This window comes from Corynebacterium sp. J010B-136, assembly GCF_002967075.1.
In the GTDB taxonomy this organism is placed as follows: Bacteria; Actinomycetota; Actinomycetes; order Mycobacteriales; family Mycobacteriaceae; genus Corynebacterium.
On the sequence record NZ_PUGE01000002.1, the window covers coordinates 402,116 to 516,268 of the forward strand.

Sequence of the window (114,153 nt, forward strand, 5' to 3'; positions counted from 1 at the left end):
ACCAGCTGGAGGCTCAGTCCTTGCAGGTCAACTTCGACGCTTAAATAGTGCATAAAAAGACGCCATCATCGCTTGTCGATGCATGGCGTCTTTTCCTTTGTACCGTTGCCCTAACTGGGCTTAACCTTGGTTCGATTTTCTGCGCTCGCGCCAACGCAATTTCCCGCGTGCGCATAGGCGGTAGTAAACCCTGCGGTGGTTATTACCGTGGCGCAGCTTAAGACATTGCGGTGCCGCGAGTACTTAAAAAGAATTAGGGCGCTGAGAATAACCACCGTCGCGCCACAGCCGATAATTTGCCACGCTGGAAATTGCGTCGGCGCACCGCGCTGAAAGTAGTCGGTGATGGGCGAGTCGCTATTCCACGACAGCCACAACCCGGCCGATAGGATACCGCTGAGAAAAGCCAGGGCCATGCCGATAAGCGGGAAGGGTTTCTTTGCCCGCTGACTTTTAATATTCCACGCGCCAATCATCAGCGGAATCAAAATAATGACGCTGGGCACAATCGCGAAGATGAACGCGCCCCATAAAAACTGCCCCGTGTGAAATTCCATGTCCATGCTTCGTCCCATCGTGGTGGTCGGTGTTGCATAGCGCCGGAGGCGCGGAGCAACAACGACTGTACGCGCGTTGAAAGATTTAGGGCGGGGTAGTGCTAGCAACAATCGCGTTCTTGAACTAAGGTAGAAATATCCACCCTATGAGAAAGGCGTACCACACAATGAAACTCGCGGTTATTGGCGGAGACGGCATCGGCCCAGAGGTCACAGCAGAAGCAGTCAAGGTTCTGCGCGCTGTGCGTGATGATATTGAGACTACTGATTTCGATCTGGGCGCAACGCGCTACCTCAACAACGGTGAGCTGCTAACCGACGAAGACCTGAAGTCTTTGCGTGAACATGACGCTATTTTGTTGGGTGCTGTTGGTGCGCCAGGGCAGGTGCCTCCAGGAATCTTGGAGCGTGGCCTGTTGCTGAAGCTGCGCTTTGCTCTCGACCACCACGTTAACTTGCGTCCGTCGAAGCTGTACCCAACCGCGGTATCGCCTTTGGCTAATCCAGGTGAGATTGATTTCGTCGTGGTCCGCGAAGGCACTGAGGGTCTGTACGCCGGCAACGGCGGCACCCTGCGCCAGGGCACCGAGCACGAGGTGGCCTCTGAAGTTTCGCAAAACACCCGCTACGGTGTTGAGCGCGTTGTGCGTGATGCTTTCAACCGCGCGCAGAACCGCCGTAAGAAGCTGACCTTGGTGCACAAGACCAACGTGTTGGTCAACGCTGGTGACTTGTGGCAGCGCACCGTTGATGAGGTTGCGCCGGAATTCCCAGAGGTTGAAGTCGATTACAACCACATCGACGCGGCAACCATTTACATGGTTACCGATCCTTCACGTTATGACGTCATTGTCACCGATAACCTCTTCGGCGACATCCTGACTGACCTGGCGGGTGCAGTCGCAGGCGGCATCGGGTTGGCATCTTCCGGCAATATCGACTCCTCCGGAACCAACCCTTCGATGTTTGAGCCAGTACACGGCTCTGCACCAGATATCGCTGGCCAGGGTATTGCGGATCCAACCGCAGCTATCTTGTCCGCTGCGATGTTGCTGCGCCACTTAGGTGATGAAGACAATGCCCAGCGCATTGAAAAGGCTGTTGCTGATGATGTTTCCTCCCGCGGTGAGGAGCAGGTCAAGACCGTTGAGGTCGGCGACCGCATCGCACAGGCTTTGTCCTAATCTCCACTAATTCCTCCTAATCTTGATTTAGTTCGAATCGGAGGACTGTAAGCCCGCACGATTCCCCGTGAGAGCGTCTAAGGTGATGCTCACGCGGGGAATTTTTGCATGTAGGAGGTATAAAAATGTCACTTGATGTCATTGAACTTTTAGGGCTGGTGGTTTCAGCGATTGCGATGTTGTACACGTTGTTGTCGCGCTTTTCGGTGGCAGAAGAACTAGAACGCGCTAAAGCATTGCGTGAGGCGGCACAGCTTTTCGATGAACTCGAGCGCGCCGAGCACGACTTTCACGACGATAAAGGCGTGGTCTACAGCACTGATGCTTTAGTCGGTTATAAGAAGAGCCTGCGCACTTTGCACTTTCACACCACGGTTGGCGTTGGTGAATTGTCGCTGATGGCACTGATCAGCTTTCTTTTGGCGCTGGGGATTTATACCTTGTCGGTGACCATGGAAACCGGTGTTGCCGAAGTTCTCTGGTACGCACTTGCCCTTTTTGCACTGGTTGGCGTGCCAGCCGCGTGGATTTTTACGCGCCGCTATTTAATCGATAGGCAATCACGGCATATCTCCGATGAAGAAAAAGCTCGTTTGCTCAAAGACCCAGGCCAATAGTTTCGGTTGAAACTCTAGGTGGGCAGCAAGGTGTCACAGGGGGGTACAGCGCGGTTAATCCTTACCCCTAGCTATGTCGTACTGCCCATGTTCGTCGCCCACGCGGCTAACATTGGCAACTGATGAACACTAATTTAGCTTCCCAATCCCTTAACGACACCGAGCAGCCACGTGGCCGCAAACTGCGCCGCTATGGCCGCATGACAGTGGCTACCGTGTCTGCTGCCTTGATGGTGGCGTCTTGTAGCGTCTTTACCTCCGGCGAGAACAACGATGGCACGAGCAATAGCGCGTCCTCGGAAGATAGCTCTAAGGCCCCTAGCTTCGCTGTAGATGCACCGACTTCCTTATCGGATGCGGACCCGTCTGGGTTTAATGCCGCGCAGTATTTCTTCCCAGCCGAGGCTGGCGATAATGACCCGACTAGCAAGCAGCTAGTGGTAGCCGGTGCTGAGGAAGCAGACCAATACGCCGCAGCACAAGCCGCAGTTGAGTCCGGTGCGCCGATGCTCATTATCGGCGAGGGCGAAACTGGCGAGAAGGCGAAGACACAAATCCTTGAGTTAGCGCCCGAAGAGATCGTGCAATACGGCATCGACTTAAACGATGACCCAGCACTGACCGAATCTGATGCAAAGATTAGCGAGCCCGAGGAGAGTGAGGACTCCAGTGCAGCGCCTAGCTCCCTGGCAGATTTAGCTGCGCAGGAAAGCCCTAATGATGGCAATGACGCTGCACCGCAGGTGCTCGTAGCATCAGGCACGAATGTCGCGCAGGTAGCATCAGCCCGCGCGGCAGGCGCGCCAGTGCAGGTTCTAGCCGCTGCTGACCCACGTGCGACCTCTGATTCCATGGCTGCTGTCGCTGCAGGTAACGCTGTGGCTTTAGGCGAGGGCTTTGGCAACCAGGAAGAATTCGACGCCCAGGTAAAACTCGCTGCCAATGGTGAGCTGCCTGGTGGCGGCGGGCTCGTATTCCCAGGCCGACGCATGGTGGCACTCTACGGTCATCCTTCCGGTCCTGCTTTAGGCGTCATGGGCGAGCAGCCGCCAGCAGAAGCTGCCGCACTCGCGCAGGAATACGCCGATAGGTACAAGGACCTAACCCAGTGGCCTGTTATCCCGGCTTTTGAAATCATCGCGACGGTAGCATCGGATTCGCCTGGCGATGACGGTGACTACAGCAATGAATCCCAACCGGATGAGTTGCGCCCTTATGTTGATGCGATTACCGAGGCCGGCGGCTATGCCTTCTTGGACCTTCAGCCAGGCCGTGCACGCCTGATTGATCAGGCCAAGATGTACGAGGACCTGCTTAAGCAACCCAACGTCGGTCTAGCACTGGATCCAGAGTGGAAGATTGGCCCAGATGAAGTGCCAATGACCAACGTGGGCCACGTAGAAGCCGAAGAGGTCAATGAAGTCTCCGAGTGGCTTGCTCAGCTCGTGCAAGATAATGACCTGCCGCAAAAGGGACTCATTCTGCACCAGTTCCAGCTGCAGATGCTGCGCGATAGGGATCAGATTCGCACTGACTACCCAGAGCTGTCGTTTATCCTGCACGCGGATGGACATGGCGATGCCGGGCAGAAGTTCGATACCTGGAATGCCATGCGTCAGGGCTTAAGCTCTGATTACTTCATGGCGTGGAAGAATTTCATCGACGAGGACACCCCAATGTTTGACCCCGCGCAAACTTATGATGTCGATCCACGCCCATGGTTCGTTTCTTATCAGTAACCTAAGGCGCATGAGCGTCGAATTAGAAGAGGTTACAGGTTTCCTCGCGTCCATCGAGCCCTTCCGGCACCTTCCGGAAGCTGAGCTCGAGGCACTAGCGCCCACCTTGACGGTGCGCTACGTCCGACGCGGGGAAATCGTTTTGGACTTTGAAGAGTCCAATAATTTCTTGCGCATCATCCGTTCCGGCGCGATAGATATCTTGGGCCCCGATAATGTGCTGCTGGACCGCCGCGACCCGGGATTAACGTTTGGCTATTCCACCTTGGTGGGCACGAATTCCTCGCGTTATCGCATGGAGGCGGTCGAAGATAGCCTGGTCTATGAAATGCCGCGCGAGGTATTCATTCAGCTATCCAAGCGCAACCCCGATATCGCGCGCTTTTACTCCTCCCAATCGCGCCGTATCCGTGCCGCGGCAGAGGAAATCGCCAATGCAGGTGCCAACACCAATGTGTTGCGCACGCATATCTATGACGTCAAGATTTCTAAGGCGCTCTCGTGCTCGCCGGACCTCAGCATCCGTGAAGCCGCCCAGCGCATGGATGAGCACAGTGTGTCTTCATTGCTGGTCATTGAAAATGAAGCACTGCTTGGCATTATCACCGACCGCGATATGCGCGGGCGCGTCGTTGCCGAAGGAGTAGATACCTCCCGCCCAGTCACGGAAGTGATGACCACCAACCTGTTAACGCTGGGCTCTGAAGCACTCGCCATGGAAGCGCTCATGCTCATGTCCGAGCGCAAGATTCACCACTTGCCGGTGGTGGATGATGGCCGGGTGACCGGCATTGTCACGCAGAACGATATCGCGCGCCTGTTGCATAATGACCCGGTCTTCCTCGCGGCGGATATCTCTCGAAAGAACTCCATCGATGAACTCGCCGATGCCTTTACGCGCACCACCAAGGTCGTTGCCCAACTTATTGAAAGTGGGGCAGCACCGGAAGAAACTGCCGGCATGATCACCATTGCTGCCGATGGCGTGGCCCGCAGGCTCTTTACCTTAGGCATTGAAAAATACGGCAAGCCGCCGGTGGACTTCGCTTTTGTTGCCGTGGGCTCCCAAGGCCGCAGGGAGATGGTCTTAGCTTCAGACCAGGACAATGCGCTAGTGCTTAGCGATGATTTCGACCACGCCCTCCACAACGACTACTTCCAAAAACTCACTGAGTTTGTATGCCTGGGCCTCGACCGTGCCGGGCAGGTACTGTGTCCTGGTGACATGATGGCCATGAACCCGCAGTGGCGCATGACCGTGACCGAGTGGGAACGCACCTTTGCCAATTGGACCGGGGCACCAGAACCGGATGCCTTGCTCAACGCGCAGATATTCTTTGACTTCCGCGTTATCGCCGGCAGTCAAGAACTAGGCAACGAAGTCCATCAATCCGCCGTCGCACACGGCAAAAACGCCCTGCGGATGCACGCGCACCTGGCATCCCTTGCCGCGCGCCGGGAACCACCATTGACCTTCTTTAAGGGCCTGGTGGTCGAGCGCAGCGGGCAATATGCCAATACCTTAAACATTAAGAAAGGCGGCACGGCGGCTATCGTGCAGATGGCGCGGCTGTATTCGCTCTCTGCAGGACACAGCATCGTAGAAACCCGCGAGCGCCTGCGCCAATCTGCGGGCAAGACTGTTAGCCGCGCCGGCAGCGAAGACCTCCTCGATGCTTTCGACTACTTACGTTCTATCACTTTGAAGTATCAAGCCTCGCAGATTCGCTCTGGCCAGCAACCGAATTATCACATCGACCCCAAACAGCTCTCCGGCATGGAGCGCGAGAACCTTCGTGATGCTTTCTCCATTATTAAGAGCATGCAAAATGCTTTGGCCACCAAGTATCCGGTCCGCAATATTTAGTAGGGGAGAGATGACACCATGGCCTTATTTGATTTTCTCTCTCCGCGGCGCGTGCTCGAGATTGAAGCGCCAGATCCGAATACGCCTATCGACGAGGTGGAGTTTCTCGCCGTCGATATGGAAACCACGGGACTTAAGCCCAAGCAGCATGAGATTGTTTCTATTGGCTGGGTTCCGATAATCAATAACCGCGTGCAGCTAAAGGATGCGCACTACGTGCTGATTAAAGGCGTGGATGTTGGTGACTCCGCTATCATTCACCACTTACGCGATAGCGATTTGGAACAAGGCTGTGAGCTTGAAGAAGCAATAGAAATGCTCACGAAGGCATTACGCGGCAAGGCGCTGCTCGCACACTTCGCTCCGATTGAAACCGCTTTTTATTCACATGCGTGTAAAAAGCTCTGGGGCAAAGAACCACAACTGCAAGTAGTAGACACCTTCGCGCTTGAGCGCCGCCACATGGAACGCATGAGTACCTTCCCGCGAGGGGAAGACCTTCGCCTATCTCGTGTGCGCTCACGTTACGGGCTGCCGAATTATCGCAATCATAATGCACTTACCGATGCCATCGCGTGCGCCGAACTCTACCTCGCCATGGCTGCGCACCGTCCGCCGCAGAAGCTGAAAGATATGCAGAAAAATCTGCAAATCTAAAAGTGTGAAAACTTAACAAGGCTGTCTGCTTTACACCCTTAACCGGCCTGTAAACTTGTTAGCCTTATCCTTTGCAAGTGTGCAAAGATACTGTTTAGTAGCATTGACTATATGCGTTTAGGACGAATTGCACACCCCGACGGAATTTGCTTTGCCATCATTGAAGGCGATAGCGACGACCCACAAAGCGACAAGCTTGTAGCGAAAGAAATCGCTGGCACCCCGTATACCACTCCAGAGCCAACCGGCCGTGAGTGGAAGCTCAACGAGGTTCGCCTGCTTGCCCCAACCCTGCCAACCAAGGTTGTGGCTCTGGGCCGTAACTATGCTGACCACGTTGCTGAGGTCTTTAAAGAATCAGCAGAGTCTTTGCCACCAACCATCTTTATCAAGCCATCCACGGCCGTTATCGGCCCTGAGGCTCCCATCAAGATCCCGGATTTTGCCACCAAGGTTGAATTCGAGGGCGAGCTGGCTGTAGTTATCTCCAAGGTCTCCAAGAACATCGACCCTGAGAACTGGCAAGACCACGTTTTAGGGTTCACCATCTGCAACGATGTCTCCTCCCGTGACCTGCAGTTCCAGGACGGCCAGTGGGCACGCGCGAAGGGTATTGATACCTTCTGCCCAATCGGCCCATGGATCCAGACTGACTTGAATGCCTTGGACTTGGATGACCACAAGATCAATGCTTACCTGACCCACGAGGGCAAGCGTGAGCAGAAGCAGGACTCCAACACCAATCAGATGATTGTGAAGATGGGCGGCATCCTCGCAGAGATCTCCCAGTCGATGACCCTGCTGCCAGGCGATGTCATTACCACCGGCTCCCCAGCAGGCACCGCACCAATGTATGACGGTGACCGCATCGAGGTGGAAATCCCGAAGGTCGGCATCCTTGCCAACCCAATCGAGAATGCATAACTTCCACCTTTAATACAAACAGCTCCCTAGAAATAGATTACTTACGAGTAATCCTTTCCTAGGGAGCTTTGCTTATTCGGTCGTACGTACGGTGCCTTTTTCTGGATCCATCGTGGGGTTCCCGAACTCGTCGTAGTAGCGAGGAGAGGATTCTAGAGTTGTCTTGTCGAACCAGATTGGGTCGCCGTTTTCATCGTAGTATCCACACACAGCAGCTGAACCGACACATCCATCCGACCGGTATGGTTCGGGATCAAAGCCATCCCAAGCACTTGATGGCGTGAGCCCACTTCGAGACTCAGCTTCTAAGTATTCTGGTCCGCCATTGGCATAAAAACAGTAGTCGCTATAAGCGGTGGTTCCATCAGACCACAGCGCAGGACCTGGAGTGCCGAAGATGCATTCCACGACATAGGGCTCTTCGTCAGCTGCGGCTGGGGCAACTTCTTGAGTTAGAGCAGGTGCTGATTGCGCAGTGGAAGTTTCTACAAATTCAGGCACACTCCAAACAAAATTATTCAGATCGTTGGCAGGAGAGTAGGTGAGGGTCTGAGGAAGATCAGAAACCCAAAATTCTAGAACACCCTGAACCGCATCACCCTCGCTGACTTTGTTTGAGAGGTCTTGGTACCCTTCTAAGTCTTCATGAGCGTTTTTGCACCCATCTGCAGCTTCGATGTTGATTTCGCCGCCATCTGACGTTTCTGCAGTTAGGTCAGCGAAGGAAAAACTATAGGTGTCTTGCAGCTTCTTAGCCTCTACTTCTCCGGTCATTTGGATGTAGTAGCCGTCCTCCTTCGGTGCATCATTGGATGTACTTTGCCCGTTGTGGCACTGGCGTGAAACATCAATGTCATCGATTGTTAAAGTGACTTCCTGTGACTCTTCTTCGCCATCCGTGAGCGTGATAGTTTCACCAAGCTCAACCTTAGTAGGTTCCTTCGGCACAGCACTCGTCGTGGACGGAGCTGCCGATGAGCTCAGGGCAGGCTGAGGAGCATCAGAGTTTGCTGGGTTGCTGCAGCTAACCAACGCTAAAGATAGCGCAGCAAGAGATAGGGCAAGACGGCTTTTCATTTTTAGGCTTTCTTAGGGGAGATAGGCATGCTAAGTCGCTACATTGGACACATTGAGCAAAGCCTCTAGTTTGAAGACTTCTTGTATTTAATCAGCAGCGACGAACAAAGGGGAGTCGAAGGTACTCAAAGTATTCGAAAATTCTCGATAAAGGCACCGAGAGAACCGAACTTAAAAGTTCTGGATGCCCATCGCGCGAACAATAGTCTGTAGCTTTGCGGTGGTCTCAGCAAGTTCGGCTTCGGGGTCGGAGTCTTCGACAATGCCGCCGCCGGCCCAAGCGCGTGCAGTGAGGCCATCGCCAGCGACTTCGGCGCAGCGGATGGCAACCATGTATTCGCCGTCGCCGGATGCGTCACACCAGCCCACGGCACCGGAGTAGAAACCGCGGTCGGTTTCAGCGGTGCAGATAAGGGACTTCGCGGCAGCCGTTGGGGTGCCGCAAATGGCTGGGGTGGGGTGGCAGCGCACGGCAAGCTCTAGTGCGGTGGTGGGCTTTTTCAAGGTGCCAGATATTGGCGTGCCTAGGTGCCACATCTCATTGGTATGGACCAGCTGCGGGGTATTAGGTGCGTAGAAGGTATCGCACATCGGCGCCAGAATCTCAGTGAGGTGTTCAACGACAAAGGCGTGCTCGCGCAGGTCTTTATCGGAAGTCAGAAGGCGCTCACCGGCGAGACGGTCTTCTTCGGGGTTGGCGCTGCGTGCAGCAGAGCCAGCTAAGGGATAGGCAGAGACCACGTTGCCGCGCTTTTTCACCAGCACCTCAGGGGAGGCGCCCACCAACATGGTGCCGTCATAGCCAGCAGGGGTCAGGTCAGCTGCAAAGCCATCGCGGTGATTGGATAAATCAATCAGGCGTGCGGCCACGAGCATCGGGTCAACTGGCCCGTTGAACTCAATATCGACAGCGCGGGCTAAAACGACCTTTTCCAAACGCGAGGCGTTAATGGTCGCAACAGCAGCTTCTACACGGCGCAGGTGCTCATGCATGTCTGGATCGAAACCAGTGATTTCTGAGGTCAGATTCTGCTGACGGAAATATGCCGGTGGTTCGAGTGCTGCAGGTTCACGAACAATAGTCTTCGGAACCGTCAAAGCAGAGGGCTTATCCAGGTCGAAAGGCAGGGCGCCGACGACCATTTCTACACGCTGTGCCTCAATATCGTCGATAGCTTTATCGACGTCAGTGTAGGTTTGCACCGAGCCCTGGGTACGCACAGAACCTGTTGTTCTAGACAACAAGAAATCAGGCGCGGTAGAAGGGCGTTGGGCACACATAACCAACCACAATACTTCGTCGGTTATTAACTAATAAAATTAAGTCCCTTTAACTCGGAGCTATCTCCACTTTGACGTCCCCTAACGGGAATCAAACTCACCAATCAAAGCCATTGCCTTTGTGGAGTCGTCCGGACTGGTTGGTCTAACATTGTCGGTATGACTCAAGAAGTACGCGTACGCTTTTGCCCGTCGCCCACTGGTACTCCGCACGTTGGTATGGTGCGAACTGCCTTGTTTAACTGGGCTTATGCCCGCCACACTGGTGGCAAGCTCGTCTTTCGCATCGAAGATACTGATGCAGCTCGTGACTCGGAGGAGTCCTACCAAGCAATCCTGGATTCTTTGAGCTGGCTCGGCTTGGGCTGGGATGAAGGTGTTGATGTCGGCGGCCCACATGAGCCGTACCGTCAGTCACAGCGTATGGATATCTACGCGGATATTCTGGCAAAGCTCAAAGAGGCAGGCTTGGTCTACCCGGCATACTCGACTGCTGAAGAAGTAGAAGAGCGCCACAAGGCAGCTGGCCGCGATCCGAAGCTCGGCTATGACAACTACGACCGCGAACTTTCCGATGAGCAGATTGCAGCTTTCGAAGCCGAAGGCCGCCAGCCAGTCTGGCGCCTGCGCATGCCAGAACAGGATTGGTCCTGGAACGACCTCGTACGTGGTGAGATGACATTCAAGTCGGAAACTCAGCCGGACTATGTCGTGGCGCGTTCCAACGGCGCACCGCTGTACACCCTTGTTAACCCAGTCGATGACGCCCTCATGCAGATTACCCACGTCCTGCGCGGTGAGGACCTACTGTCATCCACCCCTCGTCAGCTAGCCATGTACGAAGCGCTCAAGCAGATTGGCGTCACCGACTTCACCCCAGAGTTTGGCCACCTGCCATTCGTGATGGGGGAGGGTAATAAGAAGCTGTCCAAGCGTGACCCACAGTCGAACCTGTTCAACCACCGCGATAACGGCATCATCCCAGAGGGCATGCTCAACTACCTCTCGCTTTTGGGCTGGTCGCTATCTGCAGATGAAGATATCTTCTCTATTGATGACTTGGTTGCCAACTTTGATATCAAGGATGTTTTGGGCAACCCAGCACGTTTTGACCAGAAGAAGCTCGAAGCTATCAACGCTGATCAGATTCGTTTGCTCGACCCCGAAGAGTTCGCTTTCCGTCTGCGCAACTACTTGAGCGAGTACACCGACTTCCCGGCAGACTACGACGGTGAGAAGTTCGCGATCGCGGCAGACTTGGTGCAAACACGCATCAAGGTGCTTTCTGATGCCTACGACCTTCTCAAGTTCCTCGTCACCTCCGACGAAGCACTGACCCTGGATGAAAAGTCCGCGAAGAAGAACCTGAAAGAAGACGCAGTTGAGCCACTAGAGGCCGGTATTACCGCTCTAGAGGCAGTAAAGGAGTGGAACACTCCTAACATCGAGGCGGCTCTTACTAAGGCTCTTATTGAGGATTTGGAGCTGAAGCCACGCAAGGCCTACGGCGCCCTGCGCGTTGCTATCTCTGGCGCGGCAATCTCCCCACCACTGTTTGAGTCCATGGATCTTCTGGGCAAGGAATCCACCCTGGCACGTCTGAACGCTGCACGCGCGGTCACACCATTCCAGGCAGTCGAGCAGCCAGCTCAATAAAAGCCCAAAGCCGAACTTTAAGGCTTAGAAAACATCCCCGGTACGAAGCTAATTACAGCCATGAAATTGCCTTTGTGCTGGGGATTTGGCTTAGTTCCGGATAATGGATATAGTTATTAACCGTTGCACAGAGCGGTGAATACCGGTTCTGAAAAGCAATGATGGCCTATGGTGTAATTGGCAACACAGCGGTTTCTGGTACCGTCGTTCTAGGTTCGAGTCCTGGTAGGCCAGCAGTGATTACTGCTAAGAAATTAGTGATATCACGTCCTAATGCCCCGTTCGTCTAGCGGCCTAGGACGCCGCCCTCTCACGGCGGTAACACGGGTTCAAATCCCGTGCGGGGTACAAATTAGAGGCGGTCAGTATTTCTACTGGCTGCCTCTTCTCATGTCTTGTCGGTCGTGGCTTAGCTGGGGAGAGGATAAAGCGACATAAAACGTGTCTTTATCGGCGTGTTGAGTGCTGTGACATTTCGTGTGTCCCCCTAGCCGTGGCGTGGGGCCTGGGCTGGGGGTTTAGTCGTTAGCGCATGGTTCCTTTGCGTATGCCGATATCGTTGGTGTGCGTGCTTTCGATTCCGGTGTCGTACTGTGCTGGTGCGCCGTCGTGGTCAAAGGACGTGTCGTTGGTGGACGCAGCGGTTACTTTGGTCAGTGCGCTGCGTCCCCACTTCTGTTGTCGAGCTATCTCAACGGGGCTGTCGGGGAATTGGGTGTGTAGGTAGCACCACCAGTCGATGGCGGTGCGTTGATGTTCTGGGCTCATGCCGCGGTGATAGCGGGCCAGGTTTTTAACTTGGGCGTTGATCCCGCCTTCAAGACTGTTAGTCGTGCTGGCGAGATTATTGCGCCTGGCGGTATCGGTATCGCCGTGGTCATCAACTGCGGTCAGGAATGTAAATAGGTGTTGTTTCTTGTGCAGTTTGACCAGTAGTTTCCAGGCTCGCCTATGGCGGTAGTGGGTATAGAAGTAGGTCTTGTTGCTGCGAAACTGCGTGGGGATATCCGTGCGTTGTATGTCTTTGACGTAGGTCTTTTCATTGAGCCAGGTGCTGTAGGTGCGTTCGAATTCGTGGAGTTTGGCTGTCCATACAGCAGCTTTAGCGCGGGTATCGACCTTGAGCAGTTGTAGTGAAAGCCAGCGCAGTACTTTGCCGGAATTGAGGGTGGGGTTTAATCCGACGTCTTGTTGAATATTGCGTTTGACGTGGACAAGGCAGCGTTGAATCTGGGCTGTGGGCCAGGTATCACGGATGGCTTTTAACGCTCCTGCATGCCCGTCGGTGGTCACGACCTGTGGCGGGTGGGGGATTTTGTCGAGGAGCCGGTTGTAGTTGTAGGTGTTTTCATGTTTGCACCAGTGCCATGTGAGGACGTGGTCTTTGGAAGAGGCGATTAGTAGGCAGTTGTTGCCGAAGTAGGTGCCGTCGATAAAGACCTGTTCGTAGATACGGTGTGGGTCGAGGTTGGTGGGGACGGTGACGTACCAGAAGGTGGTGAACCAGCGTTGTAGCTGACGGCGGCTGCGATGATGGTCATTTGCCACGGTATGTAGTGGGGTTGATGTCAAAATCCAGCGTAGGAAGATGCGGAAGCGTTTGGCTTGGATCGCGGTATCACTGGTGTTGGTGAAGTTGTAGCCGCAGGTGGGGTTGGTGCAGCGCCATCGTTGTGTGCCGGCTGAGGTTGTGCCATTTTTCTTTATTCGCCCGTGGCATAGCGGGCAAGTGTTGTGTTGATTTACCACGCAGCATAATTTTTCCTGCGGGGATACCAGCTACCATAACTTGGGTCTAGTGCGTGTATTTCCGGACTAAAAGGGCTTGTGCTGCCACAGGCAGACAGCAGATGTGCTGTTTGTACTGACCAGCTGGGTTAAAAACCTTGATCCGGACACACATTAAGTCGCTTTACCCCCGCCCGGGATGAGAGCTCGCGAGCCTCTTCTTCCGAGGCAAGATAATCCACCAGTGTTCCCCACTTGAGATCATCAACAACCCAGTCCACATAGCTATCCATGTCCGAGGTGTCATTAGTTGCGTACATGCAGTGGAATTTATCCGTGACCCCATGTGGGCGAACAGAATTTGCGCCCATTGGAGGAGGCAGGCCATGCAGCTGCCACGGGTGATACGAACAGTTGAGCCAATATCGGATGAGGTGGCCAGCATGAGCTGGAGTGATGCAAGGTTTTATAAAACTACTGGTCAGGGTATAATTGCACCATTAGCATTTGCCCGCTCCCTGTGTTCGCGAACCATGCCGGAAGGCATGGGCGGAATGGTTAACGGGTACTGCTCGGCATTGAAGTCTGACGCGGTCAGTAATGTCGGTATCAACTAGAAGATAAGCCACGTTCTGTGGAGGAGACGAACAGCATATGACCTTAAGAGCCCAGGGTAAGAAATTAGCGGCCAAGCTGCCGAAGGTGGTGGCATGGTAGTGGCTCTCAAAAAGTCTGATCTTTATAGCTCTCTTTGGAAGAGCGCCGATGAGCTGCGTGGCGGCATGGATGCCAGCCAGTACAAGGACTACGTCCTAACGCTGCTCTTCGTAAAGTACGTCTCAGATAAGGCCAAGAGCGATCCTTACAGCCTGATCGAGGTTCCGGAGGGCGGATCCTTCGATGACCTGGTTGCGCTGAAGGGGGCGACGGACATCGGCGAGAAGATGAATATCGCCATCCGTCGATTGGCTGAAGCCAATGATCTTCAAGGCGTTATCAACAACGCTGACTTCGACGACCCCAACAAGCTCGGCGAGGGCAAGGCAATGCAAGATCGCCTGACCAACCTGGTCAGCATCTTCCAGGACATCGACTTCACCGGCTCCCGTGCTGAGGGTGACGACCTGCTCGGGGATGCGTATGAGTACCTCATGCGACACTTCGCAACCGAGTCCGGCAAGAGCAAGGGCCAGTTCTACACCCCGGCTGAGGTTTCCAGGATCATGGCTCAGGTACTGGAAATCCCGAAGGATGCTCCCCGCTCTACCACCGTTTATGACCCGACCTGTGGATCTGGTTCATTGCTGATCAAGGTGGCGGATTCTGCGCCCAACGGCTTGTCGATCTATGGCCAGGAGAAGGACAACGCCACCTGGGCTTTGTCTCGAATGAACATGATCCTGCACGGCAACGAGACGCACGACATTCGACAGGGAGATACACTCTCTGATCCGAAGTTTCTCAAGGGCGAGCAATTGCAGACCTTTGACTACTTCGTGGCCAACCCACCGTTCTCCGTAAAGACCTGGAAGAACGGTTTCGACAAGGAGTACGGGCGGTTCGAGGGTTTCGCTGAGCCGCCGGAGAAGAACGGTGACTATGCCTTCTTGCTCCACATGGTGAAGTCGCTCAAGTCTGACGGTCGGGGAGCGGTCATTTTGCCGCACGGTGTGCTCTTCCGCGGGAACACTGAGGCGCAAATGCGCGAAGAACTAATCAAGCGTGGCCTCATCAAGGCGGTTATCGGCCTGCCGGCCAACCTGTTCTATGGAACAGGGATCCCGGCCTGCATCATCGTCATTGACAAGAAGGACGCAGCGAACCGGACTGGCATCTTTATGATTGATGCATCCAAAGGTTTTGAAAAAGACGGTCCGAAAAACCGTTTGCGGCCTCGGGATATGCGCAAGATCATCGATACCTATCTCGCAGGCGAGGAAGTTGAGCGCTACGCCCGGATGGTGCCGCTGTCGGAGATCTCCGATGCGAAGAACAACTACAACCTCAACATTCCGCGCTATATCGACACCTCCGAACCAGAAGATATCCAGGATCTGGAAGCCCACCTTAAGGGCGGTATTCCGAACCGAGATCTCGATGCATTAGGCGAATACTGGGATGCTTTCCCGAACCTGCGTAATGAGCTGTTCCGCCCTCTCCGTGAGGGATATTCAGAGCTCACCGTCGAGCCTGACCAGGTAGCTAAGGTGATTGAGGAGTCGGGGGATGTTAAGGCCTTCACTTCTAGTGTTTCGCAGGCTGTTGAGGATTGGTGGAGCTCCCACCGAGCTCAGTTGGAAGCGATCGATTCAAAGACCAGACCGCAGGAATTGATTGAGGATCTCGGTAATGATCTGTTGGAGAAGTTTCGGGGTCGCCCGCTGATCAGTGAGTACAGCGTGTACGAGCAGCTGATGAGCTACTGGAATGACACCATGCACGATGACGTCACACTCATCGTCGGGTCCGGCTGGGTTGATGCTGCTCAACCGCGTGAAGCTCGGATCACTGGTTATGACAACAAGAAGAAGCCGAAGTACGAGAGTGCCGATCTAGTCTTTGGAACTGGAGTCAAGGCACAGCGCTGGGTAACTGACCTAATCCCGCCGGCGCTGATCATCGACCGGTACTTCGCCGACGAGAAGGCCGAGCTTGATCGCCTCACTGCGGAGCAAGAACGCATCAGCCAGGAGCTCCAAGAGTATATCGAGGAGCACGCCGTAGAGGAAGGGCTGCTGTGGGAGGCCGTCAACGATGCTGGTGGCGTCAAGGTAAAGGATGCCCGTGACCGATTGAAGACTGCCAAGCTAGAAGACGCCGAAGCCGACGAGATTGCCGCGCTGAACACGGTGATCAAGCTGTTTACGGCAGAGACGGCAGCAAAGAAGTCAGTCAAGGATGGGATGTTGCAGCTGGACACGAAGGTGATTGCAACGTACGCCAAGCTCTCCGAGGAGGAGATCCGTGAGCTGGTAACTAGCGACAAGTGGCAGACTGTCGTCGCAGGTCGGTTTGCTAGTGAAGTCGATACTGCAACCTTCCAATTGACACGCCGTATCCAAGAGCTCGGCAAGCGATACGACGAGACTGTTGATGATCTCGACGCTGAACTAGAAGACCTTCAGAAGAAGGTAGCGGTCCACCTAGCGGATATGGGGATTCAATGAACACCTTGACTAATCCCCAGTGGCGAAACGTTCGGCTCGGCGATATAGGGCAAAGCCTAATCGGGTTGACGTATAGTCCTGGCAATGTCAAGCGTTCAGGCACGCTTGTCCTCCGTTCATCGAATATTCAGGATGGCGAGCTTGCATTCGATGACAATGTATATGTCGATTGCGCGATTCCCGAGAAGATCCGCACACGTGAGAATGATATTCTCATCTGCGTCCGTAATGGCAGCCGTCGATTGATCGGTAAAAGCGCCATACTCGATCGTCGAGTCTCCGGACAGACCTTCGGTGCTTTCATGGCTGTATACCGCTCCGATTTAAACCCGTTCCTGCGGTACTTCTTCCAGTCTGATGACTTTAAGCGTCAGATCGACGAACATCTAGGTGCGACGATTAATCAGATCACGAACGGGAGCCTCAACGGATTCGTTGTCACCCTTCCCTCTAAGTCGGAGCAACAAGCGATCACGGAACGGCTTCAAGATGTGGATCGGCTGATTGCCACTCTCAAGCGCCTCATCTCGAAGAAGCAGGCAATCAAACAGGGCATGATGCAGGAGTTGCTGACGGGCCGTACTCGCTTGTCGGGATTTACGAAACCGTGGAAGAATATATCAATTGCGCGACACTCCCACTTGAAAGCAAGAATTGGTTGGCAAGGGCTCACGACTGGAGAATATCTTCAGTCTGGTAGCTATAAGCTAATCGGTGGCACTGATTTCAGGAATGCCCGAATAGACTGGGAGTCAGCTTCATTTGTGAGTAAGTGGCGATTCGATCAAGATCGCAATATTCAGCTTCGGGTTAACGACGTTCTCATAACCAAAGATGGGACCATTGGCAAGGTGGCTATAGTTGACTCTCTTCCATTCCCGGCCACACTAAATAGTGGAGTTTTCGTAGTGCGCCCGATCCAAGGAGCCTACGAATCGAGGTTCTTGTACTGGCTACTACGCTCTTCAGTGTTTGAGAACTTTATTGCATCGCTAAGTGCGGGCTCTACAATTAATCACCTTTACCAAAAGGACTTGATTACTCTTACTTTAGCTTTCCCCGAAGATGCCTCTGAGCAGCGCGAAATTTCGAGTGTGCTCGATGACGCCGAGTCAGAGATCAGAGTCCTAGAGGCTCGTCTTGAAACCGCCCGCAACATCAAGCAGGGCATGATGCAGGAGCTCCTTACTGGTCGAACCCGTCTGCCCGTCGAGGAGGTCTCATCATGAGTGCCGTTGGACAGCGTGAGCGGGTCACGCAGGATCGCGTCGTAAACATACTGTCGAGTCAGCTCGGGTATGAGTATGCCGGCGACTGGAAGGGCCGGACCAATTCCAACGTCGAGGAGGAGTTGCTTCGCCAGAACCTTCTTGCTCGTGGCTACGACGAGGATCTTGTTCGTCGCGCTATTCAGCAGTTCGTCACCGCCGCTTCTCTGCCGGCAGGTGGATCACTCTACGATGCCAACCGCAGAGTGTATGGCCTGCTCCGTTACGGGGTGAAGGTCAAGCGCAGCGTCTCGGAGAACTTCGAAACGATCTGGCTTATCGACTGGAAGGACCCGGAGGCTAACCATTTTGTGGTGGCCGAAGAGGTCTCAATCAAGGGCCAGAACACCAAGCGCCCTGATGTCGTGCTTTACGTCAACGGTATCGCTCTTGGGGGCATTGAGCTCAAGCGCTCTAAGGTCAGCGTGGGCGACGGTATCCGTCAGCATCTGGGCAACCAGAAGGCGGACTTCGTTCGTCCTTTCTTCACCACCGTCCAGTTACTTTTTGCCGGCAATGATGTTGAGGGGCTTCGTTACGGCGTGATCGAAACCCCGGAAAAGTACTGGTTGGAGTGGAAGGAGCCAAGCGAGGTTGAGAAACCCCTCGACCGTGGCCTACTTCAGCTGGCGAATAAGCAGCGTTTCCTCGAGCTGATCCATGACTTCATCGTCTTCGACTCTGGCGTGAAGAAGACAGCTCGACATAACCAGTATTTTGGCATCAAGGCCGCCCAGGAACGCATCGCTCGCCGGGAAGGCGGGATCATTTGGCATACCCAAGGGTCAGGCAAGAGCCTGACTATGGTGTGGCTGGCCAAATGGATCCGTGAAAACCAGCGCGAGGCGCGCGTCCTGGTGATCACTGACCGCACCGAACTTGATGAGCAGATCGAGAAGGTCTTTGCCGGTGTTGACGAGACCATAGATCGATCGACGTCTGGAGCCGGCATGATCGGCATGCTCAATCGGAACCAGCCGTGGCTAATGTGCTCACTCGTTCACAAGTTCCGAGGTGATGACGAAAAGGATCAGGGCGACACCGAAGACTTCGTGCGTCAGCTCAAGAAGCCTATGCTTGATGGTTTCAACCCTAAGGGCAATCTCTTCGTCTTCGTCGATGAGGCTCACCGTACTCAGAGCGGCAAGCTTCATAGTGCGATGAAGGAGCTGCTGCCGAATGCGATGTTCATCGGCTTTACTGGCACACCTCTTCTCAAGAAGGATAAGGCCTCCAGTATTGAGACCTTCGGCTCCTACATCCACACCTACAAATTCGATGAGGCCGTCGAAGATGGCGTGGTGCTAGACCTGCGCTACGAAGCCCGTGACATCGAGCAAAAACTTATGAGCCCAGAACGGGTTGATGAGTGGTTCAAGATCCACACTAAGGGCATGACCGATCTCAGTAAACACCGGCTCAAGCAGCGCTGGGCGACGATCAAGGCAGTTGAATCGGCAGAGCCTCGAGCCCGGCAGATCGCAGCTGATATCTTGATGGATATGGCACGCATGCCTCGCTTGATGGATGGTCGAGGCAACGCCATGCTGGTCTGCTCGAGTGTTTACCAAGCCTGCAAATTCTACGAGATCTTCAGTCGTAGCGAGCTTGCCGGCAAGATAGCGATAATCACCAGTTATGAGCCGAATGCGTCGCAGATCTCCAAGGAAGATTCTGGGGCCGGCAAGAATGAAGAGATAGTGAAGTATGAGACGTATCGTCGCATGCTGGCTGACTACTTCCAGACCAACGCCGATGATGCGGCCAAGCGGATCGAGGAGTTTGAGAAGAGCGTCAAAGAAACGTTCATCAAGCACCCGGGCCAGATGCGTCTTCTCATCGTGGTCGATAAGCTGCTGACCGGCTTCGATGCCCCGAGCGCTACCTATCTCTACATTGATAAAAACATGCAGGATCATGGTCTGTTCCAGGCCATCTGCCGTGTTAACCGGCTTGATGGTGACGATAAGGAATACGGTTACATCGTTGACTACCGAGACCTGTTCAAATCTCTCGAGACTGCGGTGTCTGACTACACCTCAGAAGCTTTCGGTGACTATGACCAGGACGATATCGACGGATTACTTAAAGACCGTATCGAGCAGGAACGCCAGGATCTCGATGATGCTCTAGAGATGGTTCGTGCCTTGTGCGAGCCGGTTGCCCCACCTAAGGGCACGCTCCAGTACCAGCACTATTTCTGTGCGATTGAAAGTGGTAACGCTGAGCAACTCAAAGCCAATGAACCAAAACGCGTGGATCTGTACAAGGGTGTGGCGAGCTTAGTGAGGGCTTACGCCAACTTAGCCAATCGTATGAGTGATGCCGGTTACTCCGAAACCGATGCTGAATTCATCAAGCGCCAGGTCAAGCACTTCGTCGATGTCCGTGACGAAGTCAAGCTTGGTGCTGGTGAGAATATGGATCTCAAGCAATTCGAGGCGGGCATGCGTTCCCTGCTGGATACTTATATCCAGGCAGACGCTTCCCGAAACCTCGCGACCTTTGACCAGGGGCTCGTGCAACTCATCGTCGAACATGGAGTTGGGGCTTTGGAGAAACTTCCGGAGAACATCCGAAAGACCCCGGAGGCTGCGGCTGAAACCATCGTCAATAACGTCCGTAAGACAATCGTTGACGAACAGGCCATGAACCCGAAGTATTACGAGTCTATGTCTACTCTGCTCGATGCTCTGATTGAGCAGCGTCGTGAGGCTGTGATCGACTACGAGGAGTATCTGCTTAAGCTGGTTGAGTTCACCCAGCGTCTCGCTAAGGGCGAATCTGATAGGAAGTTCCCTGACTGGGCCAAGACGCCAGCTCGCCGGGCTCTGATCGACTTCGCGTGGCCCCAGGGCATTGAGGTTGATGTGGAACGTGTATATAGCACCATCCAACGCAATAAAGAACATGGCTGGTCTGGAGATAAGACCAAGCAAAAGTCTCTGATGCGTACTCTTGCACTCAACTTCCCTGGTGTATTACAGCCAACTGATATGAAGGAACTTCTGAAACTATTGGCGATGCATGATGAATTCCGCTAGTTCTTACCTCACTGTTTCCGGTTTTGATGTTGAGTTGGTCTACAAGGACATCAAGAACATGCACTTGTCGGTGTACCCGCCAATGGGCCGTATTCGGGTGGCTGCACCCGCTCGGTTAGATGAGGACACTATTCGCCGGGCTGTCGTACAACGCCTGCCGTGGATCCGACGGGAACGAGATCGTCTCCAGAACGCCAGCCGGCAATCTGAGCGGCAGATGGTTTCGGGTGAGAGCCACTATGTCTGGGGGAGACGCTATCGCCTCGACGTCTCGAAGCACAGCGGAAACCCCAAGGTAGTGCTGGCCGGCGACACTCTCTGGCTCTACTCTCCGGAAGGGTCGACTCGTGATGATCGATTCGGCATCCTCGACCGCTGGTACCGACGGGAGCTTAAGGCCGCACTTTCGCCTCTGGTGGAGAAGTGGGAGGCTGCCATGGGAGTGGAAGCTAACCAGATCACGGTCAAGCGGATGAAGACCAAGTGGGGTTCATGCAACCCCGATAGTGGGAATATCTGGTTCAACCCGGAGCTGGCGAAAAAGAACCCTCGGAGTCTGGAGTACCTAGTGGTTCATGAGCTGGCGCACCTGGTAGAGCGGAGTCACAACTCGAGATTTGTGGCGGTGATGGATCGACACCTCCCGGACTGGCCTACGCGGCGAGACGAACTCAATGGGGCACCCCTAGCCGCAGAAGAATGGTCGGAATGAACCCTCGTCAATTTCGACAAATCAAGAGATGAGAAACCAAATGAGGGGCGATGCCATCTTGAATGTTATAGGTCCAACATTAAAACAGAACACTAGGTTTTCCGACCTCTTTTATGATTCGGTCGATATCGATATCAACCCTAGAACTGAATGCAAACTATCCGTTTTACGGATAGAAAGTGGCGAATTTATCCTAGGCGAAATGTTCGACTATCTGTCGAAGGCTAGCATTGGCTACGTCCTATCAAGAAGAGAATACGAAAGGTATCTTGCTGATTTGGCCACCGATCCGAATAACGCCATGGCCTGGGCGGAGGATATTAAAGCAAAGTTTCAAGAGCCGAACGCTACAAATGGCGAAGGCGGCGAAATGATCCTGTATGCACTACTTGAAGAGGTTGTCGGCGCTCCAAAGATTCTAAGTAAAATGGAAATCAAAACCAATAACAAAATGCCAGTATTTGGCGCGGATGGATTACACCTCCTCAGAGTGAGAGATGATGAATACCAACTAGTGTTTGGCGAGTCAAAAATGCATGGAGATCTTGGTGGTGCAATTTCGAAAGCCTTTGAATCAATGAGTAGTGTGAAGGATACTTCATTTAGAGACGATACGTCACTGGTATCCAGTCAACTAATGAAAGAGGCTGTTAATGATGAACAGCTCAAAGCGCTAGAAGCTATTCTTATTCCAGAACCGGGTGCGACTCAGCGTATTAAACTCGTCAATTCTTTTGGTGTTCTAGTAACCTTTGATCTTGACGTCGACGACTTCGATCTTTCTCTACATGACGACGACCAGATCGAGACCGAATTTAGAATCCGGGCGCAAAATGCGGTACAGGCAAAAACCAATAATATTCAGAAGCAGATTCGGAAGTATCAGCTTGGTGCAACAAATTTCCATATATTTGCTATTCCCTTCTTGAAAAGAACAGTTGGAGCAGAGGCGCACGGTGTCGACAAGGTGCGTAAAGATCTTCAGCAACGACTTCGGTGGGGGAAGGGATGATGTCGAAAGATACTGAAACTGTCGCTACGAGACTTGGTAGAATCATTCTTGCAAGGCCCGACTACGTTGACTTGGTTCAACGAACAGAAGCCATCGTTGCAGAGTATTTTCTTACCCATAAAATCACTGATGAGCCTTTGCATCGCCTCATTGCGCCTGGTCTACGGTTCGCGGATATCCTCTCGCATTCAGACAAGGCCGAGCATCGTGAACGTGCATACGCCTTAATCGCAATGTTTCAAGAACTTAAAGAACAGCAACAACTAGATGCTGAATCAATCCAACGGCTAGAAGCATTTTCCATTGCTGTGTTCTCGGTTCTGGGAAATTTTCCAGGACTCCGCAAGCTAGAGGAGTCTGATGAGAGCGACGGTTACCAAGTTCCAGCTGAGCGGCTATTTGCTCGAGGCTTCAAAGAATTTCACCAAAGAACTTCTGACAGGTCGAGCGTACTAACGGATGCTCAATACGAAATTGCAACCACTATGGAGAGTGTGGATTTCTACAGTTTCTCTGGGCCAACGTCTCTTGGAAAATCATTTGTAATCAAGAATTTCTTGAAAGCAGAGGTACAAAAACCACAGCTCGCAGATGCTTGTGTGATCTTCTTGGTCCCCACAAATGCGCTTGTCGCCCAAACGGCGAACGACTTGAGAAAACTACTGGAGGGCCTTCCTACGGTAAACGTAGCCATATATCCAGATCAGCCAGAGATAATGAAAAGGCTTTTTGCGACCACCGTATTTGTGTTTACTCCAGAACGGCTGATTCGCTTCCTCAATGCGCCGAATCGCTCCATCAAGCTACTTATTGTTGACGAGGCCCATAAAATCGTAGCGGAGAATGACTCGCGCAGCCCCCTCTTCTACTATGCAATCGATGAAACCGTTCGAAGCTTTGCGACTAAACTAATCTTCTCTTCGCCGAGCTTGAGCAACCCAGAGCTCTTTCTTGAGCTGTTCGGAAAATCTACTGGCGGAAGCATGGTTGTGCGAGAGCGGACAGTCACCCAGCAAAGATTCTATGTAGATTTCATTGATAGAGAGGCGTCGTATTTCTCGTCGGACTTAGAATCTGAACGGATACTCGTTGAGTCAGTAGAACAAATGTCTTGGGCTCCTGAAGAGGCAGTAAAGTTTTGGGCGAATGGGGCTAAGTCACTCGTTTACGCAAATACTCCCTCTAAAGTGGTCAGTCATGCCCTCTCATTCGCTGGGGAAGAGAATGTAGAAATCTCTCAACAGGTTCATCGACTTATTGAACGGATTGGTAGAGAGATTCATCCACAATACTATCTCATTGATGTACTTAAGCGAGGTGTTGCCTTTCATCATGGGAAAATGCCGGTTGCGATCCGAGAGGACATTGAAAGCGTATTTAAGAGTGAAGCATCTGGGATCGACTTTCTATTCTGCACGTCGACGCTCCTTGAAGGAGTGAACCTTCCTGCAAAGAACATATTTATCCTCACTGATAAATATGGGGGAGGTCGTAGTTCTTTCGGAAAGCTAGATTTCGAGAACTTGGCAGGCCGTGCAGGTAGGCTAACTGAAGACTTTCAAGGCAATGTCATTTGTATCAGGGCAGATGACGAGACATGGAAGGATCCCGACCTGCAGATTCCGATAACATCCCCGACCGAGGTAACGAGCTTTATGGTACCTCCCCCGAAGTCGAAGGGAAGAAAGAATTATACCGATATCGCTAAAGTCCTTCAGGGGAGATCGGTCAGTGGGACCAGGAGCGATCAGCAATCCGCCGAGAAATATGCAACGATTTTACTGGCTCAAACTGAAAAGAGTCATGCCTCGCTTCTTTCTCAGAACTTCAATGAAAAGGTGAAAGATGGGTCTAAACTTCTCAAAGAGGTCAACGATTCACTTGAAGTGAGTGTAGATACTGTACGACGTTCTCCTGAAATTGAACCTCTAACTCAGGACCGCGTATATCGACTTTTAAAGAATTCTGCGGATCCGTACGTTATAAGTTCTGTTGAGGAAATATCTTTTGACAGCATCTTAGGGATGCTTGACACTCTGAATAGAGTTTACGACTGGAAAGACAAAGAGTCTTCAGGTAGTCGCGACCTATTTCGGAAGAATGCAGATGACGCAGAACGTGTCAGGCGGCTTAGGTACTGGGCAACCTTAACTCATCAGTGGATAAAAGGTCTTCCGGTAAGCGCATTGATTTCTAGGTCAATTGCTTACGCAGAGAAGTCAGGCGTAATTTATGGCGCGGGAGGTGGGAATCCCTACCAAAGATCTGTTTTTGATCCGAACTCTAAAGTTCATATCAATCACATTATTGACGAAACCCTCAGCAATCTTGAGTATGGTGTAGGATTTCGAATTCCTATATATTTGAAGAGTTACTACGACATTTGTGTCAGTCTTTTGGGCGAGGAGAATGCAGGACTTGATCTTTCTGTCTTGATTGAGTTTGGCACCACTAGCCCGGTAGGAATAGAGCTTCAGCAAATCGGATACACGAGAGACTCTGCATCTGAACTTTGGAGGAAAGGACCTCAACACCTTCAGCTGTCTGTAGAGGGAAAAATTGCGCATCTAAATGTGGAGGCGATCACTCTCGATCAGAATCTAAGTGACGAACTCCGAGAGGAGACGATTCACTTACTGGGGCCAAGGGCGTCTTAGGACTGGTCTCTTCCGGATTGATAGCGATTCTGTCGAACTATAGTGACCGGGTCCGGAGCCTCTCCCTCGCCTGTTCCAGCGCGCGACTCGATCGACCAACTGCTAAAGTCCCATCTGGGGCCTGTGCGACCCGTCTCGTCGTGTAAATAGCGCCCGCTTTGCTCGCTTTACGACGGAGCTGTCTCCAAAGTGGAGCAATTTCCCCTCGGACACCGCCTGGATTTTCGACTGAGATCTTTATCTCATTAACCCTGGTACATTGGCCCCTTTGAAGGGTTCATCTGCACTTGACAGCACCTCGTATATGTTGCGGGATGATTGGCGTACAAATTGAGAACGCAGTCTGGTTATTGACCGGCTGCGTTCTTTGCAATTTTACCAGAGCGGCCCATCTAAAGTTTGTAGTATAGGGGGAGCTCTCTCTTCTTCGGTTTAGTCCGAGCTTATGAAACGCATCAGTGTGAAAGTGATAATCTCCTTTTATGAATGGCAAGCAGGTCCGGCTATTTCTAGTTGACGGGACCGTAGGAAGTCTAATGACCGCGGAGATCCTGAATTGGACGGGGCACATGCTTCGAGCTCGACGTAAGGATCTGGGACGACTTAAAACTCGTGATGAGGCCAAACGCACGGGAGTTTATGTTCTCTTCGGTTCGGATGACGATGGTGAGCCAGCAGCCTATATCGGCGAAGGAGACAATGTTGTCAAGCGGCTAGAAAACCACAACTCGACAAAGGATTTCTGGGAAGATGTTGTCATCATTACTTCCAAAGATATGAACCTGACTAAAGCCCATGTTCGCTATCTAGAGTCTGAACTTATTACACTCGCTCAGAACATCGGCCGAGTAAATCTTTATAACGGCAACGTGCCATCTGGAGGTGCGGCACTTCCAGAGGCTGATGAGTCCGATATGAAATATTTCATTGGGCAGATTCGAATTCTTATGCCAGTATTAGGATTTGATATTTTTCGAGGCCGTTCTGCACAGAATTCTTCTGTAGCGAGTTCTCCCGACTCAGGTACCAGTGACTCCCCGAAGCACGAGACGTTGGGTTCCGAAGCGGTGTCTGAGTCATCAGATAGCCCAATTTTCGTTATGAACACTCGTGAAGGTGCTAAAGCTCAAGCTCAGATCATCGACGGCGAGTTTACGATGCTAGCAGGATCTATTATTCCCGACGCGATGAAAGAAAATCCGGAAATGGCGGAGTCAACGAGAAAGTCTTTCGTTATTCGAAAAGCGCAACATGCCAAACTCCTCGAAGTAACGGAACAGAGTCCTATATCTGGCATGGTGACGCTGATAAAGGATGTTGCCTTCACTTCTCTTTCGGCTGCCGGAGCTATCGTATACGGTCGAGCTAGTGCCAACGGTCGCTTGACTTGGAAAACGGAGCAAGGGAATAGGTCGTTAGGGCAGTGGGAAAAAGATCAAGCATAACTCTTTGTCTGGTGATCGGTGCCTCAAATATGTTTTCTCTCCGGACTCAAGGATGACATTGAAAGTCAATTACCTGTATCTACTTGTAGGAAGAAAACTAACACGCATGAGCTATGAACGGGATCTGCTACAGGTAGTAGGCAGCTGATTTTGATCTCGAATCTTCCCGAAGTTTGAGCAGCACTTAGTTGAGGGGCTTCTCCAGTTTAATTGAGCCAATGAATAGTGGCGGGTTGGACCTTGCCCCGTATTAACCCTCTCGGGCCAATTTCCATGAGTCACCGACCCGGTGGTACATCGGGAAATGAAGACTGTTTACCAACCGGAATCGGTCTTCCGGGTTCTTAGGCACGCGTACGCTCTTTCGCTGGCCTTCAATAAGAAAATCTACATCTAGCCACCAGCGAAATGCCTTGGCTTGAGTTATGTAGTCTGCAGGGCGCGCATCCAAATTGATTCTCAGTGGATCGTTCCTACTTACGGTGGCGGCGAACTCTTGGATGGGAGAACTACCTAAATCCAAGGCTTGAGCTTTCGGCGCCCACGCCGAAAGCTCAATGTCGAACCGACGTGATTCCAGAGATGCGCCGCCCACTGGTTGGATGATACTGATTCCGGGTCCGGGGTCGTACTCCTCGCAGTGCACGCGTACGGAATCAAATACAACTTCAACGTTCGCTTTTGCACGGACGTCGAGTCTCACGGTAGAAAAACCTGAAGGCGAGGCATTCAGCTCGCTTATCGCCCAATGATACAAATCAAGCGCCGTACCGCTAGGCGGATTCAAATCCTCTGGATCCTCCAAGCCAGGGATAAAAGCTCCGAAAGCTATCCATGGCGGAGTGTTTGCCCAAATAATCCGAACATCGTCCTCAATGTCGATTGTGACTGGCCACGTGCGGGATTGGCTCGCCCACAAACGGTTAGAGCTCTGCGTCACGGTGCCTTGCAAAGGCGCGAACAGGGGTCGAACGATACTTGCTATTGAATCAACAATGCCCATACCGGTCAGCTTAGTCGAGAACCTCATTAGAATCTTTGGTGACGAACCATGATGAGACAGGCATTGAATTATGAATGACGAGGCAACCCAACGTGAGTTTCGCGATGCCCAATGGTTTCCCAGTGTCTATTTCAATAACTCGTGCTCACAGCCAGTCGTTATCGTGTATTGGTTCTGCGTCTTGGGTGATAGACCGATATCTGCGCGAAGACGGAGATAGTCGTCGATGTCAGGTGCGTTTTGTTCAAGTAAATAACGGGGATCCATGCTTAAAAGTGTAATTAGCCGCATTGACCTCGGCTACGCGATCTGGATCGCCGAGGCGTGGACCGAGCACAACCAAAACGGCAAATACCACTACGACTACGGCAGTCAGTGACACCCATATCCACTGAGCGCATAGGCCAGCCCATGCTGCGATGCACGCTCCAGCTGCGGCACCTAGCGTATTAAAAAGAAAGTCATCAATGTCGCTAAAGCCGAGCTGGAAAACGAACTGAGAGACCTCAATGAGCAACGAGAATCCCGCACCGAAAAGAGTGGTCAACCCAATTCGGCGGCAAAGCAAATAGACCAGCACCCCGAAAGGCACAAAGAAAGCGAAGTTTCCACCGTAGCCAAACACTTTTGTAAATAAGCTGGCTGACTCCCACAAGTCATTGAGCGGCACCAATGACAGACCACGCACGCGTTGATTTTCCGGCACCCACAGTAAACCAACGACGAAGAACGCCTTGAGCATGGTCAGGGAGATTATGATTGCGCAGTATCCGGCCAAGGCCAAGATGACCGGCGTGTGGGAATTCGACCGAGTGAAAAGGGAAGCCATAGCGTTATCTTAGATTAGCTCCTGAATGGTGGATTCCTGCGCAACTTTGATGTCGAATATATTCGCCGATGATTCCTAAGCATCTTGCACTTTGTGGACTAGTGCCTTGATGCCGAAAACTACGGTAACTACTGCTGCGGCCATGGAACCAAGCAGCGAAATACCACCGATTGCAGCGGGTAGTCCAGCATTCCCAGCCACGATGATGACTACAAAAAGAACTGCAGCGACAATTACTGATTGCTTGGTGCGCTTCAGTGCTTTTTCAAACTTCGGACGTTTAGCTACGGCACCGGTTGAAGAAGCAAAGGAAGACATCGGTGCTGCCGGCATAACGGTCTGAGAAGGAACCGGAGTCTGCGCCGGAGCCGATGAGGCTACGTACTCCTCGTAGCTCACCCAATTCGTATCCGGAACTGGTTGTTCTGGGACTGCAGCTGCTACTGGGCTTACCGCAGGTGCTGGCGTCTCGAGCGGTGCTGGCTCCACCGCCTCTACAGGTAGCTCATCTTCTTGTTCCTCGGATACCGCATCGCGTGCATCGGCAAAATCGAGCTCGGCTAGTTTTTGTTTCGCCCAAACATCGAAGTCTTCTTGGCGGATGAGCGGCTTACTGTGCATCCTGGCCATCTTCATCTTGCCGTCCGTTCCATCTGGGGCATCAGTGACTAATACATCGCAGCGGGTTTTGGTAACCGCCTGCTTGTATTCGATTCCGAGCATGGAACACAAGCCTTGTAGTGGTTCACCCTGGGGGAGAAGTACACTGTCGACATAGGTGGAGCCGCGGAAAGACACTCTTGTGCCCGGGGTTAAGTACTCATCGGGCGTGACCCAGGTGTACTCGAAAGTATCTTCTGGTGCTTCCGGTTCAGGGGCTGGGAGAGTAGAAGTTTCTGGTGCGGGCGGCAGCGTAGCGGTCGCACCTATTACAGGGGTGGGCTCAGCTGCGGTCGATGCATCCGTGGCAGGCCCATTGTTGTACCAGTCTTCGAAGTCATCTTGGCTGATAATTGGTTTGCCAAACGCGCGCGCATTTTGTGCCTTGCGGCTTTGCGATGCCGGGTCGTGCGCAACCAGGACATCACAGCGAGTCTTGGACACACCGGTCTTATATTCGAGGTCTTTCGCTGCACAGAGTTCACGCAATCGGTCGTCATCGGCAGGACCGCCTAAAAGATTGTTACGGCCGGTAAATGCAATACGAGTGCCAGGAACAAGCAAGGACGGGATATCTAGTTTGAGGGATTCTACATCCGGCAAAGTTAGGTTACTTACCCCAGCCTGCGCCGAGCGAGCACGCACGTCATCTGCTTCAGATTCAGTCCAGTAACCACGCGATACTGCCCATGCTGATAACAAATCGGCGGTTTCAATAACTTCATCGGTCACCAAGTTATTAGTTGGCCCGCCAGAATATGCCGCCCATGCGTGATCAGAATCGGTCGCGTGGGCGGGATCCAGCAACATCGGGCTTTGTGGGGCCCAGGACGGTATGAAAACAGCACCTTCAGTATGTTGCGGAGCAGGAGGCACAACCTGGCCATGGCCAATGTTTAAAGGATCTTCACGGTGGGCTGCAGCCATAGCGTGACAACGTTCAATGACATCAGAACCAGACAGCGGAATGCTAAATTCTGAAAAGTCATAGCCATTGCCTAGTGCCAACCCATGCCTTTTTCTTGGTAGCGGATGGCTCGCTCAAACATGGGCAGGTTGTCTCCAACGACGATGCTGCCTTCTGCTTGACGGAGCAACAACGGCCAGAAATCCGACATAGTAGGTGCCATGGCAAGCCCACCGGCTGGAATACTGTGGCGTTCTCCAAAAGTGCCCAGGTCTGACATGGGATTAATCCACGTGCCAAAATCTGCGACCTTCTGCGTGCCTTCCATAACCACAGCATGGATACGGGCTACGTGGTCACTAATGCCGAAGTTGAATCCGTCGATGGATAAGAACGTAATGCGATTGGTTGTCGCTACTGGGCCGACGTCACGGCGGATGCGGCGGACCAAGGGGTTATTAGCACGAATATGACGCGGTTCCACAGGTCTGCTAAATCGTAGGTTGTCCAAGCTTACGCCACGCGAGAGCGCGACATAAAACTGCCCGTCAGTTGCAGTGCCACCAGCGAGATTAAAAAAGAGCTTAGGGATGGTCTTGCCCTGGGATTTATGAATTGTAATCGCCCACGCCAAAATCACGGGGAATTGGTTAACACTTCCGATAACTTCTGAGCCAATCCCGGCATCGGTGACAGTAGGGCGTTTAATTTCCCAGACATGGTGGGAAAGCTCAACTACTTCGCCATTGTGATCAAGTTGAACTGTAATGGTGTCGGGCCTGACCCCTGGAAAGTGGACACAGGGGTCAGGCCCTCCTTGTTGGGAGTGGATAAGTAATCGGCAGCTGATCAATTAGCTTCATAGAGGGACCTCGAAGTACCAGCGTGAAAGTGAAGTAAGTAATAGCCAGGCATTGAAGAGATGCAACAATTTTGACTGACTCGTAGGCATCTACCTCGAAGAACAGGCAGATTGAACTTGCAATTCGATCGCTTCCGGCAAGGGAGGAAACACTCGTGGTTTTATCGGTTCCGTGGACCGTTGCGACACGGGATGGAACTCTGTCTTAAGGTCTTTGCTCACCTCGGATCGAGAATATTAGCTGAAACGTTGCTGGGAATTTTTTGCTGACGTAGCTTTAATCTATGAGAAAAGTTTGCCGGGGGAGTGTATTTGGCTTCATATCTTGCTTTGTTCTTGCTGGGCTAACCCCAGCGGTAGGACACGCAGCGGTGCAAGAACAAACCTGTCCGGACACCGTTGTTCTCGCTGCGCGGGGATCCGACCAAAATGAGGATTACGGCGAATACTTCGGGCCGCAGAGCTATTCTGAGCATTCTGAACCGTCAAACGGATATGAGGGACCCAATTTTACTGCTTTGTTTCACCAGGTAGAGCAGCGTCATCCAGGAACTATGGATAACGTTTACGTGCTTGCCTTGGATGATCAGGCGTATCCAGCCAATATGGATCTGCCACCGCTAGCTGAAGAAGGCGAAAATCTTGGTCCAATTGAAATGGTTCAACGCGCGGTCGGCATTGTTCAGCAGTATCCGATTCACGAGATGCTGTATTCGGTAACTTTTGGCTTCATCGACAGTCTTCGCACCGGGATGAGTAATGCTCCGAAAGTAGTGGAAGAATATGAAGCCACAACTGGCTGCAGTCCGCGCTATGTAGTCGCCGGTTATTCCCAGGGTGCTTTGGTGACTATGAGCGTTGAGAAGTACCTGGCGGATACTGGTCGCCTCCAAGGCGCAGTGACTATCGGTAACCCATTGCATAAGTATCAGTGGGCAATGGAGCGAGCTGTACTTCCAGAAGGAAAGCGGGTGGACTACTGCCTGAGCGGAGACGTCGTCTGCGACTTCTCTTTGGAAGCAGCTAGCGATGCTCTCTCTACAAAGGCAGAGCGCCACGCTTCTTATTTCCTCAATGAGCCAACGGCGCAGGATATTGAGGCAATCGACGCAGTTGCAGGTTTGCTCGATAGCGCCGATTAGCGCGATCAAAGACGTGGCTTAATCCCCTATGACGTTATAGAACTGCCGACTTAATGCCATCCCATGCTGGCTGTAGCTGCGGGCCAAACATAATCCAGCTGTGTGCACCCTCGTCCAAGTAATCCGTGGTGTGCGCGATACCGGACTTTGTCAGAGAGTCAGAAAGGTTTTCCGTGCACTGGCGTGATCCGGCTTCTAGCAAGGAACCTGCAATCTGGTCAGTGACACCCCTGTCTGCGTAGAATTCGCGCTCTTCATCAGTAATTACACCGGTTGCAGCGGACAAGTAAATCTGCGTTCCGCGCAGGCCTTCAGGGTTGAGAACCACGTCATTGCGTTCCCAGGACTCTGGAGTGGACCACATGTTGTTGGGGTCGCCGCCCTGGTTGCCGACGGTGAGTTTGACGGTGCCGGAACCGATGGAATCGGTAGTTGAGTAGCAGCCGGAGATACCAGCAACGCCGTCAAAGAAACCAGGGTTGTTGTTGGCCATCATGACGGCACCGGAGGCACCCATCGATAGGCCGATGAGCCCACGCTTGCCGTTATGAGAGATTTCTTCCTCAAGGATAGGAGCAAGCTCTTCGGTTACGAAGGTATCCCACTTGTACCGACCGAGCTTTGGATCATCGTTGTCCCAGTCCTGCCACATGGAACCAGCAGCTTGCGTAGGGATAGCGATGGTGGCATCGGTGCCTGCGAAGACATCCTGCGCATAGCCTTCTCTAAACCAGTTGGAGTTCTGCGTAGCGCCAATGCCTTCTAACATGTAGACCACTGGCCCGCCATTACCAACGAGAACCTGGACCTCTACATTGCGGCCCATAGATGGGGATGCAATAACCCAGTTCTCGATACCTGGCACCTTGGCAGCCCCGCGGGAGACAAGGCTTGCCGTGGTGATGGACTCATCGACAGGAAATGGGTAGATATCTTGTTCTGACTTCCACAGGTCAGTGAGGATGGTGGAGTTATCACCAAGCAGGCCCAGAATTCCGAAAGTCGTATCAATCGCTGCAAGGGAGGAGCCGTAGTTGCGGCTAAATTCCTGATGAGTTTCTGGCAACGAGGAACCTGTAGAAGACAGGTTGCCAGAAGAAAGACCTTGGGTCAGGCCACTGGAAAGCTCGCCATTGGAGGAACCCAGGGAAGACATCCAACCGGTGGAATTCGCACTAGATTGTGCATGAGCAGCAGGTGCCAGGGTAAGCGCGAGTGCTGCCGCGGCCAGCGCGGGAAGAAGACGCATGAAAGTACCTTTCGTAAGAGGGAATCGATAATAAATATATCCTCACCTTTGGGTTTTCTAACAATTAACTGTGGGTTATCTGTGGCACAGTTTTTGTCAGGGTTGGCGGGGAGCATCGAAAAGCAGCGAAGCTCAACGCCTAATCTTGGTAAACTGCGGGAATGATTGATCATCGCCATCACTTTGACGACCAAGCCGCTGAGTGGGATAAAGACCCGAAGAAGATTGAGCGTGCGCGCCGTACAGCCCAACTGATTGTGGATACGGTTCAACCTCAGGGAAGCGAGCGCGTCTTTGAGTTTGGTGCGGGCACGGGGCTGGTGTCGCAATTTCTAGCACCGCACGTAGGTGCGCTGACTTTGGCTGATAATTCTCACGGGATGCGGGAGGTAATCGCCAACAAGATTGAGGCGGGCATTCTGGAAGGTGGTGGGCTTTCAGATTCTGACTTGGTTGAAGGACAACTTCCCGATGAGAAATACGACCTTGTCGTGGCATCACTGGTGCTGCACCATGTGGCCAATGTCCCAGCCTTATTGGCGTCATTTGCCGGCATTCTTGCACCTGGGGGAGTAGCGTGCATTATCGAACTCGATGACGCGGGCGGGAAGTTCCATGCCCATATCGATCATTATGACGGCCACGATGGTTTCAAGCGCGATGAGTTCGAGCAATCATTGCGTGAAGCCGGCTTCGCGGATGTTCAATTCCATGATGCTGGAAAGATTGAACGCGAGGACGGGGAGTATTCACTTTTCCTCGCAAACGCTTTTACCAGCTAGAATGGATAAGATGTATCTGGGTTAGTACTAACTAAGGAAGGGATTCGCTTGCCTAAGCCAGGGGCTTCACAGGGTGTTTTGTCTGTCATAGCAGGTATTACGACCGGCTTGGTGGGCTTTTTAGGTTCATTTGTCATCGTCATTGCCATGATGCAAAATCTCGGTGCAACGGATGGGCAGATTTCCAGTGGGCTCCTCGCGGTGTGTTTCGCCATTGGCCTTACTACCTACTTTTTGGCCTATACCACCAAGGCTCCCATCACCATCGCCTGGTCGACTCCTGGTGCAGCACTTATTGCTGGTGCCTTTGCTGCTGGCGAAGGCGATAGCGAGTTATTCTCCCACGCCATGGGCGCGTTCATGCTCACTGGCGTTTTGTTGATTGCCACCGGTCTTATCCGTCCACTGGCTGATTTAGTCTCCAAGATTCCTGGCGAAATCGCGCAGGCGATGCTCGCTGGCTTCTTGCTTTCTTACTGTACGAAGCCCTTCTTAAACCTCGCAGCGGAACCCTTGCTTGCCGGTCCCATCGTTGGCGTGTGGCTAATTGCTCTGTGGAAGGCGCCGCGGTGGGCGATTCCCGCAGCTTTCGTTGCCTCGTGTTTGGTCATTGCGTTTACTTTCAATGCAGCAGACCTTGAAGGCGTCAATATCTTCCCGCACTTGGAATTCGTGATGCCATCGATAAGCATTGCGGCGGTGGTTAACATCTCCCTTCCTCTGTACCTAGTCACGATGGCCTCGCAGAACCTACCGGGGCTCGCAATCTTGAAGGCCTATGACTACAAACTGCCGTGGAAGCGCGCGATGGTCTCCACTGGTTTCATGAGTTCTGTTGCTGCGCTGTTTGGTGGCTTGACCATTAACCTGGCGGCTATCTCCGCAGCGCTATCTGCTGGCTCTGAATCTGGCGTAAAGCGCCTGCGTCGCTGGCGCAGCGCAATGTGGAGCGGAAACACCTATCTCATCATTGGCCTGCTGTGTAGCTTCATCGCCGTAATTATCTCCGCAGCACCGGTTGAGGTGTTTAGTACCTTGGCTGGTCTTGCCTTGATAGGCACCTTTTCCGGCTCTGTGGCTGGCGCGTGGAAGAACCCTGCGGAGCATTCCCGGTTGCCTGCTGCGATCACTTTTGTCATCGCTGCGTCTGGTCTGACTATCTTCGGCATCGGTGCTGCAGTTTGGTCGATTGCCGGTGGTCTTATCGTGCGCGGCATCTTATTGGCTCGCAAGCAATCTCAGGAAGACAAAATCGCCCAAGAGCACGCTGATCACCAGTAATCTGGATTGGTCTGCAAAAGTTGCGAGCAGCCAGCCGGGGGCTGGTGATTAAAGGAGAATCTTCATGGCCTATTTCATCCGTCAAGGCGCTAATACCTTTCTAGCAACACCGGAAACTGGTGGTGCGTGGAATACAGAAGAACAGCACATTGCGCCGATGATTGGTCTCTTAACGCACTTAACGGAGCTTGACCATAAACAGCGCGATGCTGATGCTGCGCTTGTTCCAGGGCGCATGTCCGTAGAGATTCTCGGGGTACTAGGCTACGAGCCTTTCGATGTCGAAGTAGAAGTTGTGCGTCCTGGCCGGACCATCGAACTTGTTGAAGCCGTGTGTATCCAAAACGGGCGACCTGCTGTACGTATGCGGACCTGGTTTATGGCGCAGACCGACACCTCCGCCATTGCGGGAACTGCCTTCTCGTCGATTCCTGGTCCTACGGAAGAAGAATCCCTGCCTGGCGTCGGCACCACCTGGGGCGGCGGGTTCGTGGAATCCATCAAGGGATACCGCAAACCAGGGGAGCTGGGCCGCGGGTTTGCGTGGTGGCAAACCGATACCGAACTTATCGAATCCGAACCAGTGTCTAACCTGGCCACCTTTATGGGGTTAATGGACATGACCAATGGCATCGTCGTGCGCAAAGACCCCAGCGAAGTCATTTACCCAAATCTTGATCTCACCGCGCATCTCTTCCGGATTCCTGAAGGCAAGTGGCTGGGCGCAGATATCAGCGTCAGCTTCGGCGCCAATGGCATCGGCGAGACCCATTCCGTCATCCACGATGAGCACGGACCGGTTGGAACCTGCTCGCAGATCCTCACCGTGCGCCCACGTACGTAGTCGACGCATATAACTTTCAACTGGCAATACTATGCACAACGCTGTAAACTCGCCAGCGTTTGTGCAGAACAACGATAGTTTTCGGGGGAAATCTACGAACTGGTCTTGTCCTACCCCTTACCGGTTGCGCGCCAACCCAGGTGAGACCAGGGTCACTATTATGACCAGGGTTAAGACCACAACGATTTTTAGCAAACCTCTTCCACCGAAAAATACCGCGGGTTAAGCTTCAGATATAAGAAGTTACCGACAGCAAAGGAGATTAGATGAAAGAAAATACGCATCATATTTCTCGACGCAACTACGGTGAGCATCCTTAAAAACAGAAGCGGCATAGCCATAATCCAGAACTTCTAGCCACCAACAATTGTCGAAGTAGAGGAGCTACTAAGGATGCACAACGCGAATAGCGTCATCCCGAATCATCCTCAACAAGCACAGTTCTAACCGGTCAATCATTATCCACAGATAAGCAGCGGAATAACCACTGAATCGATCCGCACCTCGACCGCAAGAGTAGTACACCGCAAGTTGAGCCACATGATTCGGGATTTTCAATGAATAAACGCATATAAACTACCGATAGCCAGGCAATTTGTCTTAAAAGCTATCGGTAGTTTACTCTTATCAAGTCCGAAAGGTACAGGCCCCGTTCGTCTAGCGGCCTAGGACGCCGCCCTCTCACGGCGGTAACACGGGTTCAAATCCCGTACGGGGTACAAATTAGAGGCAGTCAGTATTTCTACTGGCTGCCTCTTCGCATGTCTTGTCGGTCGTGGCTTAGCTGGGGAGACCACACGGTTTCGGCCCGCGAATTTTCTAAATATCCTGGCGCAGGGGCGTGTAGTGCGAACATAATCTCCGGACTGTGCGCATGAACGGCGAAACGAATTTAGAAGCGGTCTGTCGGCAACTGTAGTCTTCCATGCTTACTGTTGCGATTTGCAGATTCTTATAGGTGATATCTGGATCCGCGAGTGAAGTGTTCAATTTGATTCAGGTTTCGCTAGAAATCTGCAGTGTCTCTACCTGCAGCTATGGCAACTTTGGCCGTTATTTGAACAATAAGTTGTTAAGTCGCGCGCGTTTACCAATTCTCTGTTACAACAGGCGTTGTAGATGGCCTGCCCCATTCGAGCTTCCCCCGAGGCTTGGACAGTGTGTGCGGGCCATCTACCCCGTTTGGGGAAAGACCTTTGTTGGGTCAGGGGAAATAAATCCAGTGTACGAGCGTATATGTGTTCGATCTATTGCGTCCTATGTCCAATGCCTAGGTTAACGTCAGGCTCATGACAACTGAAAAAGAAACTCAGGCACCACAGGTGCAAGAATCAGATAGTGATTCTGAAAAGAAGTTCCGTCTCGTTGATGCGCAGTGGTTGCGAGCGCAGCGTTCCGCAGTCAATGGGGAAGCCGAACTTAAAGCGTTCCAGGACAAACTCACTGACGCCGCGACGTCGTTTCAGAACAGTCAAGGCCATGGTGTTGGCGTCGCTATCGGCATGACTCTGGGAGCCATTGTTCTTGGCATCCTAGGCGTATCACTTGGCATTTTCATCATGGTTTTGGCTGGTGACTGGATTTCTTCGATGGCGGAGGGCTAAACAATGGGTAAGGGTGGATCAGGCTGCGCTGCGGTCGTCGTTATTGTCTTTGTTATCGCTGTGGTGGTGTGGGCAGCAGCGATTGCATTTTGGCTCTTTGGTGGATTAGTTGTCCTCGGCTCTGTGCTGATGGCTATCTTCGGCATAGTCCATGCATGGGCCGAAGTAGCGCGCAAAAAGGAAAGTGCTCGAACCGCAGAAGTCGTCGAACTAATGGCCCTGGATTGCGCTCAGGACCTTCGACGCTTGCAATACCATTGGGCTGAAGCGGTTACGACCAAGGGCATTGGTACGCAATTGGAAGAGAAATTGCGTCTAAACCCAGCCCTGGCAGACAACCGAAGCCGTCAAATTGAAGCGATGATTGTGCTGGTTGAACAAGCACCGGCAACCGAGCAGCGCCTCGAAGCGATTTCCCAAGCGGAAAGCTTCCGTCACGAGATACAAACGCAGATGGCGCAATAAAGCCCGGGTTCTAGGCGTTGTTTAAGAGCTCCATGGTGATGTGAGGGATGCCGTCCTCGTAGAAAACATCGCTAACCGGAGTAAAGCCAAACGATCCGTACCAGCCTTGCAGCGGTGCTTGGGCATCCAAGACCATTTTCAGGTCGGGGTCGATTTGTGCGCAGCGTTCTAGTGCATAGGCGAAGAGTTCGCGTGCGACACCTGTGCCGCGATGCTTAGCTGCGACGACGACTCGCCCAATTCGGAGAGCATCGGCATCGCGCAAGATACGGATGGTGCCAGCAACTTCATCGTCGACAGTAACCCACAGCTGCTCGCTGTCTGGCTCTAAGTCGCGACCGTCAAGTTCTGGATAGGGGCAATTTTGCTCGACAACGAATACGTCGGTGCGGATCTGCAGAATCTTGTACAAGATGCGTGGATCCATGGTGGAGATATTTGCGTTGAAGAATTTGTGCGTCATGGCTTACTCCCTAAGGGTTTGGTGATGATTGCGAAATTGGTAACGGCAGTTGTTTTGAGATGGTCGCTTGAGTTAATAACGGTGTCTAGGCATCGGTAAGCGAATCTATCTCCTGGTTGAGAAGCAAACGCTGGGTATCCGCGCTGTACATTTCCGGATCCAGCGAGGACAGTGTGGCAAGCCCCTCTGTCAGGGCGATGAGCTTTACCGCGCAAGCTTGTGCCTCGGACTCTGAGACTGACGGCTTGAACTCTGTAACAAGACGGGTGATGCGCTGGAGCCAGTTGCGGTTGCCGGAAATATGGAGCTGACGAATCTCGCTGTCCGGTAGGGCAGCAGCTGCAAACCCCATCCAGACACGCGCTTCCTGCTGCCTTTCGGTATCCAAGGTAAGTGAGCCGGAAAGCACCTCGTACAAGGTGTCACGTGGGTTCAGGCCAAGCTTTTCGGCTTTATCGGCGCGCGCACCAGTGCGCATGTAAAGCATTTCCCGGGCATGGGTGAGCATTGCGGTTCGGGTCTTGAATTGGTGCATAAGAAGCCCAGTGGTGCACTCAGCTCGCTCAGCCACACGCCGAACTGTCGTCGCTTCAATTCCATCATTGGCAACTGTTTCCCATACTGCTTGGGAAAGACGCAGATTGGTGGCTTCGGTCGTGTCCTCAGACAAAGAATTTCCTCTCGTAACGACTGTTACGGAAAGGTTAGAATCATTTGAGGAGGCTGTCAACGCGGGCCCTATTTTGCTTCGATAGCCTCCGGTGTTAGAAGGTGGAGAGAGTCTTTATATGTCGAGCATGCTCGGAATATGAGCCAGAGCTAGAAGCTAGGGCCTATTAACTGGTTTCGACCAGGGGGTGGCAATGAGTATTTGGGACGATATGGCTGACGCCAGCGGTGAGGCTGAGAATCTTAAGGTGCGCGCTGAGTGTATGCGCGCTATCGGCAACGAGATCTCCAAAAGGGGATGGAATCAGGCTTGACACATTCGCAAATATCGGTGCCAAAATCGGTGTCCGTGCTGAGGTTGTAGTGGAGCCCTTAGGGTGGGGTAGCGGCCAACTTTGAGTTCTTTTTCAAGGTTTTTAGGGTACGGCGACAAAATATATTCAGTTTATCTACCTGCTGGTTTGGTGGTTTTTGAAGAGTTTTAAAAACATTGTTTTGTAAATGTGTTGCGTACGTGAGAGAGCGTGCTATAGTTGTCTTCAGTAGGCGGCCTGCCCCATTCAAGTATCCCCCCCGAGACTTGGACAGTGTGTGCGGGTCGTCTACCCATTTTCAGAGGAAGCCTCTTCGCGACGGTGAAGAGGCTTCCTCGCTTTCTTCTTCCAACTAGTGTGAAGTCATGAACAGTAATGACTTTTACATAGGCACATGGGGAAGCAGTGAACCTGGCCAGCCGCACCTGGTGTTCGCTGAAGGTGGAGCGGTCTCAGGAAGCGATGGCTGCAACCGGCTCATGGGCCAGTGGACCGTGGAAGACGGTGTAATCACTTTCAGTCAGATGGCATCGACGATGATGTACTGCGAGAGTGTGGATACCTGGCTGCGTGGGGCAGTGACTGCGTATGTGCAAGAAGATGTTCTGCATATACGCGATGGTGAGGGGGCGGAGATAGGGACGTTGTCAAAGGATTGTGCTGCCGGTGGCTAAGTCGGTTTAGCCGCCTTTAAGCGGTGGCGAGTGTGCGTGGCTCGGTGTGGATCATTGATTGGGAATTGGGGAGGGCGTTATCGATGGCGGCTTCGAGGGCATCGGCAAGCTCATGCGCGTATTCAACAGTCCACTCACCGGGCACGGTCATGATCATGTAAACGAAACGCTGGCGGCCAGAAGCCACGGTCTTCAGGTCTTCAATGGTCACGCCGTGTTCTGCTTCAAAGTCGGTAATGGCGGCTTTGACAACGTCGACGTCTTCGGGTGGGAGAGCCTCGCTGATGAGGTTGCTGAGTGACTGTTGTAGGAGTTTGTAGCCGGTCCACAAGATGTTGACACCAACCAGTAGGGCGATAACAGGGTCGAGCCAGAACCAGCCGGTAAACGCAACCGCGGCGATGCCGGCGACGACACCGACGGTGGTCCAAACATCGGTAAGCAAATGGTGCCCATCGGCGTTAAGCGCTGCCGAGCGGTACTGCTTGCCTGCTTTGAGCAAAGCCAAGCCGACGCCGAGGTTAATCAGCGTTGCGGCGATGGAGAGAAACAGGCCGATACCGACTTGCTCCAAAGGGGCGGGATCTAGCAGGCGGCCGATGGCGGTGTAGATAATCATCGCAGCGGCGACGAAAATCATGGCGCCTTCTACCAGTGCTGAGACGTACTCGGATTTGCCGTGACCGAAATTGTGGTTGGCATCGGCAGGCTTAGCGGCGATGCGGGTAGCGATTAATGCCACGATGGCGGCAACCAGATTGACGACTGATTCCAGCGCATCGGAAAAGAAGCCGACGGAGCCGGTGAGATAAGCCGCGGCGGATTTGAGCGCGATAGTTAAGATAGCAGCAGCGATGGATAAGAGCAGGAAGCGTTCGATGATCTTCTGCTCTTTTGCATGACTTGTCATAGCGAGACCTTATGCAAAACGGGTGCCGGGAGAGTTCCTGCCCGACACGAGGAATACGGGCAGAAGGTCTCGTTCGCTAACCAGTGGTGAGCTGGTGGCCGGGCTCAACGCCAGTATGTCGACCACTCATCGCCATAAAAATTATGGGTGTGAACTACTCCCCTTCGAATAGGGAAGTTTACACGGTGGGCACGTGAAATCAAGAGTTAAGTCTCTAGCTCACAGAAGCGACGTAGGGTGGTGAATATGAATGACTCCACACATAAGCAATTTCCACAACTAGTCGGTGACGTCGCTGAAGTGCTCTCTGCTCCTGCGGATGCATCAGGCTCTATCTGGAAACTAGAACCGCACACGCGCGGGCTTGATTGCAATGTGATTGCTATTCCAGAAGGGGAGGAAATTGCCAAGCACGAAGGCCCCGACCTAGACGTGGTCATCGTCGTGCTGGATGGCTCTGGTGTGTTGGAGACTGAAGAAGAGACCATTGCCTTGGAAAATGGTTCTATGGTCTGGTTGCCTAAGCTTTCTGTCCGCCGCTTTGTGGCAGGGGAGAATGGCTTGCGCTATTTCAGCGTGCATACGCGTAAACGCGGGCTGCAGATTGGTCGTCCACCAGCCCACGACTAGAGCAAGCGTTCGGTAGAATTCGCGACATGGTTAATAAACCGCTTGCTCGCGCCCGACTCATCACCCAAGGTGTTGCTGCACCCCTAGAAAGCAATGTGCCTGCGGGGACTCCCGAGCACGCGCAAGAGATCGCCTCTTACTTTGCTGCCACCCAAGGCCAAGATTTTCCAGGGGCAATCTCTTCCTTGGCTTATCGCATGGGGACGCCTGATGCCGTGGACACGGTACGTGAAGCCTTTAACCAAGGACTTATCGTGCGCGGATATCCCATGCGTGGCACGGTCTTTGTCACCTCCTCGGTGGACCTGGCGTGGATAACCCAACTCTGTGGCGCACAACGGCTCAAAGCCATGGAGAAAAACCGTCCGCGCTTAGGCTTAGACAACTCCCATGTTGACCAAGCCGCGCAGATTATTCTCGAGGTAGCAGGCAAACATGGCGCTACTCGTGCTGAGCTCTTCGAAGCTTTTGAACAAGCAGGTATACCCATGGCACCTGGCAACGGCTATCACCTTGTGCGCTCCATGTTGCACGCTGGCACCGTGGTATACGGACCAATTGCTGAAGAATCCAACCGCGTCGAAAACCTCGTGATGCTCGCCAAAGACTGGCTACCATCAGGTACAGACTTGGAAGGCGTATTCAACGGGGATGAACATGCCGCGATTACGGAGCTGCTCCGCCGGTATCTCAAGAGCCACGGTCCTGCGACTCTGCGTGACTTCGCCTGGTGGTCCAAATTGCCCTTGGGCAAGATTCGTAAAGCCTTCGCTGACATTCACACCGACTACATCTCCTGGGATGCAGCTACTAGCGCGCCGGGCAGGTCTACGGCTAAAGCGGTACCCGGTGAGGCACTTTGGGTGCGTGAAGATGCGCTGGGCAAAATTTCTGAACACGAAAAGGAGGCGAATAAGCTTCGGCTTCTAGCCGCCTTTGATGAAATTATTTTGGGCTACCAAGACCGCATGTACATTGTTCCGGAGCAACACCATGCCGCGCTGGTGCCGGGAAATAATGGCGTCTTCCGGCAAGCCGTAGTGGCATCCGGCGAAGTGGTGGGCTTTTGGAAGCGCCAGGGACCTGCCTCAAAGCGCAAGATTGAAGTCGAAGAATTCAAGGCGTTGAGCGCGACCCGCATCAAGCAGGTGCAGGCGCGGTTTAACGCTTATCCGTTCGCTAATGCCTAGTGCGGGCTAGAACATGTAGACCGCGGCACCCACGCCACCGGTGCAGGTGATCAAGTTATCTTGGCCGGTGACACAGTCCATGTCATAGTCTTGACCAGTAACCGGACTGTGCGCATGCACGGTGGTGGGAGTAAGGCCACGCGCGTTATCTTCCGGCGTGGAGCCTTGGATTAGGCTTGCAAAGACTTCACCGGCGAACTCACAACTGGTGTTGGGGCCAACTGCTAGGCCGTGGACTCCATAGCCATTGCCCATCATGCACAAGGTGGCGGCGCGGTCACCAAGCTTGAATGAGTCACCGCGGTTGACTTCGCCGTCTTTGAGTTGGTCATAAATCTGGCCATACAGTGCTTTGGTCGCAGCGGGATCACTTGTGCTCGGCGTAGATTCTGCCGCGCCGGCAATCGCCGGGGTGCTAAGTCCGGCGACAATGATGCCGGCGAACAAAATCTTGGCGGGTGTTCCAATGCGCGTGTTCATACCTTTTAAGGCTAGGCCATCACACTGGAAACTCGGGTGCATTTAGGTAACGGCGCGGCGTCGGTTTGGCAAAGCTTCAAGCACTAGCTTTACTGCGAAATTAGTACATAAAGACCACGGCATTATCGCCACCGGTGCACGTGATGAGATTGCGCGCATCGGTTGAACAATTCATCATATAGCTCTGGTTGGTTACCGGGCTTGAAACTTCCACAGACTGCGGCATGATGTCGCGGATATTTTGCCCAGTGGGGTTCAAGTCCTGGCTGGTGGCCTCCAGTAGGTTCGATGCGAAATCGCAGCTGGTATTGGCACCGGCTGTCACCACGTTGAGACCAAAACCGTCACCATGGATGCATAGTTCGGTGGGCTGGCCATCGATGGTAAATGTGTCACCAATCTGGCCATTATTGCGCATTTCTTCGGCCATCAGTGCTTGGAAGTCTTCTGGGCTCTGTTCCGATGGGTCTGGCTGCTCAGGTTCTTCAGACGGTGTATCGCCGTCTTCTTCAGCCGGGGTGCTGTCGCCAGCCGAAGCTGAGTCCTCGGCAGCCTCTGATTCGCCCCCGGAATTGTCGGAGTTGCTTTCGGAAGCTGATGGGGCGGCAGTGGTTTCATCAGCTGTGACTTCTTGCGTCACGGTAGATGTTGCTGGGGCTTCATCTTCGGCAGGAGCGCCACAGGCGCCCAAAGCTAGTGCGGTGGATGCGGCAAATAGTGCAAGTGTGCGCTTCATGATGAGGTCCTTCCTCTTGCTCTTTTCAAAGCGTTGTGGGGTGTCTCTTCTGGTTCATATTTCGCCGACGCCTTTCGTGGACACCTATTGTAATACGCCTCACAATAGATTTCTGGCGGGTAGACTCAATTGTTATGAGCGATCGACTTCTTCGTGCCATCAATGCAGCTGCTTGGGCGCACGACGGTCAGCTGCGCAAAGGTACTGATATTCCATATATTTCCCACGTCTTTGCAGTCATGCACCTGGTAGGTCAACAACCGGGAGTAGATGAAGATACGCAGATTGCAGCGCTTTTCCATGACGTATTAGAAGACGCTCCCGAGCGGTACTCTGCCGTCACCATGGAAGAAGAATTCGGAGCAGACGTTGTCACAACTGTGCAGTGGGTGACCAAAGACAAAGCACTGGAATCTTGGCGCGAGCGGGCAGAAGCCTATCTAGAAAAGCTCGATGATGCCCCACGGGAAGCACTGGTTATTGCCGCCTGCGACAAGGTACATAACCTGACATCCATTCTTGGTGATTATCAAGAGGTGGGCGAGCAGTTGTGGTCGCGGTTTAACTCCGGGAAAGAGTCGCAACGATGGTGGTACTGGGCAGTCTATGAAACTTTGCAGCGTAGGTTGCGGGCTCTGGGTTCCGCAGATTTACCGATTCTCGATGACTACCGTGCGCTGCTGGTGGAGTTTGACACCATTGGGGATGCCTAGGCATTTAAATTCAAAGCCACAATTCCAGGAGGGGATTGTGACCTTACCCTCTTCTTAATGCATTAAGAAGGTCGCCAGCAAGTATTGACGATCGGGAGTTGTGGATCACTTCGGCGGTATGATTTTCGCTCACCTCACATGGTGCTTAGAATTCTTCTCGATAGGAAACTAGGTGCCATATTTTGTGGGCCTTCCTAAAAGACAACGTGGGGAATTGAAAGGAAGGCTTCCTGTGGTTGCTTTGCACACGTTGATCACCATCGTGGTGGTCGTGTTGCTAATTATCCGTTTTAAAGTCGATCCAGTTATCAGCTTGGTTTTAGGCTGCTTGTATTTAGGACTTGCCACCGGCGTTGGACTGGGCGGAACGATTGAAGCTATCACCGTCGGTTTCGGTGAAATCATGATCGAAGTCGGTCTGCTCATTGGCTTCGGCGTGCTCATCGGAGCGCTGATGCAGTCCACCGGGGCTTTTACAAGACTCGTCCGGCTGTTAGTGCGAACTGTTGGTGCGCACCGCTTGCCATATTCGATGGCGGCTTTGCTGTCGATGATCATGCCGTCGATTTACGTTGATGTGCAGGTAGTTTTGGCCGCACCTGTGGCGCGTTCTGCTGCACCCGCTTTGGGCAAGCGTGGCTTGCCGCTGATGGCCTCGGCCATTGGTACGGGTATTTTCTCCGGTTATGTCTTTGTGGTTCCAGGTCTTGCTGCCATCTCCATTACGGGACTGATGGGTATTCCGCTGGGTAACTGGTTGCTCTTTGGATTGGTTCTTGGTCCGGTAACTGCGTTGCTGACCACCTTTGTGATGAAGCTGATGTTGCGCACCAATTACTGGAAGGCAGAATCGGATGAAGAAGATTCGGTAGATTCAGAGTTCGCTGAGGTAGCTGTTGGCCAAGCACAGGCGGAAGAAGATGGTGAGACTTCTGTCGTAGCTGGTTCTGGTGGCGGTGCTGGTACAAATGGCACGGGGTCTGCAGATGTTGCCGGCGCTGATTCAACGCCAGAAGGCTCTAAGGCACACGAGCTGCCACTATTAGTTTTGTTCCTGCCTATTTTGGTTCCACTGTTGCTCATTGGTTTCGGCGCTTTTGCTGGGCTCTTCGGCTTTGCTAACCCGGTGATTGAATTCTTCGGCGATGCCAATATCGCGCTATTTATTGGTTTGCTCGGTGCATATGTCTTATCGCGTGCAGCCAACGGCAATGACACCACCGGTGATGCTATGCAGTCAGGCTTTAGCACCACGGGCGAGATCCTGCTGATTACCGGTGTTGGAGGCTCCCTGGGTGCGGTTATCGGCGCTTCTGGTTTGGATAAGGTTCTCGAAGACCTCTTTACCGCCAATGAGAGCATGCCGACTATCACCATTGTGTTGCTGGCATGGTTTGTGGCCGCTGTCTTGCACTTGGCTATCGGCTCGGTGTCTGTGGCTGCTATCGCCGCCGCAGGTATCATCGCGCCAATTCTCGGTGCGGTGGCGGTTAGCCCTATCGCGATGGGTCTAGCGATTGCTTCTGGAGCACTTTTTGCTCTGCAAGTAAACAGTAACTTCTTCTGGATGTTTAAGTCCTTGCTGGGACTGACCACCAAGGGCGCGCTAAAGACCATGACCATGGCTACTACATTGTCCTCGGTAATCTCACTGCCATTCGTGATGATTCTGGCTCTGGTTATCCCTGCTTAGAAAAGAAGAAAGCTGCTCACCGTACATAGTTATGGTGAGCAGCTTTTTGCATGTCTAGGGCACTATTTCGCATGCAGCGGAATGACCGCGGGGTAGGAGCGGTCACCTATTGCGACATTAGAAATCGCTATCTCGACGCCAAAGGTAGATTGCAAATTCTCTGCGGTAATGACCTTTTGCGTTGTTCCAAACTTCGGCGGTTGGTGTGGATGCAGCAACAGCGCCGAGGTGGAAATCCGCAAGGCATGGGCAGGGTAGTGGGTATTTATGATGATCGTCAGCTCGTGGTCTTTGGCCAGACTTTCCAAAAGATTGAGCACAATGAGCTGGTTGCGGAAATCGAGTCCGGTTTCTGGCTCATCGAGGACCAAGATCTGTGGCCTGCCGGCGAGTGCGCGGGCGATGAGCACCATCTGAAATTGCCCGCCACTCATCTGGCCACACAGCTTATGCGCTAGGTGGGAAATACCGATTTCAGCCATGACTTCTTCGGCAATCTCCCAGTCTTTAGGTCCTAGTCGAAACAATAAGCCAAGTCGCGCAGAGCGACCCGGCGTTGCTAGCGCCCGCGGGCTTTCAGCGCTTCAAGCCGGAAGAGATTGAGCGGGTCACTAGCTGTATTGGGGTGCAGGTTAAGACCTTCGCGCCGAAAGAGGTGATTGCGCATGCTGGGGAGCGAAGCACGAGTATTGGCGTAGTTATCGATGGAGCGGTGCTGGCGCGAAATATTGACTCCGATGGCGATACCTTGTTGCTGGATGTCAACGGCGGCGGCGAAGTCTTCGGTGCTGATATTTTATGGACGCCGGAAAATATCACGAACTATACAGTCCGTGCACTTGATTAATGCCAGGTGCTGATGGTCGGGATGGACAAGATCGTCCATGCCGAGGGCGCATTGTGTGAGTTGCGCACGCGCGTGGTGGAGAACCTGTTTTCTTGTCATGACAGAGAAAAACCGCAAGATGGAAGAACACTTGCGGTTGGTTTCATTGAAATCTTTACGCAGCCGGTTAGAACTTTTCTTGAAAGCACAGTCGCTCAGGTTCAACTTTTCGATGTTTACGGTGCCCATTAGCCGGCAGGAGATGGCGGAGCATCTACATGCGGATAGGGCAGCGCTATCGCGTAAATTATCGCGTATGAAAGCAGAAAGCCTCATTGATTATCACCGCAACAGCTTTAGGCTGTTGCGGATTAACGCCCTTGAATCTGCGGCGGTTTAAAGATTAGCGCTGAGCTTTCCGGCTGCTTCAAGTAGTTGCGTGCCGAATTTCTTAAAAGGAGAAGGCTTAAAGCGGTCGACGGAGCCGGAGATGGATAGCACCGCGGCGAGTTGGCCGTTGGAGTCCATGATGGGGGCAGAAACAGAAGCAAGGCCTGCTTCGCGCTCTTCGACGGATTCGGAGTAGCCTGCACGTCTAGCGGCATCGACGTCATCTTGGCTAAAGGTTGCGCCGTCGATGGTGATCTCAGCAAAAGCGGCGATCACGCGGGCTGCAGAACCAGAAGTCAGCGGTAGTTGGCTGCCCACAGGCACAACGTTGTGTAGGCCTTGGCTGGGTTCGGCGGTAGCCACGCAGGTACGGGTGGTTTCTGTCCACTGATATAACTGAATGGATTCGCCGGTATCTTCCATTAGCTGATCCATAATTGGCTTAGCGCTGGTGAGCAGATCATTGCGGTTGCCAGGAAATGCGGAGCCGATGGTCCATTTGCCTTCGGGGGTACGTGCAACCAGCCGGTGTGCTTCTAAAGCTGTGGCCAGACGGTGTGTGGTTGCCCGTGGCAGGCCGGTGGTTTCGCACAAATCACTGAGCGTTGATGGTTTGTTGGCGGCGGCCATCATAATCGCTACTGCGCGATCGAGTACCTTAATGCCAGAAACTGCGCTATAATCTCCCATATATTGAAACATACGTCCCAATTAGTGAGATTTCAAGTGGAGTGATGAAATGTCCGAGAAATTGACGCTGGCAGAAAAGGTGTGGCGCGACCACGTTGTTACCAAAGGTGAGAACGGTGCGCCAGACCTGATTTATATCGATTTCCAGCTGTTGCACGAGGTTACCAGCCCACAGGCCTTTGACGGTCTGCGCTTGGCCGGACGAAAGATGCGCCACCCCGAGCTGCATCTGGCAACCGAGGACCACAACGTGCCAACCTTGGGAATTAAAACCGGTAACTTGCTGGAAATCATCGATAAGACTTCCCGTACCCAGGTATCTACGCTGCGCGATAACTGTGAGGAATTTGGTGTGCGTCTGCACTCCATGGGCGATGAACAGCAAGGCATTGTCCACACCGTTGGTCCTCAGCTGGGCATTACCCAACCCGGTATGACCATTGTGTGTGGTGACTCGCATACCTCTACCCACGGTGCTTTTGGCTCTATTGCGATGGGCATTGGTACCTCTGAGGTTGAACACGTTATGGCTACCCAGACCTTGTCGTTGAAGCCTTTTAAGACCATGGCTATTGAAGTCAAAGGTGAATTAAAAGAAGGCGTATCTGCCAAGGACTTGATTTTGGCAATTATTGCCAAGATTGGCACCGGCGGCGGCCAAGGCCACATTATCGAATACCGCGGTGAAGCGATTCGCAAGATGTCCATGGAAGCACGCATGACTATTTGCAACATGTCCATTGAGGCAGGCGCTCGCGCGGGCATGGTCGCACCAGACCAGATTACTTATGACTATGTCGAAGGCCGCGAGTTCGCACCGAAGGGTGAGGACTGGGACAAGGCAGTTGAATACTGGAAGACCTTGCCAACTGATGAAGGCGCAGTCTTTGACACCGTCGTGGAAATTGACGCTGATGAGCTGACCCCATTTGTTACCTGGGGTACCAACCCTGGTCAGGGTCTGCCATTGGGTGCTGTTGTACCAGACCCAGAAGATGCTGGCGATGACAATGAGAAGTCAGCTATCTCCAAGGCGCTGGAGTACATGGACTTGACCCCAGGTATGCCGCTGCGTGATATCTCCATCGATACTGTTTTCTTGGGCTCGTGCACCAATGCACGTATCGAAGACCTGCGTGCAGCCGCAGAAGTGGTAGAAGGCCGCACGATTGCCGCTGATACCCGCATGATTGTTGTGCCGTCGTCTGAGGTTGTAAAGAAGCAGGCTGAAGATGAAGGCCTGGATAAGATCTTCACCGACTTTGGTGCGGAATGGCGTACCGCAGGCTGCTCGATGTGCTTGGGCATGAACCCAGATCAGCTGAAGCCAGGTGAGCGCTCCGCGTCGACCTCAAACCGTAACTTCGAAGGCCGTCAGGGCCCTGGCGGACGTACCCACTTGGTCTCCCCATTGGTTGCAGCAGCTACTGCTGTTACCGGTCACTTGTCTTCGCCAGCTGACTTAGATCCGCGCGAGCCTGCCGCGCAGGCCTCTTAAGACACCCGGCTACCAATCAGGCTACGAAGACGAATAAGGAGAAGTAAGTTATGGAAAAGTTCACCACGCACACCGGCATTGGCGTTCCACTGCGCTATTCCAATGTGGATACCGACCAGATCATCCCAGCGGTCTACCTCAAGTCTGTCAAGCGCACGGGCTTTCAAGATGGCCTGTTTTCTAACTGGCGCAAGGATGAGAACTTTGTACTGAACCAGGAGCCATACAAGAATGGCTCGGTGCTATTCGCTGGCGCGGACTTCGGCACGGGTTCTTCGCGTGAGCACGCAGTGTGGGCTTTGGGAGATTACGGCTTCAAGGCGGTATTTTCCTCCCGCTTTGCTGATATTTTCCGCGGCAACTCCGGTAAGGCTGGCATGCTGACCGGCTTGATGGAACAAGAAGACATTGAGCTGATCTGGAAGCAGCTGGAATCCGGCGATACGGAAGTCACCGTCGATTTGGAAGCACGCACTGTCACCGTCGGTGGCAATGTCTACAGCTTCGACATTGATGACTACACCCGCTGGCGCTTGATGGAAGGCCTCGACGACATCGGGTTGACCCTGCGCGATGAGGATGCTATCTCCAACTTTGAAAACAAGCGTCCTGCATTCAAACCAGCAGTGGCACCAGGCTCTGGTCCGGTGGCTCAGGTTTAAGTTGATTGAAACTTGTATAAAACTTATGCCCCAGGGAATATACCCTGGGGCATAAACTATTGCGAGTACTACTATGAATAAAATGTCCCACACCCCTGATCCCTCTGGCGAAGCAGAGCGCAGCGACGCGAATGCGCAGCGCTCGCTTATCCCACCGGCAGGTCCATCCTGGACTGGGTCGCTGATGGGAACCTCGATCATTGCTGCATTGCTTGCCATTCACGGGCAAGCTGCCGTGGGGTTGGTCTTTGCGGTCATTGGTACCGGTATCTTCGCCGTCACGCTTTATGGATTGGTGCGTTATCGCAGCCCGCGCTTTTTACCGGAGTACATGGGTCCGTGGGGAATGTTTGCCATGGGTGTTATCTCCCTGGGCTCGGCGTGGACAGCTATTAGCGGGGATTCGCTCTATCAGCTCATTGGTTATCTCACCGGCGGGCTGGGCGGATTTATCATCGCGTTAAATCAGTGGCGCAAATTTATCGGCTTACCGAATTTCCAGTGGGGATTAGCCTTGGTAGTACCCATGGTGGCGGCAACTAATGCCGCGCAGCTGGGTTTTATTGGGCTGGGCCGATTTGGTTTCATCCTCGTGTGGATTATCGGCGTACCGGTCTTTGTTTATGTGTACTTCGCGCTGATGCGCCGACGTACAACCATTCCGGTGCTCTTGGGGCATACCGCGTGGATTCCGGTGGGGGTTGTTGGGCAATCCACAGCGGCTGCGCAACTGCTTTTCCCGCAAGGATTTGGGCTGGCTTATGCCACGGTCATGTTGCCGCTGGGTGCTGCGGCAAGTGTCTTCGCGCTGTATCACGAATTTCGCACTGTACGCGCCTGGGCGCCCTATAACCCCGCTTGGTGGGGCGCAACGTTTCCCGTGGGCACCATGAGCCTGGGCACGCACTTTGTTGCAGAAAATGCCCAGCTGCCCATCTTTGATCTCATCAGCCAGATTTTCTTAGGCTTGTTGATCTTCAACTGGTGCCTGTGCGCTGTGCGCTTTGGATTCTGGTTCTCCCAGTCCTATCGCACAGGCAAGGGCGAAGCTAAGTAATCAGCGCCGATGAGCTCGCCTTCTAAGAAGCTCAAAACCCATACGGAAGCTTTCTTTACCTTCAAATCCTCGGTGTCCATAAACGCAGGCGCATAAGACTCAATCACCGAAGGAATAGTCAGTCCTTGGGAGACTACGATCGGGGTGCCGCCGCGCGCGACGATGGATTTAAAGGCCAGAAGGGCTTTGGAGGGTTGGTCTAACCAGGCGTCATCGCCAAGCAAGGCGTCAACGTGCACGGGAAGATTGAGCTCATCGGCAATGGGCGCGGCTGTGTTCAAACAGCGATCCGGGGTGGCGGAATAAATCGCCGTGGGCTGATAGGGGCTAAGCTCCGCAATGAGCATTTCTGCCTGCCTGCGGCCCTTTTTATCCAGCGGGCGCAAATTATCATCCCCGCTCCAATTCTTGCGGTTATGCGCGCGAGCATGGCGAACATAGAGCACCAAAGCATCAGGAATCAGCTGCAAGCGCTTGGCGGCCTTATCCAGCACGTCTTCATCGAGTTGGTAGGTCACGCGCTCGCGGGCCTGCTCAATGGGCATCCAGACCAATTCATCGGCTTCTTCATTCGGGGTAAATTCGCCAGATAGCACCTGGGCTAGCCAGTAGTAGACCACTTTGGTGCGGCCTTGGACCGGGTAGGTGACCTTGCCAACGAGTTTGCCGAGCTTGACCTTGTAGCCGGTTTCTTCCCACAACTCGCGCGCGACGGTGGCGGGCAAGGATTCGCCGGGGTCTACTTTGCCCTTGGGCAAAGACCAGTCGTCATAGTGCGGGCGGTGAATGAGTGCCACCTCGGGGGCAGCGGGGTTCCCGCGCCACAAAATAGCGCCGGCAGCCAGGGTGGTGCGTTTGAACTCAGCCTTGGGATCTACAGGAACGTGCTGCAAGCGGCCGGAGATGAAAGACTTCGAGGAGATGTCCTTATCTGTTTCATGCATGTCTTTAACCTTGGGTGTCTTGGCCACTTTATGCTCCTTTGGGGGTGATTGCTTCATCCATATCCTAAACCCTGTCGGGTAAAGAGTCAGGGTAAAGCGCGTGCATGTTTTATGATGGGTTGCGTACTAACGGTGCAATGAAAGGTGAATGAATGGCACAGGTGGCTGTGATGGGTGCGGGTTCGTGGGGAACCACGCTGGCGAAAGTCTTTGCCGACGCCGGCAGTGACGTACGCCTGTGGGTTCGGCGCCCAGAATTAGCCGAAGCCATTGCTACCTCGCACATCAATGCGGACTACCTGCCTAATATTTCGCTGCCTGAATCCATTGCCACCACCACCGATGCCCAAGAAGCCTTGCGTGGGGCAGATATCGTGGTCTTTGCTGTGCCCTCGCAGGCGATGCGCGTTAACTTGGCAAACTGGAACGCAGATTTGCCTGCCGATGCCACCTTGGTGTCCATTTCCAAAGGTATCGAGAAAGAAACCTTTAAGCGCATGAGCGAAGTCATTGCCGAGTGCACTGGCGCATCACCGGAGCGCATCGCGGTGCTCTCGGGCCCGAACCTCGCGCGCGAAATCGCTGAGAAACAAGCCGCGGCGACTGTGATTGCGTGTCCGGATGAACAGCGGGCGAAGGCCGTGCAGCAAGCCGTGGCGACGTCCTATCTGCGTCCCTATACCAATACCGATGTTATCGGTTGTGAAATTGGCGGCGCGTGTAAAAACGTCATCGCGCTGGCCTGCGGTGTGGCTACCGGTATGGGCATGGGCACTAACACCATGGCAACGCTTATTACCCGTGGGCTTGCGGAGATTACCCGCTTAGGCGAAGCCCTTGGCGCGGATTCGCGCACCTTTGCCGGGCTCGCTGGGTTGGGTGACTTGGTAGCTACCTGTACTTCCGAGCTTTCGCGTAACCGCACCTTTGGTTTCCGCCTGGGCCAGGGCGGAAGCTTAGAAGAAGCAGCGGCTGCTACCAATGGGCAAGTTGCTGAAGGCGTGATTTCTTCGGCCTCGATTTACCGTCTCGCCAGCGATCATGGCGTGGATATGCCGTTGACCCAAGCAGTCTTTGGGGTGTGCCATAAAAACCTTTCGGCGGAAGACATGGTGATCGCTCTGATGGGTCGCAGCAAGAAGTCTGAAGTTTAATCGCTAGACTAACGGGCTATGACTTCGAAAACCCGCGTAGCTGTCATCTATGGTGGCAAAAGTACTGAGCACTCTGTTTCTTGCGTAACTGCCGGCGCCATTATGAACAATTTGGACCCCCAGCGTTATGAGATTGTTCCCATCGCCATTACCCGTGAAGGCACCTGGACTATTGGTGTTACTGAGGGTTTGGAGATTAAAGATGGCAAGTTGCCAGAGGTAGAAGAAGCCGATGAATTGACTGTTTCTTTAAATCCACAAGGTGCAGGCCAGATTCACAATGTCACCCGCGGGACCTTGCACGCTGAAGTAGATGTGGCTTTTCCTGCACTGCATGGTGTCAACGGTGAAGATGGCACCATCCAAGGCGTCTTTGAAATGGCCGGCATTCCTTATGTAGGCCCAGGCGTTATGGCTTCGGCAGTAGGCATGGACAAAGAGTTCATGCGAAAGCTGATGGCGGCTGAAGGCCTGCCCGTTACCCGCGATGTTATCTTGCGTGGGCGTACCGAACTGACTGAGGAAGAAAAGGATTTCTTAGGCCTGCCAGTCTTTGTAAAGCCTGCCCGCGGTGGCTCTTCCATCGGTGTATCCAAGGTGTCTTCCTGGGATGAGCTCGACGCGGCTATTGCTGAAGCTGCGAAGAGCGATGACAAGGTCATTGTCGAAGCAGAACTTATCGGCGCTGAAGTCGAAGTAGGTGTTCTCGAATACCCCGACGGTAAGTTGGTGGCTTCTGTGCCTGCGAAGCTCAACGGCACCGAAGATTCCGAGGAAGGCTTCTACGGCTTTGACACCAAATACCTCGATAACACCGTCACCGCGACCATCCCGGCACCTTTTGATGATGACACCATCAAGTCCATCCAGGACCTTGCGATCGAAACCTTCAAGTCACTTAACTGCGAAGGCCTCTCACGCATTGATTTCTTTGTCACCGACAACGGCCCGATGATTAACGAAATCAACACCCTGCCGGGCTTTACCCCGATTTCCATGTACCCACAGGTCTTCTTAGCCTCCGGTGTCAGCTACCCAGAGCTACTAGACACCCTGCTGGCCACAGCGCTAGCCAAAGCGCAACGTTAACTCGCATCAAGTGCTCGTTAACGCAGTACAATGTAGCGCTCATCAACTCAAAAGCAGAGTTAAGTGCTCGTTAACTTTAAGATTTGAATGGCGGTAGTTAGCTTTAGTGCTAGCTACCGTTTATTTTTGCCCGGGGTCTGCGCGTAGCAGGGCCAAGTGAGAGCACGAGCAGTGCTGCGCCGATTGCGACCATGCCAATCCAGCCGATGGGAGCTAGGCGTTCACCGACGATGAAGACTGCGAGGATAGCGGCGATGGCGGGTTCAGCAAGTGTCAGCGTGGTGGCAGCGCTTGCGGTGACACGCGTGAGGCCATAACCAAAGAGTAGGTAGCCTACGAACATGGGGATTATCGCCATGTACGCGCCAACTGTGAGGGTGCGTGCGTTGGTCAGTAGCGGCGCGCCGGTTGCGAGAAGCACGGGCATAAGGGCAAGCCCACCAAGACCGAAGATGGCACCCATGCCGGCGGCGCGTCCGATGGTGCCGCGGTCTGTTCGGCCAATGAGATTATGTGCGCTGAAGGAATATAGCGCGTAGGTAAACCCGGCGATTAGCCCTAAGACAATGCCAAAGATGGTGGGCCAGGTTTCACTGGGAGCGTTGTGCATCTTCGCTAGGCACAAGAGTGTGCTGCCAGTGATACCGAGCGTGGCGGCAAGCATCCACCAGCGGCTGAGTTTTTGCTTTTCAATGATGCGCTCTAATAAGCCAGAGGCAATGGGCGCGGAGCCCAGGGAGACCACTGTGCCAATGGCGACACCGGCAAGATGCATGGAGCTATAAAACGCTAGTGGGTAGATAAAGACGCCTATGGCACCGGTGATGATGGTGCCAATATTTGCCCGTAATGCTGCCCGCGCGCGGTATAGCGCCGGCAAGGCGATAAGTGCTTGAAGTAGTCCGCCAATGCCTAATGCCGCAGCACCCATGGCAAGCGGGCCTACTTCTGGGGCGAAGGTTGCAGCGGTTCCCGTTGTACCCCAGAGTCCAGCTGCACCAAGCACGGCAAGAGTTCCCAGCAACGTGCCCGCCGGCTTAGTGGGCGACTGCGTGCTACGCGGTTGCGGCGTGCGTGGCTGCGGTGAGCGCTGCTGTTGGGAGCGTGGCTGCGGGGCAGACAAGGTCTTAGTCTTGCTCGTCGGTGTTGGCAGTGATGACTCCGCCTAGTTCCACAAGAGCGGTGTTGGCGACATCCTGTGGGGCGCTGACGGCAATGTCAGTTTCACGGCCTAGCGCAAACCAGGTGCCGGCGGTGGTGCCTTCGCCCAAGGTGGTGTCTTGGAACCACGGGATCTCATTGATCTGCTGCAGCTGTGCACCGGCCTCATAACCTTCTGGTGGGGCAACGCCACAGCGGATAACAACGGGCTCGCGGCCTTCGGCACCCCAGGCGGCGGTGTTATCTTCCGTGACGTCGAAACGCTCGTAGTCTTCACCGATAGTGTCAGGCAGGGCTTCCATCAATGGAGAACAGACCTCAGCATCGGTTGCTGGATCCAGCTGGGACAGGGGAGCAGGACGTGGTGCTTGGGGGTCTTTGCTGAGAACCTCCAAAGCCTGGCTCAGGCCCTTGGGCTTTTCATCAGTATGGGTGGTGACTGCAACCGCTGGGGTGTAGTCGGTGTTGTACCAGGTGGTCAGCGTAGAGCCTTCGGTCATATCGCGAACTTCTAGCCACTGGGAGCCATCGATATCAACGGTTTGGGAATAGTCGGTGTACTGCAATGGCATATCCACCCCACAGCGTAAGACCGTGGCCATGGAAGAAATATCGGCCCATGCCGCCACGCCATCGGGAGCAGGCTCAACCAACTCAGAGCGCTTTTGACCCATCATCCGCTCAGGCAGATTCTCCACAAGCTCCGCACACTCAGGCAGGGATGCATCAGGGGAGTCAATCGCACTGACTGAAACAGGTTGTCTTGCCACATTTTCAAAGTAGTATTTTGTGCCAAACAACACGCCAACCACTAAAGCTAAAGACAGCCCAAGTGAAACATAAATAGCCGGGCGATTAAATTGGGTATTCATAAAGCCACATGTTACTGAAAGGCAATCTGTGAAAAATACTCCGACCCTCCGTGAGGTAGGCGAACACGGTGTGATTCAAGAAATCATCGCCGCCGCGCCCAGTTCCCTCAACGGAGATGACGCCGCCGTACTTTTGCCCATGGCGCCCAATTCGCGCACGGTGGCTACAACAGACATGTTGGTTGAAGGAAGACACTTTCGCCTAGATTGGTCCACACCCTACCAAGTCGGCATGAAAGCCATTACCCAAAACTATGCCGATATCGAAGCCATGGGCGCACGCCCCATCGGTGCGCTCATGGCGCTAGGTGCGCCTTTAGATACCCCGGTGTCAGTAGTGCGCGAGATCGCAGAAGGCATCGCTAAGCGAACCGGCGATTACAACACGGAGCTGGTCGGCGGCGATGTCACCCAGGCGGAGAAGATCACCGTCTCTGTCACCGCCATTGGCGCACTCGGCGGGGATAGAGAACCCTTAGCCCTAAGCGCTGCGCGCGCCGGGCAAAAGGTTGTAGCCCACGGCAAAATCGGATGGTCGGCTGCCGGGTGGGCATTGCTGGAACGCTTTGGCACCAAGCTTCCTGATTCCTCGCTGCAGCCACTGGTAGAATTTCACTGCGCACCAGTCATCGACCCCGGCCGCGGGGTGATTGCGCGAGCCACGGGCGCAACCGCGATGACGGATAACTCGGATGGGTTAGTCCATGACCTTACGACCATCGCTAAACGCTCAGCGGTGAAGATCAATATCTTTACCGACGCGGTAGCCCCCGATGAGCTACTGGTTCGCGCCGGCGAGCTTTTAGACCACGACCCATGGGATTGGGTCCTAGCTGGGGGAGAAGACCACACCCTTTTAGGTACCACCATGAAAGATGCCCCTTCAGGCTTTCGCGTGATTGGCGAAGTTACCCGTCGCAATGGCGATGGGGTGCTGACCATCGATGGGCAACCCGCGCGCTATTCCACCGGTTGGGAGTCCTTCCCCAGCGATAGCTTTCCCAGCTCGCTGAAGGAGGACTAATGCACCCTGACTGGCAACCTATTATCCAACCAGCGCTCGATAAGATCAGCCCGGATATCTACGGGCCCAGCACGCTGCCGGCACGCGATGATGTCATGCGTGCTTTTGATCTTGCACCCAGCGACGTCAAAGTCTTAATCCTTGGCCAAGACCCCTACCCGACACCCGGGCATGCCATGGGGCTGTCTTTTTCCACCCAACCCGGTGTGCGCCCGCCGCGCTCTTTGGTCAATATCTACGCTGAACTCGAATCAGACCTAGACCTTGTTCTCAGTGATGCCGGCCGCGCTGATGGTGACCTCACCAGTTGGTTTAACCAAGGCGTGATGTTATTAAACCGCGTGCTTACCGTAGAAGCAGGAAATGCTGGCTCACATAGGAAAATGGGCTGGGAAGAAGTCACCGAAGCCGCCATTCGCGCACTCAACCGCCCGGAGCTCGTCGCCATTTTATGGGGCAAAGACGCCCAATCCGCCGCACGCTTTATCCCAGATGCCACCATCATCGCCTCCCCACACCCATCACCGCTGTCAGCGCGCCGGGGCTTTTTCGGATCGAAGCCTTTTTCGCGCGCGAATGAGGCGTTGGTTCAGGCCGGCGAGGTAGCCATCGACTGGCAATTGTAGACTTAAGCCTCATGGCTATAAACCACATTGACGCACCCACGCTTCATGCGTGGGCGAAGCGATCCGTGGCAGAGCTTTCCCTGCGCCGCGCCGAGTTAAATCAGCTCAACGTCTTTCCCGTTCCTGATGCTGATACCGGCTCGAATATGGCGCACACCATGGAAGCAGCGCTGGCAGAAGCAGACAAAGGCGGGGATGTTGCTGAAGCGCTCGCCATTGGCTCCGTGCGCGGGGCGCGGGGAAATTCCGGCATGGTGTTATCGCAGGTGCTGCGCGCGGTGGCTGATTCCACCGCTGATTCGCATATCGATGCAACCACTTTGGTGGATTCTTTAAAGCTCGCGGTGGATTTAGTAGACCGCGCGATTGCCCAGCCGGTTGAAGGCACGGTGGTCTCCGTGCTCAAGGCGGCGGCACAAGCCGCTGAACAAGCACTGGAGCACACGAAGGTCTTGGTCGAAGTACTCACCATTACCTGCGATGAGGCAGCTAAGGCTTTGGCCAATACGCCCTCGCAGTTGGAAGTCTTGCGCAAAGCCGGCGTGGTCGATGCCGGGGGAGCCGGCCTGGTTATCTTGCTCGAGTGCTTGCTGGCGGAAGTATCTGAAACTGAGCCGCGCGAAGGTATCGCTATCCCGGAAAGCGTCTTCGAGATGGAAGTGGTGTTTTATTACTCCGGGGACATCGACAAGTTAGAAGCTGCGATTGCGCCCTTGGGCGATAGCCTGGTCATCGCGCGTGCTACGGAGACAGAAGCCAATATCCACATCCATACCCTCGCTGCCGGGGAGGTCATTGAAAAGGCCTTTGGGCTTGGTCAGGTTAGTAACCTGCGCTTAGAGGTGCTTCCGGCCAAGGTGGTCGCAGCAGAGCCGCTTGTCGATGACACCCCGCGGGTTTTAGTCTCCACCCGCGACGCCGAATTGGCGAAGCTTTTTAGCTCCATCGGTGCAACGATCTATAAAGCCGGGATGGAACTTAGCCCGGAAGATATTTTTGTCGGCACCCCGCGCGGGATTGATCTCGGCGGCGCGCAGGTCGTGCCCGTGCACAGCAACGTAGAAGCACTCGCGGCGATTTCGGTCTATGCGCCCGATGCTGGTGCGGTGACCGCGATGACTGAAGTCGCCGCGGCTATGCGCGTGGATAGGCCCAGCGATGAAACCGTCGGCGCGATATTGGCGTGCTGCCATGACCTGCTGCGCGAAGGCGATGAGCAGATGACCATCCTTACCTCGCTGACCCTAGATACTGAGCAATTATCGCGACAGCTGGGGGTAGAAGTCATCGCGGTGAAGGTACCCGGCCTGCGCACCGAAATCGGGGTAGAATAACAGCTCATGTTGGGGTGGAGCGATGACCGGCCATTATCTGCCGTGCTGCCGGGCAAGGTAGCCAAGGCACTAACGAAAAGTTTCGGGTACACCACCTGCGGGCAGCTGCTGTTAAATCACTATCCGCGCGATTACATCCGCCAGGGTAAAAACTTCCGTGCCTTCGCGGAACGAGAAGCCCCCGAAGGCGCCTTTATCACTGTCTCTGGCACGGTGACGTGGATTTCTAAGCGCCCGACTTCTAATGGCTTTGTCCTCAATGTCACCGTTGATGATGCCTACACGGCTGTCTTCTTCAACGGCATCTGGCAAGAACGCGTGCTGCAAAAGGGCGTGCGCGTGCTCTTTTCAGGCAAGCTGAAATTCTATAATCGCCAGGCACAGTTGCAGCATCCCGAGTTTTTAATCCTTGATGCTCCACCGGGGTCTACGGCGGTGTCCAAGCGCTGGGGCGGAACGCTGAAGGCGATTTCGCAGTTCGTCGATGTTGAAGAACTGTTGCGCGACCGCGAATGGTTACCGGTATACCCGGCGTCCTCGACGCTGAAGACCTGGACCATCATGGCGGCAGTCCACCACGTGTTAGAGACGATGCCGCCGGTGGAAGACCCACTGGATATTTCCGATCTCACCTTCGACAAAGCCCTGCGTGATATCCACGAGCCCGGCCCTGAAGGCCCCCAGCGCGCCATTGATCGACTCAAATACAACGAGGCATTGGGCATTGGCCTTGTGATGGCGCTGCGCAGGCGCGATACCAAGCACTGGCGTGCGTTTGCGCTGCCGCCAGCAGATGATGGCTACCGCGCGGAGATGTTAGCCAAGCTGCCTTTTGCGCTCACGGATGGCCAGCAGCGCGTGATTCGCGATATTGACCGCGACATCACACGGCCTGAACCGATGACCAGGCTTTTGCAAGGCGAGGTCGGCTCCGGTAAGACACTCGTCGCGGTGGCCGCGATGCTCTCTGCTGTCGACGCGGGCCACCAAGCAGCCTTGCTTGCACCTACGGAAGTCCTCGCGCACCAGCACGCGCGCTCTATCGCGGCGATGCTGCCAGAAGATATCCGGCTGACCGTACTATCCGGTTCGATGAAAGTCGCCGAAAAGCGCCAGGCGTTGCTCGATATTGTCTCCGGCCAAGCCGATATTGTCATCGGCACGCATGCGATCATTCAAGACACCGTGGAGTTTTTCTCCCTCGGTTTCGTTGTCATCGACGAGCAACACCGCTTTGGTGTTCAACAGCGCGATTCTTTGCGTCTGAAAGCCCCCGAAGGCACCTTCCCACACGTTCTGGTGATGACGGCAACGCCGATTCCGCGCACCATCGCGATGACGGTCTTTGGCGACTTGGAAGTCTCCTCGCTGCATGAGCTACCCGGTGGGCGCAAACCCATCCAATCCTCGGTGGTGCCAGAGGGCAAGCCCGTGTGGGTCAGGCGCGCGTGGCAGCGCATCCGCGAAGAAGTTGCCGCGGGACACCAGGCTTATATCGTCTGCCCACGCATTGAAGGCGAAGGCGGCGTATTAGAGCTCGCGGAGGAACTGCAAAACGGAGTTCTTGCAGGTTTGCGGATCATGGTGCTGCACGGGCGCATGGACGATAAGGATGAGCGCATGGCAGCCTTTGCCCGTGGGGAAGTAGACGTGCTGGTCTCCACCACGGTCATCGAAGTCGGCGTGGACGTTGCCAACGCGACTGTTATCTTGATCCGCGAATCTGAGAACTTTGGCGTCAGCCAGCTGCACCAGCTGCGCGGGCGTGTCGGCCGTGGCGGCAATGCCTCATTGTGTCTCTTCCACACACTTAGCGCACCGAATAGCCCGAGCTTGGAACGCATCAATAAGATCGCTGCGACCGCCAGCGGCTTTGAGCTGACCGAACTCGACATGGACTACCGCCGCGAAGGCGACGTGCTAGGTACCCGCCAGTCAGGCCGTCAGCGCACCTTGCAGCTGCTGGACTTAAACGAGGACCTGCTCATTATTGAGCGCGCCTATGAAGATGCCTACCAGCTGGTGGAAGATAACCCTGAGCTGGCTTTTGAGCTGACAGCGGAGATTCGGGAAAAAGAGCAGGAATACTTAGACAAAGCCTAAAACCCGATGCGTTAGGGTATATGTCATGACCAGAATCATCGCCGGCCAAGCCCGTGGTCGCACCATCACCGTGCCCGAAGAAGGCACCAGACCCACCTCCGATAGAGCCCGCGAAGGGCTATTTTCTTCGCTCGCTGTGCGCTGGGGTTTTGAAGGCTCCTACGTACTCGAGCTCTTCGCCGGCTCCGGCGCACTCGGCCTTGAAGCCGCCAGCCGCGGTGCGGAGGAAGTCCACCTGGTGGATGCCAGCGAGCTCGCTGTGAAGCACATGACCAACAACGCGAAGGTCGTTGGCCACCCCAAGGTGTATATCCACCAGATGAAAGCCGGCACCTATCTCGACCGAGCTCCGCGTGAGCATTTCGATATGGTGCTCGCCGATCCGCCCTATGGCTTCGACGATGTTGATGGCCTTATTGCCAAACTCGCCCCGGTGCTCGCAGATCGTGCCATAGTGGTCATCGAGAGGCAGGTGGATAGCCCAGAGCCTAACTGGCCCGAGGAATTCACACCCACCGGCCAAAAATTAAAGAAGCGCACCTACGGCATCGCTCGCATGGACATGGCCATTTTTGAAAGGAATACACATGACTAAAGCAGTCTGCCCCGGCTCTTTTGACCCGATGACCTTAGGCCATCTCGACATCTTCCACCGCGCCGCAGCGCTTTTCGATGAAGTCACGATCTTAGTTACGGGCAACCCGAATAAGCAGTCCGGGCTGTTTAGCATCTACGAACGCGTGGACCTGATCAAAGCGGCCATTGACCTGCCCAATATTAAGGTTGATTACTGGGCCGGATTGCTCGTCGACTACACCACGGCGCACGGTATTGATTCCATCGTGAAGGGGCTGCGCTCCTCGCTGGATTATGAATATGAGCTGCCCATGGCGCAGATGAATAAGCGCCTCTCTGGCATCGATACCGTGTTATTGCTTACCGATGAAAAATACGGCTACATCTCCTCCTCGCTGTGCAAGGAAGTGGCCAAATACGGCGGGGATATCTCCGGATTTTTCCCTGAACCTGTGGCACAAGCCGTGCTGGAGAAATACCGGGTATGATTATTGCGCTAGCTGTCTTCGCCGCCATTGCCGTGGGCTCGTGTATGCAACGAGTCTCCGGCATGGGAGTGGGCCTGATTTCCGGGCCGATCTTGTCCCTGATTCTGGGACCGGTCGAAGGCATCATGGTGCTCAATATTCTTGCCTGCATCAACGCGGGCGCCACCACTATCGTCGTGCGCAAAAACGTCGTGTGGTCCCAAGTCGTTCTCTTGGGCTCTGTTTTAGTTTTAGGCTCAGTGCCCGCGGCCTTTCTCATCGCCGCGATGGACACCGCACCGCTGTTGATCCTCGTCGGAGTCTCCCTGCTGATTGCACTCGCCGTCGTGACCCTCGGCAAAAACTATGTGCCCACAATTAACGGGCGTGGTCCAGGCCTTGTCGCCGGCGTTATCGGCGGGTTTACCAACACGCTCGCTGGGGTAGCAGGGCCCGTCTTTACTGTGTACTTCTCGGCCGCACGATGGGCACAAGCAAATCTCGCGGCGACCATGCAGCCGCTCTTTATGCTCGGCGGCGGCATCTCTTTTACCGTCAAAGCACTCGTTGGCGCGGCTGCTATCACCAGCATCGACTGGTTGGTCTGGCCCGCAGGCGCACTCGGCATGCTCGTCGGTATTAGCTTGGGCTCATTAATTTCCCATAAGATCGAACAAGCGGCAGCCCGGAAGTTCTCACTCCTCGTAGCTGCCGCTGGTGCCATCGCCGCTGTTATCCGCGGTGTGACATCACTTTAAAAGCATTATTTTAAAGTCATCACTTAAGAAGCGACGACAAAAACTCTTTCGTCCTCGGCTGCTGTGGATTATCCAGCACCTGTTGCGGAGTGCCCATTTCCACCACGGAGCCATCAGCCATAAAGACCACCTTGTCGGCGACCTCTTTGGCAAAGCCCATCTCGTGGGTTACCACGATCATGGTCATGCCACCTTTGGCCAAGTCCTTCATCACGCGCAAAACTTCGCCGACGAGTTCAGGGTCCAGGGCCGAGGTAGGCTCATCGAAAAGCATGAGCTTGGGCTCCATCGCCACTGCACGCGCAATTGCTACGCGCTGTTGCTGACCACCAGACAGCTGCACTGGATACGCATTGGCCTTGTGCGCTAGACCTACCTGGTCGAGCAGCTCCATGGCCTTCTTCTTGGCCTCTGCAGGTTTTACACCCTTGATGTGAATCGGGGCCTCAATAATATTTTCCAGCGCCGTGCGGTGGCTGAAAAGGTTAAAGGACTGAAAGACCATGCCGATGTGCTGGCGCTGCAGCGAGGCATCCTTTTCAGAAATCTCATAGAGCACGCCGTCGCGCTCGCGGTAACCAACGAAGTTACCGTCGACATAGAGGCGGCCGGCGGTGATCTTTTCCAGGTGGTTCACACAGCGCAGGAAAGTCGACTTACCGGAACCTGAAGGGCCAATCAGGCACATAACCTCACCGGGTTCAACCGTGAGATTAATACCTTTGAGTACCTCGAGTTGGCCGAAAGACTTGTAGACGTCAATGGCTTCTACCATGGGCTTATTCATTGCGGTTGACCTCCGGGATAACGGATACGTTGCGCGGGATGGTGCCTTCAGCGTCGGCTAAAGCGGCCAGCTGGCGCGAAGTTAATTCGCGGGTAGCGCCTTTTTCAAAGTACTTCTCCAGGTAGTGCTGGCCGACCATGAAGATGGACGTGATGACCAAGTACCAGGTTGCGGCGACCAGCAGCAGGGGAATGGGCTCGAATAGTGCTGCGGAAATATCCGTGGCGCGGCCGAAAATCTCATGGGTATAAGGAATCGCGACAACCAGCGAGGAGGTCTTCAGCAGCGAGATGAACTCATTGCCCGTGGGCGGGATAATGATGCGCATGGCTTGTGGCATCACGGTGCGGCGCATGGTCATCCACCAGCCAAAGCCCAAGGCCTTCGAGGCTTCCTTCTGGCCCTCAGGCACGGAAGAAATACCGGAGCGGACAATCTCTGCCATGTAAGCGGCTTCATTAAGACCTAAGCCCACAACCGCGAGGAAGAAGGCGGAAGAGAGCACGCCTTCGAGCGAGATCTCGGCAAAACCTAGGTTGATGGACTGATACAGCGCACCGAGTAGGCCCCAGAACACCAGCTGGACATAAATTGGGGTGCCACGAAAGACCCACAGGAATACCCAGGAGACTGCGCGCAGCACGGGGTTGGGGGACATGCGCAGCACCGCTAAGATGCCGCCGCCGACAACACCGATGATCATCGCGAGGAAGGTAATCGCCAGCGTGTGCAGCGATGCAATAGCGATACGGGTATCCAGGAGATACGCGAAGTAGGTATCCCAGCCGTAGGCTTCATTGCGGGCCGCGCCGATTAAAAACCACGCTGCGAGAGCCAGGATGATGACGGCGAAGGTCCAGCGCCACGGGTGGCGTAGCGGCTTGGCTTCAATCCTTTCAGGAGTACTCAAAATTGGGGCCTTTCATTAATCATTGCCGTATCGATAAGGCCGTCTTCAATACCCCACTGGGCAAGAATGCGGGCATAATCTCCGGTTTCAATTAGGTGTTGGAGGGCAGCGGCCATAGCTGGGCCGTAGTCAGAATCTTTGGCAACAGCCATGCCATAAGGGGCAGCTTCAAACATGTCGCCGACAAGTTCTAGCTTGTCATCGGAACGGTTGACCGCATAGGCGGTCACAGGGGAGTCCGCTGAGAAAGCATCGGCGCGACCGGTTAACGCGGCAATAGCTGCGTTATCGGAGGTGTCATAGCTTAAGATTTCAATTTCGTCTTCGCCGTTGTCGACGCAGTCTTGCGACTTAGGCCGCACATCGTCGGTTTCAGAGACGGTGGTGCGCTGGACAGCAACAGTGAGCCCGCAGGGGTTTGCTGGGTCGACTTGCTTGCTTGTCGATGTCGGCTGCGCCCACTGAATACCCGCATACAGGTAGTTGACGAAGTCGAAGTTCTGGCGACGTTCTTCTGTATCCGTAAAGCCAGAGACGCCAATATCAAGTTGTCCGCCTTGAATTGAGGGCAAAATCATGGCGAAGTCTTGCTCAACGGGACGAAATTCTAGTCCCATGACCGATGCCATAGCGCGCGCGAGATCCATCTCCACGCCGACGATTTGGCCCGAGTCAGACTTGAACTCAAAAGGCGCAAAGGGCGGGTTGGTGCCAGCGGTGAGTACGCCGTCGGCGTCATCGACCATGGCGGCGATTTCATCGACACGCTCTGGAGTAATCTCTTCCCAGCCATCGGGCAGGGCGGGTTCCGTGTTGGTTACGCAGGCAGACAGCAGTGCGCCAGAGGCCAAGACGGACGTGGCGAGCGCGGTGATTTTCTTGGCGCTCATTTATTTCACTGCCTGTGCGCTGTGTGCTTGGGCGGTCTTTTTGACTGCAATGCGGTAATCGGCAATCAAGAATGCCAGAACGATGGCAATGCCCAGAACAAACATTCCGATCATCGGCAGAAGGGATGCGTCCTGGTCCTCACCGAATGGCCACAGCGCGCGCAGGGAGCCGAGCAAGAAGCCGGTCATGACAAAGAGCGTGGGGCTGCGGTGGTTGTCCAGCAGGTAGTTCAAAAAGCGCACGATAAAGACCACGCCGCACAATGCACCTGCCATAAAGACCAAGATGACTGCGATATCTAATTCAGAGACCGCGCGCAGAACAGGCTCGTACATACCCAGCATCAACAGCACCAAAGAACCAGAAGCGCCTGGCATAATCAGCGCACAAATTGCGATAGTTGCCGCAAGGAAGACGAAGATCAGATTCGGGTCTTCAACCTGGTTAGAGGTAAAGCCGGTGACGATGAAGATAAACACCGCCGAGGCCAGCGCAAAAAGGTAATACTTCGGGTTGCGGCGGTCTTGCTTGTCAATCATGGAAAACGGTACCCACACCGAAATGAGCACCATGCCGGCAAATAACGAGTGCGATAGCGAGAAATTGCCTGCCACAAAAGTGGAGATGATGCCAGAGAGCCCAAAGACTGCAGCGACCATACCCAGGCCGATGAAAGCGATGAAAAGCCACTCCACCTGAGCGAATTTACGCTTAATAATCTTGTCTGCATTGTGCAACGCGCGCTCGTAGATGCCGATGATAAGTGCTACGGTGCCGCCTGAAATACCCGGCGACAATTCCGCCGCGCCGATGAGCGCGCCCCGAATTAAATTGAGAATATGCTGCAATTCAAACCCCTTAACGTGTCTAGATCAACGTCTCACGCTACACGTTTATGCGCATAAAAATTAATCCCAACGCGCATTATCCACGTAGGAAGGGAGCAATGTCATAGAGATCGAAATCTGGCAGATTCGGGGCAATGACCGATCCATAAATAGAACCTAGAATCGCCCACACGCCCACGGCGATAACCACATCGAGCAACGCTGCTTGCCCAGGATTTTCTTCGGCCCCATCTTTAGCGTCCGAGGAGAGTTCGCCTCCACGGACGGCGGAGGAGAGGTCATCAACCTTCAGCTTCGACGAGAATCCTTCGATGTCGACCTTCGAGGAGAGGTCTGCTCCTTTGACTGCGGAGGACAGTTCTTCGACCGGATTCGCATGAGCGGTAGCTACGCTTAGCGGAGTGAGGGTCACAGCGGCGGCGGTGATGACAGCAGCGAGTTTTGTGCGCATATTTATAAGCTCCTGAAGATATTCTGAGAATTTTCTCCCTTATCTTAATCAAGCCTGCCCCCCGATGAGCAGCAAGGCGTATTTTTGGGACCATGATTAATACTGATTTGAGTACCCAAGCACGTGAGAAAATGCTCTCCACCTACCGGCACTTGCACCAAAACCCCGAGCTTTCCATGCAGGAATATAAGACGCAGGAGTTCATTGAAAAAGAACTCGACGATATCGGCCTAGAACACTTCCGCTGTGGCGGCACCGGCGTGGTCGCCATCGATAAAAATGGCGACGGCCCCACGGTGGCTTTTCGCGCGGACACCGACGGTTTGCCGATTGAGGAGCAAACGGGCGTGGAGTATGCATCGACAAGCACTGGCAAATTAGACGGTGCCACCGTGCCCGTGATGCATGGCTGTGGCCACGACAGCCACGTCACTGCCGCACTGACCGCCGCGCGTTTGATTCACGAACAACGTGACGCCTGGTCCGGCACGATTGTGTGGATCTTCCAGCCGGCGGAAGAAACCGCCGAAGGCTCCCGCGCCATGGTCGCCGATGGCCTATGGGATAAAGCGCCCAAGCCTGCGATCGTCTTAGGCCAGCACGTCTTTCCTTTTGAATCGGGCACGTTGCACTACACGCTCAATGCTGCGATGGCTGCGGCCGATGCGCTGAAGATTACCCTCTACGGCGAACAAGCTCATGGCTCCCAGCCGCAAGATTCCATCGACCCGATTGTGCTGGGCGCGCATATTGTCACCCGCCTGCAAACCATCGTCGGCCGCGAAATCGCGCCGTTGGATTCCGCCGTGGTCACCGTGGGCACCTTCAATTCCGGGCTGAAAGAAAATATCATCCCGGACCGCGCGGAGCTTAAGCTCAACATCCGCACGCTAGAGCCTGCCGTGCGCGAGAAAGTCCTGTCCGCGATTACCCGCATTGTCAATGCCGAGGCCGAAGCCTCTGGCGCACCGCAGCCTGATATCGAGGAAATCTATACTTTCCCGCAACTGAAGAATGACCCTGAAGAAGGCGCGAAAGTTGCGGAAGCCCTGCGCGCGGAGCTCGGCGAGGACAAAGTCATCGAAACCCCACCGCTGATGGGCTCTGAGGACTTTGGCCACCTGGCTGACTCCATCGATGTCCCCAGCATGTTCTGGTTCTTCGGCGGGGCAGCAGCCGATGATGCTAACCCGGCGAAAAACCACTCGCCGCGTTTCTTGCCAGTAGAGGACCCCACGCTAGAAACCGGCGTGCGTGCAGCAATTGCGGCCATTGGCGCATACGTTGCCCGCTAGCTCGTAAAACATAGAAAAATCCTCGCAAACTCAGGAAAGTTTGCGAGGATTTTTCTATCGTGCCCCTGGTGAGACTCGAACTCACACTGGACGGGTTTTGAATCCGTTGCCTCTGCCAATTGGGCTACAGGGGCTGACATGAAAGATACTATCTTAAGTAGTTCGCAAAAATAAAATCGTGCCGTCTACACTGGTAAACGTGACTTCAAAGCTACTTCTTATTGACGGCCATTCCATGGCATTTCGCGCGTTCTACGCATTGCCGGTGGATAAGTTCTCTACCTCCGGCGGGCAGCACACCAATGCTGTCTATGGATTCATGTCCATGATGGCGACCTTGTTAGGCGATGAAAAGCCAGATTCCATTGCCGTTGCCTTTGACGTAGGCCGCAAGACTTTCCGCACGGAGATGTTTCCGGAGTACAAGGCGCAGCGTGAATCCGCACCCGAAGAATTTAAGGGCCAGGTAACCATTATTCGTGATCTCCTCGACAAGGCAGGCATTACTACGTTGTCGCGCGAGAATTTCGAAGCCGATGATATTTTGGCCACCCTGGCTACGCAGGCCAGCGACATGTCAGGTTTTGAAACCCTCATCGTCACCGGCGACCGTGACTACCTGCAGCTGGTCAACGACTCCACCACGGTGTTGTACCCCATGCAGGGCGTATCCAAGCTGCACCGCTTTACTCCGGAGGCAGTGGAGGAAAAATACGGGCTGACACCTCAGCAGTACCCGGATTATGCGGCGCTGCGCGGTGATAACTCCGATAACCTCCCCGGCGTGCCCAAGGTCGGGGAGAAGACTGCGCTGAAATGGATTCTGCAGTACAACGACTTAGAAAATCTGCTTAACCACGCCGACGAGATTAAGGGCGTGGTGGGCAATAACCTGCGCGAGCGCATCGAGCAGGTGCGCTTAAACCGCACGCTGACGCAGATGATCACCGATATGGACTTAGAAGTCGGTCCAGCAGACTTGGCGTTTCGCCCCGTCGAGAGCGCTACCATCGCAGAGCTTTTCGATGAACTCGAATTCGGCGGCAACCTGCGCGAGCGCGTCGTCGATGCGTTCCCGAATATCGAAGGCAGCATGCCGGAACCCGAAAATGACGTCAAGGTCAACGTCACTGACAAGAGCGTTGCCGAGTGGCTGAAGGATAAAAGCGGCGTAGCAGTGTTCATCACCGGCGATGGCCGTCCTGGCCAAGGTGATGCCACGAGCATTTCGCTCGTCGATGACTCCTTTGACGGCCTCCACATTGAACTTGCCGACCTCAGCGCCGAAGATGATAAAGCCCTTGCAGGCTGGCTGGAATCGGATGCCGAGAAGTACCTGCACGAGGCCAAAGCCGCCTATCACATGCTCAAAGGTCGCGGCATTGAGCTCAACGGCATCGCGCATGACACTGCACTGGCCGCATACTTGCTACGTCCTGGCCAACGCACCTATGAGCTTCCCGATGTCTACCAGCGCCACCTGCGTAAGACCCTGGAAGCGTCCAGCGAGCAGTTGTCACTTCTCGATGACACCGGCGGCATCGATTCCGCAGCCGCCATCATGGAACTAACAGTTGAGCTAACCAAGCTTTTGCAAGAAATCGATTCCTACCAGCTCTACGCTGAGCTGGAGATTCCACTGGTGTCCATCTTGGCCAAGATGGAAGCGACCGGCATCGCTGTTGATATCGACACTTTGGAATTGCAGCAGGAGGTCTTCGCCAACCACGTCGAGGCCGAAGAAAAGGCCGCGCGTGAGCTCGCTGGCGATGACAAGCTCAACCTGAATTCGCCCAAGCAGCTACAAACCGTGTTGTTTGAAACTTTGGACCTGCCGAAGACCAAGAAGACCAAGACCGGTTATTCCACGGCGGCGAAAGAAATTGAGCAGCTCGCGGTGAACCACCCGCACCCCTTCTTGGACCACTTGCTTGCGCACCGTGAGTACCAAAAGCTCAAGACCACGCTTGAGGGGCTCATTAAGACCGTGCAGTCCGATGGACGTATCCACACCACGTTTAATCAGACGGTGGCGTCGACGGGACGTTTGTCTTCGACGGACCCGAACCTGCAAAATATCCCGGTTCGTACCGAATCCGGACGGACGATTCGCTCGGCATTCATCGTCGGCGAAGGCTACGAGACTTTGCTGACGGCTGACTACTCGCAGATTGAAATGCGCGTGATGGCGCACCTGTCCCAGGACCCAGGTTTGATTGAGGCATACAAGGAAGGCGAGGACCTACACAACTACGTCGGCTCCCGCGTCTTCGATGTGCCGGTCGACCAAGTCACCCCTGAACTGCGCCGCCGCGTGAAGGCTATGTCCTATGGTCTAGTCTATGGCCTTTCTGCATTCGGTTTATCCCAGCAGCTGTCCATTCCTGCCGGCGAGGCGAAGAAGATCATGGAAGCCTACTTCGACCGCTTCGGTGGCGTGAAGAAGTACCTCGCGGACGTGGTCGATCAAGCCCGCAAGGACGGCTACACCGCTACGGTCTTTGGCCGTCGCCGCTACCTACCGGAGCTGACCTCCGATAACCGCCTCGCCCGCGAAAACGCCGAGCGCGCCGCACTCAATGCACCGATCCAGGGCACCGCCGCGGACATCATCAAGGTCGCGATGATTCGCGTGGACAAAGCCCTCGAAGGCTTCAAGTCGCGTGTGCTGTTGCAGGTGCATGACGAATTGGTCGTCGAAATTGCTCCCGGTGAGCTCGCCGAGGTGCAGGAGATTGTGGAGCGGGAGATGGATGCATCGATTAGCTTGCGCGTCCCACTCGAAGTCTCTGCCGGCACCGGCGATAACTGGGACGCTGCCGCGCACTAAAAACCTGCAGCTGGCAGGAATCGCAGCGCATCTTGCGTGGATAACTTCGCGCGCCCCTGACTAGTTATCCACCCGGGTGCGCTCCACCATGGTCTTAGTGAAGTAATCAAAGGGATGCTGCGCGAAGCCGAAGATAGATAGGCCGAGTATGGCCACGATGGTGGGCTCAACGTAGGGAATGCCGAATGCTGCGAGGACAGTCAGAAGGACCCAGCTGTTGCGAATCGCCGCGGTTATGTAGCCCCGGTTAATCGAGATGATTTCCAGCTGCAGTGACCACTTGCCCAACGAGGTGTTCCAGCGGCCTTCGACGATGGTGCGGTAGGCGAAAAAGACCAAGGAGAACGCGTAAATCTGGTACAACGTTGCTGCATCACCAGTCAAGGGAGCATCGGCAGCGAGATTGATGAGCCACTGGATAAGAAGGATGACGGCTCCGACGGCAAAACCGTCAATCCAAAAGCCGATCGCGCGGCGAATAAGAACAGACAAGCGGTAGCGCATGAAAAATACGTTACATGGCTCGTGTCAAATATTGCACTGCTTGCTGCAAGGATGTAGGGTTGTTGGAGCGTGTCTATGCCCGCAAGCGCTTTCAATCAGTATAGGAGGGTTGACCTCGCTGGCGCGGTGAGATTGAACGGTGTGTCTAACACTACCAGTCCAAGAGATACGTTTCTGTCCATTTTCGATCTCCTAACAATTTCGGAGCACACTTAAATATGCCCACTTCTAACACCCCTCAGGTAGCGATTAACGATATCGGTACCGCTGAGGACTTCCTCGCAGCAGTCGACGCCACCATCAAGTACTTCAACGATGGTGACATCGTCGAAGGCACCGTGGTTAAGGTTGACCACGACGAGGTATTGCTCGATATCGGATACAAGACCGAAGGTGTCATTCCGTCCCGCGAGCTGTCCATCAAGCACGACGTCGACCCAGATGAGGTTGTCGAGGTCGGCGATCAGATCGACGCTTTGGTTCTGACCAAGGAAGACAAAGAAGGTCGTCTGATCCTCTCCAAGAAGCGTGCACAGTACGAGCGCGCTTGGGGCGCAATCGAAGAGCTGCAGGCCAAGGAAGAGCCAGTTACCGGTACCGTTATCGAGGTTGTCAAGGGCGGCCTCATCATCGACATCGGACTGCGTGGCTTCCTGCCAGCATCGCTTGTTGAAATGCGTCGCGTCCGCGACCTGGAGCCATACATTGGCCAGGAGCTGGAAGCAAAGATCATCGAGCTCGACAAGCAGCGTAACAACGTTGTTCTGTCCCGCCGTGCATTCCTTGAGCAGACCCAGTCTGAGGTTCGCTCTGAGTTCCTGCACCAGCTGCAGAAGGGCCAGGTCCGCAAGGGCGTTGTCTCTTCCATCGTCAACTTCGGCGCATTCGTCGACTTGGGCGGCGTAGACGGTCTGGTTCACGTTTCCGAGCTTTCTTGGAAGCACATTGATCACCCATCCGAGGTTGTCACCGTTGGCGACGAAGTAACCGTAGAGGTTCTCGACGTCGATCTGGACCGCGAGCGCGTATCGCTGTCCCTGAAGGCAACCCAGGAAGATCCATGGCGCGTATTCGCACGCACCCACGCTGTGGGCCAGATCGTGCCAGGCAAGGTCACCAAGCTCGTTCCATTCGGTGCGTTCGTTCGCGTCGAAGAGGGCATCGAGGGCCTTGTTCACATCTCCGAGTTGGCTCAGCGCCACGTTGAGGTCCCAGACCAGGTTGTCAACGTTGGTGAAGAGGTTATGGTCAAGGTTATTGACATCGACCTCGAGCGTCGTCGTATCTCCCTGTCCGTTAAGCAGGCAGACGAGGATTACACCGAAGAGTTCGATCCATCCAAGTACGGCATGGCTGACTCTTACGACGAGCAGGGCAACTACGTCTTCCCAGAAGGCTTCGACTCTGAGACCAATGAGTGGAAGGAAGGCTTCGACGAGCAGCGTCAGGCTTGGGAGGCACGCTACGCAGAGTCCGAGCGTCGCTTCCAGCTGCACACCGCTCAGATCGAGCGCCACCGTCAGGCAGCTGCAGAAGCAGCTGAGACCGAGGCAGCTTCCGCTAACTACTCTTCCGAATCCAACGATGCAGCTCCGGCATCTGAGGCACCGGCAGAGTCCGCAGGTTCCCTCGCGTCTGATGAGCAGCTCGCTGCTCTGCGCGAGAAGCTTGCTGGTGGCGAGAACTAATTCTCACCGCTAGATAGCTAATAGCAACCAGCTAAGAAAACGCCCACCGCTTCATTGCGGTGGGCGTTTTCTTTTGCCAAAACCTGAAAATTAATTAAATGTTTAATAACAGTTGATTTTGTTGGCACAGTCTGCTTAGTATGTAACCTACAACACCCACAGGGTTGTTACTCGTAATGGAGGCAAGACCTGAGTGGCTTTTCTATTGTGAATTGCTGCTCAGGTCTTTTCGTGTTTTACCGAGAATGAAAGAAGGTACATCTCATGTCCAAGACTGAGATGCGCACCGCCGCAGAGGAAATCCTCGCAGGCATTGGCGGGGCGGATAACATCGCATCGTTTACACACTGTGCAACGCGGTTGCGCTTTGAGCTTAACGATGCATCCAAGGCCGACAAAGATAAGCTCGACGCCATCCCGAAGGTCATGGGCGCAGTCCCACAGGGCGGGCGCAACTACCAGGTTGTCATCGGTGGCGATGTTGCCAGCGTCTACAACGAAATGGTGCAGCTGCCAGGCGTGCGCAAATCTGATGCTGATGTGAAAGCGGCCAGCCGTGCGAAGGCACAAGGCAAGATGCCATGGCTCGATACGGCGTTTGAGTATCTGTCCGACTCCTTCCGCCCCATTTTGGGCGTGCTGCTGGGCGCCTCGCTGATCATTGCGTTTACCGCAGTGATGGAGGCTTTCGGCGTCGTCGATACGCGTGCCGATGACAAGGCTGCGATCTGGTTCTTCATCGACGCCATGTGGCGTTCGGTGTTTTACTTCCTGCCCGTGATGGTGGCGTATAACGCCGGTAATAAGCTGCGCATTGACCCCTGGGTTCCTGCCGCGGTTATGCTCGCGCTCTTTACACCAGAGTTCTTAGGGCTGAAAGAAAACCCTGTCGCCAACTGCATGGTTGATGAAGCACTGGGTACTGAAACCTGTTCCATTGACTTGCTGGGCATCAACGTTGCACTGCCAGACTATGGCGGAAACGTCTTCGTGCCGCTGATTATGGCACTGGTGGCAGCCGGAATTTACAAGGGCTTCCAGAAGATCATTCCATCAGCTGTCCACATGGTCTTCGTGCCATTTTTGACCCTGCTGTTTACCATCCCAATTACCGCAGTTCTGATTGGCCCATTTGGCGTGTGGCTCGGCAGCACCATCGGGGTGGGCCTGGCATGGATGAACGGTAACGCACCATTCGTCTTCGCCATCCTGATTCCAATGCTGTACCCATTCCTCGTGCCACTGGGCCTGCACTGGCCACTCAACGCACTGATGCTCGTAAACATTGAGGCTCTGGGTTACGACTTCATCCAAGGCCCAATGGGCGCCTGGAACTTCGCTTGTTTCGGTGCAACCGCCGCGGTCCTAGCTATCTCCATGCGTGAGAAGGACCCAGAAATGCGCCAGACCTCCGGTTCGGCACTGGCAGCCGGTCTCTTTGGTGGTATTTCCGAACCGTCCCTCTACGGTATTCACCTGCGCTTTAAGCGTATTTACCCACGCATGCTGGTCGGTTGTTTCGCAGGTGGTCTTACCATCGCCATCTTGGGCACGGCATCCGGCGGCGTAACCACCAACGCGTTTGTCTTTACGTCTTTGCTGACCATCCCGGTCTTTTCCCCAATGCTGACCTATACCATCGCGGTCGCTATTGCTTTCGCCGTAGCCTTCCTGCTGATTTACTTCACTGACTACCGCACCGCAGAGGAAAAGGAAGCATCGCGTGAGCGCGCAGCTGCAGCGGGATTAGTTCCGAGCGAGACTAATCCCGAAACAGAAGCCAGCACAACCACTGAGACTGCAGATCTGGTCTCACCAGTCGATGGCATGGCCGTCAAACTCGAAGACATTGATGACAAGGTCTTTGCCGGCGGAACCCTCGGCAACGGCATCGGAATCGTGCCAGTCAACGGTAATATCCAAAGCCCAGTCGCAGGCACCATCGCGACGGTCACCAAGACCGGGCACGCCTTCGGCATCAAGACTGATGATGGGGTAGAGGTTCTAGTCCACATCGGCATTAACACCGTGCGCATGAAGGGCGAAGGCTTTGAGCCCAAGGTCGCCAAGGGAGACGTCGTTAACATCGGCACGCCACTGGCCGAAGTCGACCTAGACAAGATTAAGGAAGCCGGCTACGACAACACCGTGGTTGTCACCGTCACCAACACGAAAGCCATGGGGGAGGTCGCAGGCATCGCCGAAGGAGCAGTCAAGGCTGGTGAGGCGGTCGTTGCCATTAAGCGCTAACCTGGTTATCGATGCAGATCCTTCGAGTATTTAATAACAACGTCGTCCTCGCACGCCGCGGGGACGAGGAAGTTATTGTCACAGGTCGCGGTCTGGGTTTTAAAGCCCAGCACGGCGAAGAGATTGACGGCAATCGCATTGCCCAGGTTTTTACACCGTCGCTTGGCCGCGACCCGGACCACCTTGCCATCATGTTGGCGGCGTTGAGCCCGGACTATATCGACAAAGTCGTAGCCGCGCTAACTGCGGTTAACGTCGAAGCCGAGCTCACGCTGGTGGTCGCGCTCGCAGACCACATCCAGTCCGCAGTCGAAAGAACCCGCGCGGGCCACATCGTGGATTACCCACTGCGCGCCGAGGTCGAACACCTTTATCCCGAGGATTATCAGCGCGCCGTCAAGACGCTAGAAGTCATCAACGCCGAGCTGGATACGCCGTTGCCAGATTCCGAGGCCATCGCCCTAGCATTGCATTTGGTCAACGCGGGCTTTGCCTCCGGTGACTTGTCACAGACCTACCGCATGACGGGGCTAATTCAGCAGCTTATCGAAATCATCGGGGAGTTCTTCGGTACCCAGCTAGATACCAGCGAGGTCACGGTCGCGCGTTTTATCACCCATTTGCGGTATCTTTTTGTGCGCATGCAGCAAAACAAACAGCTTTTTGCCGAACATTCGGCCATCGGTCGCGCTATCGTGGAAGCGTACCCGCGCGCCAGCGAATGCGCGAAGGTGTTGGCAAATATCATCGAGATGCGCATGGATGAACATCTCACGGATGATGAGGTGTCATACCTGGCATTGCACGTAGCACGACTTGAAGGAAAGCAATGAAAATTATCGGTTTAACTGGCGGTATCGGCAGCGGCAAGTCTACGGTCGCGCAACTTTTTGTAAACGAAGGCTACCCGCTTGTCGATGCCGACAAGGTCGCACGCGAAATCGTCGAGCCCGGGCAGCCAGCATTGCAAGAGCTTGCCGATGTTTTTGGCGCAGACATCATCACCGCCACCGGGGAATTAGACCGCCAGCTTTTAGCCCAGCGTGCTTTCGTCGATAAAGAGCACACTGAGCAAATTAACGCGATTACCCATCCGAAGATTCAAGCGCGTACGCAAGAGCTTTTCGATGGCTACCGTAAGCAAGACGTCGAAGCAGTTATCTACGATATGCCGCTGCTGGTCGACAACGGCCTCGATCGCGCGATGGACTGGGTCATCGTCGTCGATGTGTCCCCAGAAGAGCGCGTGCGCCGCCTGGTGGAATACCGCGGCATGGATGAAGAAGATGCCCGCCGCCGCATGAAGTCGCAAATTCCTGATGGTTTGCGCCTGGCATCAGCGGATTCGGTCATTGATAACAACGCCGCGGAAGAAAACTTGAAACCACAAGTGGACCAACTGATCTCGGATGCGCCGTGGCTTGTGTAGCCGCGTAGTATTGAGGGTATGGCTTTTGCAGGAGAACACCCGATATATTCGCAGTCTGAGCACCGCCCGGTGGGCGAAATTGAACGCACCGGGCGGGCCTTCGAGGTAGTTTCTGAATATGAACCTGCTGGTGACCAGCCCACCGCCATCGCGGAATTAGACCGCCGGCTCAACGACGGCGAACGCGATGTCGTCCTGATGGGTGCCACCGGTACGGGTAAGTCGGCGACGGCGGCGTGGCTCATCGAAAAGCAGCAGCGCCCAACGCTGGTGATGGCGCCGAATAAGACCCTGGCGGCGCAGCTCGCCAATGAGCTGAAACAGCTGCTGCCGAATAACGCGGTAGAGTATTTCGTCTCTTACTACGACTACTACCAGCCAGAAGCATATATCGCGCAGACCGATACCTATATCGAAAAAGACTCGTCTATCAATGAAGATGTCGAGCGCCTGCGCCACTCAGCAACCTCGGCGCTGCTCTCGCGCCGCGATGTGGTGGTAGTCAGCTCCGTGTCCTGTATCTACGGCCTGGGTACTCCGCAGTCTTACCTGGACCGCTCGGTGCTTTTGCATATCGACGATGAAGTCGAGCGCGACCAGCTGCTGCGCCTCTTGGTCGATATCCAATATGAGCGCAATGACGTGGGCTTTACCCGCGGTACTTTCCGCGTCAATGGTGACATCGTCGATATCATCCCGGCTTATGAAGAACGTGCTGTACGCATTGAGTTCTTTGGTGATGATATTGATGCGCTCTACTACATCCACCCGGTCACCGGCGATATGATTGAGCAGGTCGATGAACTGCGTATCTTCCCGGCGACGCACTATGTCGCGGGACCGGAGCGCATGGCCAAAGCTGTGGAAGCCATCAAAGAAGAACTTGCCGAGCGTCTCGCGGATTTGGAAAACCGCGGCAAGCTGCTGGAAGCGCAGCGCCTGCGCATGCGTACCGAATACGACCTGGAGATGATCGAACAGGTCGGGTTCTGCTCCGGCATTGAAAACTATTCCCGCCACATGGATGGCCGCGGGCCAGGTACAGCACCTGCGACCTTGATGGATTATTTCCCTGAAGACTTCCTCACCATCATCGATGAGTCGCATGTGACCGTGCCGCAGATTGGCGGCATGTTTGAAGGCGATATGTCACGCAAGCGCAACCTGGTGGAATTCGGCTTCCGCTTGCCGTCGGCCGTGGATAACCGCCCGCTGACCTTCGATGAGTTCGAGCAGCGCGTCGGCCAAACTGTCTATCTCTCCGCGACTCCGGGCAATTACGAAGTTGCAGCGGCTGGCGGCGAATACGTCGAGCAGGTTATTCGCCCGACCGGTCTGGTGGACCCGAAGGTCACCGTCAAACCGACCCAGGGCCAAATCGATGACCTTATCGACGAAGTCCGTGAGCGCACCAAGAAGGACGAGCGTGTCCTGGTGACAACCTTGACCAAGCGCATGGCCGAGGACTTAACGGACTATCTTCTCGAGCACGGCATCCGCGTGCGCTACTTGCACTCGGATATTGATACCTTGCAGCGCATCGAGCTGCTGCGCCAGCTGCGCTTGGGCGAATATGACGTGCTCGTTGGCATTAACTTGCTGCGTGAGGGCCTCGACCTGCCCGAAGTATCACTTGTGGCCATTTTGGATGCCGATAAGGAAGGTTTCCTGCGCTCGACGACCTCGTTGATTCAGACCATTGGCCGTGCGGCTCGTAACGTCTCCGGCGAAGTCATCATGTACGCGGACAAGGTCACTGAGTCCATGGAACGCGCGATCGATGAGACCGAGCGCCGCCGCGAAAAACAGATTGCGTACAACAAGGAGATGGGCATCGACCCACAGCCGCTACGCAAGAAGATCGCCGATATCTTGGACCAGGTCTATGAAAACGAGGGCACCGGTGACGGCGAGTCTGACCCGGCCTCGATCGTGGACGCCCCGGATGTCTCGACGATGGCCGCAGATGAAGTGCAAAAGCTTATCGATGACCTCTCGCAGCAAATGGCCGCCGCCGCCCGCGAGCTGAAATTCGAACTAGCTGGACGTTTGCGCGATGAGATCGCTGATTTAAAGAAAGAACGCAGAGGTCTCAAAGAAGCCGGCATTTAATGCCATAATAAATCACATAGGTTAATTTCTATTTCCTCGAGAAAGTGAATTCACATGCTCAATTACAACACCATCGCGGTGGGCACCGATGGATCGCAGACTTCGTTGCGTGCGGTGCAAGCAGCGGCGAGTATGGCGCGAGCCTATGACGCGAAGCTGATTATTATTTCAGCCTTCTACAATCAACCAGGTGCGATGCTGGGCGCGCCAGATTCTGAAAGCCTGCCGGTGATTGACCGCACTGAAGCGCAAAATTACTTGGATAACGCAGCCTCGATTGCGCAGGAAGAAGGCGCCAAGTCCATCGAGGTCATTGGTAAGTCTGGCGAGCCAGTCAAAGCCATGTTGGAAGTGGAGAAAGACTACGACGTGGACATGTTCGTCGTGGGCAACCGCGGCATGAACTCCGTGCGCGGCCGTGTCTTTGGCTCGGTTGCTACGGAGCTAACGCGTAAAGCACACGCTGACGTAGTCGTGGTAAACACCACCTCTGAACGCAATTAGACAATTCTATTGTTAGACTGAAAATCAACTTATTAACGTGTGCGAAAGGTCCATTATGAGCGAATATGACACCATCGTTGTTGGTACCGACGGGTCGAAATCGTCCCTTCTTGCAGTAGAGCGCGCAGCACGTATTGCTGCGGCATTCGATGCTCGTCTGATTATCGGCTGCGCTTACTATGAAAATAAGGAAGAAGCCTCCAAGACGCTGCGCCAGGAATCTGTCACCATCTTGGGCGACGATGTGGCCGCAGAGAACCTGGCTTCGGGCAAGGCACATGCCGAAAAGTTCGGTGTAAAAAACATCGAGACTGCAGTACGCGCGGGCACCCCAGTCCAAGCGCTGATGTCGATTGTCAACGATAACAACGCTGACCTGCTCGTGGTTGGTAACCGCGGAATCAACTCGCTCACCGGCCGCCTGCTAGGTTCGGTTCCAGCAGACGTTGCCCGTCAGTCCGACTGCGACGTCATGATTGTGCACACCGTCAACTAAGCCTCGACGGGCTCAGCCTCAAATTCTTCGATCAGCACGTGACCATTTTGCCCATGAATAATGGGCACGGTGGCACGTGCATTTTTTGCGACTTCCGCCAGCGGTGCGAGCGTGCCATGCGATAACACGTGCTCGCGTGGGCTCAGCGTGCGCACAGCCACCATCTTGATCAGCGTCGGATGTTCTTTGATCACTTCGGAGAAAATCAGCGGGTCATGCTGACCATCATCGCCAATGAGAATCCACGTCATGTGCGGATAGTCGATGATCAGGTTCCGCAGCTGCACCTTCTTATGCTCCATGCCGTTGCGGAAAAGTCCGGTCTCGGTTGGACCCCAATCTGTGAGCAGCATTGGGCCTTCGGGAAACCCGTGTTGGCGCATAAAGCGCTTGAGCGTGCGGTAGGTATTCCACGCGCCTGTGGAGAGATAAAAGACCGGCGCATCGGGGTGTGCCTGGCGCAGTCGCGCAAAGAACGCCGCCATGCCATCGACCGGCTTGCGCGTATTGGTCTTCTTAATCCACGAATTCCACGCCGCCACCAAAGCGCGCGGCAGCCACGTTACCAAGATGGTGTCATCAATATCGCTGATGATTCCCACCGGGTGCTCAGAATCCACGATCATAATATCGGCTACTGCGTCTTCAGCTCCCGCGGTCGACAGCCGCGCCTTATGCCAACCCGGTTCCAACCCCGGGTTGTCCATGCTGATATCGATATAGCCATTGTCATCGGTATGCGAGTGAATCTCTTTATCGCCCACCGTCACCGTGAAAGGGTGGTCGGTTAACTGCACGGTCAAAAACTGCCGCCAGCCCCGCTGCGCGGTTTTATCGTCTGGGTTGCCGACTTCGGGCGGCACCGGACGCGCCCGATGCACAGCCGAATCGACCGCCAAGATGCGGCCGTAGATCCGAATGCTGTGCTTAGAGCCATAACCGGTATACCCGCTAATCGCCGGCACCCAGCCGCGCCGAGACGCGACTTTCACCGCCGTCTTATTCAGAGCTTGTTCTGCACCACGCACAATGTCGCTTAAGGCCATAGTGGCTAATTCTAGTGGAACTGCTCCGGCCAGTGCCCAAAGATACTTCGTGGGACGAAATTTCCCCAGAGTTCACTTTGATTGAACATTACGTTCATAACGCTGTCTTAGGCTGAACGCAACGTCCCAGAAACTGGGCGTTATTCAACAAAGTGGCAATCACTTCGGGCACAAGGAACTCTATGAATTCACGACTCGGCATGCGCAGGAACGCTGCAATCATTTTCGACTTCGATGGGACCGTAACTCTTGGGAACGGACCTGTGAGGGCATATGCACAGGCCATCCAAACGGAATTGCTAGCTGATCCCGCAGCCTTCGCGAAACAGGTAGAAGCCGCACTCGCAGATATTGATGACCTTCAAAGTCCCTACCGCGATGGCTATCATGCGGTGGCTGACCTTGCTATTGCCCAGGGCATAGACACCGCAGAACTCTCGCGAGCTTACCTAAAGAGCAGACAGCTTTTGGGAACGGAGAAAGCACCCGTGGAGATGCCGAGTCAACTCCCGGCACTTCTTAAGGCGATTGCCCCTCATGCGTGGGTGGTTCTGGCTACCAATGCGCCTGCGGAAGGCATCGAAAAGTTGCTTGACCGCTGGAAAGTCGGTGAGTTCTTCGACCAAATTTCCTTCAACACGAACAAGCCCGCTGGTTTGAGTTCACTCATCGAAGAACTGGATTCTCAGCGGATTCTGGCAATCGGTGACATTGCCGAAAATGACCTTGCTCCAGCTGCAGAGCTGGGCGCACACACCCTACTAGTAACCCCACAGCACACCCTCGATGATGCCTTTGAAGACATCATCACATGGGCACGACAAGGAGAATAAACCACCATGAAAAAGCAGATCCTCGCAGCAGCCGGCGCAGTAGCACTGACCCTAGGTCTCACCGCATGTAGCACGACAGAAGACGATACCCTGACCATTTCTCTAGTCCCTTCAACTGAGGGAGAGGACTTGGCCGAAGCACTCGGGCCACTGACTGACTACCTATCTGAGCAACTTGGCGTCGAAGTCGAAGGCGTTGTTGCCAGCGACTACGCCGCGACTGTGGAAGCTTTGGGAGCTGGTCAATCTGATGTCATCATCACCGATGCCGGCTCGCTATATAATGCGATGGAGCAGCACAGTGCTGAACTCATCCTACGTGACGTCCGCTTCGGCGCGACCAGTTACTCGTCCGTCGCATATACCAACAACCCAGATAAGTACTGCGACGACGAACCAACGATGGCGACCTATGCCGCAGCCGATGCGGAAATGGCGTACTGCAATGGCATTGAACCGGGTGATACCGCGACCGGTGAAGGTCCAGCTGCTGTTGAGCAATTAGGCAAAATTACCGGCGATACCTCTGTGGTGTTGCAAAGCTCGACCTCGCCAGCAGGCTACCAATATCCAGTTGTTGCTATGGAGGAAGAAGGCGTCAATATCGATGACGTCAATCAGATCCCAGTAGAAGGCAATAACAACGCCGTCCTGGCGCTTGCTAACGGCGATGGCGAAGTTGCCTTCGGTTTTTGGGATGCGCGTTCGTCGGTGATTGAAGAAAACCCTGATGTAGCGACTGATGTGGTTGCTTTCGCCTACACCGAGCAGATTCCAAACGGTGGTGTGGCTGTGCGCAGTGACCTTGATACAGAGCTTAAAGACAAGCTCACCGAAGCAATGGACAGCTACGCAGAATCTTCTGATGAAGCTGCATCAGTCATGTACGACCTTGTAGGACTGTCCGACTGGACTGCGGACACCCAGGAAGAAGACATCAACCGATACGGCGAGATTCTGGAGTACTTTTCCAAGTGATTAAACAAGAGAGCTGGCCGATAGCGTTAGACCGAGTGAGCGTGACTTATCCCGGTGGTCTACAGGCCATTAAGGACGTATCCATCAACATCCAGCCCGGTGAGATGGTCGGAATTATTGGGCCATCGGGTGCCGATAAATCCACTTTGATACGCACCATCAATGGGTTGAACCCGGTTAGTGCAGGGCAGGTAAGCGTCGGACCGCATCAGATTGATAGTCTTCGCGGTCGTGCACTGCGCAAAGCCCGTGGAGATATCGGGATGATATTCCAGAGTTTCAACCTGGCGGATCGTATTAGCGTCATGGATAACGTTCTTGTTGGACGGTTTGCGCACACACCGGTTTGGCGTTCAGTTCTCGGACTTCACACAGCAGGGGACAAAGATTTAGCACTGCGTGCTTTGGACTCTGTCAATATTGCCGACAAGGCAGAAACGCGTGCGGGAGCTTTGTCAGGCGGACAGAAGCAGCGGGTGGCGATTGCTCGGGCGCTGTCGCAGCAGCCAAAGATTTTGCTTGCCGATGAACCCATCGCCTCCCTTGACCCACCCACTGCACACACGGTGATGCGAGATATTCAAAGAATCAACCGGGAGCAGGGCATCACCGTGGTGGTTAACCTGCATCAACTGGACATGGTGCAAAAATACACCGACCGAGTCATCGGCGTGCGCGCGGGGGAAATCGTCTTTGACGGGGCTACTGAAAGTGCACAGCAAGCTGACTTTGAAGCCATCTACGACCGCCCGATCATGGCCGATGATGTGGCAGAACAGGACGCGCTATGACGTCCTTGTACACTCCCACCTCAAAGACTGGGAACATCCGGACGTGGCTTGCGGTCTCGGGTGTAATCTTCATGACCGTGCTCGCTGCTGCACCAGGATTAGGCGGCGTCGAAATCGATATACGCTCACTCATCCGCAACTGGAGCAACGGCTACAACAAACTCCTGCAGATGCTCCAGCCCAACTTTGAGTTCGTCCCACGCACCATAGGACCAATGGTTGAAGCTTTGCAGATGGCCTGGGTGGGTGCTGCCATCTCCGCGATAATCTCCGTCCCGCTCACGCTATGGGCGGCGCAAGCTACGAACCACTCAACAACCGGACGATTTATCGTTCGGACCTTCATCAACGTTGTCCGCGCCGTACCAGACCTGGTCTATGCCACCGTCTTGGTCGCAATGGTTGGCGTGGGTGCTCTACCTGGTGTGATGACGCTTATCTTGTTCAACATCGGAATCGTGGTCAAGCTGGTCTCCGAATCGATTGATTCTGGCGACCATGACTACATGGAAGCCGGCCGGGCAGCTGGCGGTACCCAGTTTCAGATCAATCGTGCAATGACCATGCCACAAGTTCTACCGCTCTTCATGAATCAATGGCTCTACACCTTGGAACTTAACGTGCGCATTTCAGCAATCCTGGGCATTGTCGGTGCTGGCGGAATCGGACGCCTGCTTGATGAGCGCCGGTCGTTCTACGCTTACAGTGATGTTTCCGTGATTATCCTCGAGATCCTCATCGTCGTCATCGCCATTGAGCTGCTATCTAACTACCTGCGCAGGCGGTGGACTTCATGATCTTAAAGGCTTTGGATTTGAGAAAGCTTGTCCCCGCTGTTCTGCTTGTCCTCGCATTGATGACCCTAGGCATTGAATGGCGAGCGCTTCCGGAGGTACCTGGGCAAGTATGGCACTACCTGCAGCTTATGTTTTCTTCCCCCGACTGGTCACGGCTTCCACGAGCAGTTGCCGAGATGTGGCGGTCCATTGCGATGGCTTGGATCGGATCTCTTATTTGCGTTATCGTCTCGGTTCCACTCGGGTTCCTCGCCGCGTTCGGCGTGGGGCCACTGTGGTTACGACAGGCTCTCAAGATCGTGTTCGCGGTTATCCGTGCATTCCCAGAGGTCGTCATCGCCATCATCTTGCTCACCGTCACCGGTTTAACACCTTTCACTGGTGCATTAGCGCTGGGAATTTCCGGAATCGGTCAACAAGCCAAATGGACTTATGAAATTGTGGAGTCCGCGAAAACTTCCGCACCCGAAGCAATCCGTGCCGCAGGTGGAACTACAGCGACCATCGTGCGCTGGGGACTATGGCCTGCGTGTGTGCCAGCTATTTTGTCCTTTGCCTTGTACCGGTTCGAAATTTCTATTCGAACCTCGGCAGTGCTCGGCATTGTTGGTGCTGGCGGAATCGGTAGCATGCTGGCCAATTACACCAACTATCGAGCCTGGGACAGCGTAGGTGTGCTTTTGATAGTGATGGTCGGCATTACGATGATTATTGACGCCATTTCCGGACGCCTACGCCGAGCTATCATGGGCCAAGCTTGAACTTAGAAAGACACAGCATGATGAACGAGTCTTCACAAACTCAACACCCATTCCTGCCAGCGGACTCGCCGGCCTCAGCACGTTTGGCGGCAACTGCACGTTCGCTAAAACCGAATCAATACAAGGTTGCGCAGTTTGCCATGGACAACCTGGAAACAGTGGTGGACATGACTGCTCAGGAGGTCAGCGAGAAAGTCGGCGTGGGACGCGCAACAGTCGTCCGCACTGCGCAAGCACTTGGATACGACGGATTTCCACAATTTCGAGTGGCTTTGGCCCGGGAAATTCCGCAGGCACAAAACCATGCTGAAGGAATTGCTGCGGCAGCGGCAGCAGTGGCCGCTAATTTGCAGTCCCTAGTAATTGATGAAGAAGAAGTCGATCGTATCGCGGGTTTGCTCAGTCGAGCCCACAAAGTGCTTGTAGTAGCTCATGGGATGTCTGCTCCATTGGCGACAACCTTAGTTGCGCGACTTGTTAGCGTCGGAATTTCTGCGATGATGCACGCGGATCACACCACAGCCAATATAGCTGCGGCTGGGCTCGGCAAGGACTCCGTGTGCGTCGCAATCTCTGGCTCCGGAGTAAACAAACCAACCCTTCGCACAGCTGCTCTTGCACATAAAGCCGGTGCGAAAGTCGTTGCTTTAACGTCTTTTTCGAGCACCCCACTTATCGAGCTCGCCCACCACAACTTGATTGTTCCGAAGGCATACAGCTCTTTTCGAGACGAAATCTATCATGCGTCCCGCGTTGAGCTCCTGTTCGTTTGCGAACAACTAGCAGCACGAACCGCTCCTTCACGCAGTTTGAAGGCCGACCCGCTAGATATTGTCAGTGAAGGATTGCGCGAATAGCGCTACCGGAATTCCTCCGGCCAGTGCCCAACAATGGTCAAGGTCTGTGTCGCGCGCGTTAGGGCTACGTAGAGGTCATTGACACCCAGCGGACTGCGGTTGATGATCTCCTCCGGATTAACCACGGTGACGTGGTCGAACTCGAGCCCCTTCACCTCTTCGACATTGCTGACATCAATAATCGCATTGAGCCGGCCGCCCTCATCGGTGAAGATGCCCGCCTCCAATGGCCCCTCGGCATCGTCGGAGTCGATAAAGCGCACCGGTTCGCCATCGCGGATGGACTCAGTGGGCTGTGCATACTCATCGACGCTGCGGCGTACCTTATACGCCAAATCCGCAATCGGTTGAGGAGTGCGGTAGTTGACCGTGAGCTGATGCACGCGAAAACGCTCGCCCACAAATTCACTCAAGGTATCTTCCCACGCATCCACGCCAGCAGGGGAGCTGGTCTGGCCGGTATCGCCAACCACCGTCATCCAACGCGACGGTGTACGGCGAAAGACCATGCGCCATTCCATTGGCGTGAGCTCTTGCGCCTCATCGATGACCACATGGCCATACGCCCAGGTGTAATCCGCAGCAGCACGCTCCGCCGTTGAGCGATGGTCCACGGTTTGCTGACGTCGCGCCAAGGTCTCAGCGTCGATAACGTCATGCGCGGACAAAATCTCCGCCTCAAACATGTCATCGTCATTATCGGTCGACATCGACGAAGACAAGATATCCAAAGCATCCTCAGCATCAGCGACCTGTTCTTTCCACGCTGCGCGCTCGGCTTCCTGCTGTGCTTCCACGTCCGGCATGCCTACCAGCACAGCCAACTCATCTAAGAGCGCCACATCAGATACCGACCAGACTTCCTCGCCATCAAATTGCCACGGACGGTACAGCGCCGAACGCGTCTCATCGTCATAGTCATAAGCAGCATGCTCAATGGCTTCTTCCGAGCCCAAAAGCTCCGCCAAGACTTGTTGGGGAGTCAGGGTGGGCCAGAAGGCATCGATAAGCTCTTGCACCGCTGGGGTATCGGAGAGGTCATCGAAGAGCTGATCCACATCCGCACGCGAGAGCAGATTTTGCCCACCGAGCGGATCAGCGCCGATTTTATCCGCCATCTGCTCCGCCAACGACTGCACGAAGTGCTCGATGAAAGCACCGCGGGCATCGTTGTGCGGCTTGCGCGAACGACGCGCGCGAGTACGCGCAGCCTTGACCATCGCAGGGGTCGCAGTCAAGTACAGTTGCTCGACTTTGATGGTGACATCCTCATCGGGCACGACCTGATAGGCCTGCAACGCCGCGCGCAAAATATCGACCATTGCCGCAGAGCCCTTAATCTCACGCGTCAGCAGACTGTCCTGCGCGGTCGCGGTGACACCGGGGAAAAGCTGCGAAATCGTAGACAACACCACGCCGGTTTCACCCAGTTCGGGCAGCACGCGCGAAATATAGTCCAAGAAAGTCGAATTCGGGCCCAGGATGAGCACGCCGGTAGAAGACAGACGCTCACGGTGGTTATAGAGCAAATACGCTATACGATGCAACGCCACCGCCGTCTTGCCCGTACCCGGGCCGCCGTCGACGACCATGACCCCACGGCGTTCATCGCGAATGATCTCATCTTGCTCGCGCTGGATGGTTTCCACGATGGAATTCATGTGCGAGGTACGCGCGCGGTCCATCGCCTGGTGCAGTGCGGATTCGCTGGTGATGCTGACGTCATCTTCTTCGACGTAACTTGCGGCGAGTTCGCGGGAGAGCACTTCATCGGTGATATCTGTGACCGTGCGTCCCTTGGTGCGGATATGGCGGCGCACCGCGACATCTTCCGGCTGCGCTGTCGTAGCGAGGTAGAAAGGCCGCGCCATAGGTGCGCGCCAATCTAACAGCAACGTGCGGTAATTTTCTTCGCGGGCATCTAGGCCCATCCGGCCGATGTAGCGGCGGTCTAAACCTTCCGTAGTGGGGTTATCGCCGGGTGCGTTAACATCCACGCGGCCAAAGACAAGCCCGAGCTGCGCGAGATTGAGGCGGTCTAGTTTATCTTGCAGTAGGTGGTATTCGGTTTCACGGCGCACAAGTGCATCGGAATCAGGGTTGGCAGGATCGACATCTGCCTGTACTTCATTCAGGCGCTGGTTGGCATCAGCAACTTCTTTATCCAAGCGGTCGAAGAGCATGTCAACATAGGTCTGCTCAGCGGCAATAGCTTGGGTTTTAGGGTGAGATGGGTTAGGTGTTGACGACGTGGTCACGGAGGGCATCAACTTCCTTGGGTGATGAGAGATGAAAAATGAAACAACGGCCCAGCATACAAAAAGCTGGGCCGTTGCGGGTAAACGTAGAAGAATTTAGATGTTCTTGCCTACCTTTTTAATTGCCTTAGCGATCTTCTTATCGGCTTCCTTCTGGAATTTACCAGCCTTCTTATTCCACTTTTTCATGGAACGACCGCTGGACTTTTCTGCCTTGTTCAAAGCCTTATCGGCCTTGTCCTGAGCCTTGGAAGCGTTCTTGACTACTGCCTTGCGTGCGGTCTTCGCGTTATCCTGTGCAGCATCGAGCCAGTCGCCAGCGTTGTTGTTGACAAAGCCGCGTGCGGATTCGCCGTAATCCTTGGCGGTGTCGCGCACGTTAGCGATAAGGCCTTTGCCGGCCTTTTGCCAATCGTCCTTATTGTCATCAACATAAGAGCGCGCTTCATCCACGTAGGACTTTGCGGTGTGCAGCAATTCCTTGCCGGTGTCCTGCCAGTCATCCTTGTGGTCATCGACGTAGCTGGAGACGCGATCAGTGGTGTCTTCGAACCAGTCGGTGGCCTTGCCGGTGAGGTTTTGCGTCTCAGACTTGGTTGGCAGCGCTGCCTGGACCTTCTTGCTGGTGCGCTCGCCGGCCTTCTTTGCGCGCCAGCCTAGCGATGGCTTGCCCTCACGGTCCTGGGTGGTGATAAACAAAGCACCGAGCAGGGCAGTGTTGGTAATCAGGGCATTGCGGCCATCGGTCTTTTCCTTTTCGGAATCTGCAGACCAGAAGGCATTAGCGCCCACCAGCGCTGGCAGGGTAGTGCCAGCCAGGACTGCAGCGGAGGTGCGCGGTGCCTTGCCGAGCGCCAGGAGGGAACCTGCGCCAACGCGTGCGCCAGCGAGGCCGCGAGCAACAAGCTCCGGGTCATTAGGAACGAAGCTTGCGTATTCACGAGGCAAAACCTTGCGCAGACGGGCCAGCATGTTTTCGGTCTCTTCGACGTGCTGGTCAGTGTTGCGTAGTGTGTCCACGCCATCCCACACGAAGAAGGATGCGAGCATCGGACGGGCGATCTTACGTAGCATGATTTTTAAAGCTCCTTAAACTAAGTTCGCAATCTTTTCTAATCCACCAGTGTACGCAAATTCATCACTCGGGTGCCGGAATTTTTATGTTTGCCGCAAAATTGTTACGCCATTACCAACGCCTATCCCACCAGGTGCCCAGCTGCGGGCGTTCATCGCCGAGCGTGGTGGCCTTACCGTGGCCGGGCCAGACCACGGCCTCATCCGGGTAGATATCAAAGAGACGCTCGGTGACATCCTTGTACAAACGCACGAAGTCACCTTCAGAATTGGTTTTGCCAACGCCACCTGGGAAAAGCGAATCGCCCACGAACAGCTGCGGAACGCCGTCGAGGTTCACCGCCAGGGCCGCGCCACCTGGGGTGTGACCGCGCAAAATGATGACATCATGGTTGCGGCCGCCGAATTCGATGGTGTCATCGTGCTGCAACTCGACATCGACAGGCGAAGGCAATGCAGGCGACTCCAGGAAAGCCGCATAGTGCTTCGCGCCAGTTGCTGCCAAAACTTCTTCCAGGGCGCGGACGTGATCCCAGTGGCGGTGCGTGGTCAAAACCTTCGTGATCTTCACCCCGGCTTTCTCCGCCATAGCGAGGATGGCTGGGGCGTCATCGGCGGCATCGATAAGCAAGCCTTCACCGTCGGCAGCGAGCAGATAGCAATTATTGTCCATCTCCGAGACGGAGATGTGATGCAGAGTAATTTCGTTCGTCATATCACCCACCTTACGGGTATGTTCGATGAAGAGTAGAACACTAGAAGTCATCAGAGGAAGAGAAAAACCAACAAGTGGCTGATCGCTTAGTAGTCCGCGGTGCGCGTGAGCACAACCTTAAAGGAGTGGACATTGATGTCCCGCGCGACAAAATGGTCGTTTTTACCGGTCTATCCGGATCGGGTAAGTCTTCGCTGGCTTTCGACACAATCTTTGCCGAAGGACAGCGTCGATACGTTGAGTCTTTGAGCTCTTATGCCCGCATGTTTTTGGGGCAAATGGACAAACCCGATGTGGATTTCATCGACGGGCTCTCACCTGCGGTATCCATCGACCAAAAATCCACCAACCACAACCCACGTTCGACGGTGGGTACGATTACGGAAATTTATGACTACCTGCGTCTGCTGTTCTCGCGCGCGGGCACGCCACACTGTCCGAAGTGTGATGCGATTATTGAGCGGCAGACTCCGCAGCAGATCGTTGACGATGTTTTAAGCCAGGAAGAAAAGCTAAAGTTCCAGGTGCTGGCGCCGGTGGTGCGCAAGCGCAAGGGCGAGTTTGTCGACCTGTTCGAAGACCTGGCTGCCCAAGGTTTTGTGCGCGCGATGGTCGATGGCGAGCTGATTCAGCTGAGCGACCCGCCGAAGCTAAAGAAGCAGATTAAGCATGACATCAACGTTGTGGTTGACCGTTTGCAGGTCAAGGCATCTGCGAAACAGCGCATGACTGATTCGGTGGAGACTGCGCTGCGGCTTGCCGATGGCCTGGTCACCATCGAATACGTGGACAACGAAGAGCTCACCCATACTTATTCGGAGAAGGCCGCGTGTCCTAATGGCCACCCGTTGACCATTGAAGAATATGAACCGCGTGCTTTTTCCTTCAACGCGCCATTTGGTTCCTGCCCAGCCTGTGACGGCATTGGTACCAAAACGGAAGTTGATTTGGACCTGCTGATCCCTGATAAGGATGCCCCAGCAGTCGATGCTATTCAGCCGTGGACTTCGTCGCCGAACTCCAAGTACTTTGTCAAGCTCGTCGAAGGCCTGGGTAAAGCACTCGACTTTGACCCGGAAGCGCCGTTGAGCTCGCTTAGCGATGAACAGCGCGACGCCCTGATTTACGGCTCCGATGAGGAAGTCAACGTCCGCTATAAAAATCGCTACGGCCGCCAGCGCAACTGGACTGCGCCTTTCGAAGGTGCCGTGGGCTTTTTAGAGCGCAAACTGGAACAAACCGATTCCGAGTGGGCCAAAGACCGGCTTTTGCAGTACACGCGACTGGTGCCGTGTCCGACGTGTAAAGGCTCGCGTCTGCGCCCAGAGATTCTCGCGGTGCGTTTAGCCGCGAAGGGCTTTGACGAGCTTTCCATCGCCGGACTTACGGCGTTGTCGATTGAGGATGCCTCGACCTTCCTCAACTCCTTGGTCCTTGGCCACCGTGAAGAAATTATCGCTGGTGCCGTGTTGAAGGAAATCCAGGCCCGCCTGCGCTTCTTGCTCGACGTCGGCTTGAACTATTTGACCTTGGACCGCGGTGCTTCGACGCTTTCCGGTGGCGAGGCACAACGCATTCGCTTAGCGACGCAAATCGGCTCCGGTCTAGCGGGTGTCCTTTACGTACTCGACGAGCCATCGATTGGCTTGCACCAGCGCGATAACCACCGCTTGATCCAAACGCTCAAGCGCCTGCGCGATATTGGTAACACTCTGATCGTCGTCGAGCACGATGAAGACACTATCCGTGAGTCGGACTGGCTTATCGATATTGGCCCGCGCGCGGGTGAGTACGGCGGCGAAGTTGTCTACCAGGGCGAGCCGAAGGGCATTTTGAAGGCCAAGGATTCGCTGACGGGGCAGTACCTCTCCGGTGCCAAGGTCTTAGGAATTCCGGATACTCGCCGCGAGATCGACAAAGAACGCATGTTGAAAGTCGTTGGCGCGCACGAAAATAACCTGAAAGATATCGACGTGGAAATCCCACTGGGAGTTCTGGTGTGTATCACCGGCGTGTCTGGCTCGGGTAAATCTACGGTGGTTAATCAGATTCTGGCCAAGACTTTGGCAAATAAGTTAAACCGTGCCCGCCAGGTGCCCGGTCGTGCGGTGCGCGTGGAAGGTGTTGAACACCTGGACAAACTCGTGCAGGTCGACCAATCACCGATTGGGCGCACCCCACGGTCGAACCCAGCTACTTATACGGGCGTGTTCGACAAAATCCGCAACCTTTTCGCCGAAACCCAAGAGGCCAAGGTACGCGGCTATAAAGCCGGGCGGTTCAGTTTCAACGTCAAGGGTGGGCGCTGTGAGGCCTGCCAAGGCGATGGCACCATCAAGATTGAAATGAACTTCCTGCCGGACGTGTATGTCCCGTGTGAAGTCTGTGATGGCGCGCGTTATAACCGTGAGACTCTTGAGGTCTTGTACAAGGGCAAGAATATTGCCGAAGTACTGCACATGTCGATTTCGGAAGCGGCTGAGTTCTTCGAGCCGATTACCTCGATTCACCGCTACCTTGCCACGCTTGTCGATGTCGGGCTTGGCTACGTGCGACTTGGCCAGGCAGCCACCACGCTATCGGGCGGTGAGGCTCAGCGCGTGAAGCTGGCTTCTGAACTGCAAAAGCGCACCAATGGCCGCACCATCTACATCTTGGATGAGCCGACTACTGGTTTGCACTTTGAAGATATTCGCAAGCTGATGCTGGTCATCCAAGGATTGGTGGACAAGGGCAACTCCGTCATCATCATTGAGCACAACTTGGACGTGATTAAGTCTGCTGACTGGATTGTGGACATGGGCCCAGAAGGTGGCTCCGGTGGCGGCACTGTCGTGGCCGAAGGCACACCAGAAGACGTTATTGCAGTTGAGGGCTCATACACCGGGCAGTACCTCAAGCCCTTACTGGAGGGGCAGAATTAGCCCAGGTAGTTTCCTGGGCTAGTGTTTGATGGCGTGATTTCTTTCCAACCCTTGCCGCGCCGCGCGATTGCGCTGGCGGCGGCTGCATCGATAGCCGTGCTCACCGGCTGCTCTACCTTAAGCGGCCCTGGTGCGCCCACGGCAACAACCTCGTCGACCGCTGCGGATACCGTTATCGCTGATGATATTGCGGTGCTCGAGGATGAAAACCTCGAAGCCGCAATGGCGCATCTAGTCGAAGACGTCGAAAAAGAATTCGGCGCGACAGTCTCGCTGGCCGTCGTCGACGGCAAGCAGGATTTCTTGGCCGGCGCTGATGGCAGTGAGCCTGCCTGGTCAACCATCAAGGTGCCCATCGCAATTGCCGCCTTGCGCGATGGTGCAAGCGAAGAGCTCGTCGATGCCGCCATTAAAGAATCCGACAACGACGCAGCCTTAGCGCTGTGGAACCAGGTGGAGTGGACCGAGGGCAGTGCGCAGCAGAGCATTGAGGATTTGCTCGATAGCTTTGACTCTGAAGTCGAGACCGATGAAGCTTTTGGCATGTCGACGTGGACGGTCAAAGACCAAGCGCGTTTTGCATCGCATTTAGGATGCATCCCGGAAGCGGAGTACGTCTATGACGCCATGAGCGATATCGTCGACTGGCAAAAGTGGGGACTATCTGGCCTGGACGGCGTGCACTCTAAAGGCGGCTGGGGTCTCGATGAGGAAGACGGCGAATACACCTCCCGCCAGATTGGCGTTATGCCTGTTGATGGGGGAGAGATCGGCATTGCCCTTTCCGCCTCCTGGCAAACCTGGGATGAAGACAAGTCCTATCTGGAAGATAGCGAATATGACGCCGTCGAAGATATCTCTGCTGCCGCACTAGATGAGATTGCCAGCCGTTTGGAAATCTTGATTGAAAAGGCCCTGGAAACCGGCGAGCTCGACCCTGTCAATGATTGCTCCGAGACTTCCAAGTTGGCTCCGGTAACAACTGAACCCAGCGCTGAGCCCACCGAAGAACCTGCGAAAGAGTCCGGCCATTAGTACTGAATTGCTGGCCGATTTGGGAAGTTGCGCATAGAGGTGTTAAAGTAATCCTCACTACCGCCCGTAGCGCCATTTTCAGGAGCATCGGGTTGCAAGCGGAGCATCTCCCACCTCAAGCCGCACATTATTTAATGTGCAGGATACGGGTAAAAGGTAGCTGAGTTTAGCGCGAACTATTTGTATCGTGGTGAAGCTTAGCAACTTTGAGAGCTCCCGGCTGCACTGGTTTAACTATCAGGCAGGCGGGATTTTCGTTTGTGACGTGGTAGGCGAACAAACTATCCCTTCTCACTTAGGAGACACACAATCAGCTCTGAAGCTCGCATTAATGAGCGCATCCGAGTACCAGAAGTACGTCTGGTCGGTCCCGGAGGCGAACAAGTAGGTATCGTCCGCACTGATGATGCACGAAAGCTCGCTTTTGAGGCAGATCTGGATCTGGTCGAGGTTGCCCCTAACGCTAAGCCGCCTGTCGCAAAGATCATGGACTACGGCAAATTCAAATACGAGCAGGCTCAAAAGGCCCGCGAATCTCGTAAGAACCAGCAGCAGACTGTGGTCAAGGAACAGAAGTTCCGTCCTAAAATCGATGATCACGATTATGAGACCAAAAAGGCAAACGTTGTTCGCTTCCTGGAAAAGGGTTCCAAGGTAAAGGTCACCATCATGTTCCGTGGCCGTGAGCAATCACGTCCAGAGCTTGGTTACCGCCTGCTGGAGCGTCTGGCAGAAGATGTGGCTGAGCACGGCATCGTGGAGTCGCGTCCGAAGCAGGATGGTCGCAACATGACCATGGTCTTTGGCCCTAACCGCAAGGGTAAGAAGTAGCCCGCAAGTTCACTTCGACGGTTGTACCGCGCACTTTAAGAAAGTGTGCTGCACCGCGATATCGACCCGTCAAGGATTGAGGAATCCCATGAAGCAGAAGACCCACAAGGGCACCGCAAAGCGCATCAAGGTCACTGGTTCCGGCAAGCTGCGCCGCGAGCAGGCTGGCCGTCGCCACTTGCTGGAAGGCAAGACCTCCAAGCGCACCCGTCGTCTGAAGGGCACCGAGGCAGTTGCTCCAGCCGACACCAAGCGCGTAAAGCGCCTGCTTGGCCGCGCGTAATTAGCGCCTAATCACCCACAAAATAGTTCGTCAAAGATAGTTAAGGAAGTAACACCGTGGCACGAGTAAAGCGCTCAGTCAACGCCAAGAAGAAGCGTCGCGCGATTTTGAAGTCCGCCAAGGGCTACCGCGGCCAGCGTTCCCGCCTCTACCGTAAGGCTAAGGAACAGTGGTTGCACTCTATGACCTACGCTTACCGCGATCGTCGCGCGCGTAAGTCTGAGTTCCGTAAGCTGTGGATCCAGCGTATCAACGCTGCAGCTCGCATGAACGACATCACCTACAACCGTCTCATCCACGGCCTGCGCCTGGCTGAGATCGAGGTAGACCGCAAGATCCTTGCTGAGTTGGCAGTCAACGACTTCGAGACCTTCTCCGCACTGTGCGAGGCTGCAAAGGCTGCACTGCCTGAGGACGTTAACGCTCCTAAGGCTGCCTAAGCCAAAGCCTTAATACATACGGCTACTTAAAAACCCGAGCTCTCATCCCACTATCAGGGATGGGAACTCGGGCTTTTTTCGTCTGTTTTATAAAAGGGATCGCCAATTTCCCCAACCAGAACCAGTTTCTAGTTGGGTACTCTCATGCCCTGGCAGTTGTTTTGCCGCGGCGACTTTAGATCAGGTCCATCGCCCCCAAGCTGCTCACGTGGTGGGTGTTGCCCACCAGTTTGCCGCCCGGTGTGTGGAGACGGACTTTGCCGCGGTGGCGGCGCATCCTGCCGCGCTTGGGTTTACCCGTACTCGGCTTCCCTTTTCCTCGCTTATTTTCTCTTTTCTGTGACCCGGGATTACCCGGGTCACCGTCGTCGTTGACGCCATTGTGATATTTACACAGCATCGTCAGGTTTGAGGGTTTTGTGTGCCCGCCATTCTTATGCGCATCAATATGGTGCACCTGGCATCTATCGGCCGGGACGTTACAGTCGGGCCACGGGCAGACGAGGTTCTCCGCCATGGCTAGAGTCCGCAGCTTATCGGACGCGAAGCGTGCCTCGTAGAGATTGACGGGTCCGGCGGTGGGGTGGAAAAGCCCGACGTAGAGCTTGTCGCCCAAAGCGCCTTCCATCGCAGCGTTGATAAATTCTGCGCCGGTCATGGTGGTGCCGTCGGAAAGACCGATGATGACGTCCTCGCCTTTGCCGCAGGAGACGTTTGCGAAATCGTCGAGGCCGATAGCAATAACGGTGCGGTATTCAGGTTTGATATGGCCGGTGCCGTTGCCTTCAACTAAGTCCCAGAATGGTTCGAGTAAAGCTTCGGAGCGCGGCTGGTCATCATCTTTGATGGCGGCATCAAGCGTCTTTTCTAAATCGGTAATGCGGCGCTGAGTATCGGTAATGCTGATAGTCCGCAGACCGTCGATAGCTCGACCTACGCGCACCCCGCGTTGTTTGGGTTTGTCGCCGCCTTCTTCGGTGACGCGCTGTTTACCGATTTCATTAACTTCATCCAACGTGCCTTCGTACGCGATGAGTTCGGCGCGAAGTTTCCATGCTGCGCCGCGGGTTGTGAGCTTCTTGGCGTGTTTGTTGACCATTTCTAAATACTCGACGCTTAATTGTCTCGCCTCGGCGAGTGCGACAGCGTCGCGCTGTACCTTGGGAGCATCAGCGGGCCCGAAGAATACTGTCGCTAACCGGGTGTATTTGCGTGCGGTGCTACGCGACATTACGGCACCGGCGAGGTCGTGAGGGGAGCATTCATACACATCGCGGAGGATGGTTATTCCGCTGGTGGTGAAGAGGTTTAATATTTCTTGTCCTTTCATAACTTCGACACTAAGACGTGAACGCAACCCCTGGCTAGGGCAAAGATTTTTGCCTGTGGATAACTACCGTGTCGCACCACCGGTGGTTCAAAGTTATCCACAGATTTACCGCTGATTCGAAATAGGGCCGAAAAGTCATTGCTTTATGAGTTCGTCGGTGGTTAAGCTGGCTTGTTTTAGCCCGTGAGAATGGACGAATTTCTGATGGCATCGATAGCCTTTCGACTGCGATGACCGCTCAAGTCCACCGTGCTAGGCTGTCCTAAGTGTTTTGGCACGTCCCCCTATTCCTTTTCGTCCTACTGGCAAATTGATGCCCACATTTCGAAAGGCGGTCGGAAATGACCAACCCTTATAACTCTTTTGAGCCAAACCCTGATGGCTTTGATGCCCCTATGCAACAAGACCCGCAGGCACAGTCCTATGCGCAATACCAGGAATCGCTGAACAATCCGCAGGCGCAGTACCCGCAATTTAATGCTTTCCAGCAGCAGCCACAGGCAGGTGCACCGGCTCCTTACGGTCAGCAGCATGGAATGGTGCAGCCGGGAATGGCGCAACCGGCGATGTATGCGACTCCACCGAAGTCATGGATTGCGACTGTGCTGCTGGCATTTTTCCTGGGCACACTTGGTGCGCATAATTTCTATTTGGGTTACAAAGGCCGCGCAATCGCGCAGCTGTCGCTATCGGTCATCGGATGGTTTACCGCCATTTTGATCGTCGGTTTCGTGTTGCTCGCCATCGTGGGCATCTGGGCATTCGTTGACTTGGTCCGAATTCTTCTCCGCCACGGAGAGTACGGCGTTGACCCCAACGGGGTGCCTCTTTCCTAATATTTTGATTGATTATCTAATTAATCAACCCATCCTGGACTTAAACAGGGTGGGTTTCTTTGTGCTTGGTAGATTAAAGACCATGGCATTGGATTTTGAACAAGCATTTACCGAACGCACCCCGCGCATCGTCAACGCAGCCAAGCTGCACCGCTCATCCGCGCGAAAGAAGGCGAATGCTTTCCTCGTCGAAGGCGAGAACTCCGTGGATGCCGCAGTTTCTACGGGTGCAGCAACCGATATCTTCGTGACGGAGCGCGCAGCGGAGAAATTCGCGGAGATTGTCACCGCCGCTGGCTACATGGACGTCTACGTCCACCCAATCACCGATAGGGCAGCGAAGTCCCTGTCGGATACCCAGACCACCAGCGGGCTGTTTGCAGTGTGTAAGCCCGTGCTGTGGTCGGCAGGCAAGATTCTCAACGGCAAGCCGAAGCTTCTTGCCGTCCCTGTGGAGACTTCTGAACCGGGCAACGCGGGCACCTTGATTCGTACAGCTGATGCGATGGGCGCAGATGGCGTCATCTTCGCTGGCGAAACCGTGGATCCGTTGGGTTCGAAGGTCGCGCGGGCATCGGCAGGCAGCTTGTTTCATATCCCTACCGCGCGCGATACCAATGTCAAAGACGTTCTGGGCAAATTGCGTGCTTCCAACCTGCAGATTTTGGCGACCGCCCCACAAGGGGATGCGACATTGGATGAGGTGGACTTGACCAAGCCCACGGCATGGCTATTTGGAAATGAGGCACATGGCTTGAGCCCAGAGCTTCTCGATGCCGCCGATATCCGCGTCAATATTCCACTACGCGGCCGCGCCGAGTCGCTTAACCTGGCTACCGCAGCCAGTATTTGCCTGTACGAGGCGGCGAAGGCGCAGAACCGCTAAACCCTCCGCTTGGGTGGGGCTAGCTGTGTACTTCTAAGTGGGGGACTGTAGGATGGTTGCGTTATCTTTATGAAGTTTTCATCCAAGTTAAAGAGGTTGAAGGGCACGTGTCTGCTACCCCAGAGATAGAAATTAATGAGGCAACTTTAGAAGCCGCGGCTGCAGAAGCAATCGCCGCTTTTGATGCAGCAACCAACCTCGACGAGCTGCAAGAAGCACGTCGAGGACATTTGGGGGACAAGAGCTTTATTTCCCAGGCACGCCAATCACTGGGAACCTTGCCTAAGACTGAGCGCAAGGATGCCGGCCGCCTTGTCAACATGGCACGCGGTAAGGCAGAAAAGCACTTCGCGGGCGTTAACCAGGTGCTCGAAGAAAAGGCGCGCGAAGAACAGCTCGCCGCTGAGTCCGTTGACGTTACCGTTCCCACCACCCGTTTCCAGACCGGTGCTTTGCACCCGATCACGGCATTGAATGAGGCTGTGGCGGATATCTTCATCGGCATGGGTTGGGAAGTAGCTGAAGGCCCCGAGGTTGAAGCAGAGTACTTCAACTTCGACGCATTGAACTTCAAGCCAGATCACCCAGCGCGTACCCTGCAGGATACTTTCTACGTTGGCGAGGAAGGCTCCAAGCAGATTCTGCGCACGCACACCTCACCAGTGCAGGTCCGTACCCTGTTGGATCGCGACGTGCCGGTTTATATCGTGTGCCCGGGCCGCGTATTCCGCACCGACGAACTGGATGCAACGCATACTCCGGTCTTCCATCAGATTGAGGGCCTTGCCATCGATAAGAACCTCACCATGGCGAACCTACTGGGTACCTTGGACCACCTCGCACGCCAGCTCTTTGGCCCAGAGACCAAGACGCGTATGCGCACCAACTACTTCCCATTCACCGAGCCATCCGCCGAGGTCGATGTGTGGTTCCCGAATAAGAAGGGTGGCGCTGGCTGGATCGAATGGGGCGGCTGCGGCATGGTCAACCCTAATGTCTTGCGCTCTGTCGGTATCGACCCAGAAGAGTACCAAGGCTTTGCCTTTGGCATGGGCATCGAACGCACCTTGCAGTTCCGCAATGGCCTGTCTGATATGCGCGACATGGTCGAAGGCGATGTCCGCTTCACCCTGCCATTCGGCGTCCACGCTTAAGATTCCCGAGGAAGGAAAACCCACATGCTTATTTCACAAAACTGGCTTCACGGCGTCCTCGGTGAACACAACCCAGGCTGGACCGTTACTAGCGAAGAACTCGACTCCGGCTTCGTCCGCGTCGGCTTCGAAACCGAAGGCTATGAACCACTGCCAGAAATCACTGGTCCCGTGGTTATCGGCCGCGTAAAAGAGATCGAAGAACTCACCGAGTTCAAAAAGCCGATTCGTTACTGCCAGGTGGACGTAGGAGACGCCAACGGCACCGGCGAACTGCAGGGGATTATCTGCGGTGCGCGCAATTTCGAAGAAGGCTCCCTGGTCCCGGTATCTTTGCCAGGCGCAGAATTGCCAGGCGGCTTCAAGATCGCTGCGCGTGAGACCTATGGTCATATCTCCAATGGCATGATCTGCTCGGCAGCGGAGCTTGGTCTTACCGCTAAGTCCGAGGGCATTATCACCTTGGATGAGTCTTTCGCCGAGTACATCGGTCAGGATGCGCTACCACTTCTGGGCGGTGCAGATACCGTATTCGACGTTAATGTCACTCCAGACCGCGGATACGCCCTGTCCATGCGTGGCCTTGGCCGCGAGATTGCTTCGGCTTTCAACCTTAACTACGTCGACCCTGTCGGCGAGGTTTCGCAAGCTTCCGGCAGTCTCATTGACATTGACCTGCGCGAGGAAACCAAGGCGATTCGCTTTGGCCTGCGCAAGGTCACTGGCATTGACCCTAAGGCGCAGTCGCCATTTTGGATGCAGCGCATCCTCATGCTTTCCGGCCAGCGCCCGGTTAACCTCGCCACCGATGTCACCAACTACGTCATGCTGTACTTGGGCCAGCCGATGCATGCTTTCGATGCCAACAAGGTCGCAGGCAACTTGGTTGTCCGCAATGCCCAGGCAGGGGAGAAGTTCGAGACCCTCGACCACGTCAACCGCGAGCTCTTCGCCGAAGACGTAGTCATCTGTGATGACAATGGCATCCAGTCACTCGCTGGTGTCATGGGCGGAACTACTTCGGAAATCTCCGATGACACCACCGACGTGTACTTCGAGGCAGCGACCTGGGATCCAATCACCGTGGCGCGTACTTCGCGTCGTCACAAGCTCAGCTCCGAGGCATCGCGTCGTTTCGAGCGCGGCGTGGACCCAGCGATCGTGGAATACTCGCTGGATCTAGCCTGTGAGCTTTTGGTGCAATACGGCGGCGGACACGTCGACGATGCCCGCACCTTAGTCGGTGAGGTACCAGAGGCGAAGGTTGTTGGGCTCGAGTCCTCCAAGCCAACGCGTTATGCAGGCGTGGAATACTCCAATGACACCATCGTGGCGCGTCTGGAAGAGGTCGGTTGCTCGGTCGCTTCATTCGATGAAGGCAAGGCATTCGATGTCACCATTCCTTCCTGGCGCACCGATATCGCAGAAGATGTCGACTTGGTCGAAGAAATCCTGCGCCTAGAAGGCCTGGATGCTATTCCGTCGATTCTGCCGATTCCTACCGTGGGCAGCCGTGGGCTCAGCCCAGCGCAAAAGCGTCGCCGCGCTATTGGTCACGCCCTGGCTTACGCTGGCTACGCCGAGGTCATCCCAAGCCCATTTATCAACGATGAACTCTTTGATACCTGGGAGCTGGCAGCAGATGATGCACGCCGCAACGTAGTGCGCGTACAAAACCCGCTGGAAGCAGATAAGTCGGCGCTGTCGACGACGCTGCTGCCAAATATGCTGGACGCAGTTGCGCGCAACGTAGCCCGTGGCCGCAACGATGTCACGCTCTTCGGCGTGCAGCAGGTCGCGTTCAAGCGTGCGGACTCCACCCCGATGCCAGATGTCAGCAAGCGTCCATCTGATGATGAAATCGACCAGCTGATCAACACGCTGCCCGCACAGCCGCTGCACGTGGCAACCGTGGGTGCCGGCAACGTGGAATTTGAAGGTCCATGGGGTAACGGTCGCGCATACTCTTATGCTGATGCGATTGAGTCTGCACGTCAGGTTGCGCGCGCCGCCAATATCGAGCTCGATGTAGAAAAGGCAGAAGTTCAGCCGTGGCACCCAGGCCGCTGTGCAGCGCTGAAGGTCGAGGGTGAAATCGTTGGCTACGCCGGTGAGCTGCACCCACAGGTAGTCAAGGACATGGGCCTGCCGGCTCGCACCTGCGCTATGGAGGTGGATATCAACGCTTTGCCGTTCAGGGATAACCTGCCAGCACCAGTGCTATCTTCTTTCCCAACCTTGCACCAGGACATCGCGCTGGTCGTGGATGAAGAGCTGCCAGCGGAAACGGTGCGTCGTACTTTGGAGGAAGGCGCCGGAGAGTTGCTCGAGAGCGTTGAGCTTTTCGATGTTTTCCGCGATGAAAAACTCGGCGAATCTAAGAAGTCTTTGGCGTTTAAGATGTTCTTCCGCGCCGCGGACCGCACGCTTACCGATGAAGAGGTCAACACGCACCGCCTTGCTGCTGCCGAATTGGCAAGCGAGCGTTTGGGTGCGCAAATGCGTGCTTAAGCAAGTGCTTAAGTAATTTACGTCGCGCTGACAAAAAGACCGCGTTTCTACTACCTTGGGTAAGTAGAAGCGCGGTCTTTCTTTGTGCATATGCTTTCCCATGGTGCATTCGTATTTCCGTACATTAAGCTCTTCCACTGGAAATTTTTGAAAGAAATTTCCATGTATAGTTTGCGGAGTCTTGCATAATTTACTACTGTGGTGTGCATGACATACAAAGTTGCAATCGCAGGCGCCACGGGTTACGCCGGTGGCGAGATTCTCCGCCTCCTTCTTAACCACCCGGCATATGCCTCCGGCGACTTGGAAATTGGGGCATTAACTGGCCATTCCAATGCTGGCCAGTCCGTTGCGGAATTGATGCCGCATTTGCCCCAATTAGCAGATCGCACGATTGTTGATACCACGGTGGAAAACCTCGCTGGCCACGATGTGGTCTTTTTAGGTTTGCCACATGGGCACTCGGGACCTATCGCGAAAGCGTTGGGCGAGGACGTCGTGGTCATCGACTGTGCTGCTGATTTCCGCCTCAAAGATGCCCAGGATTGGGAGGATTTCTACGGCTCTGAACATGCAGGCACTTGGCCTTATGGCATCCCGGAATTGCCTGGTCACCGTGAGCAACTTCAAGGATCGAAAAGGGTAGCGGTCCCGGGATGTTTCCCCACCACCATGACGCTGGGCGCGCTGCCTGCAGTCGCGGGCAAGATTATTGAGCCAGATTTGACCATTATCGCCGTGACCGGTGTGTCTGGTGCAGGTAAGAAAGCTTCCGTCCCACTGCTGGGCGCAGAGACCATGGGAAGTGTCAAGGCTTATTCCCCAGGCGGCACGCACCGTCACACCCCAGAGGTTATTCAAAACCTCAACCCGCTGGCGGAGGCGCCTGTCAACGTCAGCTTCACGCCAGTGCTCGCCCCAATGCCGCGCGGTATCCTCGCGACGATTACGGCGCCGCTAAAAGAAGGCATCACCCAAGAAGAAGTCACCAAGGTCTTTACTGAGTTTTATGCCGATGAACCGTTCTGCCACGTTCTCCCAGTCGGCCAGCAGCCACAAACCCAAAACGTTGTGGGCACCAATATGTGCCATATTCAGGCGCATGTGGATGAACGCGCACGTAAGCTCGTTATCACCTCTGCACTAGACAACCTCACTAAAGGCACCGGAGGAGCAGCAGTACAGTGCATGAACCTCTCGCTGGGCTTTGCTGAAACCGCAGGTCTGCCACTAGCTGCAGTCGCACCATAAAACTCTCTACTAATTTTTAAAAAGGATAAGCGCAATGACTACATCCGAAACGCTGCCACAAGGTGTGACTGTGCCGCAGGGCTTCTCCGCGGCTTCGACCACCGCAGGCATTAAACCATCCGGCAATCCAGATATGGCACTGGTAGTCAACCAGGGTCCACGCTTTGATGCGGCAGCGGTCTTTACCCGCAACCGGGTTGTCGCTGCACCGGTGAAAGTCACCCAAGCAGCGCTGAAAGACGGCAACCCGAATGAGCTCAAGGCCGCAGTCTTTAACGCCGGCAATGCCAATGCGTGCAATGGTGCACAAGGGATGACCGATGCCAAGAAGATGGCCGAAGATACAGCGCTTGCCTTAGGCGTCGATGTATCCGATATCGCTGTGTGTTCCACCGGTCTCATCGGGGAGTTGATGCCGATGGATAAGGTACATGGGGGCATCGACAAGCTAGCGAAAAACCTAGGCACCGAACAAAGCCATGGTGCTGGTGCCGCCGCAGCAATCATGACGACTGATACCGTGCCGAAGCAAACCGTCGTGCACGGCCAAGGTTGGACCGTGGGCGGCATGGGCAAAGGCGTGGGCATGATGGCACCGTCGTTGGCGACGATGTTGGTGTGCATTACTACCGATGCCCAGGCAAGCCCTGCCGCGCTCGATGCAGCGCTGCGCAAGGCCTGCGATCTCACCTTTAACACCCTGGATGTTGATGGCTCCACCTCGACCAATGACACCGTGATTGTCATGGCTAATGGTGCCTCGGGCGTCGAACCAAGCCAAGAAGAACTGGACGAGGCCATCTTGAAGGCTTGTGCGGACCTGGCGGATCAGCTGCAAGCCGATGCGGAAGGCGTGACCAAGCGCGTCAAGATTACGGTCAAGGGCACTGGCTCTGATGCCCAAGCGCTCAATGCTGCGCGTACCTTGGGCCGCGACAATTTGTTCAAGTGTGCGATGTTTGGCTCCGACCCGAACTGGGGCCGGGTGCTTGCAGCCGTGGGCATGGCCGATGCTGAGATGGACCCGGATAATATTTCGGTCTTTTTCAACAACCAACCCGTGTGCGTGGAATCTACCGGCGCTCCTGGTGCCCGCGAGGTTGACTTAAGCGGTGCCGACATCGATGTTTTAGTTGATTTGGGCACCGGCGGCGAGGGCACCGCCTTTGTTCGCACCACCGACCTTTCGCATGACTATGTGGAAATCAACTCGGCCTACAGTTCTTAAAGGAAGATAATAATGATTGCCGGAATGACTGATACCGTCCGCGCGGCGGTGCTTGCTGAAGCTCTGCCGTGGCTGCAGCACTACCGCAACAAGATTGTCGTTGTGAAATATGGCGGCAATGCCATGGTCGACGAGGAACTCAAGCGTGCTTTTGCTGCTGACATGGTGTTTTTGCGCACCGTGGGGGCAAAACCCGTCGTGGTGCACGGTGGCGGCCCGCAGATCAACGAGATGCTGTCCAAGATTGGACTGGAAGGCGAATTCAAAGGCGGCTTCCGGGTTACCAGCCCAGAAATCATGGACGTTGTGCGCATGGTGTTATTTGGCCAAGTTGGCCGCGATCTGGTCAACCTGATTAATTCCCACGGACCTTATGCCGTTGGTACCTCCGGTGAAGATGCCGGGCTGTTTACGGCGAAAAAGCGCATGGTCAACGTCGATGGTGAGCTGACTGATATTGGCCTTGTCGGCGATATTACGGACGTGAATCCTTCTGCAGTCATGGACATTATCGAAGCCGGTCGCATTCCGGTGGTCTCTGGTATTGCACCTGGTACCGACGGCGAGGTCTATAACATCAACGCTGATTCGGCCGCTGGTGCTTTGGCGCAAGCCATTGGCGCAGAGCGTTTAGTGATGCTGACCAATGTTGAAGGACTGTATACCGATTGGCCGAATAAGGAATCGTTGGTTTCTAAAATTGAAGCAACGCCTTTGGAAAAGATGCTTCCCGGCTTGGATGCGGGCATGATTCCGAAGATGGAATCGGCGCTTAAGGCCGTCAAGGGTGGGGTAGCAGCCTCCCATATCATTGACGGACGCCTGGCACACGCGGTGTTGCTGGAACTTTTGACCATGGGCGGTATTGGCACCATGGTTCTGCCTGATAATTTTGAACGCTCCCGGTACCCCGAAGGCACCGTATTTAGGAAGGATGATGCGCAGTGAGCACCCCTGATGCAACACTAACTGGCTCATGGCAAGACGCCATGATGAATAACTACGGCACCCCACCGGTGGGTATTGTCTCGGGCCACGGTGCATATCTTGTCGATGAGCAGGGCAATGAATACCTCGATCTGCTCGCGGGTATTGCCGTGAATTCCTTGGGCACTAACCACCCCGCGGTTGTCGAGGCTGTCAGCACGCAGGTGGCAACGCTTGGCCACGTCAGTAACCTCTTTGCGTCGCCACCAGCGGTAAAGCTGGCGCAGCGGCTTAAGGACAAGGTTGGCGATGATTCCGCGCGCGTCATCTTCTCTAACTCCGGTGCAGAAGCCAATGAGGCAGCCTTCAAGCTGGCGCGCCTGACTGGGCGCCGGCGCATCCTGGCTGCCAATAATGGCTTCCACGGCCGCACCATGGGCTCGCTGGCGATGACCGGGCAGCCTTCTAAGCGCGATATCTTCGGGCCTTTGCCGGGTGGCGTGGAATTTTATCCCTATGGCGATTTTGACTACCTGCGCGCATTAGTGGAGATTAACCCTGCTGATACCGCGGCGATTATCTTAGAACCCATCCAAGGTGAGACCGGCGTTATTCCTGCGACCGTAGAATTTTTGCAGGATATTCGCTCGCTGTGCGATGAGCACGGCATCTTGATGATGGTGGACGAAGTCCAAACCGGCGTCGGCCGCACAGGAAGCTTCTTCGCTTTTGAAAAGGCCGGGATTCTTCCTGATGTCATCACCATGGCGAAAGGCCTTGGCGCGGGCTTGCCTATTGGTGCGTGCATTGGTGTTGGAAAGGCAGCAACCTTGTTTGGCCCTGGTAGCCATGGCACTACCTTTGGCGGGAACCCAGTTGCATGCGCCGCTGCTAATGCGGTGTTGGATGTTGTGGATGAACAGTTTGTTGCCGATGTGCAGTCCAAGGGTGAGAAATTTACCGCGGCGCTAGAAAAACTGGCTCTGGTCGACCACGTCCGCGGTAGCGGACTGCTCTTGGGCGTCGTATTGAAGCAGGCAGTGGCGAAGCAAGCCGTGGCCAAGGCACTGGAGCACGGCCTCATTATTAATGCGCCCAGCGATAATGTCGTGCGTATTGCACCTCCGCTGATTATCGCTGACGCAGATATTGATGTAGCGATTGAGAAAATCACGGCTGTCTTCGACGTGGTTTCGGCCGAAGAAAAGTAAAGACCCAAGAAAAAGTTAAGGACACATCTCGAATGAGTACAACCACCCGCGAAGAGACCATCCCGCACCAACCAGAAATTGGTCTTGGCGGTATCCGGCACTTTCTTGCCGATGACGATTTGAGCCCGCAAGAGCAGCGCGAAGTTCTAGAACTCGCGCTGGAGCTGAAAAAAGAACCTTTCAAGCACCGCCCGCTTGAGGGGCCGAAATCGGTGGCATTGCTCTTCTCGAAGACCTCAACGCGTACGCGGTTTTCCTTTGAAGCGGGCATCGCAGCCCTGGGCGGGCATGCGATCATGGCTACGGATCAAAACTCGCAGCTGGGCAAGGGCGAGACTTTGCAGGATACCGCGGCAGTGCTGTCGCGTTTTACCGAAATGATCATCTGGCGTACCTTTGCTCATCAAAATCTCATCGACATGGCTGAGACTTCGACCGTGCCAATCATTAACTCGCTGACCGATGATTTGCACCCATGCCAGATCCTTGCCGACCTATTGACCTGCGCGGAAGAGTTTGGCGGCGTGGACAAGCTTGCAGGCAAGAAGGCTGTCTACTTGGGCGATGGTGCCAACAACATGGCGAATTCCTACCTCATTGGTTTTGCAACCGCGGGCGTCGACATCGCGATTTGTGCGCCGGATGACTTCCAGCCAGAACAGCACTTTATCGACCGCGCACAAGACCGCGCGGCGCAGACTGGGGCGACGATTACGGTAAGCAATGACCCTAAGGTTGTCGAAGATGCCGATATCATCATCACCGATACCTGGGTATCTATGGGACATGAAGGCGACGGCAAAGACCGCCGCACCCCGTTTTTGCCCTACCAGGTCAACCAAGAGCTGATGACACTGGCGAAACCGGATGCTATCTTCCTTCACTGCCTTCCGGCATATCGCGGCAATGAAGTGACCGCAGAAGTTATCGACGGCGCACAGTCCCGCGTCTTCGACGAGGCTGAAAACCGTCTGCACGCGCAAAAAGCACTAATGGTGTGGCTGCTGGACCAAGCAGCGCAGGCCGCTTCCGTGCAGGCCGCTTCGGCGCAGGCAACGTCGGAGAAAGCATAAAAGATTTAAGGTAAATACTATGACCATGCCGAAGACCCGCAACGCCCGTCAGGCCAAGATTCTGGAAATCTTAGGCAAGACCCGCGTAACCAGCCAGGTGCAACTATCAGATCTCTTGCTTGATGAAGGCATTGATATTACCCAAGCAACGCTTTCGCGCGATTTGGATGTGCTGGGCGCGAAGAAGGTCAAGCGCGACGGCGGACGGTCCTTTTACTCCGTTGGCGGGGAAATGGATGAGTTTGTTGATCAGGTCAATGGCCCGCGCGAAAAGCTGCGCAGAATGATCGATGAATTGGTGGTGTCATCGGATAGCTCTGGCAACATTGCCATGCTGCGCACTCCCGCGGGAGCGGCACAATACCTTGCGAGCTTTATTGACCGGGTCGGTTTCGAAGAAGTAGTAGGGTGCATCGCCGGCGATGACACGATTTTCGTGCTTGCTCGGGATCCGCTCACTGGCGCAGAATTGGCAGAAAAGCTCGCACGCTCGCACCCAGAACAAAGCGAATAAATCAGCTTACGCATAATATCCACCGACTTTGTATATTATGTAAGTTCGTGTATATTTTGCAGCAGAAGATGTCTTGCACTCCAGCTACTGGTAGTAGCCGTATTATGGAGCAGGAAAGCCTAATGTGTAGCGCAGTGTCACTGTAGCTACAGCTTGGATTAAAAGGAGATTGAATATATGAACGCACGTGTTGTGCTTGCTTACTCCGGCGGTTTGGATACCTCGGTTGCCATCCCTTACCTGGCGAAGATGACCGGAGGTGACGTTGTAGCTGTATCCCTGGACTTGGGCCAGGGCGGTGAAGACATGGAATCCGTGCGCCAGCGTGCGCTGGATTGTGGTGCGGTGGAGTCCATCGTTATCGATGCCAAGGACGAATTCGCTGATGAGTACTGCCTGCCTACCATCCAGGCTAACGGCATGTACATGAAGCAGTACCCACTGGTTTCTGCAATTTCTCGTCCGTTGATTACCAAGCACCTGGTTCAGGCTGCGCAGGAATTCGGCGGTACTCACGTCTCCCACGGTTGCACCGGCAAGGGCAATGACCAGGTCCGTTTCGAGGTATCGTTCCGCGCTCTGGATCCATCCTTGGACATCATCGCGCCGGCTCGTGACTACGCATGGACCCGTGACAAGGCAATTGCGTTCGCGGAAGAAATCAAGCTTCCTATTGAGCAGTCTGCTTCTTCGCCATTTTCCATTGACCAGAACGTCTGGGGCCGTGCGGTAGAAACCGGCTACCTGGAAGATCTGTGGAACGCGCCGACCAAGGATGCTTACGCATACACCGAGGAGCCAGGTCTGGGCAATGCTCCAGATGAGGTTGTTATCTCCTTCGAAAAGGGCAAGCCAGTAGCTATCGATGGCAAGCAGGTCACCGTGCTGCAGGCTATCGAAGAGCTGAACCGTCGTGCAGGTGCACAGGGCGTTGGCCGCTTGGACATGGTTGAAGACCGTCTCGTTGGCATCAAGTCCCGTGAAATCTACGAGGCGCCAGGTGCAATCACCCTGATTCGTGCGCACGAGGCACTGGAAGATGTCACCTTGGAGCGCGAGTTGGCACGCTACAAGCGTCTGACGGATGCACGTTGGTCCGAAGAAGTCTACGACGGTCTGTGGTACTCCCCATTGAAGCGTTCTTTGGACGCTTTCATCGCCGAGTCTCAGGAGCACGTCACCGGCGATATCCGCCTGGTGCTGCACGCAGGTCAGATAATCGTCAACGGCCGTCGTTCACCACAGTCTCTGTACGACTTCTCCCTGGCTACCTACGACACCGGTGATGCTTTCGACCAGACTGCAGCGAAGGGCTTTGTTCAACTGCACGGCCTGTCCACCCAAATCGCTAACAAGCGTGACCGTGACGGTGGTTTCCCAACCAGCGCAAACGGCCAGTAATCACCACGATTTCTAATAACCTCGGAGGATAGTTAGCCATTATGCAGCCACATAAGACCAATGAAGGCGCACTGTGGGGCGGCCGCTTTTCCGGCGGACCGTCAGAGGCCATGGCGGCATTATCGGTATCGACGCACTTTGACTGGGTGTTGGCACCGTATGATGTGCTGGCGTCGAAGGCACACGCCAAGGTTTTGCACAGTGCAGGATTGCTTTCCGATGCCGACCTGCAGACCATGTTGAACGGCCTCGACGAACTCGGTGCCAAGGTAGCTTCGGGCGAATTTGGCCCTGCGCCCAGTGATGAAGACGTGCACGGCGCCATGGAGCGCGGTCTCATTGACATCGTTGGTCCGGAAGTAGGCGGTCGTCTGCGCGCGGGGCGTTCCCGCAATGACCAGGTGGCCACCTTGTTCCGCATGTGGGTGCGTGATGCTATCCGTGATATCACGCTGCAGGTGTCTGACTTGGTAGAAGCTATCTCCGGCCAGGCTGAAAAGCATCCAGAGGCCATCATGCCGGGTAAGACGCACTCGCAGGCGGCGCAGCCGATTCTGCTGGCGCATTCTTTGCTCGCGCACGCGCAGCCGCTGCTTCGCGATATTGATCGTCTCAAGGACTTGGATAAGCGTCTGGCTATTTCTCCTTATGGTTCTGGCGCGTTGGCAGGGTCCTCGCTGCAGCTCAACCCTGAGGCGATTGCGGAAGAGCTCGGTTTTGATGCTGCTGCGGAAAACTCGTTGGATGCTACGGCGTCGCGTGATTTTGCTTCGGAAACGGCGTTCGTCCTGGCGCAGATTGCCGTGGACATGTCGCGCTTTGCTGAAGAGATCATCTACTGGTGTACTCCAGAATACGGCTACGTGACCTTAAGTGATGCTTGGTCGACTGGCTCCTCGATCATGCCGCAGAAGAAGAATCCTGACGTCGCGGAGCTTACCCGCGGTAAGACCGGACGCCTGATTGGTAACCTGGCAGGGCTTCTGGCCACGCTCAAGGCACAGCCTTTGGCGTATAACCGTGACCTGCAGGAAGATAAAGAGCCAATCGTGGACTCGGTGGCGCAGCTGAACTTGCTGCTTCCAGCGATGACCGGTCTGGTCTCCACGTTGGAATTTCACACTGACCGCATGCGTGAGCTCGCGCCGCAGGGCTTTACCTTGGCTACTGACCTGGCGGAGTGGATGGTACGCGAAGGCGTTCCTTTCCGCGAAGCGCATGAGGCGTCCGGCGAATGCGTTCGCTTGGCAGAATCCAAGGGCGTTGATCTTGTCGACCTCACGGACGAAGAACTCAAGGGCGTTGATGAACGTCTTACCCCTGCGGTTCGTGCGGTGCTCACTATTGACGGTGCTGTTGCATCTCGTTCCACTAAGGGCGGCACTGCCGCGGTGCGCGTTAATGAACAGCGCGAGACCGTCAACAAGCTCAACTCTGAGTTCCGCACCTGGGCAAATACCCCAGTGCGCACGCAGGCTGCGAACTAAGCAGGCAATAGCTAAGCAAGATTAAAGGCTGTTCTCCCACCTTCGTTGTGGTGGGAGAACAGCCTTTTGCATTTATGCGCTGGCATCGAAACGCTCTTGCGCCGCCATGACGCTATCGAGCTCTGATTCAATGATCTTGGTCAGTTCCTGCAGTGGCCGCGCGACTTTGATGCCCAGTTCAGTCAAGGAGTAGTCCACGTGCGGCGGAATGGAGCTGCGTACTGCCCGGTTGACCATGCCATCGCGTTCTAGTTGACCGAGGGTTTGCGAGAGCATGCGGTCACTAATGCCGTCGATCTTGCGGCGCAGCTCAGCAAAACGCATAGGGGAATCCGCTTCCAGCAACGCCACCATGGCTAGCGATCCCCAACGGCCCGTGAGGTGCTGAAGCGCGCCACGGGAGGTGCACAGGGAAGAAAATACATCTGCGCAAAGCTTGGGATCTGGGGTGTTCTGCGGAGTGGACATGCCCATTACCTTAGTCCTTTCAAGGTTCTAAATAAAGTATTGCACTTACTTTTTTAAAGTGCTATCTTTATCGCTGTACCCAAAGAAACCTTGAAATTAGGAGATTGAAAGATATGCGTATTGCAGTTACTGGTGCAACTGGTCACCTCGGCGGACTGGTCATCGACAAGCTTTTGGCGCGTGATGTTGCCGCATCCGACATTGTCGCTATTGTGCGCAATGAAGAAAAGGCTCAGCCTTTGGCAGAGCGTGGTGTAGGCATTGCCGTCGCGACTTTCGATGATGAAGCTGCCTTGAGTGCGGCTCTGGAAGGCGTTGACCGCCTGGTGTTTATCTCCGCATCTGAGGTGGGCAAGCGAATTGGTCAGCACTCTAATATCGTGAATGCCGCTAAGGCGGCCGGGGTATCTTTCATCGCCTACACTAGCTTGCTCAACCTGGAGAGCTCCGAGCTTTTCTTGGCGCCAGAACACGCAGCCACTGAAAAGATGCTGGCAGAGAGCGGCATCGCGCATGCTAACCTGCGCAACGGTTGGTACTGGGAAAACTATGCCGCAGCTTTGGAAACCGGTAAGGCAATGGGCAAGTTCTTCTCTGCGGCAGGTGAGGCAAAGGTTTCTGGCGCTGCCCGTCAGGACTTCGCAGAAGCGGCAGCGGTCGTTGTCACCACCGAGGGACACGCTGGCAAGAACTATGAGCTCGCTGGCGCTCCTGCCTTGACCTACCCAGAAATCGCCGCCCAGGTCGGCGAGGTGCTCGGCAAGGAAGTTAAGTACGTCAACCTTACCGTCGAGGAATACGAGAAGTCTTTGCTCGATGCTGGTGTTCCTGCCGAATTCGCAGCTGGTCTGGCGGGAGCAGACCCAGTTATTGAAAAGGGCGCACTCTACTCTGAGAGCACCGATTTGCAAGACCTCATCGGTCGTCCATCTACCTCCGTTGTAGACACCTTCAAGTAAACTGCGTGCAATAAGAAACCGCACGTTCTCCCACACCCATTTAAGAGCGGGGGGGGAGGACGTGCGGTTTTCTGTGTTCTGGAGAGAGTTCGATGCTAGCTCAGTGCTTGATTGGCTAAGTCTTCAAAAGTATCCAGTGCCCAGAGCTTGCCTAAGATACCGGCGCGAGTAAGACCCCAGGTAAAGTCCTGGGCCTCATCGCCTTCGGTGATAACCGCGCGGCCTTCGGATACTGCGGGCACCTGTTTAAAGAGTGGTTGGTCAGTAAAATACGCACCGGAGTCGCCTAAAATGCCGACGAGAACTAGGACGGCATCGATAAGCCCGACCATCTCATCGCTAATTTCGCCATAGCCATCCTCGGGGAATTTATAGG

Annotated in this window: 106 protein-coding genes and 4 tRNA genes (2 of these 110 only partly in view); 76 read left to right on the forward strand and 34 right to left on the reverse strand. The window is 54.6% G+C overall.

What is annotated here, in order from left to right; translation table 11 throughout:
* Positions 1-44: the final stretch of a phosphoglycerate dehydrogenase gene (gene serA / locus C5Y44_RS05180; protein ID WP_105323957.1), read on the forward strand. 1,543 nt of this gene lie to the left of the window's left edge; 44 of the gene's 1,587 nt are visible here — the last part of the coding sequence; its start codon lies beyond the left edge, outside the window; it ends in the stop codon at positions 42-44.
* 66 nt (positions 45-110) lie between these two features.
* On the opposite strand, the gene C5Y44_RS05185 is transcribed toward serA, so the two are convergent.
* Positions 111-563: a hypothetical protein gene (locus tag C5Y44_RS05185; protein WP_105323958.1), complete on the reverse strand. Its 453-nt coding sequence runs from the start codon at positions 561-563 to the stop codon at positions 111-113.
* Positions 564-724: 161 nt separating this feature from the next.
* Between C5Y44_RS05185 and C5Y44_RS05190 the strand changes: the two genes are divergently transcribed.
* The 6 genes from C5Y44_RS05190 (at position 725) to C5Y44_RS05215 (ending at position 7,545) form a co-directional block, all read left to right on the forward strand.
* Positions 725-1,741: a 3-isopropylmalate dehydrogenase gene (locus C5Y44_RS05190; protein WP_105323959.1), complete on the forward strand. Its 1,017-nt coding sequence runs from the start codon at positions 725-727 to the stop codon at positions 1,739-1,741.
* 125 nt (positions 1,742-1,866) lie between these two features.
* Complete coding sequence (locus C5Y44_RS05195) at positions 1,867-2,358, forward strand: hypothetical protein (protein WP_105323960.1); 492 nt, start codon at positions 1,867-1,869, stop codon at positions 2,356-2,358.
* Between the two features lie 122 nt (positions 2,359-2,480).
* The gene (locus tag C5Y44_RS05200; RefSeq protein ID WP_233189838.1) at positions 2,481-4,097 is read left to right on the forward strand and encodes a cell wall-binding repeat-containing protein; all 1,617 of its coding nucleotides are present in this window, start codon (positions 2,481-2,483) and stop codon (positions 4,095-4,097) included.
* A gap of 10 nt (positions 4,098-4,107) precedes the next feature.
* Positions 4,108-5,964, forward strand: a complete 1,857-nt coding sequence (locus C5Y44_RS05205; protein WP_105323961.1) for a DUF294 nucleotidyltransferase-like domain-containing protein — start codon at positions 4,108-4,110, stop codon at positions 5,962-5,964.
* 18 nt (positions 5,965-5,982) lie between these two features.
* A complete protein-coding gene (locus tag C5Y44_RS05210) occupies positions 5,983-6,621 on the forward strand; it encodes an exonuclease domain-containing protein (RefSeq protein ID WP_105323962.1) in 639 nt (212 codons plus the stop codon).
* A gap of 111 nt (positions 6,622-6,732) precedes the next feature.
* Positions 6,733-7,545, forward strand: a complete 813-nt coding sequence (locus C5Y44_RS05215; protein WP_066838171.1) for a fumarylacetoacetate hydrolase family protein — start codon at positions 6,733-6,735, stop codon at positions 7,543-7,545.
* A 72-nt stretch (positions 7,546-7,617) separates the two neighbouring features.
* On the opposite strand, the gene C5Y44_RS05220 is transcribed toward C5Y44_RS05215, so the two are convergent.
* A complete protein-coding gene (locus C5Y44_RS05220) occupies positions 7,618-8,622 on the reverse strand; it encodes a hypothetical protein (protein WP_105323964.1) in 1,005 nt (334 codons plus the stop codon).
* Positions 8,623-8,793: 171 nt separating this feature from the next.
* Positions 8,794-9,903 carry an isochorismate synthase MenF gene (locus C5Y44_RS05225; protein WP_105323965.1) on the reverse strand — a complete coding sequence of 370 codons (1,110 nt, stop codon included), beginning with the start codon at positions 9,901-9,903 and terminating at the stop codon, positions 8,794-8,796.
* 159 nt (positions 9,904-10,062) lie between these two features.
* Between C5Y44_RS05225 and gltX the strand changes: the two genes are divergently transcribed.
* The 3 genes from gltX (at position 10,063) to C5Y44_RS05240 (ending at position 11,907) form a co-directional block, all read left to right on the forward strand.
* Positions 10,063-11,559, forward strand: a complete 1,497-nt coding sequence (gene gltX / locus C5Y44_RS05230; protein WP_105323966.1) for a glutamate--tRNA ligase — start codon at positions 10,063-10,065, stop codon at positions 11,557-11,559.
* A gap of 162 nt (positions 11,560-11,721) precedes the next feature.
* Positions 11,722-11,793, forward strand: a tRNA-Gln gene (locus tag C5Y44_RS05235).
* 41 nt (positions 11,794-11,834) lie between these two features.
* A tRNA-Glu gene (locus C5Y44_RS05240) sits at positions 11,835-11,907 on the forward strand.
* 177 nt (positions 11,908-12,084) lie between these two features.
* On the opposite strand, the gene C5Y44_RS05245 is transcribed toward C5Y44_RS05240, so the two are convergent.
* Complete coding sequence (locus C5Y44_RS05245; protein ID WP_105323967.1) at positions 12,085-13,308, reverse strand: IS1249 family transposase; 1,224 nt, start codon at positions 13,306-13,308, stop codon at positions 12,085-12,087.
* A gap of 128 nt (positions 13,309-13,436) precedes the next feature.
* Complete coding sequence (locus tag C5Y44_RS13305) at positions 13,437-13,607, reverse strand: hypothetical protein (RefSeq protein ID WP_158255471.1); 171 nt, start codon at positions 13,605-13,607, stop codon at positions 13,437-13,439.
* A gap of 390 nt (positions 13,608-13,997) precedes the next feature.
* Between C5Y44_RS13305 and C5Y44_RS05250 the strand changes: the two genes are divergently transcribed.
* The 7 genes from C5Y44_RS05250 (at position 13,998) to C5Y44_RS05280 (ending at position 26,592) form a co-directional block, all read left to right on the forward strand.
* A complete protein-coding gene (locus C5Y44_RS05250; RefSeq protein WP_105323968.1) occupies positions 13,998-16,454 on the forward strand; it encodes an N-6 DNA methylase in 2,457 nt (818 codons plus the stop codon).
* Positions 16,451-17,683, forward strand: coding sequence for a restriction endonuclease subunit S (locus C5Y44_RS05255; RefSeq protein ID WP_105323969.1), 1,233 nt, complete (start codon positions 16,451-16,453; stop codon positions 17,681-17,683). Before C5Y44_RS05250 ends, C5Y44_RS05255 begins: the two co-directional genes overlap by 4 nt.
* Positions 17,680-20,766: a type I restriction endonuclease subunit R gene (locus tag C5Y44_RS05260; protein ID WP_105323970.1), complete on the forward strand. Its 3,087-nt coding sequence runs from the start codon at positions 17,680-17,682 to the stop codon at positions 20,764-20,766. The genes C5Y44_RS05255 and C5Y44_RS05260 overlap by 4 nt, the downstream gene beginning before the upstream one ends.
* Positions 20,750-21,478 carry a M48 family metallopeptidase gene (locus C5Y44_RS05265; RefSeq protein WP_105323971.1) on the forward strand — a complete coding sequence of 243 codons (729 nt, stop codon included), beginning with the start codon at positions 20,750-20,752 and terminating at the stop codon, positions 21,476-21,478. Before C5Y44_RS05260 ends, C5Y44_RS05265 begins: the two co-directional genes overlap by 17 nt.
* A gap of 28 nt (positions 21,479-21,506) precedes the next feature.
* On the forward strand, positions 21,507-22,490 hold the full coding sequence (locus C5Y44_RS05270) for a DUF1837 domain-containing protein (protein ID WP_105323972.1): 984 nt from the start codon (positions 21,507-21,509) through the stop codon (positions 22,488-22,490).
* Positions 22,487-25,147, forward strand: a complete 2,661-nt coding sequence (locus tag C5Y44_RS05275; protein ID WP_146108473.1) for a DEAD/DEAH box helicase — start codon at positions 22,487-22,489, stop codon at positions 25,145-25,147. Before C5Y44_RS05270 ends, C5Y44_RS05275 begins: the two co-directional genes overlap by 4 nt.
* Positions 25,148-25,683: 536 nt before the next feature.
* Positions 25,684-26,592 carry a GIY-YIG nuclease family protein gene (locus C5Y44_RS05280; RefSeq protein WP_233189839.1) on the forward strand — a complete coding sequence of 303 codons (909 nt, stop codon included), beginning with the start codon at positions 25,684-25,686 and terminating at the stop codon, positions 26,590-26,592.
* Between the two features lie 250 nt (positions 26,593-26,842).
* On the opposite strand, the gene C5Y44_RS05285 is transcribed toward C5Y44_RS05280, so the two are convergent.
* The 4 genes from C5Y44_RS05285 to C5Y44_RS05300 form a co-directional block, all read right to left on the reverse strand.
* Positions 26,843-27,622 carry a hypothetical protein gene (locus tag C5Y44_RS05285; protein WP_105323975.1) on the reverse strand — a complete coding sequence of 260 codons (780 nt, stop codon included), beginning with the start codon at positions 27,620-27,622 and terminating at the stop codon, positions 26,843-26,845.
* Positions 27,623-27,839: 217 nt separating this feature from the next.
* The gene (locus C5Y44_RS05290; RefSeq protein WP_105323976.1) at positions 27,840-28,424 is read right to left on the reverse strand and encodes a VanZ family protein; all 585 of its coding nucleotides are present in this window, start codon (positions 28,422-28,424) and stop codon (positions 27,840-27,842) included.
* A gap of 75 nt (positions 28,425-28,499) precedes the next feature.
* Positions 28,500-30,092 (reverse strand): hypothetical protein, encoded by a 1,593-nt coding sequence (locus C5Y44_RS05295; protein ID WP_105323977.1) that lies wholly within the window; start codon positions 30,090-30,092, stop codon positions 28,500-28,502.
* On the reverse strand, positions 30,083-30,631 hold the full coding sequence (locus C5Y44_RS05300) for a helicase C-terminal domain-containing protein (protein WP_105323978.1): 549 nt from the start codon (positions 30,629-30,631) through the stop codon (positions 30,083-30,085). Before C5Y44_RS05300 ends, C5Y44_RS05295 begins: the two co-directional genes overlap by 10 nt.
* 776 nt (positions 30,632-31,407) lie before the next feature.
* Between C5Y44_RS05300 and C5Y44_RS05305 the strand changes: the two genes are divergently transcribed.
* Positions 31,408-31,995, forward strand: coding sequence for a cutinase family protein (locus C5Y44_RS05305; RefSeq protein ID WP_233189841.1), 588 nt, complete (start codon positions 31,408-31,410; stop codon positions 31,993-31,995).
* Between the two features lie 34 nt (positions 31,996-32,029).
* Here the strand turns inward: C5Y44_RS05305 and C5Y44_RS05310 are convergent, their stop codons facing one another.
* Positions 32,030-33,244, reverse strand: coding sequence for an alpha/beta hydrolase family protein (locus C5Y44_RS05310; RefSeq protein ID WP_105323980.1), 1,215 nt, complete (start codon positions 33,242-33,244; stop codon positions 32,030-32,032).
* A gap of 161 nt (positions 33,245-33,405) precedes the next feature.
* Between C5Y44_RS05310 and C5Y44_RS05315 the strand changes: the two genes are divergently transcribed.
* From C5Y44_RS05315 to C5Y44_RS05340, 6 genes are all read left to right on the forward strand, one after another.
* Positions 33,406-34,026 carry a class I SAM-dependent methyltransferase gene (locus C5Y44_RS05315; protein ID WP_105323981.1) on the forward strand — a complete coding sequence of 207 codons (621 nt, stop codon included), beginning with the start codon at positions 33,406-33,408 and terminating at the stop codon, positions 34,024-34,026.
* Between the two features lie 78 nt (positions 34,027-34,104).
* Complete coding sequence (locus tag C5Y44_RS05320) at positions 34,105-35,307, forward strand: benzoate/H(+) symporter BenE family transporter (RefSeq protein ID WP_105324086.1); 1,203 nt, start codon at positions 34,105-34,107, stop codon at positions 35,305-35,307.
* A 64-nt stretch (positions 35,308-35,371) separates the two neighbouring features.
* Positions 35,372-36,151, forward strand: a complete 780-nt coding sequence (locus C5Y44_RS05325; protein ID WP_105323982.1) for a thioesterase family protein — start codon at positions 35,372-35,374, stop codon at positions 36,149-36,151.
* A 646-nt stretch (positions 36,152-36,797) separates the two neighbouring features.
* Positions 36,798-36,870: transfer RNA gene (locus C5Y44_RS05330), tRNA-Glu, on the forward strand.
* Positions 36,871-37,440: 570 nt separating this feature from the next.
* Positions 37,441-37,755: a hypothetical protein gene (locus tag C5Y44_RS05335; protein WP_105323983.1), complete on the forward strand. Its 315-nt coding sequence runs from the start codon at positions 37,441-37,443 to the stop codon at positions 37,753-37,755.
* Between the two features lie 3 nt (positions 37,756-37,758).
* A complete protein-coding gene (locus C5Y44_RS05340) occupies positions 37,759-38,220 on the forward strand; it encodes a hypothetical protein (RefSeq protein WP_105323984.1) in 462 nt (153 codons plus the stop codon).
* A 10-nt stretch (positions 38,221-38,230) separates the two neighbouring features.
* Here C5Y44_RS05340 and C5Y44_RS05345 read toward each other — a convergent pair whose 3' ends face one another.
* Together C5Y44_RS05345 and C5Y44_RS05350 are read right to left on the reverse strand one after the other, a co-directional pair.
* A complete protein-coding gene (locus C5Y44_RS05345; protein WP_105323985.1) occupies positions 38,231-38,683 on the reverse strand; it encodes a GNAT family N-acetyltransferase in 453 nt (150 codons plus the stop codon).
* Between the two features lie 85 nt (positions 38,684-38,768).
* Entirely contained in the window at positions 38,769-39,353 is a 585-nt protein-coding gene (locus C5Y44_RS05350; protein ID WP_146108474.1) for a TetR/AcrR family transcriptional regulator, read from the reverse strand.
* A gap of 678 nt (positions 39,354-40,031) precedes the next feature.
* Between C5Y44_RS05350 and C5Y44_RS05355 the strand changes: the two genes are divergently transcribed.
* A complete protein-coding gene (locus C5Y44_RS05355; RefSeq protein WP_105323987.1) occupies positions 40,032-40,340 on the forward strand; it encodes an META domain-containing protein in 309 nt (102 codons plus the stop codon).
* Positions 40,341-40,356: 16 nt separating this feature from the next.
* Here the strand turns inward: C5Y44_RS05355 and C5Y44_RS05360 are convergent, their stop codons facing one another.
* A complete protein-coding gene (locus C5Y44_RS05360) occupies positions 40,357-41,250 on the reverse strand; it encodes a cation diffusion facilitator family transporter (protein WP_105323988.1) in 894 nt (297 codons plus the stop codon).
* 246 nt (positions 41,251-41,496) lie between these two features.
* On the opposite strand from C5Y44_RS05360, the gene C5Y44_RS05365 reads away from it, so the two are divergent.
* Both C5Y44_RS05365 and C5Y44_RS05370 read left to right on the forward strand, forming a co-directional pair.
* Positions 41,497-41,880, forward strand: coding sequence for a cupin (locus C5Y44_RS05365; RefSeq protein WP_105323989.1), 384 nt, complete (start codon positions 41,497-41,499; stop codon positions 41,878-41,880).
* 26 nt (positions 41,881-41,906) lie between these two features.
* Positions 41,907-43,070 carry a winged helix DNA-binding domain-containing protein gene (locus C5Y44_RS05370; RefSeq protein ID WP_105323990.1) on the forward strand — a complete coding sequence of 388 codons (1,164 nt, stop codon included), beginning with the start codon at positions 41,907-41,909 and terminating at the stop codon, positions 43,068-43,070.
* A 6-nt stretch (positions 43,071-43,076) separates the two neighbouring features.
* Here C5Y44_RS05370 and C5Y44_RS05375 read toward each other — a convergent pair whose 3' ends face one another.
* Positions 43,077-43,550, reverse strand: a complete 474-nt coding sequence (locus C5Y44_RS05375) for a hypothetical protein (protein ID WP_105323991.1) — start codon at positions 43,548-43,550, stop codon at positions 43,077-43,079.
* 100 nt (positions 43,551-43,650) lie between these two features.
* Positions 43,651-44,286 carry a hypothetical protein gene (locus C5Y44_RS05380; RefSeq protein ID WP_105323992.1) on the reverse strand — a complete coding sequence of 212 codons (636 nt, stop codon included), beginning with the start codon at positions 44,284-44,286 and terminating at the stop codon, positions 43,651-43,653.
* Positions 44,287-44,420: 134 nt separating this feature from the next.
* Between C5Y44_RS05380 and C5Y44_RS05385 the strand changes: the two genes are divergently transcribed.
* Entirely contained in the window at positions 44,421-44,999 is a 579-nt protein-coding gene (locus C5Y44_RS05385) for an HD domain-containing protein (RefSeq protein WP_105323993.1), read from the forward strand.
* Positions 45,000-45,231: 232 nt separating this feature from the next.
* Positions 45,232-46,692 carry a GntP family permease gene (locus C5Y44_RS05390; RefSeq protein WP_105323994.1) on the forward strand — a complete coding sequence of 487 codons (1,461 nt, stop codon included), beginning with the start codon at positions 45,232-45,234 and terminating at the stop codon, positions 46,690-46,692.
* Between the two features lie 62 nt (positions 46,693-46,754).
* Here C5Y44_RS05390 and C5Y44_RS05395 read toward each other — a convergent pair whose 3' ends face one another.
* The gene (locus C5Y44_RS05395; protein WP_146108475.1) at positions 46,755-47,219 is read right to left on the reverse strand and encodes an ABC transporter ATP-binding protein; all 465 of its coding nucleotides are present in this window, start codon (positions 47,217-47,219) and stop codon (positions 46,755-46,757) included.
* 98 nt (positions 47,220-47,317) lie between these two features.
* On the opposite strand from C5Y44_RS05395, the gene C5Y44_RS05400 reads away from it, so the two are divergent.
* Complete coding sequence (locus tag C5Y44_RS05400) at positions 47,318-47,539, forward strand: cyclic nucleotide-binding domain-containing protein (RefSeq protein ID WP_146108476.1); 222 nt, start codon at positions 47,318-47,320, stop codon at positions 47,537-47,539.
* A 97-nt stretch (positions 47,540-47,636) separates the two neighbouring features.
* The gene (locus C5Y44_RS05405) at positions 47,637-47,918 is read left to right on the forward strand and encodes a Crp/Fnr family transcriptional regulator (protein ID WP_158255472.1); all 282 of its coding nucleotides are present in this window, start codon (positions 47,637-47,639) and stop codon (positions 47,916-47,918) included.
* Here C5Y44_RS05405 and C5Y44_RS05410 read toward each other — a convergent pair.
* Positions 47,915-48,598, reverse strand: a complete 684-nt coding sequence (locus C5Y44_RS05410; RefSeq protein WP_105323998.1) for an IclR family transcriptional regulator — start codon at positions 48,596-48,598, stop codon at positions 47,915-47,917. The genes C5Y44_RS05405 and C5Y44_RS05410 overlap by 4 nt on opposite strands.
* Positions 48,599-48,647: 49 nt before the next feature.
* Between C5Y44_RS05410 and leuC the strand changes: the two genes are divergently transcribed.
* From leuC to C5Y44_RS05425, 3 genes are all read left to right on the forward strand, one after another.
* Complete coding sequence (gene leuC, locus C5Y44_RS05415) at positions 48,648-50,096, forward strand: 3-isopropylmalate dehydratase large subunit (RefSeq protein WP_105323999.1); 1,449 nt, start codon at positions 48,648-48,650, stop codon at positions 50,094-50,096.
* A 50-nt stretch (positions 50,097-50,146) separates the two neighbouring features.
* Positions 50,147-50,758: a 3-isopropylmalate dehydratase small subunit gene (leuD, locus tag C5Y44_RS05420; protein WP_066794409.1), complete on the forward strand. Its 612-nt coding sequence runs from the start codon at positions 50,147-50,149 to the stop codon at positions 50,756-50,758.
* An 82-nt stretch (positions 50,759-50,840) separates the two neighbouring features.
* A complete protein-coding gene (locus C5Y44_RS05425) occupies positions 50,841-51,815 on the forward strand; it encodes a tellurium resistance protein (protein ID WP_105324000.1) in 975 nt (324 codons plus the stop codon).
* Here C5Y44_RS05425 and C5Y44_RS05430 read toward each other — a convergent pair.
* Positions 51,785-52,759, reverse strand: coding sequence for an NUDIX hydrolase (locus C5Y44_RS05430; protein WP_105324087.1), 975 nt, complete (start codon positions 52,757-52,759; stop codon positions 51,785-51,787). The two genes, C5Y44_RS05425 and C5Y44_RS05430, sit on opposite strands and share 31 nt — an antisense overlap.
* 152 nt (positions 52,760-52,911) lie before the next feature.
* Here C5Y44_RS05430 and C5Y44_RS05435 point away from each other — a divergent pair, with 152 nt between their 5' ends.
* Together C5Y44_RS05435 and C5Y44_RS05440 are read left to right on the forward strand one after the other, a co-directional pair.
* Positions 52,912-53,913, forward strand: a complete 1,002-nt coding sequence (locus C5Y44_RS05435; RefSeq protein ID WP_105324001.1) for an NAD(P)H-dependent glycerol-3-phosphate dehydrogenase — start codon at positions 52,912-52,914, stop codon at positions 53,911-53,913.
* An 18-nt stretch (positions 53,914-53,931) separates the two neighbouring features.
* Positions 53,932-55,002, forward strand: a complete 1,071-nt coding sequence (locus C5Y44_RS05440; RefSeq protein ID WP_105324002.1) for a D-alanine--D-alanine ligase family protein — start codon at positions 53,932-53,934, stop codon at positions 55,000-55,002.
* A 109-nt stretch (positions 55,003-55,111) separates the two neighbouring features.
* Here the strand turns inward: C5Y44_RS05440 and C5Y44_RS05445 are convergent, their stop codons facing one another.
* Both C5Y44_RS05445 and C5Y44_RS05450 read right to left on the reverse strand, forming a co-directional pair.
* The gene (locus C5Y44_RS05445; protein WP_233189842.1) at positions 55,112-56,125 is read right to left on the reverse strand and encodes a DMT family transporter; all 1,014 of its coding nucleotides are present in this window, start codon (positions 56,123-56,125) and stop codon (positions 55,112-55,114) included.
* A 4-nt stretch (positions 56,126-56,129) separates the two neighbouring features.
* Complete coding sequence (locus C5Y44_RS05450; protein WP_105324003.1) at positions 56,130-57,035, reverse strand: DUF3515 domain-containing protein; 906 nt, start codon at positions 57,033-57,035, stop codon at positions 56,130-56,132.
* A 28-nt stretch (positions 57,036-57,063) separates the two neighbouring features.
* On the opposite strand from C5Y44_RS05450, the gene C5Y44_RS05455 reads away from it, so the two are divergent.
* Genes C5Y44_RS05455 through C5Y44_RS05485 form a run of 7 tightly spaced genes read left to right on the forward strand, consistent with a single transcriptional unit; the run spans position 57,064 to position 63,923 of the window.
* A complete protein-coding gene (locus C5Y44_RS05455; protein ID WP_199185982.1) occupies positions 57,064-58,059 on the forward strand; it encodes a thiamine-phosphate kinase in 996 nt (331 codons plus the stop codon).
* Positions 58,059-58,685, forward strand: a complete 627-nt coding sequence (locus tag C5Y44_RS05460) for a uracil-DNA glycosylase (protein ID WP_105324005.1) — start codon at positions 58,059-58,061, stop codon at positions 58,683-58,685. The genes C5Y44_RS05455 and C5Y44_RS05460 overlap by 1 nt, the downstream gene beginning before the upstream one ends.
* An 11-nt stretch (positions 58,686-58,696) precedes the next feature.
* The gene (locus C5Y44_RS05465; RefSeq protein WP_105324006.1) at positions 58,697-60,019 is read left to right on the forward strand and encodes a DAK2 domain-containing protein; all 1,323 of its coding nucleotides are present in this window, start codon (positions 58,697-58,699) and stop codon (positions 60,017-60,019) included.
* Positions 60,020-60,025: 6 nt separating this feature from the next.
* On the forward strand, positions 60,026-62,122 hold the full coding sequence (locus C5Y44_RS05470) for an ATP-dependent DNA helicase RecG (protein WP_105324007.1): 2,097 nt from the start codon (positions 60,026-60,028) through the stop codon (positions 62,120-62,122).
* 25 nt (positions 62,123-62,147) lie between these two features.
* A complete protein-coding gene (locus C5Y44_RS05475) occupies positions 62,148-62,717 on the forward strand; it encodes an RsmD family RNA methyltransferase (RefSeq protein ID WP_105324008.1) in 570 nt (189 codons plus the stop codon).
* Positions 62,710-63,186 (forward strand): pantetheine-phosphate adenylyltransferase, encoded by a 477-nt coding sequence (coaD, locus tag C5Y44_RS05480; RefSeq protein ID WP_105324009.1) that lies wholly within the window; start codon positions 62,710-62,712, stop codon positions 63,184-63,186. Before C5Y44_RS05475 ends, coaD begins: the two co-directional genes overlap by 8 nt.
* Positions 63,183-63,923, forward strand: coding sequence for a sulfite exporter TauE/SafE family protein (locus tag C5Y44_RS05485; protein ID WP_105324010.1), 741 nt, complete (start codon positions 63,183-63,185; stop codon positions 63,921-63,923). The genes coaD and C5Y44_RS05485 overlap by 4 nt, the downstream gene beginning before the upstream one ends.
* Before the next feature lie 19 nt (positions 63,924-63,942).
* Here the strand turns inward: C5Y44_RS05485 and C5Y44_RS05490 are convergent, their stop codons facing one another.
* The 5 genes from C5Y44_RS05490 to C5Y44_RS05510 form a co-directional block, all read right to left on the reverse strand.
* The gene (locus tag C5Y44_RS05490) at positions 63,943-64,710 is read right to left on the reverse strand and encodes an amino acid ABC transporter ATP-binding protein (RefSeq protein ID WP_105324011.1); all 768 of its coding nucleotides are present in this window, start codon (positions 64,708-64,710) and stop codon (positions 63,943-63,945) included.
* Complete coding sequence (locus C5Y44_RS05495; RefSeq protein ID WP_105324012.1) at positions 64,703-65,620, reverse strand: amino acid ABC transporter permease; 918 nt, start codon at positions 65,618-65,620, stop codon at positions 64,703-64,705. Before C5Y44_RS05495 ends, C5Y44_RS05490 begins: the two co-directional genes overlap by 8 nt.
* Positions 65,617-66,510, reverse strand: coding sequence for an ABC transporter substrate-binding protein (locus C5Y44_RS05500; RefSeq protein WP_105324013.1), 894 nt, complete (start codon positions 66,508-66,510; stop codon positions 65,617-65,619). The genes C5Y44_RS05495 and C5Y44_RS05500 overlap by 4 nt, the downstream gene beginning before the upstream one ends.
* Positions 66,511-67,359, reverse strand: coding sequence for a DUF368 domain-containing protein (locus C5Y44_RS05505; RefSeq protein ID WP_105324014.1), 849 nt, complete (start codon positions 67,357-67,359; stop codon positions 66,511-66,513).
* Positions 67,360-67,435: 76 nt separating this feature from the next.
* The gene (locus C5Y44_RS05510) at positions 67,436-67,810 is read right to left on the reverse strand and encodes a family 17 glucosidase (RefSeq protein ID WP_105324015.1); all 375 of its coding nucleotides are present in this window, start codon (positions 67,808-67,810) and stop codon (positions 67,436-67,438) included.
* Positions 67,811-67,902: 92 nt separating this feature from the next.
* On the opposite strand from C5Y44_RS05510, the gene C5Y44_RS05515 reads away from it, so the two are divergent.
* Positions 67,903-69,105 carry an amidohydrolase gene (locus C5Y44_RS05515; protein WP_105324016.1) on the forward strand — a complete coding sequence of 401 codons (1,203 nt, stop codon included), beginning with the start codon at positions 67,903-67,905 and terminating at the stop codon, positions 69,103-69,105.
* A gap of 60 nt (positions 69,106-69,165) precedes the next feature.
* Here C5Y44_RS05515 and C5Y44_RS05520 read toward each other — a convergent pair.
* Positions 69,166-69,239: transfer RNA gene (locus C5Y44_RS05520), tRNA-Leu, on the reverse strand.
* Between the two features lie 101 nt (positions 69,240-69,340).
* Here C5Y44_RS05520 and polA point away from each other — a divergent pair.
* Positions 69,341-71,935, forward strand: a complete 2,595-nt coding sequence (gene polA, locus C5Y44_RS05525; RefSeq protein ID WP_233189859.1) for a DNA polymerase I — start codon at positions 69,341-69,343, stop codon at positions 71,933-71,935.
* 60 nt (positions 71,936-71,995) lie between these two features.
* Here polA and C5Y44_RS05530 read toward each other — a convergent pair whose 3' ends face one another.
* The gene (locus C5Y44_RS05530) at positions 71,996-72,439 is read right to left on the reverse strand and encodes an RDD family protein (protein WP_105324018.1); all 444 of its coding nucleotides are present in this window, start codon (positions 72,437-72,439) and stop codon (positions 71,996-71,998) included.
* A gap of 218 nt (positions 72,440-72,657) precedes the next feature.
* Between C5Y44_RS05530 and rpsA the strand changes: the two genes are divergently transcribed.
* From rpsA to C5Y44_RS05565, 7 genes are all read left to right on the forward strand, one after another.
* Positions 72,658-74,127 carry a 30S ribosomal protein S1 gene (gene rpsA, locus C5Y44_RS05535; RefSeq protein ID WP_105324019.1) on the forward strand — a complete coding sequence of 490 codons (1,470 nt, stop codon included), beginning with the start codon at positions 72,658-72,660 and terminating at the stop codon, positions 74,125-74,127.
* A gap of 264 nt (positions 74,128-74,391) precedes the next feature.
* A complete protein-coding gene (locus C5Y44_RS05540; protein ID WP_105324020.1) occupies positions 74,392-76,377 on the forward strand; it encodes a glucose PTS transporter subunit IIA in 1,986 nt (661 codons plus the stop codon).
* Positions 76,378-76,388: 11 nt separating this feature from the next.
* Positions 76,389-77,210 carry a PRD domain-containing protein gene (locus C5Y44_RS05545; RefSeq protein ID WP_105324021.1) on the forward strand — a complete coding sequence of 274 codons (822 nt, stop codon included), beginning with the start codon at positions 76,389-76,391 and terminating at the stop codon, positions 77,208-77,210.
* Complete coding sequence (gene coaE / locus C5Y44_RS05550) at positions 77,207-77,806, forward strand: dephospho-CoA kinase (RefSeq protein ID WP_105324022.1); 600 nt, start codon at positions 77,207-77,209, stop codon at positions 77,804-77,806. The genes C5Y44_RS05545 and coaE overlap by 4 nt, the downstream gene beginning before the upstream one ends.
* Positions 77,807-77,824: 18 nt before the next feature.
* Positions 77,825-79,918, forward strand: a complete 2,094-nt coding sequence (uvrB, locus tag C5Y44_RS05555; RefSeq protein ID WP_105324023.1) for an excinuclease ABC subunit UvrB — start codon at positions 77,825-77,827, stop codon at positions 79,916-79,918.
* Between the two features lie 54 nt (positions 79,919-79,972).
* Positions 79,973-80,422: a universal stress protein gene (locus tag C5Y44_RS05560; protein WP_105324024.1), complete on the forward strand. Its 450-nt coding sequence runs from the start codon at positions 79,973-79,975 to the stop codon at positions 80,420-80,422.
* A 55-nt stretch (positions 80,423-80,477) separates the two neighbouring features.
* Positions 80,478-80,918, forward strand: coding sequence for a universal stress protein (locus C5Y44_RS05565; protein ID WP_066794325.1), 441 nt, complete (start codon positions 80,478-80,480; stop codon positions 80,916-80,918).
* On the opposite strand, the gene C5Y44_RS05570 is transcribed toward C5Y44_RS05565, so the two are convergent.
* Positions 80,915-81,964, reverse strand: coding sequence for an App1 family protein (locus C5Y44_RS05570; RefSeq protein ID WP_105324025.1), 1,050 nt, complete (start codon positions 81,962-81,964; stop codon positions 80,915-80,917). The two genes, C5Y44_RS05565 and C5Y44_RS05570, sit on opposite strands and share 4 nt — an antisense overlap.
* 182 nt (positions 81,965-82,146) lie before the next feature.
* Here C5Y44_RS05570 and C5Y44_RS05575 point away from each other — a divergent pair, with 182 nt between their 5' ends.
* From C5Y44_RS05575 to C5Y44_RS05600, 6 genes are read left to right on the forward strand one after another with little or no spacing between them, the layout of a single operon-like run.
* Complete coding sequence (locus tag C5Y44_RS05575; protein ID WP_105324026.1) at positions 82,147-82,797, forward strand: HAD family hydrolase; 651 nt, start codon at positions 82,147-82,149, stop codon at positions 82,795-82,797.
* A gap of 6 nt (positions 82,798-82,803) precedes the next feature.
* Entirely contained in the window at positions 82,804-83,775 is a 972-nt protein-coding gene (locus C5Y44_RS05580; protein ID WP_105324027.1) for a phosphate/phosphite/phosphonate ABC transporter substrate-binding protein, read from the forward strand.
* Positions 83,772-84,566: a phosphonate ABC transporter ATP-binding protein gene (phnC, locus tag C5Y44_RS05585; protein WP_105324028.1), complete on the forward strand. Its 795-nt coding sequence runs from the start codon at positions 83,772-83,774 to the stop codon at positions 84,564-84,566. The genes C5Y44_RS05580 and phnC overlap by 4 nt, the downstream gene beginning before the upstream one ends.
* Complete coding sequence (gene phnE, locus C5Y44_RS05590; protein WP_105324029.1) at positions 84,563-85,363, forward strand: phosphonate ABC transporter, permease protein PhnE; 801 nt, start codon at positions 84,563-84,565, stop codon at positions 85,361-85,363. The genes phnC and phnE (C5Y44_RS05590) overlap by 4 nt, the downstream gene beginning before the upstream one ends.
* A complete protein-coding gene (gene phnE / locus C5Y44_RS05595) occupies positions 85,360-86,124 on the forward strand; it encodes a phosphonate ABC transporter, permease protein PhnE (RefSeq protein ID WP_105324030.1) in 765 nt (254 codons plus the stop codon). Before phnE (C5Y44_RS05590) ends, phnE (C5Y44_RS05595) begins: the two co-directional genes overlap by 4 nt.
* Positions 86,125-86,141: 17 nt before the next feature.
* The gene (locus C5Y44_RS05600; protein WP_233189844.1) at positions 86,142-86,981 is read left to right on the forward strand and encodes a MurR/RpiR family transcriptional regulator; all 840 of its coding nucleotides are present in this window, start codon (positions 86,142-86,144) and stop codon (positions 86,979-86,981) included.
* A 2-nt stretch (positions 86,982-86,983) separates the two neighbouring features.
* On the opposite strand, the gene C5Y44_RS05605 is transcribed toward C5Y44_RS05600, so the two are convergent.
* The 3 genes from C5Y44_RS05605 to C5Y44_RS05615 form a co-directional block, all read right to left on the reverse strand.
* A complete protein-coding gene (locus C5Y44_RS05605; RefSeq protein WP_105324031.1) occupies positions 86,984-89,248 on the reverse strand; it encodes an ATP-binding domain-containing protein in 2,265 nt (754 codons plus the stop codon).
* 87 nt (positions 89,249-89,335) lie between these two features.
* On the reverse strand, positions 89,336-90,313 hold the full coding sequence (locus C5Y44_RS05610) for a DoxX family protein (protein ID WP_199185983.1): 978 nt from the start codon (positions 90,311-90,313) through the stop codon (positions 89,336-89,338).
* A gap of 112 nt (positions 90,314-90,425) precedes the next feature.
* On the reverse strand, positions 90,426-91,028 hold the full coding sequence (locus C5Y44_RS05615) for an MBL fold metallo-hydrolase (RefSeq protein ID WP_105324032.1): 603 nt from the start codon (positions 91,026-91,028) through the stop codon (positions 90,426-90,428).
* A gap of 74 nt (positions 91,029-91,102) precedes the next feature.
* Here C5Y44_RS05615 and uvrA point away from each other — a divergent pair, with 74 nt between their 5' ends.
* The 5 genes from uvrA (at position 91,103) to rplT (ending at position 96,541) form a co-directional block, all read left to right on the forward strand.
* On the forward strand, positions 91,103-93,952 hold the full coding sequence (gene uvrA, locus C5Y44_RS05620) for an excinuclease ABC subunit UvrA (protein WP_105324033.1): 2,850 nt from the start codon (positions 91,103-91,105) through the stop codon (positions 93,950-93,952).
* Between the two features lie 33 nt (positions 93,953-93,985).
* Positions 93,986-94,987: a hypothetical protein gene (locus tag C5Y44_RS05625; protein ID WP_233189845.1), complete on the forward strand. Its 1,002-nt coding sequence runs from the start codon at positions 93,986-93,988 to the stop codon at positions 94,985-94,987.
* Positions 94,988-95,296: 309 nt separating this feature from the next.
* Positions 95,297-95,818 (forward strand): translation initiation factor IF-3, encoded by a 522-nt coding sequence (gene infC / locus C5Y44_RS05635; protein WP_075722943.1) that lies wholly within the window; start codon positions 95,297-95,299, stop codon positions 95,816-95,818.
* Positions 95,819-95,906: 88 nt separating this feature from the next.
* Positions 95,907-96,101 carry a 50S ribosomal protein L35 gene (gene rpmI, locus C5Y44_RS05640; RefSeq protein WP_066794305.1) on the forward strand — a complete coding sequence of 65 codons (195 nt, stop codon included), beginning with the start codon at positions 95,907-95,909 and terminating at the stop codon, positions 96,099-96,101.
* A gap of 56 nt (positions 96,102-96,157) precedes the next feature.
* Entirely contained in the window at positions 96,158-96,541 is a 384-nt protein-coding gene (gene rplT / locus C5Y44_RS05645) for a 50S ribosomal protein L20 (RefSeq protein ID WP_066794302.1), read from the forward strand.
* Positions 96,542-96,716: 175 nt separating this feature from the next.
* On the opposite strand, the gene C5Y44_RS05650 is transcribed toward rplT, so the two are convergent.
* On the reverse strand, positions 96,717-97,871 hold the full coding sequence (locus tag C5Y44_RS05650) for an HNH endonuclease signature motif containing protein (protein ID WP_105324036.1): 1,155 nt from the start codon (positions 97,869-97,871) through the stop codon (positions 96,717-96,719).
* A 341-nt stretch (positions 97,872-98,212) separates the two neighbouring features.
* Here C5Y44_RS05650 and C5Y44_RS05655 point away from each other — a divergent pair, with 341 nt between their 5' ends.
* From C5Y44_RS05655 to argH, 12 genes are all read left to right on the forward strand, one after another.
* Positions 98,213-98,707, forward strand: coding sequence for a TM2 domain-containing protein (locus C5Y44_RS05655; protein ID WP_105324037.1), 495 nt, complete (start codon positions 98,213-98,215; stop codon positions 98,705-98,707).
* An 82-nt stretch (positions 98,708-98,789) separates the two neighbouring features.
* A complete protein-coding gene (locus tag C5Y44_RS05660; protein WP_105324038.1) occupies positions 98,790-99,593 on the forward strand; it encodes an RNA methyltransferase in 804 nt (267 codons plus the stop codon).
* A gap of 107 nt (positions 99,594-99,700) precedes the next feature.
* Complete coding sequence (gene pheS, locus C5Y44_RS05665; RefSeq protein WP_105324091.1) at positions 99,701-100,747, forward strand: phenylalanine--tRNA ligase subunit alpha; 1,047 nt, start codon at positions 99,701-99,703, stop codon at positions 100,745-100,747.
* A gap of 24 nt (positions 100,748-100,771) precedes the next feature.
* Entirely contained in the window at positions 100,772-103,258 is a 2,487-nt protein-coding gene (gene pheT, locus C5Y44_RS05670) for a phenylalanine--tRNA ligase subunit beta (protein ID WP_105324039.1), read from the forward strand.
* A gap of 207 nt (positions 103,259-103,465) precedes the next feature.
* Complete coding sequence (argC, locus tag C5Y44_RS05675) at positions 103,466-104,509, forward strand: N-acetyl-gamma-glutamyl-phosphate reductase (protein WP_105324040.1); 1,044 nt, start codon at positions 103,466-103,468, stop codon at positions 104,507-104,509.
* A 34-nt stretch (positions 104,510-104,543) separates the two neighbouring features.
* Entirely contained in the window at positions 104,544-105,737 is a 1,194-nt protein-coding gene (gene argJ, locus C5Y44_RS05680) for a bifunctional glutamate N-acetyltransferase/amino-acid acetyltransferase ArgJ (RefSeq protein ID WP_105324041.1), read from the forward strand.
* A gap of 12 nt (positions 105,738-105,749) precedes the next feature.
* Positions 105,750-106,685 carry an acetylglutamate kinase gene (gene argB, locus C5Y44_RS05685; RefSeq protein ID WP_066840715.1) on the forward strand — a complete coding sequence of 312 codons (936 nt, stop codon included), beginning with the start codon at positions 105,750-105,752 and terminating at the stop codon, positions 106,683-106,685.
* Positions 106,682-107,875 carry an acetylornithine transaminase gene (locus tag C5Y44_RS05690; RefSeq protein WP_255411978.1) on the forward strand — a complete coding sequence of 398 codons (1,194 nt, stop codon included), beginning with the start codon at positions 106,682-106,684 and terminating at the stop codon, positions 107,873-107,875. The genes argB and C5Y44_RS05690 overlap by 4 nt, the downstream gene beginning before the upstream one ends.
* 32 nt (positions 107,876-107,907) lie before the next feature.
* The gene (gene argF / locus C5Y44_RS05695) at positions 107,908-108,948 is read left to right on the forward strand and encodes an ornithine carbamoyltransferase (protein ID WP_105324042.1); all 1,041 of its coding nucleotides are present in this window, start codon (positions 107,908-107,910) and stop codon (positions 108,946-108,948) included.
* A gap of 19 nt (positions 108,949-108,967) precedes the next feature.
* A complete protein-coding gene (locus C5Y44_RS05700; protein WP_066794277.1) occupies positions 108,968-109,462 on the forward strand; it encodes an arginine repressor in 495 nt (164 codons plus the stop codon).
* 177 nt (positions 109,463-109,639) lie between these two features.
* Entirely contained in the window at positions 109,640-110,863 is a 1,224-nt protein-coding gene (locus C5Y44_RS05705; protein WP_066794275.1) for an argininosuccinate synthase, read from the forward strand.
* Between the two features lie 41 nt (positions 110,864-110,904).
* Positions 110,905-112,350: an argininosuccinate lyase gene (argH, locus tag C5Y44_RS05710; RefSeq protein ID WP_105324043.1), complete on the forward strand. Its 1,446-nt coding sequence runs from the start codon at positions 110,905-110,907 to the stop codon at positions 112,348-112,350.
* A 72-nt stretch (positions 112,351-112,422) separates the two neighbouring features.
* On the opposite strand, the gene C5Y44_RS05715 is transcribed toward argH, so the two are convergent.
* Positions 112,423-112,818 (reverse strand): helix-turn-helix domain-containing protein, encoded by a 396-nt coding sequence (locus tag C5Y44_RS05715; protein ID WP_105324093.1) that lies wholly within the window; start codon positions 112,816-112,818, stop codon positions 112,423-112,425.
* Positions 112,819-112,931: 113 nt separating this feature from the next.
* Here C5Y44_RS05715 and C5Y44_RS05720 point away from each other — a divergent pair, with 113 nt between their 5' ends.
* Entirely contained in the window at positions 112,932-113,777 is an 846-nt protein-coding gene (locus C5Y44_RS05720; protein ID WP_105324044.1) for an SDR family oxidoreductase, read from the forward strand.
* Between the two features lie 95 nt (positions 113,778-113,872).
* Here the strand turns inward: C5Y44_RS05720 and C5Y44_RS05725 are convergent, their stop codons facing one another.
* On the reverse strand, positions 113,873-114,153 hold the final stretch of the coding sequence (locus C5Y44_RS05725; RefSeq protein WP_158255473.1) for an ABC transporter substrate-binding protein. It continues 778 nt past the right edge of the window; 281 of the gene's 1,059 nt are visible here — the last part of the coding sequence; its start codon lies off the right edge, out of view — the gene reads right to left on this strand; the stop codon is at positions 113,873-113,875.

What these genes read in the sequence shown, in the direction of transcription:
- C5Y44_RS05185 (WP_105323958.1), bottom strand. Translation starts at nt 563, where the DNA reads ATGGACATGGAATTTCACACGGGGCAGTTTTTATGGGGCGCGTTCATC.
- C5Y44_RS05190 (WP_105323959.1), top strand. Translation starts at nt 725, where the DNA reads ATGAAACTCGCGGTTATTGGCGGAGACGGCATCGGCCCAGAGGTCACA.
- C5Y44_RS05195 (WP_105323960.1), top strand. Translation starts at nt 1,867, where the DNA reads ATGTCACTTGATGTCATTGAACTTTTAGGGCTGGTGGTTTCAGCGATT.
- C5Y44_RS05200 (WP_233189838.1), top strand. Translation starts at nt 2,481, where the DNA reads ATGAACACTAATTTAGCTTCCCAATCCCTTAACGACACCGAGCAGCCA.
- C5Y44_RS05205 (WP_105323961.1), top strand. Translation starts at nt 4,108, where the DNA reads ATGAGCGTCGAATTAGAAGAGGTTACAGGTTTCCTCGCGTCCATCGAG.
- C5Y44_RS05210 (WP_105323962.1), top strand. Translation starts at nt 5,983, where the DNA reads ATGGCCTTATTTGATTTTCTCTCTCCGCGGCGCGTGCTCGAGATTGAA.
- C5Y44_RS05215 (WP_066838171.1), top strand. Translation starts at nt 6,733, where the DNA reads ATGCGTTTAGGACGAATTGCACACCCCGACGGAATTTGCTTTGCCATC.
- C5Y44_RS05220 (WP_105323964.1), bottom strand. Translation starts at nt 8,622, where the DNA reads ATGAAAAGCCGTCTTGCCCTATCTCTTGCTGCGCTATCTTTAGCGTTG.
- C5Y44_RS05225 (WP_105323965.1), bottom strand. Translation starts at nt 9,903, where the DNA reads ATGTGTGCCCAACGCCCTTCTACCGCGCCTGATTTCTTGTTGTCTAGA.
- gltX (WP_105323966.1), top strand. Translation starts at nt 10,063, where the DNA reads ATGACTCAAGAAGTACGCGTACGCTTTTGCCCGTCGCCCACTGGTACT.
- C5Y44_RS13305 (WP_158255471.1), bottom strand. Translation starts at nt 13,607, where the DNA reads ATGTACGCAACTAATGACACCTCGGACATGGATAGCTATGTGGACTGG.
- C5Y44_RS05250 (WP_105323968.1), top strand. Translation starts at nt 13,998, where the DNA reads ATGGTAGTGGCTCTCAAAAAGTCTGATCTTTATAGCTCTCTTTGGAAG.
- C5Y44_RS05255 (WP_105323969.1), top strand. Translation starts at nt 16,451, where the DNA reads ATGAACACCTTGACTAATCCCCAGTGGCGAAACGTTCGGCTCGGCGAT.
- C5Y44_RS05260 (WP_105323970.1), top strand. Translation starts at nt 17,680, where the DNA reads ATGAGTGCCGTTGGACAGCGTGAGCGGGTCACGCAGGATCGCGTCGTA.
- C5Y44_RS05265 (WP_105323971.1), top strand. Translation starts at nt 20,750, where the DNA reads ATGATGAATTCCGCTAGTTCTTACCTCACTGTTTCCGGTTTTGATGTT.
- C5Y44_RS05270 (WP_105323972.1), top strand. Translation starts at nt 21,507, where the DNA reads ATGAGAAACCAAATGAGGGGCGATGCCATCTTGAATGTTATAGGTCCA.
- C5Y44_RS05275 (WP_146108473.1), top strand. Translation starts at nt 22,487, where the DNA reads ATGATGTCGAAAGATACTGAAACTGTCGCTACGAGACTTGGTAGAATC.
- C5Y44_RS05280 (WP_233189839.1), top strand. Translation starts at nt 25,684, where the DNA reads ATGACCGCGGAGATCCTGAATTGGACGGGGCACATGCTTCGAGCTCGA.
- C5Y44_RS05285 (WP_105323975.1), bottom strand. Translation starts at nt 27,622, where the DNA reads ATGAGGTTCTCGACTAAGCTGACCGGTATGGGCATTGTTGATTCAATA.
- C5Y44_RS05290 (WP_105323976.1), bottom strand. Translation starts at nt 28,424, where the DNA reads ATGGCTTCCCTTTTCACTCGGTCGAATTCCCACACGCCGGTCATCTTG.
- C5Y44_RS05305 (WP_233189841.1), top strand. Translation starts at nt 31,408, where the DNA reads ATGGATAACGTTTACGTGCTTGCCTTGGATGATCAGGCGTATCCAGCC.
- C5Y44_RS05310 (WP_105323980.1), bottom strand. Translation starts at nt 33,244, where the DNA reads ATGCGTCTTCTTCCCGCGCTGGCCGCGGCAGCACTCGCGCTTACCCTG.
- C5Y44_RS05315 (WP_105323981.1), top strand. Translation starts at nt 33,406, where the DNA reads ATGATTGATCATCGCCATCACTTTGACGACCAAGCCGCTGAGTGGGAT.
- C5Y44_RS05325 (WP_105323982.1), top strand. Translation starts at nt 35,372, where the DNA reads ATGGCCTATTTCATCCGTCAAGGCGCTAATACCTTTCTAGCAACACCG.
- C5Y44_RS05335 (WP_105323983.1), top strand. Translation starts at nt 37,441, where the DNA reads ATGACAACTGAAAAAGAAACTCAGGCACCACAGGTGCAAGAATCAGAT.
- C5Y44_RS05340 (WP_105323984.1), top strand. Translation starts at nt 37,759, where the DNA reads ATGGGTAAGGGTGGATCAGGCTGCGCTGCGGTCGTCGTTATTGTCTTT.
- C5Y44_RS05345 (WP_105323985.1), bottom strand. Translation starts at nt 38,683, where the DNA reads ATGACGCACAAATTCTTCAACGCAAATATCTCCACCATGGATCCACGC.
- C5Y44_RS05355 (WP_105323987.1), top strand. Translation starts at nt 40,032, where the DNA reads ATGAACAGTAATGACTTTTACATAGGCACATGGGGAAGCAGTGAACCT.
- C5Y44_RS05360 (WP_105323988.1), bottom strand. Translation starts at nt 41,250, where the DNA reads ATGACAAGTCATGCAAAAGAGCAGAAGATCATCGAACGCTTCCTGCTC.
- C5Y44_RS05365 (WP_105323989.1), top strand. Translation starts at nt 41,497, where the DNA reads ATGAATGACTCCACACATAAGCAATTTCCACAACTAGTCGGTGACGTC.
- C5Y44_RS05370 (WP_105323990.1), top strand. Translation starts at nt 41,907, where the DNA reads ATGGTTAATAAACCGCTTGCTCGCGCCCGACTCATCACCCAAGGTGTT.
- C5Y44_RS05375 (WP_105323991.1), bottom strand. Translation starts at nt 43,550, where the DNA reads ATGAACACGCGCATTGGAACACCCGCCAAGATTTTGTTCGCCGGCATC.
- C5Y44_RS05380 (WP_105323992.1), bottom strand. Translation starts at nt 44,286, where the DNA reads ATGAAGCGCACACTTGCACTATTTGCCGCATCCACCGCACTAGCTTTG.
- C5Y44_RS05385 (WP_105323993.1), top strand. Translation starts at nt 44,421, where the DNA reads ATGAGCGATCGACTTCTTCGTGCCATCAATGCAGCTGCTTGGGCGCAC.
- C5Y44_RS05405 (WP_158255472.1), top strand. Translation starts at nt 47,637, where the DNA reads ATGACAGAGAAAAACCGCAAGATGGAAGAACACTTGCGGTTGGTTTCA.
- C5Y44_RS05410 (WP_105323998.1), bottom strand. Translation starts at nt 48,598, where the DNA reads ATGGGAGATTATAGCGCAGTTTCTGGCATTAAGGTACTCGATCGCGCA.
- leuC (WP_105323999.1), top strand. Translation starts at nt 48,648, where the DNA reads ATGTCCGAGAAATTGACGCTGGCAGAAAAGGTGTGGCGCGACCACGTT.
- leuD (WP_066794409.1), top strand. Translation starts at nt 50,147, where the DNA reads ATGGAAAAGTTCACCACGCACACCGGCATTGGCGTTCCACTGCGCTAT.
- C5Y44_RS05425 (WP_105324000.1), top strand. Translation starts at nt 50,841, where the DNA reads ATGTCCCACACCCCTGATCCCTCTGGCGAAGCAGAGCGCAGCGACGCG.
- C5Y44_RS05430 (WP_105324087.1), bottom strand. Translation starts at nt 52,759, where the DNA reads ATGCATGAAACAGATAAGGACATCTCCTCGAAGTCTTTCATCTCCGGC.
- C5Y44_RS05435 (WP_105324001.1), top strand. Translation starts at nt 52,912, where the DNA reads ATGGCACAGGTGGCTGTGATGGGTGCGGGTTCGTGGGGAACCACGCTG.
- C5Y44_RS05440 (WP_105324002.1), top strand. Translation starts at nt 53,932, where the DNA reads ATGACTTCGAAAACCCGCGTAGCTGTCATCTATGGTGGCAAAAGTACT.
- C5Y44_RS05450 (WP_105324003.1), bottom strand. Translation starts at nt 57,035, where the DNA reads ATGAATACCCAATTTAATCGCCCGGCTATTTATGTTTCACTTGGGCTG.
- C5Y44_RS05460 (WP_105324005.1), top strand. Translation starts at nt 58,059, where the DNA reads ATGCACCCTGACTGGCAACCTATTATCCAACCAGCGCTCGATAAGATC.
- C5Y44_RS05465 (WP_105324006.1), top strand. Translation starts at nt 58,697, where the DNA reads ATGGCTATAAACCACATTGACGCACCCACGCTTCATGCGTGGGCGAAG.
- C5Y44_RS05470 (WP_105324007.1), top strand. Translation starts at nt 60,026, where the DNA reads ATGTTGGGGTGGAGCGATGACCGGCCATTATCTGCCGTGCTGCCGGGC.
- C5Y44_RS05475 (WP_105324008.1), top strand. Translation starts at nt 62,148, where the DNA reads ATGACCAGAATCATCGCCGGCCAAGCCCGTGGTCGCACCATCACCGTG.
- coaD (WP_105324009.1), top strand. Translation starts at nt 62,710, where the DNA reads ATGACTAAAGCAGTCTGCCCCGGCTCTTTTGACCCGATGACCTTAGGC.
- C5Y44_RS05485 (WP_105324010.1), top strand. Translation starts at nt 63,183, where the DNA reads ATGATTATTGCGCTAGCTGTCTTCGCCGCCATTGCCGTGGGCTCGTGT.
- C5Y44_RS05490 (WP_105324011.1), bottom strand. Translation starts at nt 64,710, where the DNA reads ATGAATAAGCCCATGGTAGAAGCCATTGACGTCTACAAGTCTTTCGGC.
- C5Y44_RS05500 (WP_105324013.1), bottom strand. Translation starts at nt 66,510, where the DNA reads ATGAGCGCCAAGAAAATCACCGCGCTCGCCACGTCCGTCTTGGCCTCT.
- C5Y44_RS05510 (WP_105324015.1), bottom strand. Translation starts at nt 67,810, where the DNA reads ATGCGCACAAAACTCGCTGCTGTCATCACCGCCGCCGCTGTGACCCTC.
- C5Y44_RS05515 (WP_105324016.1), top strand. Translation starts at nt 67,903, where the DNA reads ATGATTAATACTGATTTGAGTACCCAAGCACGTGAGAAAATGCTCTCC.
- polA (WP_233189859.1), top strand. Translation starts at nt 69,341, where the DNA reads ATGGCATTTCGCGCGTTCTACGCATTGCCGGTGGATAAGTTCTCTACC.
- C5Y44_RS05530 (WP_105324018.1), bottom strand. Translation starts at nt 72,439, where the DNA reads ATGCGCTACCGCTTGTCTGTTCTTATTCGCCGCGCGATCGGCTTTTGG.
- rpsA (WP_105324019.1), top strand. Translation starts at nt 72,658, where the DNA reads ATGCCCACTTCTAACACCCCTCAGGTAGCGATTAACGATATCGGTACC.
- C5Y44_RS05540 (WP_105324020.1), top strand. Translation starts at nt 74,392, where the DNA reads ATGTCCAAGACTGAGATGCGCACCGCCGCAGAGGAAATCCTCGCAGGC.
- C5Y44_RS05545 (WP_105324021.1), top strand. Translation starts at nt 76,389, where the DNA reads ATGCAGATCCTTCGAGTATTTAATAACAACGTCGTCCTCGCACGCCGC.
- coaE (WP_105324022.1), top strand. Translation starts at nt 77,207, where the DNA reads ATGAAAATTATCGGTTTAACTGGCGGTATCGGCAGCGGCAAGTCTACG.
- uvrB (WP_105324023.1), top strand. Translation starts at nt 77,825, where the DNA reads ATGGCTTTTGCAGGAGAACACCCGATATATTCGCAGTCTGAGCACCGC.
- C5Y44_RS05560 (WP_105324024.1), top strand. Translation starts at nt 79,973, where the DNA reads ATGCTCAATTACAACACCATCGCGGTGGGCACCGATGGATCGCAGACT.
- C5Y44_RS05565 (WP_066794325.1), top strand. Translation starts at nt 80,478, where the DNA reads ATGAGCGAATATGACACCATCGTTGTTGGTACCGACGGGTCGAAATCG.
- C5Y44_RS05570 (WP_105324025.1), bottom strand. Translation starts at nt 81,964, where the DNA reads ATGGCCTTAAGCGACATTGTGCGTGGTGCAGAACAAGCTCTGAATAAG.
- C5Y44_RS05575 (WP_105324026.1), top strand. Translation starts at nt 82,147, where the DNA reads ATGAATTCACGACTCGGCATGCGCAGGAACGCTGCAATCATTTTCGAC.
- C5Y44_RS05580 (WP_105324027.1), top strand. Translation starts at nt 82,804, where the DNA reads ATGAAAAAGCAGATCCTCGCAGCAGCCGGCGCAGTAGCACTGACCCTA.
- phnE (WP_105324029.1), top strand. Translation starts at nt 84,563, where the DNA reads ATGACGTCCTTGTACACTCCCACCTCAAAGACTGGGAACATCCGGACG.
- phnE (WP_105324030.1), top strand. Translation starts at nt 85,360, where the DNA reads ATGATCTTAAAGGCTTTGGATTTGAGAAAGCTTGTCCCCGCTGTTCTG.
- C5Y44_RS05600 (WP_233189844.1), top strand. Translation starts at nt 86,142, where the DNA reads ATGATGAACGAGTCTTCACAAACTCAACACCCATTCCTGCCAGCGGAC.
- C5Y44_RS05605 (WP_105324031.1), bottom strand. Translation starts at nt 89,248, where the DNA reads ATGCCCTCCGTGACCACGTCGTCAACACCTAACCCATCTCACCCTAAA.
- C5Y44_RS05610 (WP_199185983.1), bottom strand. Translation starts at nt 90,313, where the DNA reads ATGCTACGTAAGATCGCCCGTCCGATGCTCGCATCCTTCTTCGTGTGG.
- C5Y44_RS05615 (WP_105324032.1), bottom strand. Translation starts at nt 91,028, where the DNA reads ATGACGAACGAAATTACTCTGCATCACATCTCCGTCTCGGAGATGGAC.
- rpmI (WP_066794305.1), top strand. Translation starts at nt 95,907, where the DNA reads ATGAAGCAGAAGACCCACAAGGGCACCGCAAAGCGCATCAAGGTCACT.
- C5Y44_RS05650 (WP_105324036.1), bottom strand. Translation starts at nt 97,871, where the DNA reads ATGAAAGGACAAGAAATATTAAACCTCTTCACCACCAGCGGAATAACC.
- C5Y44_RS05655 (WP_105324037.1), top strand. Translation starts at nt 98,213, where the DNA reads ATGACCAACCCTTATAACTCTTTTGAGCCAAACCCTGATGGCTTTGAT.
- C5Y44_RS05660 (WP_105324038.1), top strand. Translation starts at nt 98,790, where the DNA reads ATGGCATTGGATTTTGAACAAGCATTTACCGAACGCACCCCGCGCATC.
- pheT (WP_105324039.1), top strand. Translation starts at nt 100,772, where the DNA reads ATGCTTATTTCACAAAACTGGCTTCACGGCGTCCTCGGTGAACACAAC.
- argC (WP_105324040.1), top strand. Translation starts at nt 103,466, where the DNA reads ATGACATACAAAGTTGCAATCGCAGGCGCCACGGGTTACGCCGGTGGC.
- argJ (WP_105324041.1), top strand. Translation starts at nt 104,544, where the DNA reads ATGACTACATCCGAAACGCTGCCACAAGGTGTGACTGTGCCGCAGGGC.
- argB (WP_066840715.1), top strand. Translation starts at nt 105,750, where the DNA reads ATGATTGCCGGAATGACTGATACCGTCCGCGCGGCGGTGCTTGCTGAA.
- argF (WP_105324042.1), top strand. Translation starts at nt 107,908, where the DNA reads ATGAGTACAACCACCCGCGAAGAGACCATCCCGCACCAACCAGAAATT.
- C5Y44_RS05700 (WP_066794277.1), top strand. Translation starts at nt 108,968, where the DNA reads ATGACCATGCCGAAGACCCGCAACGCCCGTCAGGCCAAGATTCTGGAA.
- C5Y44_RS05705 (WP_066794275.1), top strand. Translation starts at nt 109,640, where the DNA reads ATGAACGCACGTGTTGTGCTTGCTTACTCCGGCGGTTTGGATACCTCG.
- argH (WP_105324043.1), top strand. Translation starts at nt 110,905, where the DNA reads ATGCAGCCACATAAGACCAATGAAGGCGCACTGTGGGGCGGCCGCTTT.
- C5Y44_RS05715 (WP_105324093.1), bottom strand. Translation starts at nt 112,818, where the DNA reads ATGTCCACTCCGCAGAACACCCCAGATCCCAAGCTTTGCGCAGATGTA.
- C5Y44_RS05720 (WP_105324044.1), top strand. Translation starts at nt 112,932, where the DNA reads ATGCGTATTGCAGTTACTGGTGCAACTGGTCACCTCGGCGGACTGGTC.